The organism is Streptomyces sp. NPDC020362, assembly GCF_040642095.1.
Taxonomy (GTDB): domain Bacteria; phylum Actinomycetota; class Actinomycetes; order Streptomycetales; family Streptomycetaceae; genus Streptomyces.
This window is the reverse complement of the sequence record NZ_JBFAET010000003.1, coordinates 1-113,726: the sequence shown is the minus strand read 5'-3', so window position 1 is coordinate 113,726 and position 113,726 is coordinate 1. Positions and strand designations below refer to the sequence as shown.

The window sequence follows — 113,726 nt, the reverse complement described above, 5'->3', positions numbered from 1 at the left end:
GCCGCCGTCGACAGCGCCTTCCTCGCAGCAACGGGCGCGGCATCCGTCATCACGGTGCCGCTGGGCAGCAGAGGGCAGGTCACCGGTGCCCTGACACTGGTGCGCACCGACCCGGCACGTCCCTTCGACACCGGCGATGTGGACGTGGTGAGCGACATCGGCCGCCGGGTCGGCCTCGTCATCGACAACGCCCGCCGGTTCGGCCGGCAGCGCGCGGTCGCCGAGGCCATGCAGCGCAACCTCCTGCCCCCGCTGCCCGAGCACGGCCGGTTCCAGCTGGCCGCCCGGTACCAGCCCGCTCCGGCCGGCTCCCAGGTCGGCGGTGACTGGTACGACGCGTTCCCACTGAGGGACGGCACGCTCGCCCTGGTCATCGGCGACGTCGTGGGCCACGATCTGACCGCCGCGGCCGGGATGGCACAGTTGCACGGCATCCTGCGCTCCCTCGCCTGGGACCACACCGGGCCGACCGGTGCCGTCGTGGACCGCCTCGACGACGCCATGCACGCCATCACGACCGTGCCGATGGCCACCCTCGTCCTCGCCCGGGTGGAGGGCCCGGACACCGGCCCCTGGACGCTGCGCTGGACCAGTGCCGGGCACCCGCCGCCCCTGCTGCTGACCCCCGACGGAAACGCGCAGTACCTCGAAGCCGGGCAGGGACTCATCCTCGGAACCCACCTGGGCGCCGACGCTCACCGACCGAGCGCCGACCACGCCCTGCCGCCCGGGTCCACCCTCCTGCTCTACACCGACGGCCTGATCGAGGTTCCCGGCAGCGACCTGGACACCGGGTTCGGCCGACTGCGCCGCCGTGCCCTCGCCCACGCCCACGAACCGCTGGACACCCTGTGCGACCAGCTGACGGCCCGGATGCCGCCCGGCAGCACCGACGACATCGCCCTCCTCGCCCTGCGCCTGCCCCGACCGGGGCCGAGGGGTGTTCCATGACGGGGTGGCTGCTCACGTCCCCGGAGCCAGCACCAGAACGCGGAACGGACCGGGCGGCACAGCCGGGAGGGCGCCGTCTTTGGCGTACCGCCAGCCCCAGGACCGCATGGTCTCAATCGTCCTGTCGTCCCGGGCGTCCACCAGCGCGAGGCCGAGCGCAGCGCCGTGGTCGGCGAGCAATCGCCGCTGCAGGCGCCGGGCGAGGTTCCAGACATGGTCCTGGTACTCCCGGCGCACGCGAGGCGGGACGACGATTCCGGAGACGACGAAGAGCCGACCGGAGGCGGCGCGGCGGAGCAGACTCCCCAGAACGTGTCCGTCGAAGCCCGCCCACCACGGACCTGCGCCGCCCACGGGGAAGCCGTAGGCGTATCCGGCCAGGGCGGTGGTCTCCGCGATCAGCAGCGAGAACCCCGGTCGTCGTGCGTCGGCCGCGAGATGGCCCAGGAAGGCGGCACGCGCCTGGTTCCACGCCCATGGGTCGCCACCGGAGGTCTCCGCGTACAGGTCGCCCAGCTCCTGCAGACGGTCCGCGACCTGACCACGCGTCAGGGGACGGACGCGTTCTGCCACCTGGGGCGAGGACCTGCGCCCCGCCTTCGGCGGGCCCGGCACGCGGGTGCGCGGCCTGCCCCGTGCGGGCCGGAGCGCCGGGAGGGCCAAGGTCGTCGGGAGGAACACCTGCGTGGTCATGACCAACCCTGCCCCGGGCGCGCGCCAAAGCCGACCCGGCGTCATCGATCCCCGAGAACGGCACCGGCGTCTGAGGCGGTGCGCGGCGTGCCCTCGGTCTCTCCACCGTACTCCCGGCCGGGCCCGCCCCGGCGGCCCGGCGGTCGCCGACGACCGCGTCAGCCGGCGCCGACAACGGCACCGGCCTTCCGGGATCGGACGCCGCTTTCCGGCCCGGGCCGGCTCGCACGGCCACCGGGCTCGGGCGACCTGCAGTCAGCCGGACCGCCGTTCGGCCATGGCACGCGCGGCCACCTTTACCCGGCATACCCTTCAAAGGAGGGCCGCCGTGGAAACGCGTCGCAGCCCCCGCACCTCACCCGGTGTGTCGGGGGGCCGGATTCGTGGTTCGTACCCGTCGCCGCCAGGAGGTCCGTATGGAGCACGAGCCCTTGCCCCCCGAGGGCCACGCCGAGGTCCGCGTCGTCGCCGCGACGCCGGAGGTCGCCCGTCGCGTCGCCGAAGTGCTCCGGCGCTGCTTCGCCTCGACCGAGCAGCGCAGCTACCCCGCCGGCTGCGAAGGAGGGACCCGGCTCCATCTCACCCTCGACACCGCGCACGCCGCGGAACCCGCACGTTCCTGGCTCGCGACCAGCGAATCAACGGATCAGGACCGGACACACACCGATGAGGTGTGACCCGGGGGTCCGTTCAGCCGCGAGGACCAGCCGTCGTGTCCGTCCCCGCGCGGCCGTCACCTCGGAGAACGACAGCCATGACGAAACTCCGCGAACGCAAGAACAACCGGAAGGCGGTCCTGCGATCCCTGTACGGGGCTGCCGAACTCAATCGCCCCGAGGTCAACGGATCGGCGCTGCGCGCCGAGCTGGGTCTGCCCGACGAGGACCTCTCCGCCGCCTGCGTCTACCTGGCCGACGAGGGCCTGATCAACGTGGACTGGACCTCGCACCGGACCCCAGCCGCCGTCTCGCTGACGCATGAGGGCATCTGCCTGATGGAGGAGTTGGAGGAGGAACAGGAGGAACAGGAGGATCGCGACAGGACAGAGAAGGCACAGCCGGACGACTGACCCACCCGCTCCTCGTCGACCAGGAGTAGTCTGATCGTACCGAGGGCTTTTCGCGCAGCGCGACCGGCGGTGCCGTTCCCGGCGAGTGACCAAACGGGCAGTCGTCCCACGGCTCCCGGAATGGGATCGCACGATGGAACCCAGAACGCCGGCCGAGGGTGCACCCGGTGCCGACGCCCACACGTACCGCATGCCCATGCCCCGCCTGACCCTCACCCCGGACGCCAGCCACGGTCCGCTGGACGGGGCCTGGTGGCCTCGCTGCGACGCGCTGGAACTCGAACTCCCCTCCCTCATCGGCTCGTTGGAACCGGACCCGGAGGCCGCGATACGGGTCACCGTGGACGCCGACGAATGGCCCGACGCCCCGCACACGGTGATGGCGCCCGGCCGGGTGATCGCCGTGGAGCCGGCCGGCCCCGGAAGCGACACGCACGTCATCACCCTGGACTGCGGCACCGTGGGACGCTGGGTGCTCCTGGTCGTCCCGCCCGAGGAGCCCGCCGGAACAGCCGCCCGGCTGCTGGCCGCCGCCTCCGACCCCGAGAACCCGCTGACCGCCGCGCGGATGCTGGCGCTCGCCGAAACGGGTCGCCCGGTGGACACGACCGGGGAGGCGGAATGAGGCAGGCGGCTCCTTGGGAGCCCACGGCAGGGACGACCGGCCGGCCTCAACCACCATCCTCGCGCGTACCGCTGACCACTCATGGCGAAGCACCCGCGCTCTTCGAGGAGTGCCGCATCGTCCGCGCACGCGGCGAACTGGACGCCCAGACCCTGGCGCCACTGGCCCGCGCCCTGGCCGAGGCCCGCGCGGCCCGGCCCGGACGGCTCCTCCTGATCGTGGACCTGAGCGAGGTGACCTTCACCGACTGCAGCATCCTGACGCCCCTGTGCGAGGCGTGGTCCGACTGCTGCGCCCGGGGCGGCTGGATGCGCATCGTCCACGACAACCACACGACCGACCTGGTCTTCCGCCACACCGGCCTTCTCGACCGGTTCCCCGCCTACGCGACCGCACAGGACGCCTGGGAGGGACGAACGGCCGACACCGACGGACCCGAGCCCGGGGCGGCACTCGTCCGAGGACTCCTCCGGCCCCGTCCCGGTGCCGGCCGGAGCCACCCGGACGTCGCAGCCTCCGACCCCGCCCTCCGTCTCACCGCGAGCGCACTCCTCGCCGCCGAGGCGCACCGTCCGGCCGAGGACGACGTCCCGCGCCGAACCACTCGACAGGACACCTCATGAGCGAGCGACTACGGCCACCGCCGCCGGCCCCGCCCCTCCTCCGTCTGTACCTCGCGCCCGAGAGCGCCGTGCCACGCCGTATCGACGGGGCCTGGTGGCCGCGCACCTTCGATCTCCTGGCGGAACTGCCGCCACTGCTCTCCGGTCTGCCCCGTGCCTGGGGCCAGATCGTCAGTGTCCTGGTGAACGGCACGGCGTGGACCGGGGCACCGGGCCGCATGCTCGTCTGCAACGAGGTCGTCCGGCTGCGCAGGACCACCACGGCGCACGCGCCGAGCACCATCGTCCTGATGGCCCCCGGCCATGGGCGCCGGGATCTGCTGGTCGTACCACCGGAGGCGTCGGAGCAGGCCGCCGAATCGCTCATGTCCGCAGTCGGGCTGACACCGGAGCAGGGCCACTTCGCGAGCTGAGTGCGCGGGTTCGACCTGTCCGGCGGCACACGCAGGCACACGTCGTGCGATCCACGGGTCGCGACACTCGAGCGACCCGGGGCCCTGCCTCGATACGGGATGCGTCCGGACGCGCCGTGTGCCGAGCCCGCAGTCCACCGCCGGCCAGTACGCGCCCGGCGGCGCCTCCTCGCCGGCCGGCGGCGAACTGCGGCTCGTCGGGCTGTGCGCGAAAGGAGATCTGTCACGGCGAGTCCACATCTTCGTGCCTGCCGGAGTTAGGGTTGTCGCACGAGGCAGATGGCGCTGAATCCTTCGATGCACGGGTGCCACGCGCGCCCGGGCCCCTCGCCGCGTCCCCGAAAACGAAGGTGCTATGCCCGCTGAGAACGCCCCTGCCGCCGGTAACCTCGACGACGACGACTATCCCGCCTACACCATGGGGCGGGCCGCCGACGTTCTCGGCACCACCCCCGCCTTCCTCCGGGCCGTCGGCGAAGCCGGGCTGGTGACTCCTCTGCGTTCGGAAGGCGGTCACCGCAGGTACTCCCGCCGCCAGTTGCGCATCGCCGCCCGCGCCCGTGAGCTGGTCGACCAAGGCACCCCCATCGAGGCAGCGTGCCGCATCATCTCTCTTGAGAACCAGCTCGACGACGCCCTCCGTCTGAACCGGGAAATGCTCCGCAAGCTGGACGGACACAATGCGGATACCTAGTATCGCCAGTACAGAAATATAGATTCCGGCGGAATGAGGATTACCGGACGAACACGGAAACGCACGGCCGTTTCCACTCGACCCGTGTTAGTGTGATACCGGTTGCGCTTTTGATTGCCAGAGATTTTTTCTTTGCAGAGCTTTCCGGATCTTTCCGGAGGGGTGATCATCGCGGCGACTCGGCTCCGCGAAGTGCGGAGTCCGGTACTGCCCCTCAAGGGAGATTCAACATGGCATCTGGCACCGTGAAGTGGTTCAACGCGGAAAAGGGATTCGGCTTCATCGAGCAGGAGGGCGGCGGCGCTGACGTGTTCGCCCACTACTCGAACATCGCCACCGCCGGCTTCCGCGAGCTTCAGGAAGGCCAGAAGGTTACTTTCGACGTCACGCAGGGCCAGAAGGGCCCGCAGGCCGAGAACATCGTTCCCGCCTGACACTGACGCGAACCATCGCGAGCCACCGGCTCGCGCATCATGTGGCTGGGGCCCGCGCTCTTGGGGTGCGGGCCCCAGCCCATTGCTTCACCCGGCTTTTTGCATTTGCCTTCGGCTCATTCTTGTGAATCCTGCGCGGCCGCCCGCCGCTGGACGGAATTCCTCGATACGCCGCATCGAGGAAGGTTCCCCCATGAACCGCACCCGTCGCACCGGCGGCAGTTCCGTCCGCTTCCGCACGGACGGAAGTCCCACGCGTTCGACAGGCTCCGCTCGCGACGCCCGCTTCCATACGCAGGAGACGAGCCGGCAAGGCCCCCGCACGGCCGCCGGGCGGGGGAGCGGCCAGGGAGCACGCTCCACCGCACGCCGACAGGAGTTCGCCCTGCCGGTGACCCTCACCGAGCCCATGCCGGCGGTCGAGACGTTCGCCGAACTGGACATGCCCGCACGGCTGCTGGCCGCGCTCCGCGCCGAGGGCGTGACCGTTCCCTTCCCGATCCAGGCGGCCACACTGCCGAACGCGCTGGCGGGCCGGGACGTCCTGGGCCGGGGTCGTACTGGCTCGGGCAAGACGCTCGCCTTCGGTCTGCCGGTACTGGCCCGCCTGGACGGGCAGCGGGCCCAGCCCCGACATCCGCTCGCCCTCGTCCTCGTACCCACCCGGGAACTGGCCCAGCAGGTCACCGACGCGCTGGCCCCGTACGCCCGCGCCCTTCGGCTGCGGCTCGCCACCGTGGTGGGCGGCATGTCGATCGGCCGTCAGGCGAGCGCCCTGCGCGGCGGAGCCGAAGTCGTCGTCGCCACGCCCGGCCGGCTCAAGGACATCATCGAGAGGGGAGCCTGCCGGCTGGACCAGGTCGCCGTCACCGTCCTGGACGAGGCCGACCAGATGGCCGACATGGGCTTCATGCCGCAGGTGACCGCACTGCTCGACCAAGTACCCTCCTGCGGCCAGCGGTTGCTGTTCTCGGCCACTCTGGACCGCAACATCGACCTCCTGGTGCGCCGCTACCTCCACGATCCCGTGGTGCACTCGGTCGACCCGTCCGCGGGAGCCGTCACCACCATGGAGCACCATCTGCTGCACGTGCGGGACGCCGACAAGGACAGCGCCGTGAGCGAGATCGCCGCCCGCGACGGACGTGTGCTCATGTTCCTGGACACCAAGCACGCGGTGGACCGGCTGACCGAGCACCTGCTGTCCGTGGGTGTGCGCGCCTCGGCCCTGCACGGCGGCAAGTCCCAGCCGCAGCGCAACCGGACGCTCGCCCAGTTCAAGGACGGCCACGTCACGGTCCTGGTGGCCACCAACGTCGCCGCCCGCGGAATCCACGTCGACAGCCTCGACCTCGTCGTGAACGTCGACCCTCCGAGCGACCACAAGGATTACCTGCACCGCGGCGGCCGTACCGCCCGCGCCGGCGAGTCCGGCACCGTCGTCACCCTCGTCCTGCCGCACCAGCGTCGCGCGGTGGACCGTCTGATGGCCGACGCCTGCATCACTGCGCGTACCGCGCGGATCCGTCCGGGCGAGGCCGAACTGCATCGCATAACCGGCGCCCGGACCCCCTCCGGCGTGCCCGTCACCCTCACCGCGCCGGTCGCCGAACGACGCGGGGGCAAGGGCCCCGCCGGCCGGGGCCGCCGGGGCCGGGCTGCCGGCCGTGGCGAAAGCGCCCCGGCCGCCGCCCGAGTCCGTCGGTCCGCCAAGCGGAACACCCCATAGCGGCAGCACGGGTATGCGCTCCCAGCGGTCGGCACCAGACGTCGCCCGTCCTGCACGCTCCGACGAAGAGGAGAAGCCCTTGACGCCGATTCCGCCCCGAACACGGCACGCCGACGGCACCGGTCTGACCGCCCGCGACGCCATGCACGCTCCCGGACCGCAGGTGGACGACCACATGGCCGTCGACGTGGCTCTCTCCGTGCTCATCGGTGCCCGTGTCCCGCACCTGCTCCTCCAGGACGAGGACGGCCGGTGCACGGGACTGGTCACCCGGGCCCAGCTCGCCGCACACCGCGGCGGCTCGTGGTACAGCGACCGGACGCGGCTGCGGGACCTCCCGTTCGACCGCGGACCGTTCACCTCGTCCAAGGCCGCACTCAGCGAGGCGGAAGCCGCCATGCGGGTCCGGGCCCTGCACATATCCCCCGTGATCGACGAGCACGGCTACGCCCTGGGCATCCTCGCTCTCACGTCCTGACCGCCGTCCGACCGCTGTCGCGCGGTCGGCCTCTCCGGTGTTCTTCCCCGCCCCCTGTGGAGGCATCCATGCGCTGTGTCATCGCCCGTTTCCCCTTCGACCTGACCAAGTGCGAGGTCGAGCAGTCGATGAGCGGCATCACGCCCGAACCTGTCACCGGCGTGTCCGTGACCATCGACCGCCGCGTCTACCCCGTGATGCAGGTAGGGGAAGGGATCACCGGGCTGAACCGCCGGGACTTCACGACCGGTGAGATGCGCCGGGCGCTGACCCGCCTCGGCTTCACCTGCCACGACGCGCGCCCGGTCATGCCGGCCCGAGAAACGCGATCCGACGAGGACGCCCTCGGTTGGTGACGCTTTCCGGGGCGACGGCAGGTCATGCGCCGTTTTTTGGGTTGGAGAGCCGAGGATGTGGCACCCGGCCCGTGAGCGGGCCGGACACGCACATCCGCGTCCCGTAGGGGCCCACGGTTCGGCCACGAGCCGCGTGCCGCACGAGACGGGCGCGGCCCGCTGCGCCCGGTTGTCGCCGCGGGGCTGCCCGGCGACAACCGGTGTGGCCCGTCCGGGCCGCGCCCACAGCGCTCCGCACGAGCGCCCGGGGCCGCCTCGACGCGCTCGGCCGCGGTACCTCGTTGGATACCGGTCAGGCCTTCGGCCGGGATCTGCGTGGCGTGCTCGATCTGCTTGACGTGCGAGCCGTACGCCTTGTGGAACTTTTCGCCCTGCTCGTCGTCGCCCCATGGCGACCCGGCCGCGCCAAGCCCGTGCCTCAGCTCGGTCAGCGCGTGTGCAAGAGCAACGCTTTGGCGTTGAAAGTGGGGAGGGGGCGCCTCGACGTCGGCGATCTTGAGTCGAGTATCTCGCCACGACCACCCGTGACCTGGCACCCTTCCCCTCTGGTGACTGCACGGATCCCCTCTGGTGGCTGCATGGATATGCAACCCCGGTTGCCGGTCACTGCTTCGCGACTGCGAGTCACACCAAGGCCGAGTAACAATCCGGCGGGTATCCGTAAGTCATCTCACCGGCCCTTGGGGTGCCGCGTTTTGCGGCGGCTCCGTAAGTAACGACGTCGCGCCATTTCCACCTTCGCTGCCGCCGAGCGCCTCGACATGGCACGTGCACTCCAGCCGCACCACAGGGGCGCGGCCGGGGCCATGAAGTGCCGGCGGATCATCGGGCCGTGAACGCGCTCGGCATCCGGTGCGTGAAGTCACTACGAGGGCATCCCGGGTGCGCGGGTCCGTCGGCCTCTGCGGCGGTACGGTGTGCGGCAGTCGATCGCCCGTTCTGTGATCGCTGACCAACAAGGGGGTTTCATGAAACACCGCCGCCCACGCCACCGTCGCAGAGCGATAGCCAGAGCGGTCGGTTCGGCGGGTGCGCTGGCCGTTGCCCTGGGTGTGGGGATAACGCCGGCGATGGCCGCCGGGAAGACGTCCGCCAAGCCTGCGGCCACCGGGTTCTCGCCCGACCAGCCCACCCAGGCCGACCAGCCCGACGGGAACAAGCCCTGGGCGCCCGAGAACGACGAGGCGCCACTGCACCACAAGCCCGTCCGTCCCGACGCCCTCGCGTCCGGCCGCACGGCCCCGTCCGGTCTCCAGCTCAACATGCCCGCGCCGACCGGGCAGTACAGCGTGGGCATGGTCGGCCTGCACCTCGTCGACAAGTCCCGTACGGACCCGTACGTGCCCGGCAGCAAGCCTCGCGAGCTGATGGTGTCGCTCTGGTATCCGGCCACCGCCACGTCCGGGCACTATCAGGCGCCGTGGATGTCGTCGATCTCCGGCGCCCACTTCCTCGCCTCCCGCGGGCTGTCGCCGCAGCAGGTGACCCTGCCGAGGACCGCGGGCCATGTCCTCGCCCCGGTGAACACCAAGCTCGGCAAGCTGCCCGTCCTGCTGTACTCGACCGGGCTGCACTCCGACCGCGCCATGGGCACCGCGCTCGCCCAGGATCTCGCCAGCCGCGGCTACCTCGTCGTCACCGTCGACCACACCCACGACGCCAACGAGGTGCAGTTCCCGGGCAACCGGCTCGAGGTCAACACGATGCCGGCGGGCAGCCACTCCTCCGACACGCTCAAGGTGCGCGCGGCCGACATCCGGTTCGTCATCAACCAGCTCGGCACGATCAGCAGGGGCGGCAACCCGGACGCCGGCCACGCCACCCTCCCCTCCGGGCTGTCGAAGTCGGTGGACACGTCCCGCATCGGGATGTTCGGCTGGTCGCTGGGCGGCGCTGCGGTCGACACCGCCATGCAGCTCGACCACCGAATCGCCGCCGGTGCCAACCTGGACGGCCAGTTCTTCGGGACGGCGCCGAGCAAGGACCTGGACCGCCCCTTCATGCTCTTCAGCTCCGGCACCCACAACCGCAACAACGACGGGTCGTGGCGCACACTGTGGTCGCATCTCAAGGGTTACCGGGTCGACGTCCAGCTCCATGGCGCGGCGCACCTGTCGTTCAGCGACAACGAGTGGATGGTGCCGCAGGAGGCGGGCCTGCTCGGGCTCTCCCAGGCCCAGCTCCAGCAGCAGTACGGCACGATCGACCCGAACCGCGCGATCGCGGTCCAGCGCGCATATCTCGCGGCCTTCTTCGACCAGGAGCTGCGCCACCGGCACAGCTCCCTGCTCGACGGACCCGACAACAAGTACCCGGAGATCTCTTTCGTCCGCTGACCGGACATCCGAAGGGTGGGCCCTGTTCACAGGTCCGCCCTTCGGCGTGTCGGGGATGGCGGTCCCGCATGCGTCGGCCGTCGGCCTGTGGCCCCATTGACCCGTACGACACAGGGACGAAAGTGTGATGGTTATGTCATCACGTGAAGCTAGAGTGTTCGCCCTATCGAACATTCGGGCGCTCGGCGCCAATTGAGGAAGGATCCCTGCCCTGCCCTCCGCACCCCGGGCGCCGCGCCGACACCGCATCCGCCGCCGCGCCGACATGCCGATGCTTGGCGGGGTGCGCCCGCCTATCGCCTCACTCGTCGTACTCCTGCTGGTGGTCGCCGCCCTGGCCGTGATCGGGCTCGACGGCATCCACGCGGCGCGTATGCCGCAGGCCGTATTGGACGGCGAGCAGCAGATCGCCGCGGACACCGCGCTGTCGACGCGCACCACGATCGACGTCGAGGCCGGCACCGTACGCCGTACGGCCAACGCGTACCCGGCGACGGGCACATCGACCCCCACGACCGCGCTCAAAGCGCTGACGTCCGCCAGGAAGGGGGTCCTCGGCAGTGCGCTGCTCGACCCGCACACCGGCAAACTGCTGGCGGCCGGCGGCAAGACGGTGCCGCTGGCCGGCGTGGACGTCGCCAAGGCGGCGTCCGGGCACGGGGCGATCCCGCCCCGGCTGGTGACTTCGGGCGGCACGCGGCAACTGCTGTACTTCGCCAGGGTCACGCTGCCCGCACAGCAGGAGGACGCCAACCAGGACCAGAACCAGGTCCCGGGCCGGACCGAGCGGCAGTGGCTGCTGGTGGTCTCCGAGGCGCTCCCCGCCCTCACGACGTACGGCGACGGACGCACCGCCGAAGTGCTGGACGCGAGCGGCACGGCGCTCGCCACCACGGCCCACGGCGCGGCGTCGCCGGCCGCCGCCGACAGCGGTCTGCCCGCGGCGGCGACCCGCGCGGCGAAGGGGTCGGGGCGTGACACCGACGCCTCGGGAAGCCTGCTGGGCGCCACCACGGGCACCCGGCACACGGTGGCCGGCTGGGCCCAGGTCGCCTCGACGACCGGTTCGGGCGACACCGACGACCTCGGTCTGGTGGTGCTCACCTCGCGCACGGTGCCCGCCACGACCACCGCCGCCGACTACTCGGGCTTCGCGCTCGAGGCCGCAGGGGCGCTGGTAGTGGTCGCGCTGCTGCTCGGGCTGGCGCTGCACTTCTCCGTGCAGCGGCCGCTGCTGCGGCTGTACCTGTCCGCCGGCCGCCTGGCCCGGGGCGCGACCGAGGACGGGCCGACCGCGCGGGAGGAGCTGTTCCGGCCGGTTCCGGTGCACGGCTTCGGGGAACTGGCACGGATCGGGCGGGCGCTGGAGTCACTGCGCCGGCAACTGCTCGGCGAGAGCGGCCCGCAGGAGTTCCCGGCCCGGCGCGGACCGGGCTACCGGGCGCTGGCCGTGGTCGGCGTGCTGGTGGTGGCCTGCTGGGCGGTGCCGATGATCTTCCTGCTGAACCGGGCGGACACCGCGACCGCGGTTCCGGCTCCGGTCCTCGCGGACCAGCAGACGCGCACCGAGATCGCGACGAACCGGATCCGGCAGTCCCTCGACCAGTCGTACACCGACCTGAGCGACGCGGCAGCAAGTCTGCCGGGCAGGAGCCGGGCCGCCCAGACCGAGGTGCTGCAGCACGCCCTCGACGACCACAAGCAGTACCGCTCGCTGTATCTCCTCGATCGCACGGGCGACATCACGCTGAGGGTGGGCGACACACCGCTGCGCACCCTCGTCCACGTGCCCGGCGGTGGCGGGATCACCACCGTCAACACCTCGGGCCGGATCCCGGCGATCGCCGCCTACGCCCAGGTCCGGGCCGTCAAGGGCAAGGCATCGGCGGCCGGGGTGGTCCTGTTCGGCGAGATCGACGTGAAGGCTCTCAACTCCATTCTGCCCAGGCCGAAGCTGGGCAGCGTCTGGGTGACGGACCGCGACGACAAGGTGCTGGCGGCGAGCGTGGGCTACCGCGCCTTCCAGTCGCTGCCCGACTCCGGCCTGGCCCGTCTCGCCCGCGCCACCCAGGGCGCCCCGGGGACCGCCGGCACCGCGACCTCGCGGGTGCTCCGCACGTCCTCCGGCCCATCGGTCGACGCCGCCGCGCCGCTGGCACAGAGCGGCCTGACAGCCCGCCTCGGCTGGCACGTGGTGACCGCGGAACCCGCGGCAGCGCTCCAGATCCCCGCGGTGCAGGCCGAGCAGCGCACCATGCTCGCCGGGATCCTGGGCCTCACCCTGGGCGCAGCCTGCCTGGGCTGGCTGCATGTCGTGGTGATCCGGCCGCTGCGCGCGGTCGCCGTGCTCGTCGAGCGGCTCGCCGGCGGAGACCGCCGCACCGTGCTGCACCCGGTCAACCACGACGAGATCGGCTCGGTCACCCGCAGCCTGGAGCTGATGCGCCAGGCCCTGGCGGAACGCGACCGGGCGGCCAGAGCCGGCCACGCCGCCGGACCGTCCCGGTCCCTGCGTGAGAACACCCTCCAGCGGTAGAAGGACGGAATCGGCGTGCTCTTCCTCTATGTCATAGTCCTGCTGTGCTGCGCCGCGCTGTGGATCGCCGGAATCCTGGAGCAGCAGCGGCACTTCGCCTCGCTGGAGCAGATACCGACGCGCGTGCTGGTCAACGGCATCCGCGGCAAGAGTTCGATCACCCGGCTGTGCGCGGGCGCGCTGCGCGGCGGTGGACTGGTCACGGTGGCCAAGACCACCGGCACCGCGGCCCGGTTCATCCATCCGGATGCCACCGAGGAGCCGGTGTACCGCAAGTTCGGCATCTCCAACATCGTCGAGCAGATCGGTATCGTGCGGCGGGCGGCGACCTACCGGCCGGACGCGCTGGTGATCGAGTGCATGGCGGTGATGCCCGCGCTGCAGGAGATCAACCAGGAGAAGCTGATCCGTTCCACGATCGGCGTGCTGTGCAACGTCCGCGAGGACCATCTGGAGGAGATGGGGCCGACGCTGGACGACGTCGCCCGCTCGCTCTCCCGCTCCATGCCTGTGGGCGGGGTGTGCGTGACGGCGGAGAAGGACCGGCTGCACATCCTCCAGGAGGAGGCCGACAAGCGGAACTGCCGTCTGATCGCGGTCGATCCGGAGGCGGTGACCGACGAGGAACTGCGCGGCTTCAGCTGGTTCACCTTCAAGGAGAACGTGGCGATCGCGCTCGCGGTCGCCGAACTGCTCGGCGTGGAGCGGCAGACCGCGATGCAGGGCATGTGGGACGCGCCGCCCGACCCGGGTGTGCTGTCGGTGGAGCGCTACGTCACCCCCGAGGGCAAGCGGCTGCGGTTCGCCAACGTCTTCGCGGCCAACGATCCCGAGTCGACGCTGATGAACGTCAAGCAGCTCGAGGACCTGGGCGCGATCAGACGGCCGATCAACGTGGTCATCAACTGCCGCCCGGACCGGGTGGAGCGCAACGGCCAGATGGGCGCGATCGTCCCCGACCTCGCCGCCGAGACGGTGTTCCTGATCGGCCACCCGACCAAGAGCGCCCGCGACGCGATTCCGGCCGGCTTCACCGGGCGGGTGGTGGATCTCGGCGGCGACCGCCGGGACCCCGAGGAGCTGACCGTGGCGATGCTCGCGGAACTCGGACCGGACTCCTCGCTGGTGGCGATCGGCAACATCCACGGCCAGGGCGAGCTGTTCCTGGAATGCCTCGCCGAGCTGCCGCTGGACGACTCCGAGGACCCGCTGGACGCCGTACCCGACGGTGACGGCCTGGACCAGGAGACGATGCAGATCGCGCTGCCCCGGCCGCGGATCGCGACGGCCCGGCCGCCCGAGCCGGAGCCGTACAGCTGGGTGGCACCGCTGGAGACACCGGCGTACGGCTTCCACGTCCCTGCGCAGCGCGAACTCGCCAGCCGGTTCGCCGCCCGCGAGGGCCGGCCCGACGGCGAGAACACCGTGGGCGACCCGCACCACTCCTACGATCCGTCCCAGCCCACGAGGAACCCGTGATCCCCGCCAACCTCACCGCACAGACCGCCGCGCTCGGGATCGCCCTCGGGCTGATCTTCTCGCTCGTCTGCTATCTGACCACCAACCTCTCCCCCGGGGGCATGATCACCCCGGGCTGGATCGCCCTCACGCTCATCACCGACGTGAAGATGGCCGGGCTGATGGTCGGTGTCGCGGCGCTCACGTACTTCATGACAAAGCTGGTGCAACGCACGGTGATCCTCTACGGCAAGCGGCTGTTCGCCGCCGTGGTGCTGTGCGCGGTGCTGATGCAGACCACCGTGATGCTCGCCCTCAGCCACGAGTTTCCGCTGCTGTACACGTCACAGACCCTTGGCTTCATCGTCCCCGGCCTGGTCTCCTACCAGATGGCCCGCCAGCCGCTGGCGGCCACGCTCATCTCGACCACGGCGGTGACGCTGGCCACGTACGTGGTGCTGGTCTCCGGTCTGCTGATCGGCGTCCTGCCCACCGGGTGACCTGCCCACCCCCTCACCTCGCACTTCCAGGAGGAACGGCCATGCACTCCGAACCCGCCGGCAGACGCAGCCGCCCGACTCGCCGCGCCCTGCTCGGGACGATCGCGGGCGTGGCGGCCGCCGGGGTGGCGGGCGGGTACGCCTGGGACCACCTCGGGCACGGGAGCAGCGGCAGCGACGACCGCGGCGGTACGGCCGCCGACGGCACGGGCACCGGCTCGAGCGCCCGGCACAGCGGGAAGCACACCTTCGAGCGGCTGTCCGGCCCCGACCGCACCGTGGTCCGTGCCGCCGACGGCAGCACGCTCGCCACGTTCACCGACGGAGCCCGTACGGCCGTACTCACCGGGCCCACCCGCAGCTTCAGTGAGCCGCGGACCACCGAGGCCAAGGTGAGCACGGACGCCTGGGTGCGGGTGCTGCCGCACCAGTGGCAGCGGGACATGGAGAAGTCCGCCTGGTTCACGGGCTGGTTCCGCAAGGCGCTCGGCGACACCAGCCCGGACGTCTTCGCGGTGGCGTTCGAGTACAGCAGCGCCGGGGCGCCCGACAAGCACAACGCCCGCGGCGTGCGCTACGCGGGCACCGCGCACTTCGGCCCGCGCAATGCCAAGGTCAACAACCCGCTGGACTTCGCCTACCACGACGAACAGTCCGACTTCTACGACTATCTGGGCATTCCCTGGACCTTCGCCGACGGCACGCGCGTGCAGCCGGAGCAGGCCCGCTACGGCGACGTCGACTGCTCCGGCTTCCAGCGTCTGGTGTGGGGCTACCGCATGGGCATCCCCCTGCACAACACCAACGCCCGGGGCACCGGTCTGCCGCGCCGCGCCTTCGCCATCGCCGCCTACGGTCCCGGCCGCCTGGTGATCCCCGACACCGGCAAGCAGCCCACCGAACTGGGCGCCCTGCAACCCGGCGATCTGGTCTTCTTCGCCATCATCAAGGACCGGCCGGACTTCATCGACCACTGCGGCATGTACATGGGTCTCGACGACCAGGGCCGCCACCGCTTCTACTCCAGCCGCTCCGCCGCCAACGGCCCCACCCTGGGCGACCTGTCGGGCCGCTCGCTGCTGGACGGCACCGACTTCTACGCCCGCGGCTTCCGGGCGGCCCGCCGCCTGTGACCCCGCCGCCCGTGCACCGCCGCTCCACCTGACCTGCTGATCCGAGGACCACTGCCATGACCGCCATCCCCGCCGCCCAGCCCACCGGAGCGCACCGAGGCCGACGGGCGGCCAGCCGCCGCTCCGGCCGGCCGGAGGACGCCCCGCGCTGGGAGCGCCCGGCGCTCGCCGCGGTGCTGGTCGTCGCCACGGTGCTGTACTCCTGGGGCATCGGGCACGCCGCGCTCCACCCCTTCTACGGTGCGGCGATACGGTCGATGGCCGGCAGCTGGCGTGCCTTCTTCTTCGGCGGGCTCGACGCCGCCGGTTCGATCAGCATCGACAAGCTGCCCGGCGCCTTCTGGCCCGACGCCGTCTCCGTCTGGCTCTTCGGCCCGCACACCTGGGCGGCCGCGCTTCCGCAGGTCGTCGAGGGCGTACTCACCGTATGGCTGTTGCACCGGATCGTACGGGCCTGGGCCGGTCCGTTCGCCGCGCTGATCGCCGCGCTGACGCTCACCCTCACCCCGGTCACCGTGGTCCTCGCGCGGGCCACCATCCCGGACACCGCGCTCACCCTGCTCCTGGTGGCGGCCGCCGGAGCGCTGCAGAAGGCGGTGCGCACCGAACGGCTGCTGCCGCTGATCACCTGCGGGATCTGGGTGGGGCTCGCCTTCCAGGCGAAGATGCTGCAGGCGTGGCTGGTGCTGCCGGTCTTCGCCGCCGTGTACCAACTGGTTGCTCCCGGAACGCCGTTGAAGCGGGCTCTGCGCGTCCTGCTGAGCGGTGCGGTCGCGCTGGCGGTCTCCTGCCTCTGGGTGCTGATCGCCTGGGCGACACCGGCCTCCGGCCGTCCGTACCTCGACGGAACGACCGACAACAATCCGTTCGCCCTGGTCTTCGGCTACAACGGCCTGAGCCGCTTCAGCAGCGATTCCAGCGCGTTCGGAGCCGTCGCGGGCACCGCCGCCAGCCGCACCACCGGCAACACCGGCTGGGACATGCTGATCAACCACACGGTCGGCCCGCAGGTCGCCTGGTTCCTGCCTCTCGCCGTGCTCGCCGCGGTCCTGGGCGTCGTGTGGCGCGCGGGGCAGCCGCGAACCGACCTGCTGCGCGCGGGATTTCTGATGTGGGGTGGCTGGCTGGCCGTGCACGCCATGGTGTTCAGCGCCTCCAACGGCAACCACGCCTACTACACGGCCGTCATCGCCCCGGCGCTCGCCGCGCTGGCCGGCGGCGGGCTCGCCCTCTTCCGATCGGAGTACGAGTCGGAGCAGGAAGCCGAGCACTCGGCGGAGTACTCGGCTGGGCAGAAGGCGGGCGGTCGGCGGCACATGGCGCTGCCGGCCGCGATCGTGCTGACGGCGGCGTGGGCGCTGGTGCTCGACTGGCCCACCCGATTCGTCTCCTGGCTGGTGCCGGTCGCTGTGATGCTCGCGCTGTGCGGCGTGGTGGGCCTGTGGACCCGCGGGCCGCGCACCTCCCCGCGGATGGTCCACGCCGCCCTCGCCGCCGGGATCGCGGCCACCCTGGTCGTACCGGCCGGCTGGGCCGCCTCCAGCCTCGACCCGCTCTACGCGGGCGCCGCCACCTCGCCGATGACCGGTCCGGTCGGCAACGCGTACCACGACAGCGTCCATCACCGCCACGCTCCGCGGAGGATAGGGCTCGACCGGCCCAGCGCCCGCGACACCGCCCTGCTCGACTACCTCACCACGCACCGCCACGGCGAGAAGTACCTGCTCGCCACCCAGGCCGCCTACACCGCCGAGCCCCTGCTGCGCGCGAAGTCCGAGCCCGTCCTCGTCATGGGCGGCTTCACCGGCAGCACCCCCTTCCCCAGCGCCCAGCAGCTCGGCAGCCTCGTCACCGCCCACGAGCTGCGCTATGCGCTGCTCACCACCCAGCGCCCCACCACCACCGCCACCACCTGGGTGAAGTCCCACTGCACCCGCGTCCGGCCCACCGCCTACGGCCGCCGCACCGACGGCAGCTTCGCCCTCTACGACTGCAACCCCAAGAAGTGAGGCGACGCCCCTGGAGATGAGGCGACGCCCCCAAGAGGTGAGGCGACGCCCCGGACCCAGGGACCGCGGTCGGCGGCCGAGTTCCGACGGTCCACCTGCCAAGCCAAGGGCGCGAGTTCGGTTCTCGCCACCCGCTCCGTGCGCCCCCCGGGTCCGAGACCCGGGGGGTTTCGTGATTGTCGTCCGGACCGACGGCCGGGGGGTGCGCACGCCTGGCGCACGTCTGGCGTGCGAGCCGTCGAGGACGGTGTTCGGCCTATTGCACGTCCACGAAGTCGCCGGTCGCCTTGACGGCCGGGGTGGTGGAGGTGCCCGCGAAGTTCCAGCGCCAGTAGCCGTCTTCGGAGGCGGGCACCGTGGTCGTCAGGTTGCCGGTGCTGGAGGTGTACACGGTCTTGACGGTGGTGTAGGCCGTGGTACCGGCCTTGCGGAACTGGAGCTTGACCGGCTGGTTGGTGTAACCCCGGTAAGCGAGATTGTCCCAGTCGGCCCGGGTGAGCTTGCCGGTGACGGTGAGGGTCTTGCCCTCGGCGACCGGCTCCGGGCCTGCGTCCACGGTGAGTTTGGAGTGCCGCTGCAGGCGGGTCGTGGTGTAGCTCGCCGTGTGGGTCCAGCTGTCGTCGTTGGCCACCCCCTGCACGCTGACCTTCCATGTGCTGGCGTGGGCGTTGGTGAGCGCGGTGCCTCCGTACTTCCAGTCCGGTTCGAGGGAGAACGTCTGCGAGCAGGTGGAGGTGGTGGCACTTGAGGCGACGCAGTCCGCATGGCTGTCGTACTGGTCGGACACGATGCGGTCGTCGTAGGTCTCGTAGGGGTTCGCCCCGTCCGGTCCACGCCACAGGACGAAGTCCGCGTCCTGGATGCCCGAGGGGTGGGTGAAGGTCCCTGACACCGTGATCGTCCTGGCGTAGAGATCGACCACGATGTTCTTGCCACTGTCGAAGGAGACGTTGCTGATCTGGACGTCGGTCTGGGTCTCGCCCGCGTAGGCACCGGGGGCGGCGAAGCCGGTCAGCGCGGTGACGGCACCGAGGACGGCAAGGGCAGCGCGATTGCGCATGTATCTCCTTCACGAGGGGAAGAGGGGGAAGCCGCCGGGCAGGCCACGGCGGGGCGGTCGAAGCCGGTCAGGGGCCGGTGACGGACCTGGTCGTGTGCGGGAAGGTCTCCTGCCGCCGGATCACCGCCGAGTCGCCGGTGCCGTCGGAGCCGGCCTCCGGCCGGGACAGCGGACATCGTTGCGTTGATCGCGATCCCGGCGCCGCAGCGGCAGGAACCCCGGCAAAGACACGACGCTTCGGCGAACGCCGACGACGTGGTGCACGCGGAGCCACCCTCATCCCCCAGTTCACATGGCCATATGGCTTGGGCACAGCAGTCACACAGACTGCTCGCAGTCTCCAGCGCATCTGCATGCCCAAACGTCACAGTGCGGTAGGGACGGTCTGACCGAGGCCGCCTCTCAGCACCCCGTCCGTACTGCCCCTACAGGCCCCCACCCGCCGCGGGGTGGGCTCACCGTCCATCTGCCAGGCCCCACAGCCTCATTGGGGGGAGACCGGGCGTCTAACGGACCGCGAGTTTCGGGTGGTCGGTGTCGGGGAGCCAGTCGCACTGCGGTCTGTACTCCAGCCAGCGCCGGGTACGGCCGGCTTCGGCGAAGCCGCGCAGCAGGGTGTCGAGCAGAGGGTGGCGGGACGACTCGCGCCAGGCCAGCGACCACGCGTACAGCGGTGTCGGCTCGACGAGCGGGATGCAGCGCAGGCCCATGTGGTCCGGCAGCGGCGCGTCGGCGGGGAAGACGGTGAAGCCCTCGGGGTCGGCGCGGAGGTGCTGGAGCAGGTGGTCCAGGCCCAGATTCGGGCCGTCGTGCCGTCGCGTGATCCGGAACTCGTCCGCGAAGCGGCGCAGGAAGTCCAGACGGTTCAGTTCGGCCGGGCACCACAGGACGCTGTCGCACAGGTCGGCCGGACGCAGTGCGTCGGCGCCGGCCAACGGGTGGGACGGGCCGACCACCACGTCGACGGGTTCCAACCGCACCAGACGCTGGGTGAGTTCCGCATCCCGCCCGTCGGGCAGCGGGTGCACCCGGCCGAATCCCAGGTCCGTGTCACCGCGCAGCAGCGCTTGCGCAACCGATGGCCAGTCACGCCCCGGGCCCGGCTCCCACCGCACCGCGCCGAGCGCCGGTACGGCCTCGGCGACCGTGCGCATCGGCGCGTACAGATGACCCCACGTGTCGATCCGTACGACCGGTCCGGCGCCCGTCACCGCCGCGATCGCCCGCTCGCCGGCCGCAAGCGCCTCGCGAGCGGCCGGCAGGAACCGCTCCCCCGCCTCGCTCAGCCGGGTGCCGCCCTGCCGCTCGAAGAGCCGCACGCCCAGCAACTCCTCCAGCCGCGCCATGCGTTTGGACAGCGCCTGCTGACTGGTGCTCAACTCCTCGGCGGCTCGCCCGAAGTGCAGTGTGCCGGCGGTCGCGACAAAGGCGCGGACCAGGGCGAGGTCAAGGTCCATGCGGCCGACCCTACGCGACAACCGCACGTTGTCGGTCAAGCCGCTTGGTTGTTGGCCGGGGCGCCACACCACGCGGTCGGATGGTCCCGGAAGCCACACCGGGGGACGGCCCGAGAGCCGCACCGAGGAACGGCCCGAGGCCACCGAGGAGATGACCACGATGAAAGCCTTCGTACCGACCGGAGATCCCGCCGAGCCGGTCGTGCTCGCCGACGTCGCCGAGCCGACACCGCGCCCCGACGAGGCGCTGGTGAAGGTCGAGGCGTTCTCGGTCAACCGGGGCGAGACGTTCAAGCTGGAGAAGCCCGCCCCCGGCGAGCGCCCTGGCAAGGACATCACGGGCCTGGTGGTGCAGTCGGCCGCGGACGGCAGCGGACCGTCCGGAATCACACGGGTCGTCGGCCACCCCATGTCAGGCGGCTGGGCGGAGTACGTGGCGGTGCCGACCACCGCGCTCGCCGAGCTGCCGGACAGCGTCTCCGTGCTCCAGGGCGCGGCGCTGCCGCTGGCCGGTCTCACCGCGCTGCGGCTGCTGCGCGCTGCCGGACCGGTGCTGGGCCGGCGGGTACTGCTGACCGGTGCCTCCGGAGGCGTGGGCCACTTCGTCACCGAACTCGCGGCCGCCGCCGGGGCCCAGGTCACCGCCGTGACCAGGGACGCCGAACGCGGCGCCCGGCTTGCCGCACTCGGCGCCGCCGAGATCGTCCATGACGTCGTCGACGCCCGAGGTCCGTACGACATCGTGCTGGAGTCGACCGGCGGCCAGGCCCTCCCGCTCGCGCTGGCGCGGCTCGCCAGGCGCGGCACGCTCATCTGGTTCGGGCAGGCCAGCCGCACACCGGCGACGCTCGACTTCTTCGACTTCTTCGCCGGACCCGAATCGGCGGTCATCCGCCACTTCCACTACCTCGACGCCGACACCCGCCTCGACGACGACCTGGCGGCACTCGTCCGGCTGACCGCCGAAGGCCGCCTGCACCCCGAGATCGGCAGGGTCACGGACTGGGCCGGCACCGCGACCACCCTCACCGACCTGCGCGACCGCCGCATCCGCGGCAAGGCCGTCCTCACCCTCTCCTGAACCACGCCGGAACGACCGGACCCAGAAGGACCGGACGCAGCCCGGACGCAAGAACAACCGACGCAAGAACAACCGGACGCAAGAACAACCGGACGCAAGAACGACTGAAGGAGCAAGACCATGACCACCGCCACCGACCCCAGGGCCGTCGTCATCCGCTACGTCGAGGCCGTACGCGACGGCGCCGCCGACGTCATCCACGACAGCTTCGCGGCAGACGCAACCTGGCACTACCCGGGCACCCTGCCCGTCTCCAAGGTGTGGCAGGGCCGCGACCAGATCATCAACGAGTTCCTCGGCGGCATGGGAACGGTCTTCGTCCCCGGCACCCTGGAGATCGAGCTGGTCAGCACGATCGCCGAGGGCGACCGCGTGGTGGCCGAGTGGACCTCGAAGGCCGAGACCGTCTGTGGCGGCACCTACGACAACCGCTGCCTCGGCATCTACACGGTGCGCGACGGCAAGATCGTCTCCGTCATCGAATACGCCGACACCCAGCACGTGGCCGCGACTCTCTTCCCCGGCCATGACGCCCCGGGGCCCGCCGCCACCGAGTGAGTCACGCCCGGCGCAATCAAGGGTCTTGGTGTGGTTGCGGTGGCCGGGTGCCTGGACAGCACGCGTCTCCCAGATGTGCTGGAACTCCTCGCTGTCGGCGCTCAGTTCGGCCGGAAGGACGGCGGGTTGCGGGTGGGTCGTGCGGGTAGCCGTCGGCGCCCCGGCGCAGCCGCGCCGAAGCGTGCGCGAGATGGCCGCCGTAGCCCTCACACGCGACGTGTGGAGCGATCAGGGCGCCGCCGCGAGGCTGCCCGTTCAGAGAAAACCCAGAGCTTCGGGCGGCTGGTGCAGACCTTCATCCCGCGCTACATCTGAGCTGTCATGTCCATGAGTGAAATCTGGGTCCGCCGACAGGTTTCCGCGATCCGAGGAGTAACCCCCCATGCACTTCTCACCAGCACTGACGTTACGCACCGCGCGGCCCGTCGTGCAGGCCGTGTTCCGCCTGGTGACCGGCTTCCTCTTCGCCTGCCACGGCGCGGCGTCCCTGTTCGGAGTCCTGGGCGGCGCCCACGGCGGCGGCACGGTGCCCACCCTGCAGTGGCCCGGCTGGTGGGCCGCGGCCATTGAACTGGCGGGTGGAGTCCTGGTGGCCCTGGGCCTGTTCACACGCACCACGGCCATCATCTGCTCCGGGTCCATGGCCTATGCCTACTTCAGCGTCCACCAGTCGAACGCGCTGTTTCCGATCGACAACGGGGGCGAGCCGGCCGTCCAGTTCTGCTGGGCGTTCCTGCTGATCGCCTGCCTCGGCCCCGGCGCCTACGCGGTCGAGACGCTCCTGAAGAGAGGCGCGACCGCCACAGCCGACGACGACGCGGCACCTTTGCCCACGTCGTGGTCTCCGGTCCTCCCGCCGGCAGAGCACTGAAGCACCGGCACGGGAGCCCCTCGGCGATCACGAGGGGCTCCCCGGAAGCCGTTGGCCCCATGCCCTACGCCTCGCACGGCGCGGACGGGAAAGCGGGCCCGCACCTCGATCACCTTGGTGAGGAAGGGCCTGCTCAACAGCAGCGGACCTGTGCCACCGCCTTGCGGAAGTCACCGGTCGCGCGAGCAGCCCGACCGGGATCGTGAAGTACACCGGCGTTGTCCACAGGGCTGTGGACAACCGCAGCAAGCGGCTCTGGGCCGTGCTCCCGCACCACTGCGGGATCCCAGCCCTCGACCGCAATCCGGGCGGCGAGGACATCGGACCCCTCGGCCGTCCGCTCAGGTTGGCTCAGGCGTTGGGACGCTTGCCGTGATTGGCCTTCTTCTTCTTACGGGCGCGTCGCTTGTTCCCTCGCTTGGCCATGGCGCACATCTCCCTAATTCGGGGCTTTCTGCAACTTCGCCAGTCTAGATTCGGCCCGGAGTGTCCGCATCAGCCCTGGGCCGTCCGACGCCGCGCCACAGCAGCCGACAACGGCCGATGACACCCTTCAGGCGCCCGCTACCAACGCCCTGACCAGGAAAGATCCAGCCCCCAAGATCCCCGGCAAGACCCGGGGCAAGAAGAAGCAGCTCCTCCTGATCAAGTCCCCTGCCTGCGGGTTCTTCGCCGGTGGGGCCTTGTCGTGGGGCGGGGGCGTCTGCTTCTCCGGCTCACAGGACCGGGCCGCGCTCGTCGGCCTCGCCCGCGCTGAGGCCCGTGTGCTCACGGATCACGCTCTCCACGGCGTCGGGATCGTCCGGAGTGATGAACGGACGCACGCCCCAACCGACGTCGAGGATGAGTCCCGTGCTCTTCACCGGCCGTTGCGGATCCAGGTGCACATTCTGCGCAGACCCGTGTCTCAAGTAGGCCGCGGCCGACGCATTGCGTCATGACACTGCAGTTCGTGGCTTGACACGCGACACGGCGCCCCATTGCTTCGGTGCTTCGGGAGACAACTGCGCGAACGCGCCTCAGCGGCCTGCTCACTGCCCCACAGCGCGTAGATCGTCCGGCTCGCGGGCGCGCGGACAGTGCCGATGGGCTTCAGACCCCGCTGGGAGGGTTCAACGTGGCCCGGAGGGACCGCGCGGTGGTTGCCGTGCCCCCGCTGGCCGATCTCTGCACAGCTACGGATCAGAAGGTTGCGAGGGGCAGCACGCGGACGACCCTCGAGCCCCCTTCCCGGCCGGGAGGGGGCTCGTTGGTCTGCGGTGGCGTGCGAGCCCGTGAGGACGGTGCTGCAGTGGAGGCCGGGGATCAGCCGATGCAGCCGGGTACCGGGTCGCCCCCGCAGTTGTTCGGGGTGTTGGCCGCGACCCGGCTGACGCGCAGGGTCACGGTGCCGCCATTGTTGTAGATGCCGCCGGCGTTCGTGCCGGCGGTGTTGTTGCTGATGTTGCTGGTGGTCACTGTTGAGGTGCCGCCGCTGGCGTTGGGCACGCCGTTGGCAAGGCCACCGCCGACGTTGTGCGCGGTGTTGTTGACGAGGTTGGAGGAGTTGATCCTCAGCGTTCCGATGCTGGCGACGGCGCCGCCTGCGCCGTCGGCCGTGTTCGTGTTGAACTGGCTGGCGTTGATGGTCAACGTGCCGTCACTGACGATGGCGCCGCCGTTGTTGGCTGCGGTGTTGCCCGTGAAGACGGACGTGTTCACCTGCGCCTGGGAGCCGCTGAACACACTGATGCCGCCGCCGAAGTTGGCGTGGTTGTTGCGAATCACCGCGCTGGTGACGGTCAGGAAGCCATTGCCCGTGACGACGATTGCGCCGCCGGCACCGTTCTGGACCGAGCTGCCCGTGGCATCACCGTTGGTGAGGATGGTCGTCCGCAGGGTCAGGTTGCCGCCGTTGACCGTGAGGATGCGGAACGTTCCTGACGTTCGGGTGATGGTGTCACCGTTGCCGTTGATGACGACCGGTGAGGTGATGGCAGGCAGCTCGGTGGTCAGCTGGTAGGTGCAACCGGGCGCCAGATTGAGGGTGTCGCTCGCGGGGGTGCTGTTGGCGGTGTTGATGGCGGTCTGCAGGGCGGTCTCGCTGCATGCCACGGGCAGCGTCGCGGCTGAGGCAGGGGCGGCCAGCGCGACGGGGGCGAGCGTGGCGGCGATGACCGTGCTGAGCATGTGGGCGGCCCGAGAAAGGGACTTATGCGTGAGCATGTCACTCCTTGTGAACTCGTACCTGCCGCGTGCGTCCAGCCCATCGAAAAGGGTTATGCGGCGCCGCAGGCTTGTGCGTCGAGCGAGAAGTGCCCGACCGGCCGAGTAGCGTCACGGATCAATCCCGATTTACGCCGTATGGTCGCGTACGGTGCACCTTGTTGGTCGAGTCCGTGTCTGCGACGCGCTCGATTCAGCTGCAGGCCAGGGGGCGGAGCGAGCGGGCAGATCGGCGGCATCCCCCAAGAGCGCCGACCTCCGTCTTGCCAAAGTATTCGCGCTGTGCAGCAGCAGGGCTGTGGCGTTCGATCAGTGCGACGTCGCGTCATATGTCGCGGTGCCGGCCGAACAGGACGTCGTCGGCGTGCTCGGGGCCCATGGGCACGATACGAACGCCCGCCGGGCGTTCATCGTTGCGGCTCCGGTGCGATCCCACCGACCAGGGACCGGACACGCCTTTCGATCTCGTCACGGATCGGGCGGACAGCCGCAACTCCCTGTCCGGCCGGGTCGGGAAGCTCCCAGTCGAGGTACCGCTTCCCGGGAAAGACCGGGCAGGTGTCACCGCAGCCCATCGTGATCACGACGTCGGACGCCTGGACGGCCTCCACGGTGAGCACCTTGGGGATCTCGGCCGAGATGTCGATGCCCGCCTCCGCCATGGCTTCGACGACGGCGGGGTTCACCGTGTCGGCGGGGGCGGAGCCGGCCGAGCGCACCTGGACGCGGTCACCGGCCAAGTGCGTGAGAAAGGCGGCGGCCATCTGTGAGCGCCCGGCGTTGTGGACGCAGACGAACAGGACGGACGGGCGCTCGGCGGGAGTGGTCATGGCGGGTGTCTTTCTGGGCGCGGCGGATCAGGAGGCGGGGGGAGCGGCGAGTTCGGGTTCGCCCTGGGCGGGGACGGTGCCGGTCCGCGTCGGCGCGGGGTGGGCGAACACGGCGGCCACCAGGCCGAGGCCGAGTGCCGCACCGGCGATCTGTGCCGCGATGAACGGGCCGACCGAGGCGGGCGCGATGCCGGCGAACGTGTCGGTGAAGGCACGGCCGACGGTGACGGCCGGGTTGGCGAACGACGTGGAGGACGTGAACCAGTACGCCGCCCCGATGTAGGACGCCACGGCCACCGGCGCGAAGTGGGCCCGGCCGGTGCGGGCCAGCCCGAAGATCAGCAGGACGAGTCCGGCGGTCGCGACCAGTTCGCCCAGCCACAGGTGACCGGCGGAGCGGTCATGGGTGGACCATTGCACCAAGGGCTTGGCGAACATGGCGTCGGCCAGGACGGCGCCGCCGATCGCTCCGGCCGTCTGTGCGGGGACGTAGGCGGCCACGTCGCGAAGGGTCGTCCCGTCGGGGGTGCGCCGGCCGGTGAACCAGGCCACGAGGGTGACCACAGGGTTGAAGTGCGCGCCGGAGACCGGTCCGAACAGCGCGATGAGCACGCCCAGACCGAACACGGTGGCCAGCGAGTTGGCCAGCAGCTGCACGCCGACGTCATGGGTCAGTTCGGTGGCCTGGACGCCGGAGCCGACCACCACGGCGACCAGCGCGGCCGACCCCACGGCTTCGGCGAGGACCCGGCGCCCGAGAGGTGCGCTCACGCGGTCTTCCCGATCTTCTCGGTCTTCTCGGTCTTCTCGGTCTTCTGCGCGGTCGTCAGGAACGCGGACAGCCGGTCCAGGGTGCCGGGGAGCACCCAGTAGTAGACCCACGTGCCCCTGCGCTCGCAGTCGATCAGACCGGCCTGCCGGAGCAGCTTGAGGTGGTGCGAGATCGTCGGCTGAGTCAGGTCGAAGGCCGGGGTCAGGTCACACACACAGACCTCGCCGCCCGCCCGCGAAGCGATCATCGACAGCAGGCGCAGCCGGACCGGGTCACCCAGCGCCTTGAACATCTTCGCCAGCGCGGCCGCCTGGACCTCGTCCAGAGGCGCGGCCGACGGCCCCGGGCAACAGGCAGCGGACCGATCGTCCTGCCCGAGCACCACAAGTTCTTGCTTCGACATTCTTCTATGTTGACGTTCCTCGATCCAAGGCGCAAACTCTGTATTGACAGACATCAATGCAAGCAGATGGGAGTCACGTCATGTCCCGTGCCCAGCTCGCCCTGCGTGTCAGCGACCTCGAAGCGTCGATCACCTTCTACTCGAAGCTCTTCGGCACCGAACCGGCCAAGCGACGCGAGCGCTATGCCAACTTCGCCATCACCGAGCCCCCGCTCAAGCTCGTGCTCATCGAGGGCGAGCCCGGCGAGGAAACCCGCCTGGACCACCTCGGCGTCGAGGTCGAGTCCACCGAGCAGGTCAACGCCGCCACCAACCGGCTGAAGGACGCCGGCCTGGCCACCTTCGCGGAGAACGACACCTCCTGCTGCTACGCCCTCCAGGACAAGGTGTGGGTGCACGGCCCCGGCAAGGAGCCGTGGGAGGTGTACGTGGTCAAGGCCGACGCCGACACCCTCGGCAAGAGCGCCGGCCCCGACGCCACGGGCGACGGCTGCTGCACCGGCCGGCCCACCGAGGCGGCCACGGCAGCCGCCGGATGCGCCTGCGGCCAGTAATGCGCAGACTCAGGTCCGCGCCCGCGCCGCAGGCGACGACGGCAGGGCGAGCGCCGGAAGAACCAGGCGTCCACGCAGGCACCCTCGCCGGCATGATGGCGTGACGGAGGGAGCGGTGCAGCCGGGTGCGGCTGGGCGGTGCGGCTTGCGGTTCTCAGGAGACGCCGAGGAATCGCAGTACGGCGAGCACCCGGCGGTGGTCCGCGTCCGCCTTCGGCAGGTCGAGCTTGGCGAAGATGCTGTTGATGTGCTTGGCCACCGCGCTCTCGCTGATCACGAGCAGTTCGGCTGTCCCGGCGTTGGACCGGCCGCCCGCCATCAGCTCCAGGACCTCGCGTTCCCGGGGGGTGAGCCGGTCCAGCGGATCGCTGTGGCGGCGCACCAGCAGCTGGGAGACCACCTGTGGGTCCAGTGCGGTGCCGCCCGCGGCCACCCGCCGCACGGCTTCGGCGAACTCCTCGACGTCCGCGACCCGTTGCTTGAGCAGATAGCCGATCCCCGAGGTGTGGGCGGACAGCAGATCGGCCGCGTACCGCTCCTCCACGTACTGGGAGAGGAGCAGAACCGCTGTCTGCGGCCACTGCCGCTTGACGACCAGCGCGGCCCGCACCCCTTCGTCCGTGAAGCCGGGGGGCATACGGACGTCCATCACCGCTATGTCCGGCCGGTGTTCCTCCACCGCCGACAGAAGCGTCTCGGCGTCACCGGCTTCGGCGACCACCTCGAACCCGGCCATCTCCAGGACCTTGACCAGGCCGATCCGGAGCAGCACGGAATCCTCGGCGATCACGGCACGCACGGCAACTCCACAGTCATCACGGTCGGCCCCCCGACGGGGCTGTCGACCGACAGCGTGCCATCCACCGACGCGACCCGCTTGGCCAGCCCCGCCAGCCCGGTGCCACCGGCGGGGTCGGCGCCGCCCACACCGTCATCGCTGATGACGACCAGCAGGGTCGGCCCGAAACGCTCCACGCAGACCTCGGCCATGGACGCCTCGGCGTGCTTCACCACGTTCGTCAGCGCTTCGGAGACGACGAAGTAGGCGACGGCCTCGATCGTGGGCGACGGCCTCGACGGCATGTCCACCTTCACCCGTACCGGAATGGGAGCCCTGGCCGCGACACCCGAGATCGCGGCATCGAGGCCACGGTCCTCCAGAACGGCCGGGTGCAGCCCGCGCACCAGACCGCTCAGCTCCTGTATCGCCTCCTTCGCGTCCCGGTGCGCCTCGTCGATCACACGGCGGGCGTCCTCGGGCAGGTCGGCGAGCGTTGCCCTGGCCAGCCCGAGGTTGACCGCCAAGGAGACCAGCCGCTGCTGAGCGCCGTCGTGCAGGTCCCGCTCGATGCGCCGCCGTTCGGCGTCCACGGCGTCCACCAGGCCCGCCCTGCTCTCGGTCAGGTCGTCGACCCGGCGGGCCAACTGCTCCTCACGGCTGGGCCCGAGCAGGACGGTCGCGATGCGGGTGTCGAGCCGGGAGAGGGCGCCGGACAGCCACGCCGCCGCGTAGAGCAGAGCGATGCCGGCAGCGGTGACGTAGGCCGCCCAGGTGGTGTACCCGGGGTGGTCGACGCGCCAGTCGAGGGGCACCAGCCAGAGCCACCCGTAGACCGAGACGGCCGTGCCGGCCGCGACCCACATCAGGAGGACGAGGGCCGCCGCGAGGGCCAGGAGCGGCCCGTCCAGCAGGTGGTACGTGAGCTGCCGCCGTCCGGCCGGGGTCCGCATCCATGCGAGCCGCCCGGGACGCCGCCCCGCGTGGGGCGGGGGGATGTCCACGCCGAGCCGGGTACGGAAGCGGCCGTGCTGCGCCGCGGTGACCAGCGGCCCGGCCAGCGCGACAGCGGTCAACGGGACGAGAACCGCGAGAAGAACGGCCCACATCTCGGCCGGTACGAAGAGCATCCACGGCAGCGCCATGACGAGGAGCACACCGAGCTGGATCAGGACGCCCGTGGCAAGAAACGCGACCGGGCGTCCGACTCCTTCGAACGGCCGCAGGATCACGCGCCGCAGGCGGGCAGTTGTATGCATGGGAAGACGGTAGACGTCGAGGTCAGGGGTGATCCATGGCGTAGGCGCCCGCCCCGGGGGTGCAACCAGTGCCACCACGGAACGGACATCCGTGTTACTGACTGTGACCGCCTCCCGGCGGAGGCTTGGGGCCATGAGGGAGAGCCGCAGACGCGAGGGGACCGAACCGATGAGCGCGCCGAGTGACCGTCGGCCACATGATGCCGTGCGCCGGCCGACCGGTGGCGGAACCCGTCACCGGTACCGCATGGAACACGTCCTGGTCGGCTGCGGACTGGCCCTGCTGCCCTGGCTGGTCGTGCTGGCGGGCGGTCTGCCCGCAACCGCCGATGCCGGGGACCGGTACATGGTCTGGGTCGGCCTGGACGCCTTGGAGGCCCTGGGCCTGATCGCCACGGGGCTGCTGACCGGACGCGGCCACCACCTGCACCCGCTCACGGCCACCGCCACCGCGACGCTGCTGGTGGCCGATGCCTGGTTCGACACGATGACCGCGGCACCGGGCGTGGATCAGATCTCGGCGGTGGCGATGGCGTTCGGCGCGGAGCTGCCGCTGGCGGTGATGTGCGCCGTACTGGCGGCACGGGGGCACGCCCGCCCCGTGGTGGACGGGCCCCCTCCCGGTCCGACTTCTTCCGCGACTGCTTCCGCGACTGCTTCCGCGACTGCTTCCGCGGCTACTTCGACGACTTCTGCGGCGACTTCTGCGGCGACTTCTTCGTCGTCGCACCTCGTACGCTCCACGCCGCCCGCGACGGCGCGGGCGCCTGAGTCGGGTGGCCGCAGTCGGATGTCGCCTGCGCGTCAGGCGGGCGCGACGGGTGCGTCCCAGTCGATCCGGTACCGGTGCGTCCAGCCGAACATCTTCTCCGGTTTCAGGAACGTCCGCGTCGCCAGCGGCATCAGCAGGGCCATGGCCCTCGTCGCGAGCGGCCCCATCGACTTCTGACTGTTGGTCTTCGCGGCCTGGGCCGCGACCTTCTCCACCCTGCCCCGCCTCAGCTGCTCGTACGTCGCGAACGCCGCGCCCGGATCGGGGATGTCACGCAGACACCGCGCCAGGTGCACCGCGCTCTCCACCGCGAGGGACGCGCCCTGCCCGGAGCTGGAGGACGGCGCGTGGGCCGCGTCGCCGACCAGGACCATCCGTCCCCGGTACCACTTCGGCACCGAAGGCAGGATCTCCAGCCCTCCGAACGTGAGGAGTTCGTCGTCGCCGGTGCCCCGGAGCAGATCGCGGCCGGGCACGTCCTTGGCGTACTTCTCCCGCAGGATCCGCATCCATGCGGCCGACGGCGTCGCACGGGCCTGCTCCGCGCTGAGCGGCTCGTCGTACGGCAGGTTGCCGAACCAGGCGGTTCCCGAGCCGGGCACCGGCCAGTAGCCGAGGAACGCGTGCGCGCCGAAGGCGAAGTACATGGCGTCCGGCCGTGCCTGAGGGACCTCGGCCTTCGAGTACGCGCCGAAACCGAGCAGTCCGGTGTACCGGGGGCCGGGCGCTGCCGGGTCGATCAGCCGCCGGACCGTCGACCGGATGCCGTCGGCCCCGACCAGCACGTCCGCGGCCACCCGGGTCCCGTCGGCGAACTCCGCGACGACGCCCGCCGGGGTCTCCTCGACTCCGGTCAGCCGCTTGCCGTACACGGTCGGTACGCCCGTCGCGGCGGCCCGTTCGCGGACTGCCCGGTACAGGTCGGCGCGCCACATCACCTGGCTGGGCGGCAGGCCCGTCAGCCCGCCGAACTCCATCATCCGCCGGCCCCGTCCGTCGGTCATGACCATGCGGTGGATCGGCTGACCGGCCAAGCCCTGGTCCACACCGACGACTTCGAGGGCGCTGAGCCCGTTGGGTGCGACCATCAGCATGCCGCCGAGGCCGTCCGCCGTGTTCTCGTAGGCCTCGTAGACGGTGGCCTCGATGCCTGCCCTGCGCAGTGCGAGGGCCGTTACCGGTCCGGCTATGCCGCCTCCGATGACGGCCGCCGTCCTGATCGCACTCATGGATCTGCCTCTTTCCCGTGCCTGGGCCGGATGTTCAGTGGCCGTGCGCGCGTGCCGGGTCGTCGACCGTCGGGTGACCGCCCGTCCTGTGGGCGAGCCGCAGGTCCTGGAGGTAGGCGCGGGAGCACATGGCGCTGAGGACCGCGATGCCGCCGCGGTGCACGCGGACCTCGCTGTCGGTTGCGACTCCGGTCAGCCGGATGCGGCGGGCGCCGGTGAGGGCCGGATCCCCGTCGTCCGTGCCCTGCACGTCCTTGACCTTGCCGCGGGCCGTCCAGCGCAGGTCCCAGTGCTCGACGACGGCGTCGTCCGGCAGCAGCAGCTTGACCGTGGCGCGCTGGAGTTCCAGGTGCAGCGCGATGTCGTCGGGCAGGTCCGGGGAACGCAGGTCGAGCACGGCCAGGCCCCGGCGGGCGCGCACCTGGATGTGTCCGGCGCGGGTCCAGTTGCCGAGCCGCTTGGTCACGGTGTGGTCGGCGTGAATGCGCTCGGTGGCGACGGTCTTCTTCGTGCTGGTGGTGGTCATCTCCGTGGTCTCCGTCCGCTCGTGGTCCTTGCTCTCTCCGTCCGTTCGATAGTTGCACTGCAACTAGTCTCACGTCAACTAGTTTCGCCGTGGGTAGTATGCGGACATGAGCACCCCGTCCCGCAGCTCCCCGCTGGCCCTGACCGTGCTGGCCCTGCTGCACCTCCAGCCGCTGCACCCGTACGGAATCCAGAGGCTGATCAAGCAGTGGGGAAAGGACCAGGTCGTCAACGTCGGCCAGCGCGCGAGCCTCTACCGGACGATCGACCGGCTGCTCGCAACGGGCCTGGTCGCGGTCCGGGAGACCGGCCGCGACCAGCAGTACCCCGAGCGGACGGTGTACGAGCTGACCGACGCGGGGCGCTCCACCATGCGCGTCTGGCTCAACGAGATGCTGGCCGCACCGAAGCAGGAGTTCCCGCAGTTCCCCGCCGCGCTGTCCTTCGTCCTCATGCTCGCGCCGGAGGAGGCCCTCGAGGTGCTGGAACAGCGCGCCGCGGCCCTCGCGCAGAGCCTTGACGCGCACGACAAGTCCCTGGCGGAGCAGACGGAGGTCCACAGCCTGCCGCGGGTGACCAGGCTCGAGGACGAGTATCTGCGGGCGATGACCGCCGCGGAACTGGACTGGATCCGCGCCGTCACGGACGATCTGCGCAGCGGCCGGCTCAGCTGGACCTTCGAAGAGCTGACCCGTTTCGCCCAGAGCACGGGGCAGCAGGCGCTGTCCGCCCGGACGCCCTCGAAGTCGGACCACGATCGGGGCTGACCGCGATCGGGGCTGACCGCGAGCCGTGCATCACAGTGAACCCCCCAGGGCATGGACCTGGGGGGTTCACTGTCTTCCGCACTCGGCGGCCTGCCGGGAGGGTGCCCCCGCGGGCCCGGAGAGGTTCAGAGCCCGGGTGCGAGCAGGGTGAGGCGCAGCAGTGCCGCGACGGCCAGCGCCGCCGGAATGCCGTACCACCACCGACGCAGCCACCCGGCCCTGGCGAACACCCACGTCAGCAGCGCCATGACGGCACAGAGGGCCAGACCGAGGCCGGTTGCGACGCGGGAGTCGGTCACCGCCTGCCGGTCCCAGGGGCCGTCCGGTTCGATGACGTAGGCCGTGAGGACGACAAAACCCGTGACCAAGGCGCCGAGGGCGAGGACGACCGCGCACAGGCCTGTGCCGATCCGGCCCGGGGGTTTCGGCCGGTGGCTCTCGTGGACATGGGTGGTCGATCCGCCGCCCGGGCTCACCTCGGCGCCGCCTTCGCGTCGTCCGGCTTCCGGCCGAGGGCGCGGCGGCGCTCCGGGGAGCCCGGGCAGGCCCGGGGTGGAGGCGTCCGCCCCGGAGCGCTCCGCGGGTGCGTCAGCCGGGTACGCAGCCGAACCAGTTCACCGTGTCCTTGTCGCTCGTGTAGCCCATGCACCTGATGGTTCTGTCGTGCACGGTCTCGGTCCGGTCGGCCTTTCCGCTCAAGTACTCCGTCTTGTAGTGGGGCTGTACGAGGGTGTCGACATCGACGACGTACCAGCGGCGCCCGTTGTCCGGCATGCTGCAGCCGTGCCCGGTCATGTTGCGGCTGGGGTCGTCGATCCATATGGGCCGTTCGGCACGGTCGCAGTGCGCGTGGTGGCCGTCGGCGGCGGCAGTGCCGGCGCCGACGCCGATCAGGGTCGTGGCGCCCGTGGCCACCGCCGCGGTGACGCCGAGCAGGCGCCTGAGAGTGGAGTTCATCGATTGGTCCTCCTGCCGGCCGTGGTGACAGCCGGGAGTCGCCAGGTCTCTTTGGTGCGATAGTCACACTTGTCCGCGATGGTCGGCCCGTCGGGCGGTGGCCCAGTCCCCCGACCCGGTGACCTCGGTCATGCCAATGCAGCAGCGGGCGGCGGCTGCCCGGCCCTGGCCGGCCGTCCGCCACTGCACCCGGGACCCCTCACGGCGTCGCGCCGTCCTCCGGTCCGGGCACGGCGTCCTTCCACACGGTGTGGAAAGCCAGCCGCAGGCAGGCCGCGAGGGCCGGGTGCTCGATGAACAGCGTGGTGGTGGAGCCCGCGCCGGCCACCGGGTCGGGCATGTCGCACAGGACGAGGGAGGCGTCGGCGATGACGAGTTTCAGCGGGAGTTCGGGGGCGAAGCGGGCCTCCTCTCCCGCGGCGGCGAAACGGCGTACGTGCTCCACCGTCCCGGGGTCGCCGAGGGCGTCGTCGAGGTAGATCGCCCGGACGGTGCCGCCCGCCCGGTGGAGACGGCGGACCACCGCTATGCCCTCCGTGTTCTCGGCGGGGGCGACGAACGGCGGTTTGCAGAACGTGAGAAGTTCGTGCTGCGCCTGGCGCTGGATGTCGGCGAAGCGCTCGGCGATGGCCTTCGGGTCGCGCAGGATCTCGATGTAGTCGAGCGGATCGGTGTGTTCCCGCCCCTGGGACCAGAGCGGCTGCAGGACACCGGCCAGCCCCTGGGAGACCCGCTCCAGCCGGTCGAGGGACTCGCGCTGCAGCGCCATCAGCCGGGCGAGGGCCAGCTCGGGCGTGACGGCGGAGTACGTGGCCACGCGCCCGGGGTGGGTGGTGGCCAGCTGCCGCCGTACGAGTGCGTCCAGCACGTCGTAGACCCGTTGGCGCGGTACGTCGGCCTCCCGGGCCGCCTCTGCGGCCGTGTACGAACCACGCCTGACGAGCGTCAGGTAGACCCGTGCCTCGTAGCGGGCCAGGCCCAGTGACATCAGGTCGTTGACGGATCCCTCTTCCAGCTCCATGGCTGCACAAGGTAGCGGCGGACGGCCGGGAGTTGAGGGCAAGGTTTTACCAACTGCCTCTATTCCGACGGACAAGTTGTCAATAGCCTCATCAGTAGCCACCACTGACCGGGGTGGCAACAACCAACAGCATGCCCGGAAGTCGGCTCCCCCACGGCCACCCCCAACGGGTAATTGTCATGCCCTTGACAGCAATGACGGTCATCCGGCCGCCGTCGTGGAGCCGCCCATCCCCCCACGGAGGGCAGTTCATTGCGTTCTCATCGCCGTAGGACCTCAATACGTCGCGGCGCCCCCGCGCTGCTGTCCGCAGCAGCCCTGATCACCGGCGGCCTCGCCGTCGCCTCCCAGTCGTCGGCCTTCGCGACGACGTCCACCGCATCCCCCACGGCCTCCTCGGCCTCCTCGGTGCACACCCACCGGCTCTGCTCGGAGCCGAGCAAGCCCGGCTACATGGCGTGCCAGTCGGTCGTCCGTACCGATGTGAAGGCGCAGAAGTCCCTCGGGCGCCACGACACCCCCAAGGGCTTCGGACCGGCCGACCTGCAGGCCGCCTACAACCTTCCCAAGGACGGCGGCAAGGGTGCCACCGTCGCGATCGTCGACGCCAACGACGACCCCAACGCCGAGAAGGACCTGGCGGCCTACCGGTCCCAGTACGGCCTGCCGGAGTGCAGCACGGGCAACGGCTGCTTCAAGAAGATCGACCAGGACGGCGGCACGAACTACCCGGCTCCCGACGCCGGCTGGGCGGGCGAGATCTCCCTGGACGTGGACATGGTCAGCGCGGCCTGCCCGCAGTGCCACATCCTGCTGGTCGAGGCCAAGTCCGCCAACATGGAAGACCTCGGCGCGGCCGTGAACCAGGCCGTCAAGCAGGGCGCCAAGTACGTCTCCAACAGCTACGGCGGCGACGAGGAGTCCAACGACACCACCGCGGACGACCAGTACTTCAAGCACCCCGGCGTCGCCATCACCGTCAGCTCCGGCGACAGCGGCTACGGCGTCGAGTACCCGGCCGCCTCGCAGTACGTGACCGCCGTCGGCGGCACCTCGCTCAAGAAGGACAGCAGCACCCGCGGCTACTCCGAGTCCGTCTGGGGCACCTCCGCCGGCGGCGAGGGAGCGGGCTCGGGCTGCTCGAAGTACGACGCCAAGCCGTCCTGGCAGAAGGACACCGACTGCGCCAAGCGCGCCGTCGCCGACGTCGCGGCGGTCGCCGACCCGGCCACCGGTCTCGCCGTCTACGACACCTACCAGGCCAGCGGCTGGAACGTGTACGGCGGCACCAGCGCCTCCGCGCCGTTCATCGCCGGCGTCTACGCCCTCGCGGGCGCCCCGGGCTCCGGTGACGTCCCGGCCTCGTACCCCTACGCCCACCCGGACAAGCTGAACGACGTCACCGACGGCTCCAACGGGTCCTGCAGCAACTACCTGTGCAAGGCGGGCAAGGGTTACGACGGCCCGACGGGCCTCGGCACCCCGAACGGTGTCGCGGCTTTCACCAAGTAGGCCGGACAGAACGGCGCTGCTCAGGGCGGCCACCGGTACGACGCCCTGCGCATCCGTGAGCGCTCCGGGATCACCACAGAGGGCCTGAGGCGACAGCAGTGGCCGCTGTCGCCGGTTCCGGGCCCGCCCGCTTCGCCCCGTCGGACCGTCCGGCGGGGCGAAGTGCTGTGCGGCAACCGTCCCAGGCACGCGCCGAATCGACCGGCGGTACCGCGGAGCCGGTCCGCCCGTGGGCACCCGCGGTCAACGGCACCCGTGGCGGTGGCACTCGGGGCCGGGGGTCAACGGCACCTGTGGTGGTGGCACTTGGGGCCCGCGGTCGGAGCGGCCGGCGTGGGGGCGGCTGTGCCGGACGGCCACTTGCCCGGCCTGCCCGCCCTGCCGGTCCTGCCGCCCTTCTTCTTCGGGGTCGCGGACGGGGAGGGCTTGGGAACGCCGGGCTCGTCGCTGCCGCGGCCCAGGGGGGCAGGGGCGGGGAAGGGAGTGTCGGGCAGGCCGGCGAGGGCGCCCTCCATGTACCGGGTCCAGATGTCGGTGGGGATGTCGCCGCCGAACACCTTCTGCAGGCCGCCCACGCCGACCAGGGACTGCAGCTGCGGGTGGTCCGGGTCCTCGCGGAAGAGGACCACGGAGGTGGCCAGTTGGCGGGTGTAGCCGACGAACCAGGCCGAGCGGTAGTCGTCGGTCGTTCCGGTCTTGCCCGCGGCCGTCCTGCCGAGGGCCGCGGCCTTGGTGCCGGTGCCCCGGGCTATGACGCCCCGCAGGACGTCGGTCACGTTGTCGGCGATGGCCGTCGACAGGGCCCGTACGGGAGCCGGGGCCGTGAAGCCGGGCAGTACGGAGCCGTTGTGGGTCACCTTGGTCACCGAGTACGGGCTGGCCTGCACACCGGAGGCGGCGAAGGTCGCGTAGGCGCCCGCCATGCGGATAGCGCTCGGTGTGGAGGTACCGATGTAGAAGCCGGCGCTGGGGGCGGCGAGGCTGTCGGAGCGCAGACCGAGGGCCTGCGCCGTCCGCGCCACGTTCTGGTAGCCGACGTCCTCTCCCAGCTGCACGTACGGCGTGTTGACCGACTGCTCCATCGCCTGCCTCAGGGAGATGTAGCCCCAGCGCTGTGCGGTGTCGTTGTGCTGGTGGAGGAGGCCGGTGGGGTCCTTGTCGTCGGTGACGTAGGTGCCCTGCTGGTCCTTGATCCTGATGCCGTCGTCGCCGTTGAACCTGCTGGCCGGGGTGATCGGCGCCGCGGGTTCGCCGGGCCGCAGTACGGCTCCGTACTGGAGCGCCGAGGCGAGGACGACGGGTTTGAACGTCGAGCCCACCGGGACGCCGGAGGTGTCGGCGTTGTCCGAGTAGTGGGCGTGGTCGAAGCCGGGTCCGCCGTAGACGGCGAGGATCCGGCCGGTCGATGGTTCCACCGAGGCGGCCCCGACCTGGACGTCCCGGTCGGCCGGCCGGTGGGCGGGGTCGAGGCGCCCCGCGCGGACGGCGGCGACGGCCTTCGCCAGTTGGGCGGTCCGCTTCTTGTCGAAGGTGGTGTGTATCTGGTAGCCGCCTCTGCTCAGGCTGCTGTCGGTGATGTTCCGGTCGTGCGCCTCGGCGTACGACCTGGCGAGCTGGACCAGGTAGCCGGTTTCGCCGGCGAGCCCCGAACCGGGGGTCCACTTCCTGGGGGCGGGGAATCCTGCGGCCGCGTACCGTGCCCGCTGGGCCGGCGTCAGCTTCCCGATCTTCACCATCCGGTCGAGCACCCAGGACCAGCGTGCCTTCGCCTGCGCCCTGGCCGTGGGGTCGGAGTCCGCGTGCTGGAAGAGGCTCGGTTCGTTGACCGCCGCCGCGAGGAAGGCTCCCCGGCTCGCGTCGAGCTTCTCCACCGGGCGGTCGTAGTACATGCGGGCCGCGGCCTGGATGCCGTTGGCCTGACGGCCGAAGAAGCAGGTGTTCAGATACCCCTGGAGGATCTGCTGCTTGCTCATGGAGGCGCCGATCTTGGTGGAGATCAGCAGTTCCCTGAACTTCCGCGAGACCGTCTGCGACTGGTCCAGGTAGGTGTTCTTGACGAACTGCTGGGTGATCGTCGACCCGGACTGGACCGAGCCGCCCTCGGCCATGTTGGCGACGGCGCGCAGGATGCCCTGCGGGTCGATGCCCGGGTCGGTGTAGAAGGAGGCGTTCTCCGCGGCGATGAAGTCCCACTGCACGTCGGCGGGCACCTGCGCGAGGGTGACGTTCTGCCGGTTGACGCTGCCGTCCGTCGCCAGGACCGTGCCGTCCGACCAGTAGTAGACGTTGTTCTGCAGCAGCGTCCTGGGGTTGGGGTCGGGGATGGTGACCGTGGCGTACGCATAGCCGACGACCGCCGTCGTGGCGCCGGAGCAGAGCAGGAAGAAGCCCAGCACCTGCCACAGCGACGGCAGCCAGCGGCGCAGCCCCGTCCTGTCCCGGCGCGGGTAGTCGATCCAACGTTTCTTCTGCGGCGCCGCTCTTCGCGCGCCGCCGTTGGAGCGCTGCGGCGGCCGACGGCGGTGTCCGCTCATGGGCTTGGATCACTGTCCTTTCGGTACGGCTCAGTACGACTGCGATGTTCCGTGTCGGTACGACGGGGGTGCCTCGTGCGGTACGGGCTGCCGGAAACCGCCGTGGGATGTCCCGTCGCCCACCGGGGCGTCCTGGAGGCTGCCGTACCGCTCCATGCGCTGCCATCTCAGCCGCGAGCCCGACACCGCGGTGAAGACGGACTGGATCACCACCAGGTAGATCAACTGGCGGTAGACGAACTGCTGCAGGGGCAGGCTCCACAGCGGGCCCGGCCGTTCTCCGTCCAGACGGAACGCGTACAGGCCCATCAGGAGTTGCAGCAGCAGGAAGGCCAGCCAGAGCCCGGCGATCCGGACCGGGTCGAGGAAGAGCAGCCCGTACAGGGCGAAGAGGTCCACGACGGGGGCGAGCAGCGGCAGCAGGACCTGGAAGAGGAGGAGGTACACCAGGCCGCGGCGGCCCAGTTTGCCGGCGGCGCCGCGCTGCGCCAGCGCGCCACGGTGCTTCCACATCGCCTGCAGGGTGCCGTAGCACCAGCGGTACCGCTGCCGCCACAGCGCGTTCAGTGACGCGGGTGCCTCGGTCCAGGCCACCGCACCCTCCTCGTAGACCACACGCCAGCCGTCGCGGCACAGCGCCATGGTGAGGTCGGTGTCCTCGGCGAGGGTGACGTCACTGACGCCTCCGAGGTCCAGCAGCGCCCGGCGGCGGAACGCGCCCACCGCTCCCGGGACGGTCGGCATGCACTCGGCCAGGTCGAACAGACGGCGGTCGAGATTGAAACCGACCACGTACTCGATGTGCTGCCAGCGGCCCAGCAGACCACCGCGGTTGACGACCTTGGCGTTGCCCGAGACGGCGCCGACCCGGGGGTCGGCGAAGGGCTGCACGATCGTACGGACGGTGTCGGGTTCGAAGACCGTGTCGCCGTCGACCATGACCACCAGCTCGCAGGTGGCCGCGGCGAGTCCCGTGTTGAGCGCGGCGGGCTTGCCCGCGTTCTGCTGCCGGATCACCCGCACCCCCGGCAGGCGGAGCGACTCCACCAGGTCGGCGGTGCCGTCGGTGGAACCGTCGTCCACCACGATGATCTCCACCGGATGGTCCGAGGCGACCAGTGAACGCACGGCCGCCTCGATCCCGGCGCTCTCGTTGTACGCCGGGACGATGACACTGACCGGTTCGTTCACCCGCGGCCCCCGGGACCGGCCGCGGCGCCTCATCCGCAGCCGCCGGTGCCGGCGGGCCGCGATCAGCACGATCGCCGCGCGCAGCACGCTGATCGCTCCGGCGGCGTACATCAGCACGCCCAGCAGCCGCACGGTCCAGTCGCCGGCCTGCAGCAGCCCGATGAGGACCACCCCCTGCAGATGGTCGGCGAGCCCGGCGCGCTGGACGGACCCGGCCATGCCGACCGCGGCGCCGACCGTCGCGAACCGGAAGCCCTGCGCCTTGAGCCGCGGGATCAGGGCGCTCAGCGCGGTGACGGTCTGGGACCGGTCACCACCCCCGTCGTGCATCAGCACGATCTGCCCGGCGTGGCCGTGCGGTGTCGCGTTCGCGAGGACACGATCCGCACCGGGGCGCTGCCAGTCCTCGGCGTCCTGGGTGGAGAGCACCGTCACATAGCCTGCGGCGTCGGCCTGCTCGAGGACGGTCCAGTCGGCGTCGTCCAGCGCATCGTTCGTCGAGGAGTAGGGCGGCCTCAGCAGTGCGGTGGTGACCCCCGTGGCGCCGGCCACCGCCAGCTGCGTCTCCCGCAGCTCCAGGGAACGCTGCCACGGGGCGAGGCGGGACAGGTCGGGGTGGGTGAAGGTGTGGATGCCGATCTGGTGGCCGTCGGCGACGATCCGGCGGACCAGCTCCGGATGGGCCACGACCTGGGTTCCGACGACGAAGAACGTCGCGTGCACATGGTTGCGGCGCAGTACGTCCAGGATGCGCGGCGTCCAGACGGGGTCGGGCCCGTCGTCGAAGGTGAGCGCGATGGTGCGGGCCTGGACCCGGGCGGTGTGCGCGGAGGTGGCGGCGCCCGCGATCACGGGGCCACCGTGGACCACCTGGCTGGGCACCGCGTCGTTCCGGCCACGGGCGCCGGTCACGGCGTCCGAGGTGATCCCGAACATGTGGTGGGTGTAACCCTGCAGCAGGAGGGCTGTCGACAGGGTCACCGTGAGCACGCCCAGCAGGAGCCAGTGGGTGCGGGGTGTGCTCCGGCGGGGGCAGCGGCCCTCGGCAGGAGCATCGCGGTGTCGGCGGTCGGTCACGTCGGGCCCTGGATCACTTCACGGGCCGGTGGGACGAGCCGAGAGCGCGCCCCTTGGAGGAGGGGGCCCGGACGGCGGTCGAGACCGGGGCGGTGGTGGAGGTCGGGGAGGTGGTCGTGGTGGGCGCAGCGGTGGACGTGGGAGCAGGGGTGGTGGAGTCCGGGCGGTCGGCGGCGCCGGGAGCCTTCTGCGCTGCGGTGCGGGACTTCTTCCGCGCCGCGGTGGGGCTCACGCTCTTCGCGGAGTGTCCGGTACCGGACGAGGAGCCGGGTGCGGTCACCCCGTGCGTCGCCGGATGCGTGGGCTCCGCCTGCGGGACGAACGGAGCGCTGACACTGGGGCCGCCCAGCAAGGTGCTGATCAGCAGGGCGACATAGACGCCGGCCGGGATCACCAGCAACCGGGCGGCGCGGAGCACGCGGCGCTGGCGTCGTCCCGAGGAATCGACGAAGACGGGCCGCCCGGACTCGCTCTCGTGTGCGTCCGGTTCCGGTACGGAAGGGACGGGAATGTCGAACATCGAGAGCTGCGCGGTGAGGAGGTCACCGTGCGGGGAGTCCCACTCGGTCGCAGTCTGCCCCGTCGGGTACACCCACTGCGCGGTCCGCGCCTCGTCCGGGGGCGGAGAAGCCGTGCCGCCGGTGACGTCCCCGCCGTACTCGTGGCTGTAGGGATACGCGTACCCGACACCGCCGTACGGCTCCTCGCCGTACGCCTCTCCGCTTTCGTCGCTCCACCGCACGAGTCGTGTCCCCTTGTCCTGGCCGACCGACGTGGTCACCCGCATGGAGAGAGCGCACGAGGCCGGAAGTGTTACACCTGGGGCTCACGGGACGGACGAAGCCGCCGAAAAGGCCTGATCCGGACAAGCGGTGAGCAGATGTGCCGATACGCGCGTCACGCCGCCAGGCGCTTGACCACCGCGTCGCCGGACTCGGCCGCGTGCGCGTAGAACGCCCGCAGCTCCTGGTGCGCCGCGGCGAACGCGCCCCACGTCTCGGGCTCCGCCGTCACGCCGCCGTAGCGCGGCAGCAGTTCGTCGCGGGCGAAGCCCCACAGCGCATCGAAGTCGGCCGCGCTCAGGAACCCGGCCACCCGGCGTGCCTGGGCCGCCGTCAGCACCAGGAGCTGCGGCTCGTGCCGGCCGGGGCGGAACACCGGCCGGCCACCGAGCACGACCTGGGCCTGGGGCCGGTCCTGGGCACTGTGCGGGGGAGCGCCGGCGTAGATGCGCTCCTGGTCCAGGTAGCGCTCGTCCAGCGCCTCCTCGCGGTGCCGGCCGCCCGGGTGCCGGACCGCCTCCACACCGCCCTCGAACTGTCGTTCCAGCCAGGTCACGCTGTTGCGCAGCGCCGGGGGCGGCACCGCTCGCATACGGAGGTACGCAGTCATGTCAGATGGAGCGCACGAAGGCGCCGAAGCATCACGCGGCGGCTGCGCGCTCCTCGTCGGCAGGGTCCCGTCGTTGCTTCGCCCGGGACGGCTCGCCGCGGCTGCCGTGCCGCCGAGCGGTGGCGGGCGGCCCGAACCCGGGCATCGGCGGACACGGCGCCCCGGGCATCGGCGAACACGGCAACCCCGGCACCGGCGGGCGCGGCGGGATCCGCGATCCGCGCCCGGCCGGCCGTCGCCGATCCGATACGTGCAGAAGCGGCCGGAATCTGCTAATTGGGCAGATTTCCGGCCGCTCCGTCCCTCTCCGTGCCGCTCACGGGGGGAGTCTGCAGCGGCACGGAGAGAGGCCGGGCGGTGCCGGCATCCAGAGGGTGGTCCCCCCTCGGTCTGCGCGGTACCGGCCCCGGTACTCAGCCAGCGCACGAAGGGCGCGAAACGTCACCCGGCGGGAGCGGCGCCGGTCCTGCACCGCCGCGGGCACACCGGATCCACGGGCGCGAAGAAGCCGTCCGGGGGCCCCGCGCGGGCCCCGGGGCGGCGTGGTTCCCCGGATCCCCATGCCCGGCCGTCACCCCGGCAGATGCACGGCGGCTCCGGCGGCGCCGTGAAGGACCACTGGTGCGTTGTGACACTTCTGTGAGAACTGACGCTGTTCTCCATGGGGCCGTCGATGCGACCGGAGCGCGACGGACGACACGGACTCGCTATGAACCCGGTGCGAACGAGGACAGCTTTGGGCCAGGTACGGCAACCCCGGCGTGTGCAGGCGTACGACGGGGAGCTGGGTGCTGCCGTCGCGCGGGCCCAGGACGGCGACGAGGCCGCCTTCGCGGTGGCCTACCGGATCGTGCAGCCGGGCCTGCTCGGCTACCTGCACGGGCTGGTCGGCGAGGACGCGGAGGACGTGGCCTCCGACGCCTGGCTGGAGATAGCCCGCGACCTCGGGCGCTTCAAGGGGGACGGCGCCGGGTTCCGCGGCTGGACCGCGACCATCGCCCGGCACCGGGCACTGGACCATCTGCGCCGCCAGCGCGTGCGGCCCCGGGCCGGCGGGACCGAGCAGGACCTGCTGCACCTGCCCGGCCCGAACAACACCCATGACCAGGCCCTGGAGTCCCTCTCCACCGAGCAGGCCCTGGAACTGGTCCACGGGCTGCCGCGGGACCAGGCCGAGGCCGTGCTCCTGCGGGTCGTCGTGGGCCTGGACGGTCCTGCCGCCGCACGCGTCCTCGGCAAGCGCCCGGGAGCGGTGCGCACGGCCGCCCACCGGGGCCTGAAACGCCTCGCCCGTCAGCTGGGCGTCGGCTGCGAGGCGGACGAGGGTGTGACGGATGAGGCTTCCCGAACGCTGGGGCAGTCGAAATGAACAACAAGGGCGACACTGGGCGGCCACAAGGCGCCGGGCCCAGCACCTCGAACGAATTGAAACGGTCGGACGGGAACGGAAACGGACATGGGTGAACGGCTGAGCGGCGACGGAGTTCCGGTCCGTCACCGGCATGGGCACCCCGGCGGCACCGTGTCCGGCCCCTGGGAGGGGCACGACTCCGCCACCCTGGAAGCGGTGCTGGCCGCCGCCATGCGCACAGAACGTCTCGACCCCGAGGCCGAGCAGCGGGCCCTGACCGCCTTCCGGTCCGCCGCCCACGGCGACGGCGCGCGACGGGCCCGTACCCGGCGCCGGGACGACTGGCGGCCGTCCGGGGAGCGGCGTCTGGGACGCCCGGTGCGGATGACGTTCGGCGTGGCGTTCGCCAGCCTCACCCTCGGCGGTGTCGCGGTCGCGGCCATCGGTTCCGCCGGTTCGTCCGCGGACCATGCCGGCAGCGGCCGGGGAACCGCGCGCCCGTCGGCGGTCGCGCCGGACCGGCCGGGCGGCACGGCCCCGTCGGCGTCCTCCGGTGGTCCGGGGGCGACGGGCCGCCCCTCCACCGCGAAGGACACCGAGGCCCACTGCCGCGCCTACGAGCAGGTGGAGAAGCACGGCAAGGCACTCGAGGCGACGGCCTGGCAGCGGCTCGTCGCGGCGGCCGGCGGCAAGGACAAGGTCTCCGCGTACTGCTCCGAGCAGCTGCGGCGGGCGACATCCGCGCCGAACGGCACGGGCAGTTCCGGCAAGGGCAGCACACATGCCGGCAACGGCACGTCCGGTGCCACCCCCGGCGGCACGCACGGCGCGACCGGCAACGGCCAGGCGGGCGGTGCGACCGGCCGGTCGGGCGGCGGCAAGGGCAGCGGGAAGCACCGGTAGCCCGCGCCTGCCCGGATCCGTGCCACCGTCGTGTCCTGCGGGCGCCGAGGGCGAGAGGGCATAGAGGGCGTAGAGGGCGAGAAGGTAAGGCGGGGAGGCCGAAGAGGACAGGAAGGCTGGTGGAGGCCGGGGGGCCTCTGCCTCACCGCACCGTCCACGTCAGCGAGTCGGACGTCTGCGCCCGGACCGCAGGGTCCCGTACGGCCGTCGTGCGGTCGGTCACGGTCGCCGTGACCGTGTGGCCCCGGCCGTGGACGCCCAGCCGGTGCGGCGTCACCGACAGGGCGCCGGTGGCCGACGGCACCTGTCTGCCGTCGACGTACCAGGTCAGTTCGAGGTCGGCGAGGCCGGTCAGCGGGGCGAGGCGTACGGTGATCCGCCGCCCTTGCCGGACCGGCCGGGACGTGGGGACGGAGGAGGTCAGCGCGTCCGCGTCGGCGTAGAAGCCGGCGATCATCGCCTCGCGGCCGACGACGTTGAACTCGGTCGAGGTCAGGGAGCGCATGATGGACGTCTCGGTCGGGCGGTAGATGCCCGTCTCGTAGTAGCCCCCGCCCTCGTACGTACCCACGACCGAGCCCGTCGGGTCCTGGGCCCCGAGCCAGCGGTACCACTTCGTCGTGCCCGGGTCGCGCAGGAGGGTGAGGTTGGCCTGGTCCGGTTCTTCGGCGTACGGGTAGGCACCGTAGCCCGCGTACTGGTACTCGTCGGCCAAGTGGCCTATGGAGTGGCCCAGTTCATGGGCGCCTATGAGGTACGACCTGTCATTGTCGGACGACATCGTCGCCACCCCGTGGAAGGGCGAGCCCGCCGGCAGGTCGCCGGCGGAGTAGCCCGCGCCGCCGTACTTGGTGGAGTTCGCGATGACGAAGACGATGTCGGCGTCCGGGGCCAGACCTGCGTAGTCCGCGACCTTGTCCGTGTCGACGCACAGCAGGCGTTCGAGGTCGTCGCAGAAGAAGCGGGCGCCCAGCGCGGTGTCCTTCGCGACATCGGCCGTCGGGTCGCCGGAGACGCCGGAGTCGTGGGAGACGGCGTCGACCAACCAGACGTTGAACAGACCGCGGTAGCTCCGGTACGGCTCGATGGCGAAGATCTTGTCCAGTTTCTCCTCGGCGTCCGAGGCGAACTCGCCCTGCTCGTCGGCGGTGTAGCCGTCGCCCATCACCACCAGGTCGAGCCGCCCGGTCACGGGGCCGGTCCGCTGGAGTGCCCTCACCGTCGGGGTGGCACCCCGGGGAGTAGGCACGTGGCGGGCCGTCGGGGCGGGGGTGTCCGCCGGGACGGTCACCTGGCGGGGTTCCGCTCCTGGACCGGGGAAGTACTCGACGCGCCGGGTGTGGGCGGGTGCGCCGGCAGCGGCGGCCGGCCCCGGGTTCGCTGCGACGACCAGCGCCGCGGCAGCGGCCAAGGCGGCTCCGGCAGCGGCGGTCCGGCGCAGGGCAGCTCTTGCGCGATGCGGCACGGGAACCTCGCTTAAGCATCCAGTTAAGTGGACTTAAGAACACACTTAACCTAGGGAGCCGATCAGGAATCGGCAAGACCCACAACAGAGTTGACGGTCCATCACCTCAGATGGCCGGCAGACGGACCCGACCGACCGCAGACCGTCGGTACAACTCTTCGGCATCGCCGTGTGTCTGGTGTGAGGAACTGGCGTTCCCGCGCAGTTCACGCATCCATCGCCGTCGCTTCACCCAGAGGGACCCGAATGCCTCACTCTGCTCCCGGCCTCCGTACGCTCCGCAGGACCGCCGGCGTCATCGGCGCCGGTGCGCTGATCGCGTTGGGCACCGCGCCCGGCGCCATGGCCGACGGCTCCGGGGCCGGCCTGGTGCTCGGGAAGGTCGCCCCGATCGACGGGGTGAAGCCCGGGAGCACCTTCGAGGCCCCGGTCACCTTCACCAACACAGGCACCGAGACGCTGCCGAAGGTCTGGCTGTCGTACTCCGTCACCCGGGGGCTGAGCCACACCGACATGCCCTCGAACTGCGAGCGCTGGGACGTCGGCTCGTACGACGAGATGCCGGCCGCGTCCACGGTGATCTGCGAGTTCGACCAGGCGGTGAAGCCGGGTGCCACCTACGCCCCCGAGAAGCCGCTGACCCTCAAGGCTCTCGACCGGGCGCTGTACGACGACCTGTTCGTCATGGTCGCCGACCGGAACATGGGCGCCGACGAGAACGCCACGGGGCCCGTGCGCGGAACCGGACCCGCGGTGAAGCTGGTGGAGCAGCCCGCCGGCTCCGCCGCCACCGGCAGCGGATCGAGGAGCCCCGACTACGACTCGGCCACCGTGCGGGTGAACACGGTGAACAAGGCCGACTTCCAGGTGTCGGGAGCGGAGCTGAAGGGCCGGGTCGGGGCCACGGTCGACGCCCGGGTGAAGTTCACCGACGCGGGCCCAGCCTGGGTGTTGGGGGAACTGGGCACCTCGGTGACCCGGGTTCTGATCAAGGTGCCCGCCGGCACGACGGTGGTCCGGGGGCTGGAGTACTGCAAGCACCCGGCGGCCGGAACCTACGACTGCGGCACCGTGCAGTCCTGGGTGGAAGAGGGCCAGGTGGAGAACTACGACTTCAGACTGAAGATCGACAAGGCGGTGCCCGGTGCCAAGGGCTCGGTGGCTCTGAAGGCGGAATCCCGGCCGTACGACGTGAACAAGGCGAACGACACGGCCGACATCCTGCTCGACGTCGGGGACAGCGGCTCCACGGGGGGCTCGGGTTCCACGGGCGGGACCGGCTCGACGGGCGGTTCCGGCTCCAGCGGCGGGAACGGGGCGACGGGTGGATCCGGCTCCAGCGGCGGGAACAGCTCGGCGGGCGGTTCCGGTTCCGGCGGCGACAGCGGGACGACGGGCGGATCCGGCACCGCCGGTGGAGCCGGGACCGCCGGTGGTTCCTCGGCCACTGGCTCTTCGGGGAGCGCCTCCTCCACCGGCGGCGGCCTCGCCGACACCGGTTCCGGTTCGGCCCTGCCCCTCGCGGGCGCCGCGGCAGCGGCCGTCGTTGCCGGTGCGGGTACGGTCCTGCTCGTACGCCGCCGCGCGGCCCGGCGGTAACCCGGAGGGGGCGTGCCCCGCGCGGCTGCCGCACCGGGCAGGACGGGCGGGCGGGTGGGCGGCACAGGCTTTACCGTGCGGCCTGTTCACCGATGGTCGGCCGACTTCGATCGATGCGATCGATGCGGCCGAATCGGCCGAATCGGCCGAATCGGCCGAATCGGCCGGGTCAGTCGGCGAGGGCTCCCATGGGGTCCCAGGCGGGGAGGACGATCGGCGGTCGGCCGAGGGCGGCGGCCAGCTCCGGCGGCAGCGCCGAGCGCCGGACCGCGATCTCGAAGACATGCTCGCCGAACCACGAGTCGTTCATGGTCCAGAAGCCCTTGTCGGCCTTCTCCTCGCCCCAGCTGTTCTCCACCCGCCAGCGGCGCGGGCTCCCGTCCACCACGTCGACGCCGGTGAACAGCATCGCGTGGGTCATCTGCGTGTCGTGGTGCAGCAGCCGGGCGGCCTTGTCCATGGTGAAAGGGGCGTCGTAGACGGCCGCGTAGTCGAAGAGCGCGGCGTCCCAGACACCGGCGTCCGCGCGCATCATCCTTTTCACGTCGCAGCCGAACCACACCGGCTCGCCGCCGACGATCGCGTCCATGGCCAGCCGCTTCATCAGCTCCATCGGGACGTTGAGATAGACCACCGGCGGGGCGTCCACGACGTTGCCCAGGTACTCGACGGTGAAGGTGCGGCCGACCGGGCTCGACTCCCGCGGGTCGTGCACCAGGCAGACGTACTCCTCCAGCGGGAGCTGCACGTACGAGGCGGCGAACTCGGCCGGGGTGAGCCAGCCGTCGCGGTGGAACTCCCTGTCCCTGTCCTCCCACTGCCACAGGAACCGCTGCGGAGGCGTGCCGAGATGAATGCTGAGCACGCGGTGGACGGCGGCCAGCACCTCCCGCTTGTGCTCCCGCTGCGCCTCGGCTCCCGCGGCGGCCTGCCCGCGCAGGTCGCGGGCGCCCTGGCGGAGCAGGGTCTTCAGGGCCCGGTTCATCGCACGGGTCGCGGAGGAGCTGTCGGTCTCCGGCATGGCCGACTTGGGCACCAGGCCGTGCCGGGCGACCAGCGCCACGAACATGTTCCACTGACCGCCGTCACTGATCGGGTCCGCCAGCAGGTACGCCACCGTGCGGTCGTCCAGGTCCCGGTCCGAGGTCTCGATGACCGCTTCGAGGAAGTGGTTCGCCCGCTCGAACTTGTCCCACCAGAGCAGGTAGTTCTGGGAGAACTCGAAGTCCTTCACACCGAGCTTCCGCGCGGCGCCGACCCGGAGCAGGTTGAGCCCGGCGAACATCCAGCAGCGCCCGCTCTGCCGCTGGTTGGTGGCTTTCCAGTCGTCCAGGTGGTGGGAGACCGAGTGGTCGGTGGCGGTGAGAATCCGCCGGTCCAGGGCGACATCGTCCACCGGCGTCTGGGTGACGGCGTTCTGCATCAGCCGGTTCACCGGCCGGGAGGCGAACTCCTTCTCGAACAGCTCGGCCTGATCCGGTGTCAGACTGCGCCCCATGGCCTGGCGGGAGTCGTCGTTTCCGAAGGTCACAGCAGTTTTCCTCCAGTTCCCAGCGGTTCTCCACAGAGGCGCGTCCTCACCGTCGCACGGCGGTTCGGCCGAGTCAACGGCGTGTCGGATGCGAGACGTTGCGGCCGCGGAGTGCCACGCGAGCGCTCGTCGGCGCGGCGGAGTGCCACGTGGGCGCTCGTCACCGCCGCGACGTGCCACGTGGGCGATCCTCGCCACCGCGGAGTGCCACGTGGGCGATCCTCGCCGCGTGGCCCGACGTCGAAGCGGGCGTCCTCGCGCCGAGGGCGCCCGTTCCGCCGGGCCGTCAGGCCGCTGCCCCGACCGCCGAACCCGCCGGGTCCGGCTCCCGCACGATGCTGCGGCGCCGGACGGGCAGCCCGACCGTCGGGTTGGCGACGGCCCAGGCCGCGCCCTTGCAGACCAGTTCCTTGTAGACGGCGGCGAACCGTCCCGTCAGGGCCGCGCTCACGGCGCGATCGTCCGCGGTGACGTACTGGATCAGACCTTCCCTGCGGCCCAGCGAGATGCACTGGTTGAAGTAGCGCAGCGGCACCTTGGGGAGCTTCCCGCCGGTCAGACGTGCCGCGATGGCGTCGGCGGCCTGCCATGCCATGGGGGTGCCGGAGGCGCACGACATCCGCAGCGGCTTGTCGGCGGGGCCGATCGCCATCGCCGCGTCGCCGACGGCGTACACGTCCGGGTGCGAGAGCGAGCGCATGGTGCGGTCGACCATGATCTGGCCCGTGTCGGTGACCTGCAGGGTGGTGGCCTTCGCGATCGGGTGGACGGCGAAGCCGGTGGTCCACACCGTGACGGCGGCCGGGACGGACGTGCCGTCGGCGGTGGCGATGCGGTCGGCCTCGACGCCGGTGACGGCGGCGTGCTCGTGCACGGTGATGCCGAGCCTGCCGAAGACCTCGTGCAGGTGCCGGCGGCCCTTGGGCGAGAGCCAGTCGCCGAGGTCGCCGCGGGCGGCGAGGGCGACGTCGAGGTCCGGGCGGGCCTCGGCGATCTCGGTCGCCGCCTCCAGGCCGGTGAGACCGCCGCCGACCACGACCACGGGCTGTCCGGCGTCCAGGGCGGCCAGGCGCTCGCGCAGCCGGAGCGCTCCGGGGCGGGAGGCGATCTCGTGGGCGTGCTCGGTGGTGCCGGGGACGCCCTGGTCGTTCCAGCCGCTGCCGAGGGCGTACACGAGGGTGTCGTACGCCAGCTCCTCGGCGCCGTCCGCGTCGAGGACGGTGACGGTCCTGCGGTCGACGTCGACGCCGGTGACCTTCGCGAGCTTCAGTTCGACGCCGGTGCCCGCGAACATCTCGCCGAAGTGCCGGGGCCTGAGGTCCTGGCCGGCCGCGAGCTGGTGCATCCGGACGCGCTCGACGAAGTCGGGCTCGGCGTTGACGAGGGTGATGGCGACGTCTTCGCGGCGCAGCCGCTTGGCGAGCCGCCCCGCGGCGATGGCTCCGGTGTATCCGGCGCCGAGGACGATGATGCGGTGCTGCATGTGCGCGCTCCTGTCTTGGGCGGTTTCGCCACCTGAACCGGGCAGCCCGCCGTTTCCTGACAGGAACGCGCTGTGAAGCACCTCACATCGGGGTCAGAAGGCGCTGAGCAGGGGTCCGCCGTGGTCGGTGGCCGCCCACCGCCGGGTCGCGCGGTCGAGCTTGTCGGGGTTGACCTGGTTGCGGAACGCGGCGATCCCCTCGGCGGTGATCTCCAGACACATGACGCCGACGACCCGGCCGTCGACGACCGCCACGACGGCGGGACCGCCGTTGGCGGTCGTGGCGTAGACCTCGGGCGAGCCGCCGACCAGGTCGCGCTTGGCCTTGCTGGGCTTGAACAGACCTCGCATGAACTTGGCGACCGCGAGCGCGCCCTCGAACGCCTTGGCACGGGCCGGGACCTTCCCACCGCCGTCGCCGATCGCGACGGCGTCCTGGGTGAGCAGCCGCACGAGGGGATCGGTCCGGCCGCTGGTGGCCGCCGCGAGGAACTCTTCGACGATCCGCCGGGCGGCGGCCTCGTCGATCTCGGTGCGGGCCTTGCCGTCCGCGACGTGCTTCTTGGCGCGGTGGAAGATCTGCTGACTGGCGGCCTCGGTGATGTCGAGGATCTCGGCGATCTCGCGGTGCGGGTAGTCGAAGGCCTCCCGCAGCACGTACACCGCCCGCTCGCCCGGAGAGAGCCGCTCCAGCAGGGCGAGGACCGCGTACGAGACCGACTCGCGCTGTTCGGCGGTGTCGGCGGGGCCGAGCATCGGGTCCCCGGCGAGCAGCGGCTCGGGCAGCCACTGGCCCACGTAGGTCTCGCGCCGCGCGCGGGCCGAGGTGAGCTGGTTGAGGCAGAGGTTGGTGAGAACCTTCGTCAGCCAAGCCTCGGGGACCCGGACGTGGTCGACATCGGCGGCCTGCCAGCGCAGGAACGTCTCCTGCACGGCGTCCTCGGCCTCGCTCGCGGAGCCGAGCAGGCGGTAGGCGATGGCCTCCAGGCGGGACCTGGAGGCCTCGAACCGGTCCACGTCGTTCATGGTCAGGGCCATGGCCCGGATCCTAGCTCTCCCTAAGCGCGAGGGCCGCCGCATCCCGCCCCTGCACCGCCCGCCTCCGGCCGACTCCGACCGAACGGCGAATCACCCCGCGCCTCGGCCAGTTCACGCAGTGCCCGGTCTCCGGGATGCGCGGCGGCGAGCCGACGCCCGGCCTCGGCGGCCCGGTCCGGCTCGGACCCGGCGAGGGCGCAGATGAACAGGACGAGTTGTACGCCCAGGTCGAACCCGGGGCGGTCGCCTGCCGCAAGGCGTGTGATGCCTCGGTCGACGACGGCGCAGAGGTCGTCCCGGCACGCCGAGACGATCTCCGGGTACAGCAGGTCGTTCGCCCGCCGATCGAGCTGAACCCGGTCGGCGATCCGGATCAGCGCCCGGGCGGCCCCGATGCGCTCGGCCGCGGTGCCGCGTTCGCCGGCCATGTCGCGGCTGCGGCCCACCGCCTCGGCCAGGTGCGCGAACGTGTCGTCCTGGCTGTTGAAGCGGTCGTACGTCTGCCCCCGCCACGTCAGGTCGTCGGGTGCGGCAGCCGCCTCGACGACCGCGGCGTACCCGGTCGGGTCCGCCCAGGAAACGAGCGCGCAGCAGGCAAGGAAGCGTCCGGCCGGATCGGCGTTCTCGTCGCGCAGGAGGGCCACCAGGCCCTCCGTGCGTTCCACGTAACCGCCGTCCAGGGCATCGGCGATGACGTCGTCCGGTTCGGCGGGCAGACCGTCGAAACCGGTGAACAGGAGCTGCCTCGACACGGGGTCCGGCTCCCAGGGGCGTGGGGCGTCGCGCATGGGACGTTCCTTCCAGGATCAGGATCGCGAGGCGGGCCAAGGGCCGGTCGCCCATGATGCGCCGGTCGGGCGCACCGGCTCGTATCGCCGGGGCAGGGGGGCGGGGCGGTGGGGGCGTTCGTGAAGCGCGGGGTGCGGGGTTGCAGGGCCCGAGCGCAGCGGCACGCTGAAGGCCGGCCACTCATGGCCGGCGGTGAGTACGCGCTCCGGTTCCACGGCCGCGCCCCAGTCGGCACCGAACGCGGCCCGTGGCACATCCTCGCCACGCAGACAGGTACCGAGGTGTACCGGCCGGAACAAGGGGTCGTCCAGGCAGGCGCTCCCCGGGACCAGAGGGCCGCCTCCGTGTCCCGGGATCTGCAGCACGCGAGGGTGATGGCACAGGGCACGGACACCCCTGTCCCGTGCCGTCCGGGGTCCGACGCACCGCGGGTCCCGGACGGCCGGCGCCGGGAAGGGCGCTACGTTTCCGCGTCCCCGAGACCGCCTTCAGGGCCGTCCGGTTCGGTTTCGAGCAGCCGCTCCACCGTCAGCGTTCCCGTCGACGTGCCGAGCAGCCATTCTCCGAGGGTGATGCCCTGCGGCCAGAGCTGTCCCTCGTGGATGCACCACATGGGGCCGGCCGGATCGCGGAAGTCGGCCAACGACCACAGGGTGCAGCCCCAGTCGTACATCAGCACCAGGCCGGCGGGGACGGTACCGGAGGGATCCGGGCCCTCCTGGTACAGCTCGGCGATGTCGAGGAAGTGGCCCTGGGCGTGGCCCCCGCGCACCCCCAGAACTCCTTCGGCCGGGCCGAACCCCCCGTTGGCGACCTCGGTGTACAGGCGCCGCAGGAGCGGAGGAACCGGAAACCCGATGACGTCCTCCGCCGCGGTGACGGCCTCCGGTGCGGCCGGCGGTGGCAACGACCGCCCCCGGGCCGCCGTGCGCACCGCTTCCACCACCTCGTCGTCGATCACCGGCCCAGCCTCTCACCGTGAGCCTCCGGCCCGCCCGCAGGGCGGCTCCTCGGCGATCGAGCAGAATCCGTCTGGTTAGTCTGCTGACGTGACAACCGAGTTGGCTCTGCTGTCCCGAGTCGCCTGCCGTGGGCGGGAGATCACCGCGCCCCGGCTGCGCGGCCTGCTGGCGTTGCTCGCCGAGGATCTGCGCGGTGGCTGCAGCACGCACCGGCTGGTGGAGGGGCTGTGGCCGGACGAACTGCCGGAGCGGCCGGGCAAGGCGGTGCAGGTTCTGGTGTCGCGGCTCAGGACGCAGCTGGGTGCCGACCTGATCGTGAGCACGCCGACGGGCTACCGGCTGGCGCTCGACGAGACGCAGGTCGACAGCTCCGCGCTGCTGCTGCGCGAGGCGGAGGCGGCGGAGCGGGCGCGGGCCGGGGACCATGCGGGCGCCCTGGCCGGGGCCGAGGCGGGGCTGGCGCTGTGGGACGGGAGCACGGGCGCCGGGCCGGGAGAGGATCTGCACGACCCGGTGGCGGCGCTGAGAGCCGGCCGGGGCCGGACACTGCGGTCGCTGGTGCGGTTGCGGGCGCTCGCACTCGCCCGGCTGGAACGGCGTCAGGAGGCCGCGGCACCGCTGGCCGAGCTGGCCCTGGAGCTCCCGCGCGACGAGGAGGTGCTGGCCGAGCTGCTGCGCTGCGAGGCCACGACAGCGGGGCGGGCCGCCGCGCTGACCCGGTACGACGTCTACCGGCGCGGGCTGCGCGAGGAGTTGGGCACCGATCCCGGTCCCGGGCTCAGGGCCGTGCACCAGGAGCTGCTGAGCGGGGACAGGCCGTCGGTCCGCCACGGTGTGCCGCACGAGCCGAACCCGCTGCTGGGGCGGAAGGCCGACATCGCCGCCGTCTCCGGGCTGCTGCGCGACGCGCGGGTGGTGACGGTCGTGGGCCCCGGCGGGCTGGGCAAGACCAGGCTCTCGCACGCGGTGAGCCGGGCGGCCGAGCAGCCGGTGGTCCACTTCGTGACGCTGGCCGGTGTCACCGCCGACGACGACGTGGCCGGGGAGGTGGCCTCGGCCGTCGGTGCCGGGGAGGGACGGCAGTTCCCCGGCGGCGGGGACGTCGTGAGCGGCATCGTCGGCGCGCTGGGTGCCGGGCCGGTCCTGCTGGTGCTGGACAACTGCGAGCACGTCATCGCGGGCGCGGCCGCTCTCGTGCAGGCCATGGTGTCGCGGACCGGCCGGCTGCGGGTCCTGGCCACCAGCCGGGCCCCGCTGGGCCTGACCTCGGAGTCCGTGTACGCCCTGCCGGAGCTGTCCCAGGCGACGTCGGTGGAACTCTTCGTGCAGCGGGCGCGGGCCGCCCGGCCCGGCGTGGAGCTGCCGGCGGGCCCGGTCGCCGAGATCTGCGCGCACCTGGACGGGCTGCCGCTCGCCGTGGAGCTGGCCGCGGCCCGGGTCCGGGTGCTGTCCGTGGCCGACATCTCCCGCCGGCTGCGGGACCGGTTCACGCTGCTGCGCGGCGGCGCCCGTGACGCGCCCGAGAGGCATCGCACGCTGCGGGCCGTGGTCGACTGGAGCTGGAACCTGCTGGAACCCGACGGCCAGGCCGCCCTGCGCGCCCTGTCCGTGTTCCCCGGCGGCTTCGCCGAGGACGCGGCGCAGTACGTGCTCGGCGACACCGGGGACGCTCTGGAACTGCTGGAACAGCTGGCCGGCCAGTCCCTGATCAAGGTCAACGACAGCCCGTCCGGGGTGCGCTTCCACATGCTGGAGACGCTGCGGGAGTTCGGCGCCGCCAAATGTGCCGAGGCCGGTGCGGAGGAGGCGGTCACCGACCGGTTCCTCGCCTGGGCGCGGGACTTCGGCCGCGCCCACCACGACGTGCTGTTCACCAGCGACCCCGTACCCGCCTGGCTGCGCATCCGGGCCGAGCAGGACAACCTCGTCCTGGCGCTGCGTCACGCCCTCGCCCGCGCCGACGGGCCCGGCACGGCCGCCGTCACCGCCGTACTGGCCTCCTTGTGGGCCACGGACTCCAACTACCCCCGCCTCGCCGCCCTCGTCGCCGAGACCGGCGGGCCGCTGTCCCGGTTCCGGCCCGGGCCCGGGAACCCCGAGGACGTGGAGGCGGCCCGCAGCGCGGCGGCCGTGTGCGCGGCGAGCCTCTTCATGGGCCGCGGCCCGCACGCCGTACGGCAGTTGGTCACCCTGCGCCGGCTGCCGCCCGCGCCGCCGGACACCCTGCTGCGCGCGCTGGCGATCGTGCTGTGTGCCGTGCCGGACATGCACCCGCCGCGGTTCGAGCGGCTGGTGCAGCTGTGCGACTCCGACGAGCCGCTGCTGGCGGGCGTCGCGGCCGGCGTGGCGAGCTATCTGTGGGAGGCCCAGCACGACACGGAGCGGGCTCTGGCGTACGCCCGCCGGATGCTCGACGCGCTGGAGCCGCTCGGCAATCCGGTCATGCTGGTGCTCAGCCACGGGCGGATCAGCGAGCTGTGCCTGCAGCACGAGCAGGGGGCGGAGGCGTACGGCCATCTACGGGCCGCGCTGGACGCGCTCGGCGGGTTCAGCCGGTTCGGCGAGTGGTCGGACTCGGTCGGGGTGCACTGGGGACTGGTGCTGGCCTGTCTGCAGCGCGGGGACGTCGACGAGGCGGAGTACTGGCTGGGACTCGCGGAGCTGGACCGGACAACGGAGTCCGCCCGGATCTTCGCACCCGATCTGCCGGCCCGGGCGGAGATCGCGCTGGCCCGGGGGCTGACCGAGGTCGGGCTCGGGCTGTGGCGCCGGGCGGTCGCGCAGGTGCGGGAGGGCAGCCTGCTGTATCCCGGCGACCCGTTCGTGGATCCGTGGTCGCTGGAGGTGCAGTCGGCCGCGCTGGCGGCGCATGCGCTGGCCGGCCGGCTGGAGCCGGTGACGAGCCTCGCCGACGGGCTGCGGGAGCGGCTGCTCAGGATGCTGTCCGGCGCCCCGGTGAACGGTGCCCCGGCCGGCGGTGCTCCGGTGGAACTGCCGGTGTACGGCACGGTGTTGCTGGCGCTCGGCTTCGCCGGGCTGGCCCGGGGCGACACGGGCGCCGTACGGCTGGTGGCGCTCGCGGAGCGGATGCCGGCGGTGCGCGAGTTCCCCACCCTGTCCCGGACCCGGTCCCGGCAGGCGGCCGAGAACGCCGACAGGGCGGCGTACGCCGACGCGAGGTCGAGGTACGCCGCCCTGGGGCGGGAGGAGGTGCGGGCGGCGGCACTGCGCGAGCTGACCGGCGGGTGATCCGCCGGGCCTCACCGCTGCTGCTCGCGGTTGAACCGCGCCTTGGACCACAGGTAGCCGAGCACCGTCAGGACGAGGCACCAGCCGACGGCCAGCACCGCGTTCCTGGTGCCGATCCCGCTGCCCATCAGCAGCCCGCGCAGGGTCTCGATGGCGGGCGAGAACGGCTGGTACTCGGCGAACCAGCGGAACCCGTCCGGCATGGTGTCCACCGGCACGAACGCGCTGGACAGGAGCGGCAGCATCGTCAGCGGCATTCCGAGGTTGCTGGCGCCCTCGGGGTTGGGGCTCACCAGGCCGATGCCGACCGCGATCCAGGACAGCGCAAGGCTGACCAGGGCCATCAGGCCGGCCGCCGCGATCCACTCCACCACGGTCGCGTGGGGCCGGAAGCCGATGGCCAGTCCGACACCCAGGATCATCACCAGAGCCAGCATCGTCTGGATGACGCTGCCGATCACATGGCCGATCAGCACGGAGGCGCGGGAGATCGCCATGGTGCGGAACCGGGCCATGATGCCCTCGGTCATGTCGGTGGCCACGGACACCGCGGTACCGAGCGAGATCATGCCCACGGTCATGAGGAGGATGCCGGGGACGAGGTAGGCGATGTAGTCGGCACGGTCCGCATGACCGCCGGTGATGCCGGCACTCATCGCGTTGCCGAAGACGTAGACGAACAGCAGCAACAGCATGACCGGGGTGAGCAGGACGTTCAGGGTGAGGGAGGGGTAGCGGCGGGCGTGCAGGAGGCTGCGCCGCAGCATGGTGAGGTTGTCGCGGACGGGGTGGGCCCGCAGGGAGGGGGATACGGCGCTCATCGGACGGTCTCCTTGTCGGCGGAACCGGTGGAACCGGTGGACCGGGTGGGGTCGGGGCTGCCGGTCAGGGCGAAGAACACATCGTCCAGATCCGGGGTGTGCACGGACAGTTCGTCGGCCTCGATGCCTGCCGCGTCGAGCCAGTCGAGGATGGCGCGCAACTCGCGCTGGCTTCCGTCGCTGGGGATCTGCAGGGTCAGCGCCTGGTCGTCGCGGGTGGTCTCGCGCAGTGCGGTGGCCGCCTGTTCGTAGGCGACCGGGTCGGAGAAGCGCAGCCGTACGTGGCCGCCGGGCACGAGCCGCTTCAGCTCCCCGGCGCTGCCCTCGGCGACGAGCCTGCCGCCGTTGAGCACCGCGATGCGGTCGGCGAGCTGGTCGGCCTCGTCCAGGTACTGGGTGGTGAGGAAGACGGTGGTGCCGCCGGCGACCAGCTCGCGGATGATCTGCCACATGGTGTGGCGGGAGCGCGGGTCGAGGCCGGTGGTCGGCTCGTCCAGGAAGATGATCCGGGGGTTGCCGACCAGCGTCATGGCGATGTCGAGGCGGCGCTTCATGCCGCCGGAGTAGGTGGAGGCGGGCTTCTTCGCGGCCTCGGTGAGGTCGAAGCGCTCCAGCAGCCCGGCGGTGACCTGCCGTCCCTCCCCCTTGGAGAGGTGGTGCAGGTCCGCCATCAGGAGCATGTTCTCCTCGCCGGTGATCAGGCCGTCCACGGCCGAGAACTGGCCGGTGACCCCGATGGCTGCCCGTACCGCCTGGGCCTCGGCGGTGAGGTCGTGCCCGGCGATCCGGGCCTGTCCGGCGTCGGCGCGGATCAGGGTGGACAGGATGTTGACCGCGGTGGTCTTGCCCGCGCCGTTAGGGCCGAGCAGGGAGAAGATCGTGCCCGCGGGCACCCGGATGTCGATGCCGTCGAGGACGGTCTTGTCCCCGTAGGACTTGCGCAGCCCGGTGGCCGCGATCGCGAGTTCGTGGTTGGTCGCCGTCATGCCGCAGAGCTTGCGGCCGGGGCGGTTCAGATCGGCTTCAACCCGGTTTCAGCGCCCCGGGGACGGGTGCGGAGCGCTGAAACGCACAGGCCGGGCGCCCGGCGTGCGGCAGCACCGCCCCCGCCGCCGCGCCCCGGGCACCCTCCTTGCCGACCGTCGCCCGCCCGGGGCGCTCACTCGCGGGCGCCGATCACCTCCGCCGGACGCTGCCGCAGAGCCAGCCGGGCCGGGAGAGCCGTCGCCACGAGGGCGAGCGCGGCCGTGGGGGCGACCACCCCGAGATAGGTGAGCGGTGGGACGTACGGGGTGGACGAGCCGGTCATGCCGGTGGCGAAGGCGGTCAGCGTGACCAGGGCGATGCCCGTCCCGACGACCGTGGCGACGGCGATGGCGGCGAGCGTCTCCAGGCGCAGTGTGCGCAGGACCTGGCGCCGTGTGGTGCCCACCAGCCGCAGCAGGGCCAGCTCACGGGAGCGGTCCGCGGTCGACATGCCCAGGGTGTTGATCACGGCGATCGCGCTGAAGGCGATGATCAGGCCCATGGCCACGTAGTTGACCTCGGCGTCGGGGGCGCTCTCGGTGACGGCCCGGGCGCGGTCCATGACCGTGGCCGAGGGGACGGCAGGGATCAGCGCGGACAGTTCGGCGCGGGTCAGGCCGGGTGCGGCGACGTAGAGGGTGCCCATGGGGTTGTCCACGTGCGCGGCGACCAGGTCGTGGGAGAGGGTGAGGTCGCCGTAGCCGAGGCCGCGGGTGTAGAGCGCGGCGACCCTGAGGGTGGCGGGGGTGCCGTCGCCCAGGGTGAGGCGGACCGTGCCGCCCACGGAGACGTGCAGGCGTTCGGCGGCGTTCTCGCTGACCGCAAGGGAGTTCCTGCCGAGGTTGCGCAGGGAACCGGCGACGACGCCGAGGTCGGTCGTCCGGGTGAGGCCCTCGGTCGTCACCGCCTGCGCGCCGTACTTGGTCAGGCCCGCCCGTACCGTGGTGTGCAGGACCTCGGTGACGGCCTCGACGCCCGGCCTCTCGCGCAGGGAGCGGGCCACCGGGCCGGGGACCTGCGGGCCGACGACGTAGTCGGCGCGGCTGCCCGCGGCGACCTCCCGCTGGGCGGCGTGGCCCATCGTGGTCTGGACGAAGAGGATGGTGCAGGCCATCGCCACGAGCAGGCACAGCGGGGTGACCACGGACGCCAGCCGGCGGGAGCCGGTGCGCAGGTTGGCCGCGGCCAGGTGCCCGCCGACGCGAAAGGCACGCAGCGGCAGGGCGATCAGGGCGGTCGCCGCACGGACCAGGAGCGGGCCGAGCAGGGTCACGGCCACGGTCCACATCAGGGCGGTGAGCATGGTCACCGGGCTGCTGGCCGCCTCGGTGGACAGGGTCGACAGGACGAGGGTGAGCACGACGGCCGCCGCGGTGGCGAGCAGGCCGGCCACCAGCCGGGGCCAGGGCAGCCGTGCGGTCGGCAGGGCGGCGTCGCCGAGCGCCTCGACCGGTCGCACCCGGGCCGCCCGGCGGGCGGAGAGACGGGCCGCGGCCCATGCGGCCGGCGCGGTGGCGAGCAGCGCGGCGAAGGCGGGGAACGGGCTGACCACCAGCCGCAGATGCTCCGGTACGGCGCCCAGCGCCACGAACCGGGCGTACAGCCAGAAACCGAGTGCGATGCCGGCGGCACTGCCGGCGGCTCCCGCGGCGAGGGCGATCACGAGCGCTTCGCCGCCGAGCATCCGCCGCAACTGCTTCGGGGTGGCCGCGACGGCGCGCAGCAGGGCGATCTCCCGCTGCCGCTGCTGCAGGGAGAGCGCGAAGGTGCCGGCCACGACGAGGACCGCGACCAGGAGGGACGTACCGCCGAGTGCTCCGCCCAGGCTGACGAGTTTCACCCGGGCCTGCTCCGCGTCGAGGAACTCCACCGCACCACGGCCGTCCCCGGTGTAGGTGAGGGCTCCGGTCCCGCGCAGGGCGGCCGCCACGTCGGGCCGTTCGCCCGGCTTCGGGAACACCCCGATGGCGCTGACCTGCCCGGGGCGGCCCGCCAGTCGGCGTGCCTCGGACGGGGCGAAGAAGAGGGTGTCCTGGCTGGGCAGGGCCTCGCGGGTGACGCCCGAGACCCGGTAGGTGGCGGTGCCCGCCGGGGTCAGCACGCCCAGCCGGGTGCCCACGCGGGCGCCCGAGCGGGCGTCGACGACCACCTCGCCCGCGGCCCTCGGGGCGCGGCCGGAGGCCAGGGTGAACGGGGTGAGCGCCGCCGAGTCCCAGCCGTGGCCCTGTGCCCGGCCGCTTCGGGTGCCGACGGGGAAGGTCACCTCGGCGACCACCTCGCGCACGCCGGGAGTGCGGCGCAGCTTCTGCGCCAACGACGAGGGGATCCAGGCGCGTTCGGCGATCGGCTTGGCCTTGTGCTTGGTCTTGCCGTTGGACTTGTGAACGGTCCGGTGCACGTACTGGTCACCGGCCACGAGGACCGGGGCACCGGCGTAGCGCTCGGGTGGGACCCGGCCGCGCAGCCCGGTCTCCAGCAGCATGCCGCAGGCTGTGACCAGCGCGGCGGCGCACAGCAGGGTGACGAACGCGCCGGCGAAGGAGGCCTTGCGGTGGCGCAGCGTCTTCAGTGCGAGGGTCAGCACGGTCATCACGTCCACGCTCCCAGCCGGGTCATCCGCTCGGCGATCTTGTCGGAGGTCGGGGCGCCCATGGAGTCGACGATCCGGCCGTCGGCCAGGAACAGGACGCTGTCCGCGTACGAGGCCGCCACCGGGTCGTGCGTCACCATGACCACCGTCTGTCCCATGTCGTCGACGGTCTCCCGCAGCAGGGCCAGGACGTCGCGGGCGGTCATCGTGTCGAGCGCTCCGGTCGGTTCGTCCCCGAAGATCACCTCCGGCCGGGTGGCCAGGGCGCGGGCGAGGGCGACGCGCTGCTGCTGGCCGCCGGAGAGCTGGGCCGGACGGCGGTCCGTTCGGCCTTCGAGACCCACCCGGCGCACGATCTCGCCCAGCCAGGCGCGGTCCGGGCGGGCGCCGGCCAGCCGCAGCGGCAGGGTGATGTTCTCCAGCGCTGTCAGCGAGGAAATGAGGTTGAACGCCTGGAAGACGAACCCGACCCGCTGTCGGCGCAGACGGGTCAGCTTCGTCTCGTTCATTCCGGTCAGGTCCGTGTCGCCGAGCCGGACGGTGCCCGAGGTGGGGGTGTCGAGGCCGGCGGCGCACTGCAGGAAGGTGCTCTTGCCCGATCCGGAGGGGCCCATGACCGCGGTGAAGCTGCCCGGCGGGATGCGCACCGAGACCTCGCGGAGCGCGGCGACTGCCCCCTGCCCCTTGCCGTAGACCTTGCTGACTGCGTCCAACCGCACTGTGTCTGCCATGCGTTCAAGCCTGCTGGGCAGGGGGGACGCGGCCCATGGACGGCGTCATGTCCGGAGCATGACCTCGTCATGAGCCGGATGATCCGGACACCCCGCGGCCCAACTGGTATATGTGGCCGGGTGATACGGGTGCTTCTGGCAGAGGATCAACACGTCATCAGGGGGGCGCTGGCGGCGCTGCTCGGTCTGGAGGAGGACATCGAGGTCGTCGCCACCGTCGACTCCGGCACCGCGGCCGTGGACGCGGCCCGGGTCTACGAGCCGGACGTGGCCGTGCTCGACATCGACATGCCGGGCACGATGGACGGGCTGGACGCGGCGGCCGTCCTGCGGGAGAAACTGCCGGGCTGCCGGGTCCTGATGCTCACCGCGTACGGCAAGCCCGGGCACCTGCGCCGGGCGCTCGGTGCACGGGTGGACGGGTACGTGCTCAAGACAGCGCCGCCGGAGGAACTGCTCGCCGCCGTGCGCAGGACGGCGGCGGGCGAGCGGGTGCTCGACCCCTCGCTGGCGGTCACCGCATGGGACCTGGCCGACAATCCGCTCACCCCGCGCGAGGCCGAGGTGCTCCGGCTGGTGGCGTCGGGCGCGGAGGCCACCGAGATCGCGCAGCAGGTCCACCTCACGGCGGGTACGGTCCGCAACTACCTGACGGGCATCGTCACCAAGCTCAACGCCCGCAACCGCACGGACGCCGTCCGCATTGCGACGGAGGCGGGCTGGATCTAGGGCCTCTCTTTCGGATCTCGCCAAAGTCGCGGGGTCCGGCACGCACAGGTCCGCCACGAGGCGCCGTCGCCACAAGCCGGCCCGACCCGGAAGAAAGGCCCTGGGTCCCGGCTCGGGCATCAGCTCGCCGCCGTGCGCTCGTACGGCACCCATGCGACCAGCTCGAACCAGCCGTCGCCGGGCGCCAGGACCGTCAGTTTCCCGTCCAGCGCGGCGAGCCGGGCCGTCAGGTTGCCGATGCCCGACGAGCCCCGGCGGCCGCTCGTGCCGCGCGCCCCGTCGTTGCGCACGCGCAGCCGCGTCCCGCCGTCCTCCGACGCCGTGGAGATCGCGCAGGACCGGGCGGCGCTGTGCCGCAGCACATTGGTGACCGCTTCCCGCAGCACCGCGCTCAGTGCGGTCTCGGCCGCGGCCGGCAGGCTGTCGTGGGCGAGCGACACCTCGGCGTCGATGCCCGCGGCGGCCAGGACCGCGCGCACCGACGCCGACTCCGCGGTCAGTGACATCCGGCCCGCGCCGCCGGTGGCCGCCCGCAGGTCGGCCTCGCCGCGCTCGGCCATGGCCAGCACGCTCTCCAGTTCGGCCGGCACCCGCTCGGGCGGGAGCCTGCGTGCCAGTTCACAGGTCAGCAGCATGCCGGCGAGGCTGTGGCCGAGCAGGTCGTGCAGGTCGCGGGCCGCGCGCAGGCGTTCCTCGACGACCGCCGCGCGGGCCAGCCGCTGCTGCGCCTCCTTGAGCTCGCCCACGATCTGGGCGAGCCGCAGCAGCCCGTACACGACGAGACCGCTGACCACGGTGCTGAGGGTGTAGTTGACCGTCGTCGCAAGCGGCAGCCTCAGCAGCACCCCGATCGCCGCGACGCTCGCCGTCACACAGCAGACCAGCGGCCAGGCCACGCGGCGGCGGAACGCGAGCGGCAGCGGTCCGGCGAGGAACCCGGCGACCCCCAGCCAGGCACGCCCGAACACGAAGAGGGGCAGATAGGTGCACAGCGCCATCACCGCGAGCGCCACCATGTGCCGTCCGCGGACCGAGCGGACCTGCAGCGCGACCACCAGGGCCAGGCAGGCGGCGGCGGGCAGGACGCGGTCGCCGGGGACGAGCAGCAGGCTCTTGAGCGAGAAGCCGACCAGCACGGTGACGAGCAGGGCGACGGAGAGCACCTGGGCGTACCGGTCGCCGTCCGGCTCCCGGGGCCGGGCCGAGTCGGGCAGTTCGGCCTCCACGACGTGCCGTCCCTCGGGGGTCAGCCCGGTGGTCAGGGTGCCGCCCGCGCCGGCGATCCGGTCGGGCAGCGGGCCGAGGCTCTCGTCCTCCGCCGTCCGTGCGCCGTCGCTGACGACGCGCAGCCGTACACGTCCCCGCTCGGCGGCCGTCTCGATCAGACAGCCGGTGGCCGTGCCGCGCCGGACGACATCGGTCACGGCCTCGCGCAGCACGTCCGCGAGCAACGCGCCTGCGGGGCCCAGGGGTTCGGTGTGCCGGGTGCGCACCTGCACCGGTGTCCCGGCAGCGGTCAGCAGCGCCCGTGCCGCCGTCACCTCGGGCGCCAGCGACAGGGAGCGGAAGGAGGCCGCGGAGCGGCGGGCGTCGGCGAGGCAGTCGCGTGCCGAGCGGGTGACGTCGGCGAGCAGCCGCTCGGCGCGTTCCGGTTTCGCCAGGGCCTCCCGTACGCCGGCGGTGATACCGGCGAGGCCGCGCCCGAGGCCGTCGCTCAGCTCACCGGCGATCCGCAGCCTCTCCTCGGCGACGGCGGCCGCCGTCAGGCCCAGCCGGGCGGTGTGGAGTTCGTCCGCGCGCTCGGTGAGCCGGATGAGGCCGTAGATGACCAGGCTCATGAGCACCATGCTGATGGCCGAGTCCGCGGGTCCGGTGAGTGCGGCACCGGCGGCGACCGGTACGGTCAGCAGCCGGGCGGGAGTCAGCAGCAGCGACCCGCCGAGGAAGCCGAGGATGCCCACGGACGCGCCGGTGAGGTACACGGCCGCGCAGCAGACGGCTCCTTGCGCGGCCAGCAGCCAGACCCGTCCGGACAGCAGCCGGGCCCGTCCGGGCAGCCGGCGTCGCAACGAGGGCAGCACATGGAACAGTTGGAGGCCGAACACGGCGGGTGCGAGCACCGATCCGGCGACGAGATAGACGGTCGCGAAGGCGGCCAGAACCACGATCGTGACACCTCGCGCCGAACCGGACACCGGACCTCCCCCGTCAGCCGTGTCCCGACGTCCGCGATCCTATGCGAGGCCGTCCCCGCGGCCGGTGCGGGTGCGGGTGCGCAGGGGCTGCTTGATCGGCCAACTCCCCGATGTCATCGTCATGTTGACGGACGTGCCGCACCCGACACAGGGGGTAGTCGTGATCGTCGTCACCGGAGCCACCGGCACCGTGGGGTCGGAGGTCGTCAGCGGTCTGCACGAGCGCGGTGAACAGGTACGGGCGCTGGTGCGCGCCGGATCGGCGGCCGCGCCGGCATGGGGGCCGGAGGTCGAGCGGGTGGCCGCCGACTTCGCGGATCCCCGTTCGCTGGACGCGGCGCCGGCCGGGGCCGATGCGGTGTATCTGCTCGTGGCGGTGCATCCCGGGATGGGCACGCACGAGCGGAACATCGTCGAGGCGGCCGTCCGCACCGGGCGAGGGCCCCGCGTCGTGCTGCACGCCGCCGCCGGGATCGGGCGACAGCAGGACGGCGTACGGTTCCTGGCCGCGCACGCCGCCGGCCTCGGCCACCTGACCGGTGCCGGGCTGCCGTGGACGGTGCTGGCGCCGAACGGCTTCTTCCAGAACTTCCTGGGCATGGCGCAGGCGGTGCGCGGTGGGCGGCTGGCCCTACCGGGCGGCACGGGCGCGGTGTCGTACGTCGACGCCCGTGACGTCGCGGCCGCGGCCGTGGAAGTGCTGACCGGGGACGGGCACGAGGGCGCTGTGTACACGCTGACCGGCCCCGAGGCCCTGTCCCACGCGGAGATCGCCGAACGGCTCGGCACCGCCGTCGGGCACCCGGTGGCGTACACGGCCACGGAGCCCGACGCGGCGCTCGCGGGGATGCTCGCCGCGGGCTGGGAACCCTGGCGGGCGGCCGGGCCGGTCGAGCTGTACGGGCTCTACGCGGCCGGCGGCGCGGCCGCGGTCACCAGCGACGTGGAGAAGCTGACGGGGCGGCCCGCCCGGTCGTTCGCCGCGTTCGCCGCCGAGTACGCCGCCGTCCTGCGCGGGGAGGCGGGCCGCTGAGCGGCCGACGGCAGCCGGAGCGCTCGACACGCCACCCCGGACGGATCCGGCCGCTGATCCGTTACGCTGCGCGTTCGGTGATCCGAGGGGGAGACATGTTCGGCAAGCGGCTGCTGGTGGCCGGAGTGACGGCGGTTCTGATAGCCGGGCTCGGCGCGTGCGGGGGCAGCGGGAGCGGCGGCGGGAGCGCGGGCTCGGGGTCCGTGAGCGACACCGCCGGGGGCGGCCCGGACAGCACCGGGCAGCCCAGCCCCACTCCCGACGCCGTCTCCGGCCTGCGCGACCAGGTGCGCCACGTCACCGCGAAGACCACCAGGGCGACCCGGCCGCACATGGTCCGCAGGTGCACCACCGGCACCCGCCGGGTCTCGCACACGTCGAGCACCGGAACGGGCACCCGGCGCAGGACCCACACCTCGTACACCACGGAGCACTACCAGCACTGCACGAAGGTGCGCAGCGGAACCGAGACGTACAGGCGGCTGGTCCGGCCGGAGCGCTGGTGCGTGAGCCTGGACGACGTCGACAAGAACACCAAGCGCGACGACGTCTGGTACGAGGTCGACCGCCCGGCCTACGACGAGGCGCTCGCCGCAGACCAACACGCTCCTTTGACGTTCGTCCCGAAGGGCACCGGCTGCTGACCGTCTCCCACGGCACCACCCGGTGGCCGGCCCACGCCGGTCACAGCCAGCCGCGCTCCACCGCGCGCAGGGCCGCCTGGAAGCGGGTGGTGGCGCCGAGGCGGCTCATCAGGTCGGCCACGTGGGCGCGGTACTTGCGCAGGGACATGTTCAGCTCGCGGGCGGCGGTCTCGTCCTTGCCGTAGGCGGCCAGGGCGCGCAGGACCCGCGCCTCGGTCGCCGTGAGGTCGAGCGCGTCCAGGTCGGCGGCGCGCGACCACAGGGCCTCGTACAGGTTGACGAGCGCGGCCACGATGCCGGGCTGGCGGATCATCAGTGCGGCGGCATCGGGCTCGTCCGGGTCGACCAGGACGAAGGCGACCCGCCGGTCGATGATGAGCAGGGGGAGGAACGGTTCGGCCGTCACCCGGTGCAGGTCCCCCGACCCGTGCAGGAGCCGGGCGTAGGCCATCTCGTCGGGCAGGTCGAGGGTCGCCGCGCCGACCAGGGTCCGGCTGATCATGCCCTTGGCCAGCCGGCGGCGGAAGGTGCGCGCGGCTTCCTCCGAGTGGCGCTGGCGCGGCGAGCGCGGCAGACGCTTGGCGTTCATCGTCTCGGCGCGGTCGGGCAGCGCGTCCACCCGGAGGTTGACCTCCGAGCTGTGCTCCAGGCGTTCGACGAGTTCGACGGGCCGGCCACGTCGTGCCTCCTCGGCCAGGTCGCGCACCACGTCGAAGACCCCGTCCAGCCGGGCCAGCTCCCGTGAGGTGCGCTCCACCTGGCGGCGGACGAGCAGGTCGACGACGGCCGCGGGCGGCAGCGGGACCAGATGCCGGTCGACCACCCCCAGCGCCCGCAGCTCGTCGAGGACCGCGTTCAGACGGGGTACGCCGAGTTCCTCCTGAGCCGTCCGCAGGTCGAATCGCCGTGTGCGCAGGAGATGACGGTAGAGCCGTTCCTGATCGCGTGTCAGACCCAGGCTTTCCAGACTCATGGCACCCCCGCACCGTGCAACTTCCTGCCGCAGAGTCTTGCATCTTCTCCCCGTGTCGGCGCGCACGGCCGAAGGGCAGGCTGGGGGCCGCCGGCCGGAGGGGGGCCGTCGTGTCCGGCATCTGTGACCCGGCACGTACACAAGGGGGAACCACTCATGGGTTACGTCCGCAGCTTCGTTCCATGGATCGCCGTCGCCGTGCTGACCGGCACGGTCGACATCCGCTGGGCCGTGCTCACGGGCCTCGTCCTGGCCGTCGGACTCGTGGCGGTCCAGCGCCGCGCGGGCCGCGGCTGGGACGCGCAGGTGATCGAGTGCAGTGCGGCTCTGTTCTTCGCCGTCTACGCGGCCGCGGCGTTCGCCGCGCCCGGCTCCGACGCCGTCGCCCACTACGGCTCGCCGCTCTCCTCGGTGTGGCTCGCCGTCACCGCCTGGGGTTCGCTCGCGCTCGGCCGCCCCTTCACACTCGGCATCGCCCGCACCCAGGTGCCCGAACACCTGTGGAACAGCCCGCTGTTCGTGCGCGTCAACCAGGTCATCACGACCGTGTGGGCCGCCTCGTTCACCGTCTCCGGCGCCGGAGGCGTGCTGCTGCGCCACTACCGCCCGGACGACAGCACTGCCCGGACGCTGCTCACCGTCGCCGCGTTCGTCGTGCCGGTCCTGTTCACCGTGCGCTACCCCGAGATCGCCCGCAGCCGGCACACCGCACCCCGGGCGGAAGCCGCGAAGTGACCGTCTCGCACCGCCGCTCCGGTTGACCGTCAGGGAGACCGGGCGCCGGACTCCGAGGCGGCGGGGTCGCAGGCGGACGACCGGCTGCGACCCCGGGCCCCTGAGATGCAATGCACCGGCTGTGCCCCGGGTCCGTCGAGACGGAATCCACCGGCTGGGCCCCGGGCCCGTGGAGGTGCCGTGGGGCCGGAGCCGCCCCGCCCGGCGCCTGGGGGCATGAGCGGCAGGGGCGGCGTCCGGCAGGCTCAGTTCCCGGCCGGGACCAACGGGCCGAAGGAGGCTGCGGCTATCTGCAGGGTGTAGCGCATCTCGGTCCCGTCCAGGTTGGTGGGATTGAGCGAGTAGACGATCTTGCGGGAGAGGTCTCGGGTGGCGAAGACGCCGCTGGTGTAGCCGGGGCGGGAGCCGGTCTTGCCCCAGACCTCCACGCCGTTGGCGGCCCTGACCCGCATCAGGCCCATGGACATGCACGCACGGCCCGCGTCGGACTCGGTGCGGCACTGGCTGCTGTGGAAGCTCGGCACGTCCGGGACGGCGAAGAGCTTCGCCTGCTGGGCGGGCGGGAGCAGACGGCCGCGGAGCAGCGCGGTGATGAAGCGGTCGAGGTCGGCCGGAGTCGAGATCATGCCGCCCTCGGCCCAGGGCCAGGGGCTCTGCTCGGTGACGTCCGCCGGGTGCGTGGTGCCGTCCGCCGCCTTGACCGTCAGATAGCCGTGGGAGTGCGGGGCCGGCAGCCGCGCGTCGTCCGCGTCGGGAACGTAGGTGTCGTCCAGGCCGAGCGGCCGGGTGATGCGGGACCGCACCTCGTGGGCGAAGCTGCGGCCGGTGATCTTCTCGACCAGCAGGCCGGCGACGTAGTAGTTCTCCCCGCTGTACTGCTGCGCCGTGCCCGGCGCGAACTGCATGGGCCGGCCCGCCATCAGGTCGATCACCCGCTGCGGGGTGAAGCTCTTCAGGCGGTTGGCGGCGAACCACTCGGGGCTGCCGTCGCCGAAGTCCGGGGTGTCGGCGGCGCGCGGCAGACCGCTGGTGTGGTTGAGCAGCTGGCCGACCGTGACGGGCGGGACATCGGCGGGCAGGACCCCCGGCAGGTACTGCTGGACGGGCGTGTCCAGGTCGATCCGGTGCTCGGCGGCGAGCTGCAGGACGATGGTGGCGGTGAAGACCTTGGAGATGCTGCCGATCCGGATGTGCGCATTGCGCGGAACGCCCTGGCCGGTCTCCAGGTCGCCCACGCCCGACGTGCCGGACCAGTGGCCCGCACTGCCGGTGATGCGGAGCAGCGCGCCGGTGACGTCCGCGTTCGGCAGGCCGGCGATGGAGGCCCGCAGCGCGGCCGGGTCCAGGGCGGGCAGCGACGCGGTGGCGGCAGCGGCCGCCGGGCGCGGGGTGGCGGCCGAGGCGGGGGTGGCCAGACCCGCGGCCAGGGTCATCAGCAGGGCGCTGGAGGCGGCCACGGCGGTCCAACGGCCGTGCCGGACAGTGCGGTTCACGAACAGATCTCCCCGTGGAAGTGGCGGTCGGACCGGCGAGCGCCCGGCCCTGCCACGAGTCTCGGGCACACCGGCGTCCCCGCTCATCAGGGAACTCCCCTGACAGGCCCCTGAGATGAAACCCCGACACCCCCCGGGGCCCGTGAGTCCCTCCGGCTCCCGTGAGCCCCCCGGCACGTCACACACCACACCCCTCCGCACCTGCCCGCAGCCCTCCGCCCCCCTTCGCCCCCCTCGGCGCCCCTGCGTCACTTGCATCACTCGGAACGCAGCCTTCACACAAGACCCAGGAATTAACCGAACTCACGTACAACCCTTGCCTTTTCCCGACGGTCTCCTCATCGCGCCTCCGGTCCCACCAGCACCGGCGCCGGCTCCACCCCTTTTCACCCCGCAGCCCCGGGGCCTGGGCGCCCGCCCGTCCTTCGGCCCGGCGCCGGCGGACCGCCCCCCTTCCACACCCGCCTCTCAACGGGAGACAACGTGAAACACCCCCTGCGCGGCAGCACCGCGCTCGCCGCCCTGCTCGTGGCGGGCCTGACCCCGGTGACACTGTCCGCGCCCGCCTCGGCCGCTCCCTCCGGCCTCCAGGGCGACTTCAACGGCGACGGCTACCGGGACATGGCCCTCGGCGCCTCCTTCGCCAAGGTCGGCGGCAAGGACCGGGCCGGCCAGGTCGCCGTGGTCTACGGCACGGCGAACGGACTGAACCCGGCCAAGCACCAGCTGATCAGCCAGAACACCGCGGGCATCCCCGGCGATGCGGAGCAGGAGGACCACTTCGGCGACCGGATCGCCACCGCCGACCTCAACCGCGACGGCTACAGCGACCTCGTCATCGGGGCCCAGCGCGAGAAGGTCGGCAGCGCCGACGGCGCGGGCACGGTCGTCATCGTCTGGGGGTCGAAGAACGGCCTGTCCGGCGGTACGACGGTGAAGAACCCGCAGACCCTGTTCGGCAGCTACTTCGGCCTGAGCATCGCGGCCGCCGACTTCACCGGCGACGGCAAGCCGGACCTGGCGATCTCGGCGCAGAGCGACACACAGAACCCCAGCAGCTGGCGGGTCCGGCTGATCCGGGGCCCGTTCACGAAGTCGGGCTCGACGGGCAGGGTGTCGTCGTACTCCCCAGGCATCGACAAGCCGGTCCTCACCGCCGGGAGGGTCAGCGGCGACACCAAGGCCGACCTGGTGGTCACCGGGCAGAAGCCCAATGGCGACCACCTCGCCACGGCCGTCTACTACAAGGGCACCTCCGACGGCATCAGCAAGGCGGCGAGCCTGCGCACCGCGTCGACGGCCGCGATCGGCGACCTGAACAAGGACGGATTCGGCGACATCGTCCTCGGCAACCCCGAGGACCCCGCGGACGAGCCCTCGGGCTCCACCGGCGGCAAGATCCACGTCATCTACGGCACCTCGTCCGGCCCGAGCGCCACCCACCGCGTCACGCTCAGCCAGAACACGGCGGGCGTCCCGGACTCCTCGGAGGAAGAGGACCACTTCGGCGAGGCGCTGGCGATCGGCGACTTCGACAAGGACGGCTACGGGGACCTGGCGGTCGGCGCGTCGGGCGAGAGCTTCGGCGACGACTCCCACTACTTCCCGGTCGCCGGTGCGATCACCCTCCTGCGCGGCTCGTCCTCCGGTCCCACCACCACGCACGCGGTGTTCCTGACCCAGGACAGCCCCGGCGTGCCGGGCGCGATGGAGGGGGGCGACGGTTTCGGCCGCACCCTCCTCGCCTCCGACGTGAACCGTGACGGCCACGCCGACCTGACGGCGATCGCCGACGGGGAGAACGACCCCGAGGGCGCGGCCTGGTTCCTGCCCGGCGCCTCGTCCACGCTCTACTCGCAGACGGCGTCGACGACCTTCGGCCCGACGAAGGTGGGACTGCCGGCCGGCGAGTACAGCGACTTCGGGGGCGAGTTGGCGGGCTAGCACGCGCGAGATCAGGCGCCCATCGGGTCGCACAAGGCGCAATGACGGGCGTGGCCCGTTGTCCGGGACGTGGGGCCCGCAGTCCGGACGTGGGGCCCGCAGTCCGGGATGTGGGGCCCGCAGTCCGGGCCATGGGGTCGGTCGTGTCGTGGCGGTTCAGCGCGTCGTTGCGAACTCGCGCATTCCCTCCGCGAATTCCACCTCCGCCTTCCATCCCAGTTCCGTCCGCAGGCGGGACGAGTCCGCGGTGATGTGGCGTACGTCGCCGAGGCGGTACTCGCCGGTGACCAGCGGCTGGGGGCCGCCGTAGGCGGCGGACAGGGCGCGGGCCAGGTCGCCGACCGTGTGCGGGGTGCCGCTGCCGGTGTTGTACGCCGTGAGGGTGCCGGGGCGAGGCCCGGCCTCCAGGGCGGTGACGTTGGCGGCGGCCACGTCGCGGACGTGCACGAAGTCCCGGCGCTGGTGTCCGTCCTCGAACACGCGGGGAGCCTCACCGCGTTCCAGGGCCGAGCGGAAGAAGGAGGCGACCCCGGCGTACGGGGTGTCGCGGGGCATCCGGGGTCCGTACACGTTGTGGTAGCGCAGGGAGATCGCCGTGCCGTCCGTGGCGCGGGCCCAGGCGGCAGACAGGTGCTCCTGGGCGAGCTTGGTGGCGGCGTAGACGTTGCGCGGGTCGGCCGGGGCGTCCTCGCCGACCAGGCCCGGGGACAGCGGTGCTCCGCAGACGGGACACCCCGGGTCGAAGCGGCCCGCCCTCAGGTCGTTCTCGGCGCGGGGGCCGGGGCGTACGACGCCGTGCGCGGGGCACTCGTAGCGGCCCTCGCCGTACACCACCATCGACCCGGCCAGCACCAGCCGCCGCACGCCCGCCTCGGCCATCGCGGCGAGCAGGACGGCGGTGCCCAGGTCGTTGCGGGAGACGTACTCGGCCGCGTCGGCGACGCCGTTGCCGAGGCCCACCATGGCCGCCTGGTGGCAGACCGCGTCCACACCGGCCAGGGCCCGGGCGACGGCCGCGGGGTTGCGCACATCGGCTCCGGGTTCGTCCCGGACGTCGTACACGACCGGCTCGTGCCCGCGCGCCCGCAGGGCGTCGACGACATGGGACCCGATGAACCCGGCACCGCCGGTGACCAGTACACGCATGGGGCCACGCTAGGTCCGCACCCCGCTCGCAGCGGGGTACGACGGGCGGTACGTCACCTCTCCGTAAGGAATCCGCACCGAGCCGTGCGGAGCCTCCCAGGGACGTCGGTGCGGAGCCTCGCAGGGGTCCCGTGCGGAGCGTCACAGGGGCTTGGCGGGCCAGTCCAGCAGGCGGGCGCCGATCACGGCCGTCTGGAGCATGTAGCGGTGCGCCGGGTCGGCCGGGTCGGCGCCGGTCAGCTTGTGGATGCGTTCCAGGCGGTAGGTGAGCGCGCGCACGCTGAGGGAGAGACGGCGGGCGGCCTCGGTGGCCACGCAGCCGGAGTCGAAGTACGCGGTCAGGGTCTCCAGAAGGGGCTCGGCCCCGCCGCGTGCCGTGGTGAGCGGGACGAGAATGTGGGAGACCAGGTCGGCCATCGCCTGCCGGTCCCGGGCGAGGACCGGGTAGACGAGCAGGTCGGCGGCGCGCAGCAACGGCTCGTCCAGGTCGATCCGTTCGGCCATCTGCAGGGTGGCGAGGGCCTCCTCGTACGACTGCACGACGCCGCCGGCGCCGGGCTGCGGGCGGCCGACCGCGACCCGGCCGCCGTCCATGGCCGCGTACGCCTGCTTGGCGAAGTAGGTGACGACGTCGTCCTCGTCGCCCGGCGCGATGCACACCAGCCGGCCGTTCTTGGTGGTCAGCAGGATGCTGCGGGCGTCGAAGCGGCCGAGGACCGCCCGTTCCACCTGCCGGGTCACCGGGTCGCCCTCGGTGTGGGCGGCCTGGCCCTCTGCGACGGCGACCACGTGCGCCCCGGACAGCCTCAGGCCGAAGCGCTCGGCGCGCTCGACGAGCCGGCCCAGGTCGCTGCGGCCGTAGAGCAGGTCGTCGATGAACTCCCGGCGCGCGGCCTCCTCCCGGCGCACGGCGAGCCGCTGGGCGCGTTCGTAGCCCTCGGCGAAGGCGTCGATCGCCTGCTGCACGGCGGCCAGGGTGCTGTCGACGGAACCGGCCTGGCCCGGCCAGTCGGCGCGGGCGGCGGCCAGGTGCGCGACGACCAGGGCGCGCAGCCCGTGGCCGGCGTCGGCGGCCTGCTCGCCCAGGGAACGTCGCAGAGCCAGCTCCTCGCGGGTCAGCCGTCGGCCGGTGGCCGCGACCTCCGCCAGGGTCCCTGTATAGCCGTCCAGATAGTGCTCCGGTATCGGATGTTCGGTCACGCCGTCCCCGTCCCCCCGTGCTCCCCCGTGATTTTGACGCCCCGGTGACGCTTTCTTAGCGTTCCTCCGGCATCGAGTACATAGTGAACGCTGCCGGAGACCGGCAATGCGCCGGGGTGGGCCCCTCGTGCACCATCGCGCAAGGGGAGCACTACGAAAGGTTCCGGTGCCGGGCGCCGGAAGGCGTCCCGGCGCCGGAACCGGGGCTCTTCCGACTTCATCGTCTGACGCACAAGGACGTATGCCATGGAAGCCCTCGGCGTGCTCGTCGCCGCCTGTCTCGTCGTCGTTCTGCTCGCGCTGCTCGCCTTCTCACGGCTGTACCGCAAGGTGGACCAGAGCCAGGCCCTGATCGTGTCGAAGACGCGGCGGGTCGACGTGTCGTTCACCGGGCAGGTCGTGCTTCCGATCCTGCACAAGGCCGAGGTCATGGACATCTCGGTGAAGACCATCGAGATCAGCCGCTCCGGCCGGGACGGGCTGATCTGCCGGGACAACATCCGCGCCGACATCCGGATCCTGTTCTTCGTGAAGGTCAACAAGACCGTCCCGGACGTCATCAAGGTCGCCCAGTCCGTCGGCACCGAGCGCGCCAGCCACCAGGACACGCTGCAGGAGCTGTTCCACGCCAAGTTCTCCGAGGCGCTGAAGACCGTCGGCAAGCAGATGGACTTCACCGACCTGTACACCAAGCGCGAGGAACTGCGGTACCACATCATCGAGTTGATCGGTGTCGACCTCAACGGCTACCACCTGGAGGACGCGGCGATCGACTACCTGGAGCAGACGCCGCTCAAGCAGCTGGACCCGGCCAACGTCCTCGACGCCCAGGGCATCCGGAAGATCACCGAACTGACCGCGATCGAGCACGTGCGCACCAACGAGGCACAGCGCAACGAGCAGAAGGAGATCACCCGGCAGGACGTCGACGCCCGCGAGGCCATCCTGGAGCTGGAGCGCCGGCAGGCCGACGCCGAGATCAAGCAGAGGCGGGAGATCGAGACCTCCCGGGCCCGCGAGGAGGCCGAGACCGCGCGGGTCGTCGAGGAGGAGCGACTGCGCGCGCAGGGCGCCTTCCTGCGCACCGAGGAGCAGCTCGGCGTCCAGCGCGAGAACCAGGCCCGTGAGATCGCCGTCGCCGCCAAGAACCGCGAGCGGGTCATCGCGGTGGAGAACGAGCGCGTCGAGAAGGACCGGATGCTGGAGGTCATCGCCCGGGAGCGGGAGACCCAGCTGACGAGGATCTCCGCCGAGAAGGAGGTCGAGGCGGAGAAGCGGGAGATCGCCGAGGTCGTCCGGGAGCGGGTCGCGGTGGACCGTACGGTCGCCGAGCAGGAGGAGTCCATCAAGAAGCTGCGCGCGGTCGAGCAGGCCGAGCGCGACCGGCAGGCCATCGTCATCGCCGCCGAGGCGGAGGCGCAGGAGAAGCTGGTCAAGGACATCAAGGCAGCCGAGGCCGCCGAGCAGGCCGCCACCCACCGCGCCGCCGAGGAACTCACCCTCGCCGAAGCCCGGTTGAAGACCGCCGACCTGAACGCCCGGGCCAAGCTGCGGCTCGCCGAGGGCATCCAGGCCGAGGCCGCCGCCGAGGGGCTCGCCGCCGTGCAGGTGCGCGACAAGGAGGCCGAGGTCACCGTGAAGGCCGGCCGTGCGGAGGCGGAGGCCACCGGGGCGCGGCTGAAGGCCGAGGCCGAGGGCACACAGGCCAAGGCGCTCGCGGAGGCCGAGGGTGCGCGGGCGAAGGGGCTCGCCGACGCCGAGGGTGCACGCGCTGCCGCGGAGGCCACCGAGGCGCGGCTGAAGGCCGAGGCCGAGGGTGCACGGGCGAAGGCGCTCGCGGAGGCCACCGGCATCGGGGAGAAGCTGAAGGCCGAGGCGGAAGGCCTGACCGAGAAGGCCGCCGCGATGGCCGCCCTGGACGAGGCGTCCCGGGGGCACGAGGAGTACCGGCTGCGGCTGCAGGCGGAGAAGGAGATCCGGCTGGCCGGCCTGGAGACGCAGCGGCAGGTCGCCGAGGCGCAGGCCACGGTCCTCGCCACAGGTCTGGAGAACGCCGACATCGACATCGTCGGCGGGGAGTCCGTCTTCTTCGACCGGCTGGTGTCGGCGGTCTCGCTCGGCAAGGGCGTGGACGGCTTCGTCGACAACTCCCGCACGGCGCAGGCGCTGGCGAAGCCCTGGCTGGACGGCTCGGGCAGCTTCACCGACGACCTGGGCCGGATCCTCGGCTCGCTCGGCACGGCCGACGTGCAGAACCTCACGGTGTCGGCGCTGCTGATGAAGCTGATGAACTCCGGTGGCCCGCAGGCCTCCCAGTTCCGGCAGCTCCTGGACCGGGCAGGTGAACTGGGCCTGGCGGACACCCCGGTCGCCGCGCTGAACGGCACCGCCCGGGCCTGACGGACGTGGCCGGGCCGCTGTACGGGGGTCGGCGGCCCGGCCACCCTCTGTTTCCCGCAGTACCGAACGCCCTTGAAGGGATGCACGCTCGATGGCAACCGCCCCGGAGACGGGCTCGTACGACTCCGTCGACGCCGGCACCTACGAGGTGCTGCGCGACCGGCTGGCCGCCCAGGCCGCCGATCTGGCCCGGCGGGCCGAGGCCCTCAACGCGCGCCGTGCCGAGGAGTTCGGCTCGGCCGGGCTCGCCCTGCGCGCCACCGCGCAGCTGCGCACCGACCACGCGTGCGTGCCCTGCGACATCGTCGCCGTCGGGGACGTGCTGCTGTTCGGCAGCACCGGCCGGACGGCCGACGGGACCGGGGCGGCGGTGGCCGACGTCCTCGCGCTCCACGACCGGGACCTGAACCGGCTGCCCGAGGACGCCGTGCCCGGGCTGCTCGACGACCCGGCGTTCGTACGGGAGTTCACGGCCCTGCACCGCTACTACCAGCAGACCCGGCTGCTGCGGCTGCGCCATGCCGACGGCCGGCTGCTCGCGGTGTTCCGCACCGGCGAGAAGGCCGACGACGTCCGCGCCCTGCGCTGGAGCCCGGCCGCGGGCGGGCGCACCCGGTTCCTGGACGCGCGCGGGGACCGCGACGACGTCTTCCCGCCGGCGTACGACTTCGACTGGACGGACACCACCCGCGAGGACCACGTCCTCGGCCGGGACCCGTATGTGGCGGTGCCGGGCGGGGCGGGCGTGTCGACCGTCGGCGGACGGCTCACGGTGCGCGGCCCCGAGGGCGAGGAGCTGTACGCCGAGCCGGTCGAGGAGCCGCTGCAGTCGCTCGCCGACGCCGCCGTCGCGCACGCGCGCGTGGGGGCGCTGGTCCTGCTGCGGGTGCGGCCGTACAAGGAGGACGCCGACCGGTTCCTGGTGTTCGACACGCTGACCCGTTCGGTGGTCCGGCTCGACGGCATCGGGCAGGCCTGCAGGCGGCTGCCCGAGGACCGGGGCATCGTCTTCCCGGGCGGGTACTGCCTGGTCTCGGGGGGACACAGGACGTACGAACTCGACGCCCGCGGGCTGGAGTTCGAGAGGGAGGTGCGCTCGCCCAACGGCGAGGACGTGCTCTACGCGTTCCGCTCGCGCGCCGGGGGCCGCACGCTCCTGCTGTCGTACAACACCCTGCGCAAGGAGGTCGCCACCCCGCTGTCCTGCCGGGGCTGGGCCCTGTTCGAGGACGGCACCCTGGCCGTGCTGCGCGCCGAGGGCGACGAGCCCGCGCATGCGCACCCGCTGCAGTGGTGGACCTCGCCGTACGTCTCCGACACGCACGCGGCCGCCCTGGGCGCCGGGACCGGCGCGCTGGCCCGGGCCGGCAACGCGGACCTCGTGCGCGGGCTCGCCGACTGCCTGTCCGTCGCCCGGCTCGTCACCGAGGGCATCGAGACGGGCGAGGGCTACCGGGCGCTGGCCACCGCCTGCGTACGCGCCGCCGACACGCACCACTGGCTGCGCGATGCCGAACTCGGCGCGCTGGCCGAGCCGTTGGACGCGGTGCGCGAGACCGCCGAGCAGGTGCTGGCCGAGTTCGAGACCGTGCGCGCCCTGTCCCGGCAGGCCGCCGAGGCCCTGGACGAGGCGGCGGAGCGGATCGCCACCGTGGTCCGCCGGCTGCGCGGCGAGGCCCCGCGGGACGCCGCCGCCTGGGTCCGGGGCCTGACCGAACTCCGTCACGCGCACGGCCATCTGCTGACGCTGAAGGAGTTGCGGTACGCGGACCTCGCCCGGGTGGACGAGCTGGCCGCGCAGGCGGAGACCGATCTCGCGTCGTTCGGGCGGCGCGCGGTTGCCTCCCTGGCCCGCGAGGACGCCTTCGCCGCCCACCACGCGGACGTCGAACACCTCGTGGAGCAGGCGGGCTCGGCCGAGACCGTCGCCGCGGCCGCGCCCGTCGCCGCCCGCCTCGACGACCTCGCCGACGGGCTGCGCACGGTCACCGAGGTCGTCACCGGCCTCGACATCGCCGACGCCACCGTGCGCACGGCCATCCTGGAGCGGATCGCCGAGGTGCTCGGCGGCGTCAACCGGGCCCGCGCCACCTTGGAGGCCCGCCGCCGCAGCCTCCTGGACCGCGAGGGCCGTGCCGAGTTCGCCGCCGAGACGGCCCTGCTGGCCCAGGCGGTCACCGCGGCGCTCGCCCAGTCCGGCACGCCCGAGGCCTGCGACGACCAGCTGGCCGCGGTGCTCGCCCGGGTGGAGGACCTGGACGCCCGGTTCGCCGAGTTCGACGACTTCCTCGCCGAACTCGACGGCCGGCGCACCGAGATCTACGAGGCCTTCGCCGCCCGCAAACAGTCCCTCGCCGACGCCCGCGCCCGCCGCGCCGAGCAGCTCGCCGCCTCCGCCGCCCGGGTGCTGGAGACGGTCGCCCGCCGCGCGGCCACGCTGGCCGACAGCGACGCGGTCACCACCTACTTCGCCTCCGACCCGATGGTCGCCAAGGTCCGCCGCACCGCCGGTGAACTGCGCGCCCTCGGCGACAGCGTGCGCGCCGAGGAACTCGACGGCCGTCTCAAGGCAGCCCGCCAGGAGGCCGACCGCGCCCTGCGCGACCGCGGCGACCTGTACGCCGACGACGGGCGCACCCTGCTGCTCGGCGGCCACCGCTTCGCCGTCAACACCCAGCCCCTGGACCTCACCCTGGTCCCACAGGGCGAGGGCCTCGCCTTCGCGGTCACCGGCACCGACTACCGCCTCCCGGTGACGGACCCCGGCTTCGCCGAGACCCGCCCGCTGTGGGAGCGCCATCTGCCCTCCGAGTCGTCCGGGGTCTACCGCGCCGAACACCTCGCCGCCCGCCTGCTGGCCGAGCACGGCCCCGCCGCCCTCGCGGCGGCCGACCTGCCCGCCCTGGTCCGGGAGGCGGCGCAGGCGTCGTACGACGAGGGCTATGAGCGCGGGGTCCACGATCACGACGCCACCGCGGTCCTCACCGCCCTGCTGCCCCTGTACGACGGCGCCGGCACCCTGCGCCACGAGCCCGCCGTGCGCGCCACCGCCCAGCTCTTCTGGGCCCACGGCACCACCGTCGAGGCACGGGAGACCTGGACGCGGCGGGCGGTGTCGCTGGCCCGCGCCAGGGAGACCTTCGGTCCGGTCGCGGGGATCGCCGAGCTGGTGGCGGAGCTGGCCGGGGCGATCGGGGCGTGGGAACCGGATGCCGAGGCCGCAGGTGCCGCCGGGTATCTCTTCGACGAGCTGACGGCCGGCGGGGCCTTCGTCCTGGGTGCGACCGCGCGCACGCTGCTGGAGAAGTTCCGGCAGACGGTGAGCGGGACGGAGTACGCCGGGGATCTGGAGGCGCTGCCCGGCCTGGCCGAGCGCCGGCAGGTCGCCGAGGCCTGGCTGTCGTCCTACGCCACCGCCTCCGGCGCCGGGACCGGACCCGGCGAACTGGCCGAGGCGGTCGCCGCCGAACTCTGCCCCGGCCTGCCCCGCTACGACGGCGACGCCCCGCTGACCGCGACCGCCGAGGGACTGCTCGGCGCCCATCCGCGGGTGACGGACGGCCGGCTGCCGCTGCGCCTGGACGAGTTCCTGGCCAGGACGGCGCGCTTCGCCGAGCGGGAGGTTCCCGCCTTCCGCGCCTACCAGCGCCGCCGTACGGCCCTGGTGGCGGCCGAACGCGACCGGCTGCGCCTGGACGACCACCGTCCCCGGGTGATGTCCGCCTTCGTCCGCAACCGGCTCGTCGACGAGGTGTACCTGCCGCTGGCCGGCGACAGCCTGGCCCGGCAGCTCGGCACCACCGGCGCGTCCAAGCGCACCGACACCGGCGGGCTGCTCCTGCTGGTCTCCCCGCCGGGCTACGGCAAGACGACGCTCATGGAGTACGTCGCCGACCGTCTGGGCCTGATGCTGGTCAAGGTCAGCGGCCCGGCGCTCGGCCACTCCGTCACCTCGCTGGATCCGGCCGACGCCCCGAACGCCACGGCCCGGCGCGAGGTCGAGAAGATCAACTTCGCGCTGGCGGCCGGCAACAACACGCTGCTCCACCTGGACGACATCCAGCACACCTCGCCGGAGCTGCTGCAGAAGTTCATCCCGCTGTGCGACGCCACCCGCCGGATCGACGGCGTGTGGGAGGGCGAGCCGCGCACCTACGACCTGCGCGGCAAGCGGTTCGCGGTCTGCATGACCGGAAACCCCTACACCGAGTCCGGCGACCGCTTCCGGGTCCCCGACATGCTCGCCAACCGGGCGGACGTGTGGAACCTCGGCGACGTCCTCACCGGCAAGGACGACGTCTTCGCGCTCAGCTTCGTCGAGAACGCGCTCACCGCCAACCCGGTCCTCGCCCCGCTCGCCGGACGCGACCGCGCAGACCTGGACCTGCTGGTCCGGCTCGCCGCCGCGGACCCCACGGCCCGCGCCGACCGCCTCACCCGTCCCGTCCCGCCCGCCGAACTGGACGGCGTCCTCGCGGTCCTGCGCCATCTGCTCGCCGTACGCGGGACGATCCTCAGGGTCAACGCGGCCTACATCGCCTCCGCCGCCCAGTCGGAGACCACCCGCACCGAGCCGCCGTTCCGCCTCCAGGGCTCCTACCGGGACATGAACCGCATGGCCCAGCGCCTGCGCCCGGTCATGAACGACGCCGAGCGCGAGGCCGTCGTCACCGACCACTACACGGCCGAGGCCCAGACCCTCACCACCGGCGCCGAGGCGAACCTGCTGAAGCTGGCCGAGCTGCGCGGCACCCTCGACGCCGAGCAGGCCGCCCGCTGGGCCGAGCTGAAGACGGCCCACGTCCGCGCCCGTGCCCAGGGCGGTCCCGGGGCCGACCCCCTGACCCGGGCGGTGGCCGCCCTCGGCCAGCTCGCCGACCGGGTGGCGGCGGTGGAGGCTGCCATCGACCGGGCCACCGGGGGGCGGCGCGAAGGGGACTGAAAGGCGTGTCGGGCAGGCCGCGAAGGGCTCGACCGCCGCGCGCTAGGCCGCGTTGCGCCACACCTTCACGTCCAGCGTGGCGTACGTCGTACCGGACGAGCCCCGGTACGTCACCAGCCCCACGTGACCCGTCCCGCTGATCACGCACATCTGCTGACCCACGGTCAGGTCCTTGACCCAGAGGTAGCTCTTGTAGCCGGTCGCCGCCTTGCACGCGTCCAGGCTCCCCTGCCGGCCCACCGGCAGCAGGGCGAGCGAACTGCCGGAGGTGGTGCCGGGGGCGAGGACCGCGCCCGAGGAGTAGACGGCGTAGGTCAGATCCTCGTCGGAGGTGCCGGTGTCCGCCTTGGACCGCACCGGGGTGTCCGCCAGGTACAGATCGTGGCTCTTGGTCATCCGGATCCCGGCGTACGTGACCGGGACGGGTGCCTTCGGAGCCGCGGGCTTGCTCGCCGCGGTGGTCGGCGAGGGCGCGGTCCGCGTGGGCGTCGGCGGCCCCGAAGGGCTGGGCGGCACGGCCGACTTGGTGGCCTTCGCCTTCTTCGACGTCTGTACGGCCGGGGAGCCGGGCGCGGACTTCGACGGCCCGGCGGAGGTGGCCGACTGCGAGGCGGCAGCGTCCTGGGCCCGCTCACCGCCCTTGTCCCCGTCGCCCGGGACGAACAGCAGGGTGACGGCCGCCCCGCAGGCGACGAGGACGACGGCGGCCGCGGACAGCAGCCAGGCCCGTCCCTTGCGGCCCTTGGCGCTCGCGGGCACCGGGGCGGTCGGTGCGCCGGCCGTGTCGTGCGGCTGCGGGCCGCCGGCCGGGGCGTACGCGCCCGGTGCGGCCCCTGGTCCCATGACGAAGGGTCCGGGCAGCGCGGCATGGGCCGGCGGGGTCGGGGAGTAGGCCGTCGGCGGCCCGAACCCGCCGGGACCGGCGGGCGGGAAAGCACCGGGAGCGCCGGGCGCTTGGGCAGTGCCGGGCGCGTAGGGAGCGTCGGGGGCATAGGGAGCACCGGGGGTGCCGGGGGCATGGGGGGCGCCGGGAGTGCCGGGCACGTGGGGAGCGCCGGGCGTGCTCGTTGCTCCGAAGGCACCGGGAGCACCGGGAGCACCGAAAGCGTCCGAAGGGTGCGTGGTCGGAGCCGTGCCCGCGGTCGCCGCTCCCGCCCGGGCCTGGTCGGCGCCCGCGGCGCGGGCCTCGATTCCCGCGGCCAGGTCGCCCGGCAGCCACGCCCCCGACGTGAACCGCGCCTCGTCACCGCGATACGCCTGGATCGCCTGGACGGAGCGGATGACCTCCTCGACGGTGGGCCGCTCGGCGGCGGGCTTGCGCAGACACCGTGCCACCAACTCATGTATCTCCGCCGGTACGCGGCCGAGATCGGGCTCCGCGTGCACCACCCGGTACAGCACCGCGTGCGGATCCCCGTCGCCGAACGCGGCGCCGCCCGTCGCCGCGAACACGGCGGTCTGCCCGAGCGCGAACACGTCGGCCGCGGGGGCGGCCTCCGCGCCGAGCACCTGCTCCGGCGCCATGTAGGCGACCGTGCCCAGGGCCGTACCGCTCTGCGTCAGGGACGTGGTGTCCGCCGCGCGCGCCACACCGAAGTCGATCACGCGCGGGCCGTCGGCGGCGAGCAGCACGTTCGACGGCTTGAGGTCCCGGTGCACGATGCCTTCGCGGTGCACCGCCTGCAGTGCCTCGGCGACACCGGCGACCAGCCGCAGCACGGTGTCGACGGGCAGCGGCCCGTGATCGCGTACCGCGTCGGAGAGGGAGGGCCCCGCCACATAGGCGGTCGCGCACCAGGGCACCGCCCCCTCGGTGTCGCTGTCCACGACCGGAGCCGTGTAGATCCCGTGGACCCGGCTCGCCGCGGCCACCTCGGCCCGGAACCGCTTGCGGAACTCGGTGCTTTCGGCCAGTTCGGCCCGTATCACCTTGACCGCGACGGCCCGTCCGCCGGGAGTGTGCGAGAGATAGACCCGCCCCATGCCGCCGGACCCGAGCCGGGCCGCCAGCCGGTAGTTGCCCACGGTCCGCGGATCGCCCTCGCCCAGCGGCTCGAAACTCACCGCATCGGTCCCACCGTTGCTCAACACGCCCCACCCCAGCCCGGGATCTGCTCCGTCGCGGCCCATTGCATCATGGGCCCCTCGGGCCCCGTCCCGACACCGCCTTGGACGTTCCGGCGGCGCCGGGAGCAGGCGGCAGCCGGCGCGGACGCGGCTGCCGCGGTGAGCAGGGCTTCGGACGGTGGAACAGGGCTCCGGGCGGCGGAGCAGGGCTTCGGGCGGCGGAGCAGGGCTCCGGGCGGCGGAGCGCCCGCGGATGCGTCTAGGGGGCGCCGAACTCCACCGAATGCGGAACCGAGGCCCCTCCGTAGGCACCGCTCTGTCCGGGGCCGAGACTGTCCTGCAGAACGGTGCAGTTCTCGTCCCGGTACAGGAAGGCGATCGCGTTGGTCCTGTTGTCCACGATGCCCGCACCGCCGCCCAGAAGCATGCATTCGTTGTTCGCCGGGTTGCTGATCGCGTCCCTGGCGCCCGTGTCCGCGCGGTTGAAGAACAGCGTGCCGGAGGCCGCCTGCGCGCTGGTGGCCGGGCCGGCGACCAGCACGGCCGCCGCCCCCGCGATCAGGCCGATCCTGGCGAGCCGCTTGAGTCGATACATCAGGGTGTGCCCCTTCCCTCCCAAGTGATCCTGTTCACGAGGGTCTGGGAACCTTTGATGTGATCGGAAGACTTCCCTGCCGAATGTCACCCGAATGGCCCCGGGCCGTTCCGGCGGGCATCGCAGAGGGGACGCGGGACTCCGCTCGGACCAACAGGGCGTGTCCCCCTCTGCACGACGTCCTTGAGATTGGTATTTATCCGTACGAACCAGTCGAAAGGACCACCATGTCACGACGGACCCGCACGTCGGCCCGCACCCTGATCGCAGCGCTGCTCACCGCACCGGTACTGGGCGTGGGCCTCCTCGCCCCGTCCGCCTCCGCGGACACGCCGCCGCCCGGCCAGAAGACCGACAACAACGTCCTCGGCAGAATCTGCGAGCACGCGAGGGCCGAGGACGAGGACGGCCCGACCCTGTCCTGCGAGAGGGACATCGCACCGATCGTCTCGCGCTTCCTCGGCCCCGGGATCTCCTGCGTGGACCAGTCCCCGACGGCCATCGTCTGCCGTCCGCGGCAGTAGCCGGTCACATCACGCCGAACGGCCCGTCACACCTCCGCCGCCGGCAGGGTCACCTCGAAGCGGCAGCCGCCCGGGATGTTGCTCACGCTCGCCCGGCCCCGGTGGGCCTCGACGATGCCCCGGACGATCGCCAGGCCGAGGCCCGCACCGGCCGGCGGTGTGCGTGCGTCCGTGCCGCGCCAGCCGGTGTCGAAGACACGGGGCAGGTCCTCGTCGGGGATGCCGCCGCAGCCGTCCGTCACCGACAGCACCACGCCCTCGGGCGCCCGCTCGGCGGCGATGGCGACCGTGCCGTCCGCGGGGGTCCGGCGGATGGCGTTGACCAGCAGATTCGCCAGCACCCGGCTCATCTCCTTGCCGTCGACCTCCACCGGCAACGGCTCCACCCCGTCCCCGACCAGCCGTACGCCGTGCTCGCGGGCGAGCGGGCCGACTCCCGCGAGGGCGTCGCCGACCAGGTCGTAGAGGGAGATCCGGGCCGGGCTGAGCGGGAGCGTCCCGGCGTGGATGCGGGAGAGTTCGAAGAGGTCGCCGACCATGTCGTTGAGGCGTTCCACCTCGGTGCGGATCTGCTTGAGGTAGCGGTCCGGGTCGGCAGCGACTCCGTCCTCCAGGGCCTCCGACATCGCGCGCAGCCCGGCGAGCGGGGTGCGCAGGTCGTGCGAGATCCAGGCGACCAGTTCGCGCCGGGAGGTTTCCAGGGCTCGCTCCCGCTCGCGCGAGGCGGCGAGTTTGGCACTGGTGGCCGCCAGCTCACGGCTGAGCGCGTCCAGTTCGGCCGTGGCGGGGACGGCGGGCGCGGCGAAGGCGCCTCCCTCGCCGAAGTGCCGTGCCGCATCCGCGAGTTCACGGCTGCGGGCGACCACCCAGCGGCCGAGCAGCAGCGCGGTGCCCAGGGAGACGACGGCGGCCATGGCGACGACCGTCGTGACGACCCTGAGGTCGTGCGAGGACAGGAGCATCGCCTCGGCCACGGCCAGGGTCCCGGTGAGCATCGCGACGACGCCGACGGCGGCCACCACGGCGATGGACGTGATGAGCGAGCGCCGGCGGATCAGGCGCAGCACGGCGGCTCCGGCGAGGCCGGTGGCGGCGGCGCCGAGGAAGGCGTAGAGGGCGATGAGGAGGGTGTCGCGCATGTCAGTCGCTCTCCGTCCCGTTCTCCCCGGCGTTCGCGCCCGCTCCGGGCCGCGCGTCCTCGCCGGCCTTCCCATTGCCCCCGGCCTTCGGGGCGTCTTCGGCCTTCGGTTCGTCTCCGGCCTTCGGGTCCTCTCCCGCCTTCGGGTCCTCTCCCGCCTTCGGGTCGTCTCCCGCCGGGTCGAAGCGGTAGCCGACCCCCCAGACCGTCCGGATGAGCCGGGGGCGGGCGGGGTCGTCCTCGATCTTGCCGCGCAGGCGGCGGACGTGGACGGTGACGGTCGACAGGTCACCGAAGTCCCAGCCCCACACCTCCCGCATCAGCTCCTCCCGGCCGAACGCCCGGCCCGGGTGCCGCAGGAAGAAGGCGAGCAGGTCGAACTCGCGGAGGGTGAGGGCGAGGCCGGTGCCGTTCTTGGCGGCGCGGCGGGCGGCCGGGTCGACCGTCAGACCGGCCGCACCGAGCGGGCCGCGCGGTACGGCGGGCCGGGCGCGGCGCAGCACCGACTCCACCCGCAGGACCAGTTCGCGCGGACTGAACGGCTTGGTGACGTAGTCGTCGGCGCCCACCTCCAGGCCGAGGATGCGGTCGTCCTCGTCGCCGCGCGCGGTGAGCATGACCACCGGCACCGGGCCGCTCTCGCGCAGCCGCCGGCACACCTCCAGGCCGTCCATTCCGGGCAGCATCAGGTCCAGCACCACCAGGTCGGGCCGGTGGGCGGCGGCCCGGACGAGAGCGGCCGGGCCGTCGGCGGCGCGATCCACCTCGTACCCGGCGCGGTCCAGGTAGCCCGTGACGACTTCGGCGACCGTCGGGTCGTCGTCGACGACGAGGATCCGGCCCCGGGGACCCGGCGGCTGCCCGGTGTCCGGTCCGGCGTGCGGGGATGCGTACGGCTGCTGCATGTCTCCACCCTGTCACCGCGTCGCCGCCAGGGCTCGGCCGAGGCTCCGACGTCCGCGTTTCGTAAGGAGCCGATGCCCGCTTTGCCCCGGTTCTGCTTCGTAGGGTGAACGCCGTGACGACCACCTCCCCACCCCCGTCCGACGTGGATGTCGTACTGCCCTGCCTGAACGAGGCCGAGGCCCTGCCCTGGGTTCTCGCCCACATCCCGGCAGGCTGGCGCGCCCTCGTCGTCGACAACGGGTCCACCGACGGCTCCGCCGAACTGGCCCGCGCCCTCGGCGCGACGGTCGTGCTCGAGGAGCGCCGCGGCTTCGGAGCCGCCTGCCACGCCGGGCTGCTGGCCGCCACCGCCGACGTGGTGTGCTTCTGCGACTGCGACGCCTCCCTCGACCCCGCGCAACTGGTCCCGTTCGTCCGCGAGATCCGGGACGGCGAGGCCGATCTGGTGCTGGGGCGGCGCCGCCCGCAGACCCGGGGGGCCTGGCCGGCCCACGCCCGGGCCGGCAACCTCGCGCTCGCCCGCCTCCTGCGCCGCCGCACGGGGCTGCGCCTGCACGACCTCGGCCCCCTGCGGGCCGGCCGCCGCGAACCCCTCCTCGACCTCGGCCTCACGGACCGGCGCAGCGGATACCCCCTGCAGATGGTGGTGCGCGCCGCCGACGCGGGCTGGCGCATCGCCGAGCACGACGTCCCGTACCTGCCCCGCACCGGCGCCTCGAAGGTCACCGGCACCTGGCGCGGAACCTGGCACGCGGTACGGGACATGAGCCGCGTCCTGAACGAGCCTGCTCCCGTGCGGGCCGCCGGGGGCCGATCGCGCAGTTCCCCGCGCCCCTAGGAGGTTGCAGTCCCAGCCCCCGCAATGGCGCCGCCACAGCCACCCGGCCACGGACGGCCCGAGGCCCACCACCGCCACCCAACTACGGGCCACCGAGGACCGACCGCACAGCTCCCCGCACCCCCAGGACATTGCCACCCCAGCCACTCCAACGGCTCTGCCGCGGACAGCCGGGGGCCGCCGTCCCCACTCAGCTGCGGGCAGTCGTGCCGCTGGGGCGGCACGGGTGGGCGCAGCGGCACCCCGTCGGCGCGGGCGAGGCGTCCCACCCGGCGGCGGCCCGCACCTCCGGTCACCGGTCGAGGGAGCCCGTACATGACCGACCCCCGAACGCACCGCACCCCAGAAAGGCACAGATGACCACACTTCTCGTCATCGCCAAGGAACCGAGGCCCGGGCGGGTCAAGACGCGGCTCACCCCGCCCTTCTCCCCCGAGCAGGCCGCCGCCCTCGCCGAGGCCTCGCTGGTCGACACCCTGCGGGCGGTGGCCGAAGCCCCGGCCGGCCGGCGGGTGCTCGTGCTCGACGGCCGGCCGGGCCCCTGGCTGCCGCCCGGCTTCGACGTCGTACCCCAGTGCGCGGGCGGCCTCGACGCCCGCCTCGCCGACGCCTTCGGCCACTGCTCGGGCCCCGCCCTGCTGATCGGCATGGACACCCCCCAGGTCACCCCGGACCTGCTGACCGTGGACTTCGCGGACTGCGACGCCTGGTTCGGCCCGGCCGAGGACGGCGGCTTCTGGGCGCTGGGCCTGGCCCGCCCGGAACCCGCACTGCTGCGGGGCGTGCCGATGTCCACGCCGGTGACCGGGGCCGTGCAGCGGGAGCGGCTGCTCGCCGCCGGGCTGCGGGTGCGGGACCTGCCCCTGCTGCGGGACGTGGACACCGCCGCCGACGCCCGCGCGGTGGCCGCCCTCGCCCCGCACGGCACCTTCGCCGCGCGGCTGGCCGACTGCACGGCCGCGCGATGAGCCGCCCGATGGGTGTCACCGTCGCCGCGCCCGCCGGGGCCGCCTCCGACCAGCCCGCCCTCGCCGCCTCCGACCAGCCCGCCTGGGCCGTCTCCGACCCGTATGCCGCCGCCCTGCGCACCGGCCGCGGCCCGCTGTTCCTGCGCCGTGCCGACGGCTGGCTGCTGCCACTGGAGGTGGAGCGCTGGTGCGCCGGCGCGGACGCCGTGGACCGGGCGGTGCTGGACCGCTGCGAGGGCGCGGTCCTGGACGTCGGCTGCGGCCCGGGCCGGCTGGTGGCGGAACTCGCCGCCCGGGGCCGTACCGTCCTCGGTGTCGACGTCAGCGAGGCCGCCGTCACCCGCACCGTCACCGTCGGCGGCCAGGCGCTGCGCCGCTCGGTCTTCGACCCACTGCCCGGCGAGGGCCGTTGGGGCACGGTCCTGCTCATGGACGGCAACGTCGGCATCGGCGGCGACCCCCGCGCGCTTCTGCACCGGATGGGGCAACTGCTGTGTGCGGGAGGCCTGTTGATCGCCGAGACCGCGCCACTGGACCTCGACGAACGCACCGAGGTGCAGGTCGTCGACGTCGCCGACGGACGGGCGAGGACGGGCGAGCCGTTCCCGTGGGCGCGCATCGGCACCCCGGCCCTGCTCCGGGTCGCGGACCGGGCCGGGTGGCGCCCGGCCGCTCAGTGGACGGCCGGCGAGCGCCGTTTCCTCGCCCTGCGCACCCCCATCACGAGCAGCAGCGCCGAGCCGCCGAAGAGCACGGCGGTGATCGGCAGCCAGCGGCCGAGGTACACGTCCGCGGACTGACCGGTGGCCATGCGGTGGCGCCGGTCCACCAGTCCGAGGACCGGACGAGCAACAGCAGTTGGAACGGGCTGCCGAGCGGTGGGCGGCGCAGCATCACAGGTCTCCGAAGGTCAGCCGGGCCGCCCCCTTGGTGTTGAGCACACCGGGCGCCGCGGGCACGATGATCCGCGCCGGGCGGCCGTGGTCGGGGCGGGGTCGGGGGAGGCGAGGTCGTCGTCCTCGTCCTCGCGCAGCCGTTGCCGTACGGCCCGCACCGCTTTCGGGGTCTTCGGTACGGCGTGGGCCACGAACGCGGCGAAGAAGATCCAGGCGCCGTAGAAGTGCAGCGGGCAGAAGGAGCCGGGGAAGACGTAGTCCAGCTGGACGTCGAGCACGCCGGTGATGAACTCGAACAGCCCGCCCCCGACGAGCAGCAGCAGCGAGATCCGCTCCAGCGCGTGCGTGAGGAGCGGGCCGGCGGCAGCGTGAACAGCTTCGGCACCACCGACCACAGCTTGGCCGGCAGCACCGGGATCAGGGTGACGCCGAGGGTGACGTGGGCGCCCTGGGTGAACCGGTACAGCCGCACCGGACCGGTCGGCCACGCGAAGAGGTAGAAGCCGGGGCCCCCTTGTCCGGGGTCATGTCGTTCACCCGGGACAGGCCGGGGTTGTGGGCCGCGTAGGACAGCAGGCCGGTCACGAACAGCACGGTGATGCCGGCCAGCGGGACGAGGCCGAGCACCGAGGTGAACCAGGTGCCGCGCAGGGGACGCGCCAGAAACCGGGGGAGGTGGGGACCCGGGGATGGTCTGGCATGCCCCGACCGTAAGCGGCGAAACACCCGGGAAAGCGGGCCCGACCCATGACGAAACGCTGACGTCCGGCCCGTCCGACGGCCCCCGCGGGGCCAAGCCGCCTAGCGTGCCGATGTGATCCGCTCCCGCCCCGACGCACCGCATGCCCCGTCCGCCGCGCCCCCCTCCGGCCCCGGCGAACGCCGCGCCCTGCGCGGCGACCTGTACGCCGCCGCGGCCGCCGCCCTGCTCGTGACGGTGGCCGTGCTGGTCGGCCGCCGCATCCAGTTCACCCGGCACACCCTGTTCGTGCACTGGCCCCCGGTGTTCGCCGAGTGGGACCCCCATGTGGGCCCCGGCACCCCGGCCGCCGTCCTCCTCGCGGCGGCCGCCGTGGCGTACGGGCCGCCGCTGGCCGCCCGGCTGCCCTGGCGCGCCCTGCTCCCGGTGTCCTGGGCTGCCTCGACGGCCTGGATCCTCTCGCTCGCCCTCGTCGACGGCTGGCACCGCGGCATCGCGGCCCGCCTCACCACCCGCGAGGAGTACCTCCGGGTGATCGGCCGCTTCCACGACATCCCGGCCACTCTGCGCGACTTCACCCACCACATCGTCAGTGGCACGCCCAGCCCCTGGCCGGCCCATGTCGCCGGTCACCCGCCCGGTGCCACGCTCACCTTCGTGCTCCTCGACCGGATCGGGCTGCGGGGCGGCGGCTGGGCCGGGATGTGGTGCATCACCGTCGGCGCGACGGCCTGCGTGGCGGTACTGGTCGCCGTGCGGGCCCTGGCGGACGAGGCGCTCGCCCGGCGCGCGGCCCCGTTCCTGGTCCTGGCTCCGGCTGCGGTCTGGCTGGGCACATCGGCGGACGCGTACTTCGCGGCGGTGGCCGCCTGGTCGGTGGCCCTGCTCGCCCTCGCGGTCACCCGCGGCTCCCTGCCCTGTGCGGCCGCCTCCGGTCTGCTCTTCGGCCTGACCTGCTATCTGTCCTACGGCCTCACGCTCGTCGCCCTGATCGGCGCGGCGGTGCTGTTCCTGGGCCGGGCCCGGGTGCGTGCGCGCCCGGTGCTCCTTGCGGCCCTGCTCGCCGGACTCGTGGTCGTACCCCTGGCGTTCACACTCGCGGGGTTCAACTGGTGGACGGCGTACCACCTGCTGGTGACCCGTTACTACCAGGGCGTCGGCGGCACCCGCCCCTACGGCTACTGGGTGTGGGCGAACCTGGCCTGTGCGGCCCTGATCACGGGCCTGGCGACGGCGGCCGGCCTGCACCGCACCGCCACCGCCCTCACGCACCGCGCCTCCCTCGCCCGCGCCCGCCTGGCCCTGCTCGTCGGCGCCGCGCTCCTGGCGCTGCTGATCGCCGACCTGTCCGGGATGAGCAAGGCGGAGACCGAGCGCATCTGGCTGCCGTTCGCGATGTGGCTGCTCCCGGCGTGCGCGTACCTGCCCCGTCCGCGGGCCTGGCTCACCGCCCAGGCGGCCCTCGCCCTGCTTCTCAACCACCTGCTGCTGACCGGCTGGTGAGGGCGCTGTCACAACCTGTGGACGGCTGCCCGGACCTGCCCTTCCGGCCGGCTCACCAAGATCGGGACAGCGCTCGGAAAGTACTTGCATTCTTGGAAAGTATTCTCCATGCTGACGGTATACGGGGAGGCACGACCCGCCGCCCCTTGCGCACAGGAGGCAGCAACGTGGACAGCACGGGGGAATCCATGGACGTACGACGGGCGCAGGACGCGCTCGACGCCGCATGCGCCGCACGGGCCGCGGCACGCGCGGCGAGCGACCGGCGGACCAGGCCCCGGGGGTGGGCCGTCGGCCAGGCCCTGACCTTCGCCGCCGCCTTCACGGCACTGGGCCTCGCCGACCGTCAGCAGCAGTGGGCGCCGTGGCTCGCCACCGGCGCACTGCTGAGTGCGATCGCCTTCCTCGCCCTGGTCTGGCTCGGCGCGCACCACGGCGGGGTGACGCGCTGGTTCGAACGGGGGCGCGACCTGGGCCGGTGGGCCTGGCGCACCTGGCTGTTCCCCCTCGCCACCGTCACCGTGAGCCTGCTGGCCGCGATCCCCTACGGCACGACGGGCTGGCTGGTGGCATTCGGCCTGGCCGGCGGCCTGGAGCACCTGCTGCGCGCGACCGGGACCGCGTCGGCATGACCTGCACACCCGAGCCCCCCGCCCTGGACCGCGAACTGCACCACCCCACCCGGCTGGCGCTGGCCGCCTATCTCTCCGCGTGCGGCGAGGCGGAGTTCGCCGTCCTGCGGGACTACTGCCAGGTGTCCGACTCGACGATGAGCAAGACACTCTCCGCCCTGGAGAAGACGGGCTACGTCAGCATCCGCAAGGGCTACTTCGGCAAGCGCCCGCGCACCTGGGCCGCCCTCACTCTCTCCGGCCGCCGGGCGGTCGCAGGCCACATGGCGGCCCTGGAGGAGATCGCGTCGGCGGCCCGCAGGGCGGGAGCGGAAACGGACAACCCCTAGCCCGTCGCCCCTTCTCACTCCTCCTCGACGGGGCGCGTACGGCCCGGCTCGGGCAGCTCGCCCATCTGCTGGCGCACGACCAGCACATCACCGATGAACAGGTCGTAGATCAGGACCCCGATCACGCCGCCGACCACCGGCCCGACGATCGGGATCCACCAGTAGCCGCTGAACGCACCGGCCACACTGCCCGGGAAGGCCAGACTGTCCCATCCCGCCAGCCAGGTGAACAGCCGCGGGCCGAAGTCACGGGCCGGGTTGATGGCGTACCCCGCGTTGGCGCCGTAGGACATGCCGATGGCGGCGACCGCGAAGCCCACCAGCAGCGGGCCGAGGTTGGCCTTGACGGCCTGGTTGCGCAGGTCGATGAGGGCGACGACGAACATGACCAGGAAGGCCGTGCCGACGATCTGGTCGATCAGCGGCCCCCAGACGCCGCCGTGGAAGTACGGGGCCGGGAACGTGGCGAAGATGGAGAACGTGGCGTTGGTGTGCCCGTTCACCTTCGGCCCCGCCACCGCCTGGTCGAAGGCGTTGATCGCATTGTGGTAGACGAGGTAGACCAGCGCCGCCCCGACGAACGCGCCCAGGACCTGCGAGACGATGTACGGCAGCACCTTGGCCCAGGCGAACCCGCGGCGCACGGCCATCGCCACCGTCACCGCCGGGTTGATGTGGGCGCCGCTGACGCCGCCGGCCACGTACACGCCGAAGACGACGGCCAGCGCCCAGCCCCACGTGATCAGCAGCCAGTCACCGGCCGCGAGGAAGATCGTCGTGGGGGTGGCCGCTCGGCCCGAGCCGGGCAGTGCCGCGACCGCCATCGCGACGACGCCGCAGCCGAAGGAGATGAGGACGAAGGTCCCGAGGAACTCCGCCATGCATTCGCCCAGAAGGCCGCCCCGGCTTCTGAACCGGGAGGGCTTGATGAGCGAAGGGATTTCGACAGCCATGGAGGCCCCCTTGAAGAGAGCAATGCGGCCAACGTCACCATATTCGCCCACAAACTCTCTTCACGCAGTGCGAACGATCTCCGGCCCGCCCCGTCGGCCGCCCGCCGTCAGATGTCCAGGTCGTCCGCGTAGTGCCGGAACCCGTGCCGGTCCTGGTGCATGCCCCACAGGGTGTCCGCGAGCGCGGAAGGGTCCTTGCGCACGTGCCCCGGCGTGATGGCCCCCGGAATCACCAGCTGCGCGACATGGATCCCCTCGGGGGCGAGCCGGTCGTGCAGCAGATGCCCGTACGCGCTCTCCGCAGCGAAGGCGATGGAGGTCCCGGCCCGATCCGGATGCGGTACGGCGGCCGACCCGCCGTTGACGAAGAGAATGGTCCCGCGCCCCAGCGCCCGCATGCCCGGCAGCACCTGCTGCACCGCCGCGACCGGCCCGTACACCGAGAACTCGATCGGCCCGAGCAGATCCCGGTGCCGGGTCTCCAGCACGGGCCGCATGAAGTCCCGGTGCGGAACCGGGCTGTACTGCAGCACCTCGACGGTCCCGAGCGCGGTGGCGGCGGCCTCCAGGGCGGCCGTCAGCTCCTCGGGCCGGCGCACGTCGGCGGGGAACCCGCGCGCGGTGACATGGCCGGCCGCGAGTTCGTCCACCAGGTCGTCCAGCCTCCGGCGGTCCCGCGCGAGGAGGGCGACGCCGAACCCCTCCCGCCCGAACCGGCGCGCGACGGCGGCCCCCAGCCCGGGCCCGGCACCCACGATGGCAATCGTGCTCATGGGGAAATCCTTGCCCCTGCCGCGGGACGCCACCACCTGCACGCCGACGTCACCACCTGCACGCCGCCCGGGCCCTGCCGCAGGACGGGGCCCGCAGCTCAGGCCCGGGCCCCGGCGCCCACGCTGCCCCGCGCCACCGCGCCCCGCCCCCGCACGATCCGCTCCACCTGTGCGGCGGTGACGGCCCGGACGACGAACGCCCCGGCCACGGCGGCGCCGACGACCGCGGCGTCGGACACGAGCAGCGGCCAGACCCCCTGGTACGCCCGGGCGATGATCTCGTCGGTGGAGTCCGTGTACACGAGCCCGACCCCGCTGAGCATCCCGAGCAGCCAGAGCCCCCACCACACGTTGACGCACATGGGCAGCTTCCGCCCGGGCGCCGTGGTCCGGTACGCGTCGGCGACGATCCCGCGCGGGAACCACAGGTTCACGAAGGGCACGATCCACCCGAGGTAGACCCAGATCCCGGCGTACTTCGGCGCCTGCCCCGACAGCGCCCGCGCGTTGTCCCGCATCCTCCACAGCCAGGCGAGGAAGAGAAGCGTGCACAGGAGGGCGACGCCGTTCCCCACGGAGGTGACGAGGTGGTAGGAGTCCTCCAGCGCGGTGAGCGGCCGGTGCACCCCGTCCCCCTGGTCCGGCGGCCCGGACGCGGGCTCCCCCGCCATGGCCAGTCTGGTCTCCCACACGCCCCGCACGACCCACGCGAGGCCCGCGAGCAACAACGCACCGACGGTCACACGCTCCGCCGCCCGCATGGGCCGCAGAGCAAGGGACCGGGCAGCGCGCTCGACTATCTGTTCTTCCACCGGGCCATCGTGTCCCACGGCCGCCTCCACTCGCCAGGGCCACGCCAGCCGGGACCCGGCTCGGCCACTCCTGGGCAGGCACCCGGGCGGCCCCGTCCGGCGGCAGCGGCCAGAAGCAGGCCGCGGTGGCGCTCACCGACAAGAGCGGGCACCTTCATCGGCCCGGTCGGCAGGTGACGGCCGCCGTCACGCGTGCGGGTGCACCGACGGGCACCCGCAGGCCTCGCCCGCGATCGACGGCGCATCGGAAAGGGCCTGTGCGAAGGACCGGATGAGGGGGGTCTCCGCGGCGGTGCGCCAGACCAGGGCCCACCGGCAGGGCAGGGCGTCGACGATGGGGACGAAGGCGAGGCTCGGCCAGCGGTAGAAGTCGGCCGCCTCGGCGGAGACCGCGGCCACGGCCCGGCTGGTGGCGACCGTGCTGAGGATCTCCTGCCAGGTGGACGCCTCGGGGCCGCGCGGAACGGGCCGGCCCGAGGGCGTGCGGAAGGGGTTGAGGGCCTCCTCCATCGCCGGCGGCATGGACCGGCCGGCCACCATCACGCAGTCGGCGAGGTCCTCCAGCAGGACGGCGTCACGCCGGGCGTAGGGATGCGTGACGCTCATCATGAGCAGCACCCGCGAGACGTGCACCACCGGCCCGACGGTGAGGTCGGGCTCGTCGACCGGGAGCCACAGCACCGCGACGTCGACATCGCCGGAGCGCAGCAGGTCCAGCGGTGCGGGCGGCTGCACCTCCCGGAACTGCACCCCGACCGCCGGGTGCGCGGCCTGGAACAGGGCGACGGCATCGGACACCATCAGGGAATGGGGGCCCATGGTGCCGACGGTCAGGGTCTGTGCCGCGCGGGCGGCGGCCTTCGCCGTGGCGACCGAGTCCATGATCTGCCGGTAACCGGCGCCGAGTTCGCCTCGCAGCTGCTCGCCCAGCGCGGTGAGCCGCACCGCACGGCTGGTGCGCTCGAACAACAGGCCCTCGATCTGCCGCTCCAGCTTCTTGATCGACTGGCTGACCCGGGCCTGGGTGACGTGCAGGCGCTCCGCGGTGCGGCTGAAGTGCAGTTCCTCGGAGAGAGCCAGAAAGATCTCGATGTCGCGGAGCTCCACTCGCCCCTCTTCGGATCCATTAGCCGACGGTTATGACTCGTTACCGGGTTCATCGTTGATGCCCGGACGGCCGAACGCAAGGCTGAGGCGACATTTTCGCAACGTCTCGGGGGAGATTGCCAATGAGGAAAATCCTCAACACCGCCCACATCTACATGATCATCGGGCTCGTCAGCGGCCTGTACTACCGCGAACTCACCAAAGCGAAGGACTTCGACGGCACCACCCAGCTCGCCGTCGTGCACACCCATGTGCTGGCGCTCGGCATGCTGTTCTTCCTCATCGTCCTGGTGCTGGAGAAGCAGTTCACGCTGACCGCCCACCGGCTGTTCACCTGGTTCTTCTGGATCTACAACGCGGGCCTCGCGGTGACCGTCGCCATGATGACCCTGCACGGAACGCTGACGGTGCTCGGGCACTCCACCGGGGCGGCGATCGCCGGCGTCGCCGGGCTGGGCCATGTCCTGCTGACCGTCGGTCTGGTGCTTCTCTTCGTCACCCTGGGCAAGTGCCTGCCCGCCGCCTCCCGTCCGGCGGCCACCGCCGAGGGGACGGCGACCGCCACGGCACCCGCACAAGAGCGCGGCTGAGACCCGCGGCTCCGGGCGGTGGACGCGACGAGCGTCGCATCCGCCGCCCGGGGTGCTGGACGGGTTCAGGCCATCCAGAAGAAGACCGCCGTCATGCGCTTCTCCTCCAGCTCCTTGCCGAAGTAGCCGGTCGCGCTGTGCACGAGGTTGGCGTTGTAGAGGAGGAGGCGGTTGTACCGGTGCGGGACGCGGACGTCCTCCTCGAAGGCGTCCGGGGAGACGAAGCGGGTGCCGAGGGCCTCGACGAGGTTGTTGTGCGGTGCCTGGACGACGTTGCCGCCGAGCCGGCCGCCGGGCAGCGACTGGCGGTAGAAGCTGGTGCCGCAGTCCTTGGGGACGTGCGGGTTCAGGTAGAGCACGGCCGCGTACCGGCACAGCGCGCGGGAGTCGGTGTGCGGGCGGGGCTCGCTCTCGCCCTCGCCGACCACCTGGACACAGTTGTGGTTGAGGGTGCCGCCGCCGGGCGCCTGCTGCACCCACAGCTCCTCGGCCCCGGTCTCCCTCTTCACCAGCCGCTCGATACGGGCGAGTTCACCGGGTTCCAGGCCGGGCATGGCCCGCAGTCCGGGCCAGGTCTCGGAGGTGTACGGATACCCCTTGACCCAGTCGTCCTTGGCCAGACACCGCATCCGCACGGCGTCGACGTCCGGCAGCACGTCGTCCAGCACCCAGTAGTCGCGGCCCTTGGTGGGCTTGCGGTAGGGCAGGACGGGGAGCGCGGCGGGAGCCGGTGGGCGTCCGGCGGGCCTTCTGGGCACTGGCTGTGGGGGCATGCGGCGAATCTAGGCCTGCGTCTGCCGCCCTGCTCCCGAGGAATGGTCAACCTTTCGCCAACGGCCGCCCAAGCGGCGTCCGGTGGAGCACGGTCCCGCCGCACCCGCCCGAACTGCGGCTCCGACGAATCTTTACCCGGACCACCGATACGAATCGCCTCCGCATCCGTACTGCTGTGCGTCCCAACCGCCTGCAGGCGGGATCCACGACCGGACAGGAGTCACGGTGCGCATTTCGCGGAACGCGACGGGAACTCTTTTCGTGGGCGGTGCGATGGCCCTGACCCTCGCGGCCCTCGCATACCCGAGCATGCTCGGCGTGAGCACCGTCTCCACCTCGCCGGACCGGGTCATCGCCCAGACCCAGTGGGGACCGCTCACCGAGTCCGACCGGGACTTCGTGGTCAAGGTGCGGGCGGCCGGGCTGTGGGAGTACCCGGTGGGCCAGATGGGGCTGCAGAAGGGCACCACGAAGGGCGTCATCGAGGCCAGCAAGCACCTGGTCGACGGGCACTCCGCGCTGGACACCACGTGCCGCAAGATCGCGCCGATGCTGAACATCACGCTGCCCAACATCGCGAGCCCCCAGCAGGAGGGCTTCGTCAACACGCTGAGGTCGGACAGCGGCAAGAAGTTCGACAGCGACTTCGCCAACATCCTGCGGATGACGCACGGTTCGATCTTCAACACGGTGGCGAAGATCCGGTCCACGACCAAGAACTCGCTGGTGCGCGCCCTGGCCGACCAGGCCAACGACACCGTGCTCGACCACATCACGGTCATGGAGAAAACGGGTCTGGTCGACTTCGACCAGACCCTCTTCCAGCAGACCACCCCGCCGAAGCTGCCCTCCTCCGACCTGACCCCGCCGCCTCCGCCCGTGGGCCAGCCGGAGGTGGTGCTCACACCGCCGCCGAACGCGACGTCCACACCGGTGGACATCAACGGCATCGCCGGGGGCTCGGGCAGCGGCGGGAACGCCTCTCCGGGCCCCAGCCCGACCCCGACGGCCGGCTAGCTCCGGCCGCCCGGTCCGCGGGACGGGCACCGGGCGAGCCAGACCGTGGTGTCCGGCGGGAGGGTTCCCGCCGGCGGCAGCGGGGTCGCGGCGCGGGACCGGCAAAGGCCCTCCTCCGGGTCGATCGGCGGGGTCCGGCCGCCGGAGAGCAGGCAGGCGTTGTCGTCGGCGTCGGCGAAACTGCGCGGATGGACCTGGTGGATGACGGCCTGGCGCCACCGGTCGGGGTTCCGGGGGAGAGGTCTGCCACGCGAGCTCCCTTCGGACGGGACGGGAGCGGGTCCACACACCGGCCCTGTCCACATTGCCGGGAAAGGGAACCTTCGCCCTGTGCACGGGCGTACGGTGGCCGCATGACCGGCAGTCCGAAAGACGTCGTCGAGGCCGCGTTCCGGCACTACCTGGCGCAGGACCGGGCCGCGGCCCGCCCCCTGTACGCCGACGACTTCACCTTCACCAGCCCGCAGGACGACCACATCGGCAAGACCGCCTTCTTCGACCGGTGCTTCCCGACGGCCGACCGGCTCCGGGAACAGCGGCTGCTGCACGTCACCCCGGCCGACGACGAACTCGTCCTCGCCCACTACGAGTACGAGCTGACGACGGGCGACCGGTACCGCAACGTCGAGGCGATCACCGTACGGGACGGCCTCATCCGGGAGGTGCAGGTGTTCTTCGGCGGCAAGGTTGCCGGTCGCTAGGGCCTGTCCGATGGGCCTCGTCCCCGTCTCGGGGCCAGGTCGTCGGGAGGTGCTTCGCCCGCGCGGTTACAGTCGCACCATGACTGATGGGGAGCGGGCGCCGGGGCTGACGTCGCAGGGCACAGTGGAGCTGCGAGCAGGAGATGCCGACCGGGAGTCGGTTGCCGAGCAACTGCGGGTCGCTGCGGGTGAAGGCCGGATCGACCTTACCGAGTTGGAGGAGAGGCTCGATCGGGCTTACGCCGCGAAGACGTACGGCGAACTCGACGTGCTGGTGGCCGACCTGACGCAGGAGCAGCCGTCTGGTTCGCTTTCCGGCGCTGACGCGGAAACGCTCGTCCTCAAGACCAGACTGAGCAACATCAAGCAGAATGGCCGCTGGACAGTTCCCCGGAAGATCGTCGCCGAATGCAAAATGCTGAGCATCGTGATCGACTTCACCGAGGCAGTCTGTGCGCACCGGGACGTCACCGTCGAGGCACGGTGCGGAACCGGCACCATTCAGTTGATCGTCCCGCGGGGCTGGGCGGTACGGATCGACGGGTCGAGCACCAATACCGCTCACATCAGCAACAAGGCCACCGCGCCAGAGGACCCGACCTCCCCGACCCTCAGAATCGTCGGACACCCGCGAGCCGGCCACATCAAGATCAAACAGATCCGCCGGACGCGATAGCCCGGGCTCGCGCGGCCGGATCCCTGACATTGTCCGCCGGATCACGAGCGGAATTCCTCGTTCGACAAGTCACCCCGCCCCACGCCGACCAGAACGATCAGTACGCTCAGCAGGCACGCGACTCGTCGGGCAGGCCCTAGGAGCGCTCCACGGTCTCCAGGTAGAGCTTCACGTACCGGTCCACGTCCACGTCCAGCGCGACGTCCACCAGGGCCTGTTCGCGGGCGCCCTCGTGGATCTCGGACTCGCCCGGGCGCGGCCTGCGGTCCACGACCGTCTGGCCCCGGGTCGGACCGGGGGCGAGGGACACCTCGACGGGCAGCAGACGGGTGGTGAGGCCGGCCGGGTCCGCGACCGCGCACACCGCGCCCGCGTCGCCGAGGCCGCCTGCCGGGTCGTCGCCGTCGGGGTCGGGCGCGGACGGGCGGTGGGCCAGCAGTTCGCCGGCCAGCCGGGTGCCCGGCTCCGCGCTGTCCCGCAGCCGCCGTACGTCCGCGCCCGGGACGACGACCCGGGTGAACACGTCGAGCCCGTACATGGTGATCGGCACCCCTGCGGTGAGCAGCACCGCCGCCGCCTCCGGGTCGTGCCAGACGTTGAACTCGGCGACGGGCGTGGCGTTTCCGGTGGCTACCGCGCCGCCCATGAAGACGATCCGCTCGATGTTCCCGGTCACCTCCGGGTGGGTGCGCAGCAGGAGTGCGATGTTGGTGAGCGGTGCGGTCGGGATCAGGGTGACCGGGCGCGGGGAGGCGAGGATCTCCCGGCGCAGCAGGGTCACCGCGTCCTCGGCGGCGGGCGCGCGGGTCGGCGCGGGCAGACCCAGGTCGCCCATGCCGTCCGCGCCGTGCACGTGCCGGGCCGAGCGGGCCGGCTCGATCAGCGGGCGGGCTGCGCCCCGCGCCACCGGGATGTCGGGGGCGCCCGCCAGCTCCAGCACGGTCAGGGTGTTGCGGACCACCCCGTCGACGTCCGTGTTCCCGGCCACACACGTCACCGCCCTGAGATCCAGGGCCGGGTGGCGCACGGCGAGCAGCAGGGCCAGGGCGTCGTCGACGCCGGTGTCGCAGTCGATGATCACGGGGATGGGCTGACCGGTCACGGCGGACTCCTTCCGTCGTACCGACCCTAGATCAGATCAGGCCCAGAGCGCGGCGCCCCGTGCCGCCACCCGTTCGGCGATGCGGTCCAGGAGTTCGGGTACCGGGAGCGCGCCGGGGCGCCGCCCGTCCCGCAGGCGTACGGCCGCAAGGCCCGCGTCGGCCTCCCGTTCGCCGATCACCGCCTGGTACGGGACCAGACGGGCCGCGCGGATCCGGGCGCCGAGGGTGCCCTGTCCGGGGGTCGCGAGGTCGGCGCGCAGGCCCCGGGAGACGGCCTGGCGGACCACCTCCGCGGCCCGCTCCACCTGCTGTTCGCCGACCGGCAGCACGATCAGCTGCACGGGCGCCAGCCAGGCCGGGAAGGCCCCTCCGTGGGCCTCGAGGAGGTGGGCGACGGCCCGCTCCACGCTGCCGATGATGCTGCGGTGCACCATCACCGGGCGGTGCCTGGCTCCGTCGGCGCCGATGTAGTGCAGGTCGAAGCGGGCGGGCTGGTGGAAGTCGATCTGCACGGTGGACAGGGTCGACTCGCGTCCCGCCGGGTCCGCGATCTGCACATCGATCTTGGGGCCGTAGAAGGCGGCCTCGCCCTCCGCCTCCTCGTACGCGACGCCGCTCTCGGCGAGGACCTCCCTCAGCAGCGCGGTGGCCCGGCGCCACAGCCCGGGGTCGGCGACGTACTTGCCGCCCTCGCCGGGCAGCGAGAGGCGGTGGCGTACGGCCTCGATACCGAGGTCGGCGTACGCGCGGGCGATCAGTTCCAGGGCGGCGCGGGCCTCGTCGACGGCCTGGTCCAGGGTGCAGAAGATATGGGCGTCGTTGAGCTGGATGGCGCGCACGCGGGTCAGGCCGCCGAGGACGCCGGACAGTTCGGCGCGGTACATGGTGCCCAACTCGGCGATGCGCAGCGGCAGTTCCCGGTAGCTGCGGGAGCGGGAGCGGTAGATCAGGGCGTGGTGCGGGCAGAGGCTGGGGCGCAGGACGACCTCCTCCGCGCCCAGGTTCATCGGCGGGTACATGTCGTCGCTGTAGTGGTCCCAGTGCCCGGAGATCTCGTACAGCTCGCGTTTGCCGAGCGCGGGGGAGTACACGTGCCGGTATCCGGCGACGCGCTCCGCCTCCCGGACGTACTCCTCCAGGGTGTGGCGTACGACGGCCCCGTCGGGGAGCCAGTAGGGCAGGCCCGCGCCCATGAGCGGATCGGTGTCGAACAGGCCGAGTTCGCGGCCGAGGCGGCGGTGGTCGGGCATCCGGTCGGGGACGGGGTTGTTCCTGGCGTGCACCGGGTCGTTCATGGGGGCTCCTCGGTGAGGGGAGGCGGACGCCCGGGAACGCGCCGAAGCCCCGGGGCGTTCGCCCCGGGGCTTCGGACTGGGTCAGGAGTCAGCGCGCCGGGACGGTCTCCGGCGTCGTCGTGCTCTTCGGGCACTGCTGGGCGCGCTGCATGGGGCGACCGTAACAGCGCCGCCGTTGCACGGACCACGGATTTTCCGTCCCCCTCACGCTGATGGCCCCCGCCGTCCCCGCGGCCCTTCACCCCCATGGCCTCCGCCGTCCCCGCGGCCCTTCACCCCCATGGCCCCCGCCGTCCCCGTAGCCCCTCACCCGGACGGCCCGGAGCGCTGGTGGGCGGGACCCGGCGGTGGTGCCGTGAAAGCAGGTACGTACCCCCCACGCCCCGCCCAGGAGGCACCCCGATGACCGCTGCGATACGCCCCCGCCTCCGCTCGTTCGCCGCTCTCGCCGCCGGCCTCCTCCCCCTCACCGGCTGCGCGACGCTCGGCCTGGAGCACCCGCCGACCGCGCAGCAGCCCCTCCCGACGATCGACTCGCCCTCGGCCGCGCCGAAGTCGTCGGCCCGCGGCGACGCGGCGGCGCTCACCGACGGCCAGGCCCGGGCCGCGCTCCTCACCGAGTCCGACCTCGGTGCCCCCTGGTCCGCGACGCGCGGGGCGGCGACCTGGCGGGACGGTCTGCTGAAGGCCACCACCTCGGCCGGGGAGTGCCAGCGCCTGCTCGACACCCTCTACGCCGACGAACTCCTCGGCGGTCCCGCCCGGGTCGCCGCCGGCCTCGACGACACCGACACCGACGCCCAGCTCCGCTACCAGATCGGGGCGCGTCGCCCCGCGGACGTCGACGCCGAGTTGAACTGGCTGCGCACGATGCCCGTCCAGTGCGCCCGGTTCACGGCCGCTACGGAGACCGGTCAGGTCGAGGACGTCCAGGTCGGCGACGCCCCGCTGCCGGAGGTCGGGGACGCACGCCAGGGACTGCGCGTCAGTGTCGCCACGACGACGGACGACGGGCAGGAGATCGTGCTGACGCTGGACGTGGCCGCCGTCCGCGTCGGCCAGGACGCCTTCGCGCTCACCAACGGAGGGCTGGGCGACGTACAGAACGACGCGACCCAGGCGGCCGTCCAGATGGGCGCGCTGCGCCTGGCGGACGTGCGCAGGCAGGGCCGCGCCCAGGTCTGACGCGCCCCCGAGCGCCCTCGCCCCGCCATCGCCCGCGCCCGAGCGGCCGGTTGGCGGGCTCTCTCCCAGGGCGAGCCGGTTGGCGGGCTCTCCTAGGGCGACGGCGACGTGGTGGCCCCCACCGTCGGTGTGCTCCCCGTCACCAGCACCACCGAGCCCTTGTCCAGTCGCGTGTACAGCCTCTTCGCGTCGGCCACACGCAGGGCGATCCAGCCGCCGGTGGCTGCGTGGTCGCCGGGCGCCTTGGGGTCATGGGCGAGGGAGACGATGAATTTGACCTCGCTCGTGTCCGCGTCGAGCAGTTCGATCATCCACGGGGCCGTCGGCTTCCCCACGCCGCTGCCACTGCCGCTGCCGCTCCCGGTCTTCGGCGGCGGTACCTGGTACGTGTCGGTGACGGTGAACCGGCCCGTGAGCGCGGGCTGTTTCGGCCCGCCGTAGGAGACGGGCAGGGCCCGCCCGTCCACAGTCATCATCATCCGGGTGAGGTCGATGACGGCGTCGACGGTGGTCGGCGTCGCGGTGGGAGACGGCGTGGCGATGGGAGACGGCGTCGCGGTGGGGGGCCGTCCGGAGTGCAGGGTTCGGCCGGTCGCCGGGGTGGTGCGGCCCGGGCCGGAGCCGGAGTCGTGGTGCAGGCCGACGGTCAGCGTGACGGCGACGGCCGCCGCGGCGGCCACCCCGGCGGCCGCGAGGACCGTACGCCGGCGGCGGCCCCGCCGTACGGCGAGGCGGCGGATCTCGGCGCCGGGGAAGGGCGGGGCCGACTGGTGCTCCCCGGCCAGGGTGCGCAGCGCGCCGGACAGTTCGGCGGGGTGCCCGGTGTCGTCGGGGCCGGCGTCGTAGCCGCGGTCATCGGACACGGTCGCCCTCCCTCTCCCCCTCGCCCGGGGCCAGCACCCGCGCCAGTGCCGCACGGCCACGGGACAGGCGGGCCTTGACCGTCCCCACCGGGGCCCCGGTTTCCGAGGCTACTTGCTCCACGCTCAGGTCGCACAGATGGTGCAGGACGACCGCCATCCGCTGGGCCTCGGGCAGGGTGCGCAGCGCCAGGACGAGCGCGGCGTGCTCGGGGTCGGGCCCGGGCACGGACTCCGGCGGCGGGGTGTGCCGCATCAGCTCCAGCCACCGCCGGGCGCGCCGCCACCGGCTGACGGCGAGCCGCATCGCGACGGTCCTGACCCACGCCTCGGGCGCCCCGTCCGCGAGGAAGTCGCGCCGCCGGTCCCAGGCCCGTACGAACGCCTCCTGGACGACGTCCTGCGCCTCGCCGTGATCCCCGGTGAAGGCGAAGAGCTGGCCGGTCAGCCGGGGAAACGCAGCGGCGTAGAACGCGTCGAACTCGTCCTCGGTCATGCCGCCCCTGCCATCGGTGCCCCAACTTCCCCGAAACGCCGTGCAACCCGGACCGCCTCGCGGTGCGTACAGATCCCGTACGCCGCACATCGAAGCACATCGCAGGGGGGAACCCGATGACCACCAGAACCAGCAACCGCCGTCCCGGCACCTGTGCCCCCCTCCCCGGGACGGCCGGCACCAGGGCGGACGGCGCGCCGACGTGAACCGACGACCTCGAACCCGCCATCGCGCCGAACGCCCCGGCCGCCGCCCCGAGTTCGGCGGCTACGCCGCCGTGGCCTGGCCGCGGCTGCTGCGCACGGCCCAGCTGCTGACCGGCGACCCTGCCGAGGCCGACGCCCTGGCGCGCACCGCCCTGTCCGAGGCGTACGCCCACTGGCGGCGCATCCCGGGCAACGACACCGACTTCTACGTACGACGCCTGTTGGTACGCCGCCATCTCGGCCGCCGGCCGCGCCGCACGCGGCCCTCCCCGCAGACCCCGCTCGCCCGCGCCCTCGCCGCCCTGTCCGCCCGCCAGCGGGTGGTGCTGGTCCTGCGCCTGGGCGAGGACCTGGGCCAACTGGAGATCGCCGAGATGCTCGGCTGGTCGGTCGGCGCGGTGAAGTCGTACGAACGACGGGGGCTGAAGGCCCTGGGGCAGGTGACCGATGCGACGTAGGCAACCCATGCCGATACCGGGCGGGTTGACCGAGGCGTTCGCCTCGGCCGTCGCCGACGTGCCCCGCACGCCCGTCCCGCTCACGGCCATCGAGCGCGCGGGACGCACGCGCCGGCGTCGGCGCCGCGCGACGGCGTTTCTGGCCTGCTGTGTGCTGGTGCTCGGCCCGCTCGGCTGGCTCGGCTGGCGACTTGCCGGCGGACCCGGCTCCGGGCCGGTGACGCCCGGAAAGAGCGTGGCCGCAGGGACCGTGCGGGTGGTGGCGGCCGGTGAGCGCGTACGGCCGCTGTCCGGGGCGGAGCTGTGGCTGACGAAGGACGGGGCGCACTGGTCGGCGCCGAAGGGCGGGGGCGAGTTCCTGCCGGTCGCGGGGCTCTCCCCGAACACCGCGGCCGTCACCGTGCGGATGGAGCTTGCGGACGGACGGCTGCTGCTGTCCGGCATCCACCACGGCGGCGGACCGGCCGCCCGCGTCGAGGCGGACACACCCGCGGGCCGCGTCCCCGGGACCGTGCTCACGCTGGCGGGCGACCCCGGCTGGGACGTCTGGTACGCGACCATCCGGTTCGACGTCACCCGGGACAAGGGGATGCTGATGGACACCCGGGTCACGGTGTACGGCGCGGACGGCAAGGTCCTGGCGCGGGGCGGGGTGGGCTCGTGAAGCGTCTTCTGATGCATCTGCGCCGCCGCCGGGGCCGCTGGGTGCGGCGGATCCTGGTGGCGCTGCTCGCGCTGTTCCTCGCGCTCGTCGGCACGGTCTGGGTGGCGTACGAGCTCACGACCGTTCCCGCCCCGCACCCGGAGACGGTGAGCCAGAGCACGGTCTTCCTGGACTCGCAGGGGGAGTACCTGGGCCGGCGCGGGCCGGTGGACCGGCAGGACGTGGACCTCGCCCAGGTGCCGCGGCACGTCCAGGACGCGGTGATCGCCGCCGAGAACCGTTCCTTCCGCACGGACTCGGGCGTCTCGCCCAGCGCGATCGTCCGCGCGGCCATGGCCACGCTGTCCGGCGGGGAACGCCAGGGCGGTTCGACGATCACCCAGCAGTACGTGAAGAACGCCCTGCTCAGCCCCGAGCAGTCGCTGGGCCGCAAGGCCCGCGAGGCGCTGATCGCCGTCAAGCTGGACCGCACCCGATCCAAGTACGCGATCCTGGAGGGCTACCTCAACACCGTGTACTTCGGCCGGGGCGCGGCGGGCATCGAGTCGGCGGCGCGCAACTACTTCGGGGTGGACGCCAAGGACCTCACCGTGTCGCAGGGCGCGGCGCTCGCGGCCATCATCAACCGGCCGACGTACTACGAACGGGCGGGCTCGGACGCGAAGGTCACCGTGACGCTCCAGAAGCGCTGGCGCTGGGTCCTGGACGCGATGCGTTCCTCGGGCAGCATCACGGCCGCGCAGCGCTCCTCGGCCGCCTTCCCGGCCTTCCGCTTCTACCCGCCCGGCGACTCGGACGGCCAGCGCCAGTACCTGATCGACGCGGCCGCCGCGGAGGCCGCCCGCCGGCTGGGTATCTCGCAGGACCAGCTGGCGCGCGGGGGCTACACGGTCCGTACGACCTTCGACCTGAGCACGCAGTACGCGGTCTCGGAGCGGGTGCGCGAGCGCGGGCGCGCGATGAACCTGCCGAAGGACACCCGGCTGCACGCGGCCGTGATCGCCATGGTCCCCGGCAACGGCGCGGTCCGCGTCCTGTACGGCGGCACGGACTACGCCCACCAGCCCTTCAACGACGCCCTGTCCGGGGCGGTGGAGGCAGGTACGGCACTGAAGCCGATCACCGGGATGCGGCTCGGCGCCCCGCTGACCGGGCTGCCGGGCACGGCGGCGCCGACGCCGCTGAGCGTGGCCTCGGCGTACGCGACGGTGGCGGCGGACGGCACGTACGCGGCGCCGTACACGGTGGCCCGGATCACCCGGGGCGGCCACACCGTCTACACGGCCCACCCGGACGGACACCGGGTCATGGCGCTCGGCGCGGCCGCGCTCGCGGCGAAGTTCTCCTCCGCGGACGGGCAGCCGACGTACACCGGCGGCGCGGGCACGGGCCCCGGCACCCGGACCCTGTGGCAGTCGGCGTACACCCCCCGGCTCGCCCTGACCACCGCCGTGTTCGCCGAGCATCCGGCCACCAAGGGCCGTCCGGCCAGGCCGGCCCACCTCCCGGCCTCGGTCGTGGACCTGGCGGCAGGGGTCAGGTCGGACGTCTTCGCACCCCCGGCGCCGGCCCGGGTGCCGGGGTGAGCGGTGGGGTCCCGCTGCGGGTCACAGGGGCGGCTGGGCCGGAGCCGGGCCGAGGGTCGTGGTGCCCGGGGCCGTGCGGTGGCCCAGGCCCGTGCGGTAGGCGTCCAGGGCGGCCTCCACCCGGCCGGTGCGGCGCAGCAGGTCGCCCAGGAGCCGGCACAGGTCGGCGAGGTCGCCGGCCGCGCCGGCCCGCTCCAGCAGGCTGAGGGCGCGGACGTAGTGCTCCTCGGCGGCCTCGGTGTCGCGGGCGTCCTCGGCGATGATGCCGAGCAGCCGGTGCGCGGCAGCCGCGTGGACGGCGCCGCGCTCGGAGGAGAAGTCGCCGAGGACCCCGCCCAGCAGCTCCGCGGCCTCCTCGGACCTGCCGCGCCGGTGCAGGACGTCGGCGAGTTCCACGGCGGCCTGGCTGCGGTAGAGCGCGGCCCGGGTCTCCGAGAGCATGGCGTGGGCCTGCCGCAACTCGGCCTCGGCCCGGTCCAGTTCGCCGTTCTGGGCGCAGACGTAGCCGCGCATCCAGTGGCAGTTGGCGAGTTCGGTGCGCAGCTGCAGCCGGCGGTACAGCTCGGCCGCCTTGGCGAGCGAGGCGTCCGCCTCGGCGACCCGGCCCTCGGCGAGCAGGGTGCGGGCGACGGAGCGGTGCATCCGGGCGATCAGCGCGGGATCCTCGGCCTGCGGGGCGAGCGCGAGGGCGAACTCGGCGGCCTGGGCGGCGCGGGCGTGGGCGCCCATGTCCATGTAGGGGCCGATGACGCTGGCGTACAGGAGCAGCAGTGCGTCGGGGTCGTGCAGTCCGCCCCGGTTCAGCTCGTCGACGGCGGATTCCAGGAGGTAGACGGCGTAGCGGAGTTCACCGGCGAGGTAGTGGGCGACGGCCCGCCCGCGGACGGCGGGCACCCGGGCCGGCAGGGACTCCCCGGCGAGGTGCGCCTCGGCCCGCTCGAAGTACGCGTGCGCCTGCTCCAGCTCGCCGGTCTCCAGGGCGCATTCGCCCAGCCCGAGCAGCGCGGTCGCCTGTTCGGCGCCGAGTCCGTGCGTCCCGGCCTCCGCGAGCAGGGCGGCGTACTGTGCGGCCGCCTCCTCGGCCCTGCCGTCGGCGAGGGCGCGCTGGGCTCCGGTGAGGCGCAGCCTCAGGTCGGTGGCGAGGTGGGCGGGCCGGCCCACCGCCAGCTCCTCGAAGGCGACCCCGAGCCGGCCGGCGATGTGCCGCAGCGCCTCGTCGGAGGCGCGGACCCGGCCCGCCTCCAGGGTGGAGATGTAGGCGGGCGTGTAGGCGGGCTCGGCCAGCTGCCGCTGGGTGAGCCCGCGTTCGCTGCGCAGCTGTTGCACACGCCGCCCGATGACCTCGGGATCGTCCCGTTCCCGCATCCGCTGTTACCCCCAACTCCCTTGGTGCCCCTTGCCGTTAGGGTCCGACAGCCCCTAGGTTAAACGGCGGATTAAGCATGTTTAACACGTCGCTTTGTTGCGAGGTCGCCGTGCTCGGTCGTACATCCGCCCCCTACGGACGCCCCACCGCGCTCCCCCACTCCCGGCTTCGCTCCAACGGGGCGACCCCCACCCTGAGGGGGGTCGCCGCGGCCGTCCTCGCCGTCGCGGCCCTGATCACGGCGGCGAACGCGGTACCGGCCCGGGCGGCGGACGCTCTGCCGACCCGGCCGGCCGCACTGCACGACCGGCACGCCACGTACGCCGAGCGCGCCGCGTACACCCGGCACGCGGCATACGCCCAGCACGCCGCATACGCCGAGCGCGCCGCGTACGTCCGGCACGCCCAGCACTGACCGGCCCTCCGGCAGCCCGGGCCCCACCGGCCGGCCCCGACCGGCCCCCGGCAGCCAGGGCCCCACCGACCGGCCCCGGCGGGACACTCCCCCCTCGTCCCGCCGGAGGCCTATCTTTGCCCCGTGACCTCTGCCGCAGCGCGCACCGCTCTGGACCTCACCGACTCGCTCCCGGTCCCGGACCTGGAGGACTTCTACCGCGACCTGCACCGCCACCCGGAACTGTCCCTGCGCGAGCACCGCACGGCGGGCAGGCTGGCAGCCCGGCTCAGGGAGGCAGGGTTCGAGACGGGCGAGGGGATCGGCGGCACCGGTGTCGCGGGGGTGCTGAGCAACGGGGACGGACCGACCGTGCTGCTGCGGGCCGACATGGACGCGCTGCCGGTCGAGGAGGCGACGGGGCTGCCGTACGCCTCCGAGGCGGACGGGGTGATGCACGCCTGCGGCCATGACCTGCACGTCACCTGGCTCGCGGGCGCGGCCGCGGCGCTGGCGGCCGGGCGGGAGACCTGGAACGGCACCCTGCTGGTCGTGGGCCAGCCCGCCGAGGAGACCGGGCAGGGCGCGGCCCGCATGGTCGCGGACGGGCTGTACGAGCGCTTCGGCCGGCCGGACGTACTGCTCGGGCAGCACGCGGCCCCCGGCCCCGCGGGCTTCTACCCGCACGCGCCGGGTCTGATCATGTCGGCGTCGACCGACGTGGACATCGTGGTGCACGGCCGGGGCGGGCACGGTTCGCGGCCGGAGTCGACCGTGGACCCGGTGGTGACCGCCGCACATCTGGTCACCCGGCTGCAGACGGTGGTCTCCCGGGAGCTGGCCGCGCGCGAGTCCGCGGTGCTGACCGTGGGCCGGATCGAGGCGGGCACCCGGCACAACATCATTCCGTCGACGGCGCACATCGCCCTGAACCTGCGCACCCAGTCGGAGGAGGTGCGCGAGCGGATGCTGGCCGCGATCCGGCGCATCGCGCACGGCGAGTGCCTGGCCGCCGGCTGCCCCCGCGAGCCCGACGTCATCGTCGGCAGCACCTTTCCCGCGACGGTCAACGACGCCGGCACGGATGCCGCGGTGGCCGCCGTGCACCGCGAGGTGTTCGGCGCGGGCACGGTGTTCGACCCCGGCCCGGCGATGGGCAGCGAGGACTTCCCGCAGCTGGCGCCCGGCTCGACCCCGTACGCGTACTGGTTCGTGACCACCACCCCGGCCGAGGTGTGGGAGAAGGCGCCCGGGGAGAGCTTCGAGGAGAAGTTCGCGGCCGTGCCGAGCAACCACAGCCCGCACTTCGCGCCCGACCTGTCCACGATCACGCCGGGCGTCCGCACCCTGGTGTCCGGGGCACTGGCGCTCCTGCCCGTCGCATGACCTGGTTCGCCACACCGTTCGGGGCGCGCGGCTGAGCAGCGGTCCTGGCACGACGACCCGCTCCCGCCCGGTCCCTGGGAACGGTCAGGCTCAGCCCTGCACCTGGAGCTGCCGCAGGTGCCGCTGGACGTTCTCCAGCGCGCCCTGCCGGCGGCCCGGCACTCTGAACCTCAACTCCGCGAGCGCAGGCCCGAGTTCACTGGCACGCGCCGCGTCCTTGATGCACCCCCACTGGTGGTGGGCCCGGTCCGCGGCCGCCTCCACGGCAGGCGCGTCCACCGCCTGCCCCGCGGCCAGCCGCACCCCCGCGACCCCCAGCCAGGCACGGCAGCTGCGCACCGCGTCGCCCGCGAACATGGCGAGATCGGCCCGCACTTCGGACCAGTGCAACGCCTCGTCGGAGGCGGCCCCATGGGCGCGCACGGCATCCTGCTCGAACCGAGCGGCAAGCCCATCGGCCTCCGCATACCGCCCGGCCCTGACCGCACCGCTGATGGCGTCATGGGGATCACCCCCAGCACCGGACAACACCCCACCCGGCACAGGAGGATGTGCAGCCGTCACGTCCGTCCCGACCGGCACTTGAGGACGCGCACCCGACACATCCAGCCCATCCGGCGCCGGTGGGCGTCCGGCCAACGCGTCGGGTCCGTACGTCATTTGGGAACTGGCACCCAAGCCACCAGACCCGCGCGGCGCTTGGGGACCGGCAGCCAACACACCTGATTCGCCCGACGCTTGAGGACGCACAGCCGACACGCCGGGCACGCCAGGCGATTGAGGAGCAGAAGCCAACACGCCCGTATTGTCCGGAACTTGGGCGCCATAGGCCAACAAACCAGGCACGGTGGACACTTGAGGTTCTACAGACAACAAGCCGGGACCCGATGGCACTTGAGGGACATCGGGCAACAAACCGGCTCCGCCGCCCGGAACTTGAGAACCGGTACCCAACGCACCCATGCCATCCGGCATTCGGAAACCGGCACCCAACACACTGATGCCATCCGGTACTTGAGAACCCACCCCCAACACACTGACGCCATCCGGCACTTGATGACGTGCGGCCACCGCATCCAGCCCGTCCGGCGTTTGAGGACGAGGCCGTTCGGGCCGATACGGGGGTCCGGGGGCGAAGCCTCCGGGGACGATGCCGCCGACACCGGCCAGCACCAGATCCCGCCCCGCACTCGCCTCGGCGATCCGCGCCAGCGCCCGCTCGTGCAACTGAGCAAGAGGCGGCCGGTGCCCACTGCGCAGCAGGGTCGCCACCGCCTTCATGTACGCCGCCTCGGCCGTCCCCCGCCGCCCTGACGCCGGAGGCGCAACGCGCCCGTACACCGCCGCGGTGCGCCCCGAGTCCAGCGGGCGCTCGGCCAGATGCCGCCAGACCTCCGCATCCGCGTGCAGGTCGACGACGAGCGCGGTGTCACCCGCGGAGCGCAGCCTCAGCTCCTCCCGGATCCAGTGCCAGGGCAGCGCGGTGTAGCGGACGGTGGCCGGGGTGGTGCGGGCCAGCGCGAGATGGGGCAGGTGCTGGCGGCGGTCCAGGTGCAGCTGCCCGGTGATGTACACGGTGAGCGGTCCCGGAGCGGCCGCGGCGGCGCGCAGCCGGGTGAGGACGGCCTGCGGCTCCAGCGGATCGGCGAGTTCGACCACGTTGGCGGTTTCGGTGCCGGACAGCACGGCGGGGGCCACCGCGGCCAGCACGGGAAGTACTCCGGCCGCATCCACCAGGCGTCCCCTGCCCAGCGGCGAGGCCGCCAGCAGCAGCACGGTTCCGGGCATCGTCCCCTCCCCTGTAGATCGCTCTCCAGCCAGCACCGTAACCGCTGCCGGTGCACGGGCGGGGCTCAGGACCGCAAACGTCCCTGTACGGGGCCTTCGCCCACCCGCCGCATGGCGAAGACCGTCGTGTCGTCCACCAGGTGGCCGCCGCTGTGCAGCAGGACGCCGTCGCGGACCCGGCGGACCAGGCGCCGGGGCTCGGCCAGCTGTGGGTCGACCGCAACCGCCCGGGCCAGCTCCCGGACGGGCTCGTAGAACTCCCCGGCACGGTCGCGCGCCTCGGTCACCCCGTCGGTCATCAGCAGCAGGGTCTCCTCGCGGCCCAGCGGCACCCGGCGCACCCGGGGGCGGTCGTCCGTGAGGTCGCCGAGGCCGAGGGGCAGGCCGTCGGCGCCCGGCAGGGCGCGGAGACCGTGCGGGCCGACGGCGAGGGGCGGCTCGTGGCCGAAGTTGACCAGCTCGACCGTGTCCGGGTCGTCCCGGGGGAAGCCGAGCAGGACGGCGGTGGCGAAGCGGTCCGCGTCGTCGTGGCCGAGGGCGGCGGTGTGCAGCCGGTGCCGGCGCATCCGCACCTCCAGGCGCTCGGCGACGGTCAGCAGGTCCGCCTCGTGGTAGCCGGCCTCGCG

Annotated in this window: 100 protein-coding genes and 2 pseudogenes (1 of these 102 running past the window's edge); 51 read left to right on the top strand and 51 right to left on the bottom strand. The window is 72.6% G+C overall.

The features are described from left to right. Window positions 1-951: the 3' portion of a SpoIIE family protein phosphatase gene (locus AB0H32_RS02565; protein ID WP_361113025.1), read on the top strand. The gene continues 831 nt to the left of window position 1, outside the view; only the last 951 of its 1,782 coding nucleotides appear in the window; its start codon lies off the left edge, out of view; the stop codon is at window positions 949-951. 12 nt (window positions 952-963) lie between these two features. Here AB0H32_RS02565 and AB0H32_RS02560 read toward each other — a convergent pair whose 3' ends face one another. Further along, window positions 964-1,644 carry a hypothetical protein gene (locus AB0H32_RS02560; RefSeq protein WP_361113023.1) on the bottom strand — a complete coding sequence of 227 codons (681 nt, stop codon included), beginning with the start codon at window positions 1,642-1,644 and terminating at the stop codon, window positions 964-966. Window positions 1,645-2,060: 416 nt separating this feature from the next. On the opposite strand from AB0H32_RS02560, the gene AB0H32_RS02555 reads away from it, so the two are divergent. From AB0H32_RS02555 to AB0H32_RS02480, 16 genes are all read left to right on the top strand, one after another. Next, window positions 2,061-2,321 carry a hypothetical protein gene (locus AB0H32_RS02555; RefSeq protein WP_361113020.1) on the top strand — a complete coding sequence of 87 codons (261 nt, stop codon included), beginning with the start codon at window positions 2,061-2,063 and terminating at the stop codon, window positions 2,319-2,321. A gap of 77 nt (window positions 2,322-2,398) precedes the next feature. Beyond that, entirely contained in the window at window positions 2,399-2,713 is a 315-nt protein-coding gene (locus AB0H32_RS02550) for a hypothetical protein (RefSeq protein WP_361113017.1), read from the top strand. Between the two features lie 133 nt (window positions 2,714-2,846). Then, window positions 2,847-3,338 carry a DUF5994 family protein gene (locus AB0H32_RS02545; protein WP_361113014.1) on the top strand — a complete coding sequence of 164 codons (492 nt, stop codon included), beginning with the start codon at window positions 2,847-2,849 and terminating at the stop codon, window positions 3,336-3,338. Further along, the gene (locus tag AB0H32_RS02540) at window positions 3,335-3,961 is read left to right on the top strand and encodes an STAS domain-containing protein (protein WP_361113011.1); all 627 of its coding nucleotides are present in this window, start codon (window positions 3,335-3,337) and stop codon (window positions 3,959-3,961) included. Before AB0H32_RS02545 ends, AB0H32_RS02540 begins: the two co-directional genes overlap by 4 nt. Next, entirely contained in the window at window positions 3,958-4,374 is a 417-nt protein-coding gene (locus AB0H32_RS02535; RefSeq protein ID WP_361113008.1) for a DUF5994 family protein, read from the top strand. Before AB0H32_RS02540 ends, AB0H32_RS02535 begins: the two co-directional genes overlap by 4 nt. Window positions 4,375-4,729: 355 nt before the next feature. After that, complete coding sequence (locus AB0H32_RS02530) at window positions 4,730-5,068, top strand: MerR family transcriptional regulator (protein ID WP_361113005.1); 339 nt, start codon at window positions 4,730-4,732, stop codon at window positions 5,066-5,068. A gap of 230 nt (window positions 5,069-5,298) precedes the next feature. Next, window positions 5,299-5,502, top strand: a complete 204-nt coding sequence (locus tag AB0H32_RS02525) for a cold-shock protein (RefSeq protein WP_361113002.1) — start codon at window positions 5,299-5,301, stop codon at window positions 5,500-5,502. Window positions 5,503-5,695: 193 nt separating this feature from the next. Then, entirely contained in the window at window positions 5,696-7,231 is a 1,536-nt protein-coding gene (locus AB0H32_RS02520; protein ID WP_361112998.1) for a DEAD/DEAH box helicase, read from the top strand. A gap of 142 nt (window positions 7,232-7,373) precedes the next feature. Continuing rightward, the gene (locus tag AB0H32_RS02515) at window positions 7,374-7,709 is read left to right on the top strand and encodes a hypothetical protein (protein WP_361113176.1); all 336 of its coding nucleotides are present in this window, start codon (window positions 7,374-7,376) and stop codon (window positions 7,707-7,709) included. A 68-nt stretch (window positions 7,710-7,777) separates the two neighbouring features. Beyond that, complete coding sequence (locus tag AB0H32_RS02510; protein WP_361112995.1) at window positions 7,778-8,065, top strand: SCO5918 family protein; 288 nt, start codon at window positions 7,778-7,780, stop codon at window positions 8,063-8,065. Between the two features lie 1,070 nt (window positions 8,066-9,135). Beyond that, window positions 9,136-10,401: a hydrolase gene (locus AB0H32_RS02505; protein ID WP_361112992.1), complete on the top strand. Its 1,266-nt coding sequence runs from the start codon at window positions 9,136-9,138 to the stop codon at window positions 10,399-10,401. Window positions 10,402-10,684: 283 nt separating this feature from the next. Further along, on the top strand, window positions 10,685-12,937 hold the full coding sequence (locus AB0H32_RS02500) for a cache and HAMP domain-containing protein (protein WP_361112989.1): 2,253 nt from the start codon (window positions 10,685-10,687) through the stop codon (window positions 12,935-12,937). Window positions 12,938-12,952: 15 nt separating this feature from the next. Further along, window positions 12,953-14,416, top strand: a complete 1,464-nt coding sequence (pgsB, locus tag AB0H32_RS02495; protein WP_361112986.1) for a poly-gamma-glutamate synthase PgsB — start codon at window positions 12,953-12,955, stop codon at window positions 14,414-14,416. After that, on the top strand, window positions 14,413-14,895 hold the full coding sequence (locus AB0H32_RS02490; protein ID WP_361112983.1) for a poly-gamma-glutamate biosynthesis protein PgsC/CapC: 483 nt from the start codon (window positions 14,413-14,415) through the stop codon (window positions 14,893-14,895). Before pgsB ends, AB0H32_RS02490 begins: the two co-directional genes overlap by 4 nt. Before the next feature lie 41 nt (window positions 14,896-14,936). Further along, complete coding sequence (locus tag AB0H32_RS02485; RefSeq protein WP_361112980.1) at window positions 14,937-16,028, top strand: NlpC/P60 family protein; 1,092 nt, start codon at window positions 14,937-14,939, stop codon at window positions 16,026-16,028. Window positions 16,029-16,084: 56 nt separating this feature from the next. Further along, complete coding sequence (locus tag AB0H32_RS02480) at window positions 16,085-18,037, top strand: glycosyltransferase family 39 protein (RefSeq protein WP_361112977.1); 1,953 nt, start codon at window positions 16,085-16,087, stop codon at window positions 18,035-18,037. 256 nt (window positions 18,038-18,293) lie between these two features. On the opposite strand, the gene AB0H32_RS02475 is transcribed toward AB0H32_RS02480, so the two are convergent. Both AB0H32_RS02475 and AB0H32_RS02470 read right to left on the bottom strand, forming a co-directional pair. After that, on the bottom strand, window positions 18,294-19,097 hold the full coding sequence (locus tag AB0H32_RS02475) for a calcium-binding protein (protein ID WP_361112974.1): 804 nt from the start codon (window positions 19,095-19,097) through the stop codon (window positions 18,294-18,296). 506 nt (window positions 19,098-19,603) lie between these two features. Further along, window positions 19,604-20,554: a LysR family transcriptional regulator gene (locus AB0H32_RS02470; protein WP_361112971.1), complete on the bottom strand. Its 951-nt coding sequence runs from the start codon at window positions 20,552-20,554 to the stop codon at window positions 19,604-19,606. A gap of 160 nt (window positions 20,555-20,714) precedes the next feature. On the opposite strand from AB0H32_RS02470, the gene AB0H32_RS02465 reads away from it, so the two are divergent. The 3 genes from AB0H32_RS02465 to AB0H32_RS02455 all read left to right on the top strand — a co-directional run bounded on the left by AB0H32_RS02465 (window position 20,715) and on the right by AB0H32_RS02455 (window position 23,064). After that, window positions 20,715-21,635 carry a zinc-binding dehydrogenase gene (locus AB0H32_RS02465; RefSeq protein ID WP_361112968.1) on the top strand — a complete coding sequence of 307 codons (921 nt, stop codon included), beginning with the start codon at window positions 20,715-20,717 and terminating at the stop codon, window positions 21,633-21,635. A 120-nt stretch (window positions 21,636-21,755) separates the two neighbouring features. Further along, window positions 21,756-22,193, top strand: a complete 438-nt coding sequence (locus AB0H32_RS02460) for a nuclear transport factor 2 family protein (protein ID WP_361112965.1) — start codon at window positions 21,756-21,758, stop codon at window positions 22,191-22,193. A gap of 382 nt (window positions 22,194-22,575) precedes the next feature. Beyond that, a complete protein-coding gene (locus AB0H32_RS02455) occupies window positions 22,576-23,064 on the top strand; it encodes a DoxX family protein (RefSeq protein ID WP_361112962.1) in 489 nt (162 codons plus the stop codon). Between the two features lie 716 nt (window positions 23,065-23,780). Here the strand turns inward: AB0H32_RS02455 and AB0H32_RS02450 are convergent. The 5 genes from AB0H32_RS02450 to AB0H32_RS02430 all read right to left on the bottom strand — a co-directional run bounded on the left by AB0H32_RS02450 (window position 23,781) and on the right by AB0H32_RS02430 (window position 27,274). Beyond that, window positions 23,781-23,927, bottom strand: coding sequence for a hypothetical protein (locus AB0H32_RS02450; RefSeq protein ID WP_361112959.1), 147 nt, complete (start codon window positions 23,925-23,927; stop codon window positions 23,781-23,783). Window positions 23,928-24,369: 442 nt separating this feature from the next. Then, the gene (locus tag AB0H32_RS02445) at window positions 24,370-25,269 is read right to left on the bottom strand and encodes a hypothetical protein (RefSeq protein ID WP_361112956.1); all 900 of its coding nucleotides are present in this window, start codon (window positions 25,267-25,269) and stop codon (window positions 24,370-24,372) included. A 407-nt stretch (window positions 25,270-25,676) separates the two neighbouring features. Further along, the gene (locus AB0H32_RS02440; protein ID WP_361112953.1) at window positions 25,677-26,099 is read right to left on the bottom strand and encodes an arsenate reductase ArsC; all 423 of its coding nucleotides are present in this window, start codon (window positions 26,097-26,099) and stop codon (window positions 25,677-25,679) included. Window positions 26,100-26,126: 27 nt separating this feature from the next. After that, window positions 26,127-26,870 (bottom strand): MIP/aquaporin family protein, encoded by a 744-nt coding sequence (locus AB0H32_RS02435; RefSeq protein ID WP_361112950.1) that lies wholly within the window; start codon window positions 26,868-26,870, stop codon window positions 26,127-26,129. Beyond that, the gene (locus AB0H32_RS02430) at window positions 26,867-27,274 is read right to left on the bottom strand and encodes a metalloregulator ArsR/SmtB family transcription factor (protein WP_361112947.1); all 408 of its coding nucleotides are present in this window, start codon (window positions 27,272-27,274) and stop codon (window positions 26,867-26,869) included. Before AB0H32_RS02430 ends, AB0H32_RS02435 begins: the two co-directional genes overlap by 4 nt. Window positions 27,275-27,354: 80 nt before the next feature. Here AB0H32_RS02430 and AB0H32_RS02425 point away from each other — a divergent pair, with 80 nt between their 5' ends. Next, on the top strand, window positions 27,355-27,828 hold the full coding sequence (locus tag AB0H32_RS02425) for an ArsI/CadI family heavy metal resistance metalloenzyme (protein WP_361112944.1): 474 nt from the start codon (window positions 27,355-27,357) through the stop codon (window positions 27,826-27,828). Between the two features lie 154 nt (window positions 27,829-27,982). On the opposite strand, the gene AB0H32_RS02420 is transcribed toward AB0H32_RS02425, so the two are convergent. The 4 genes from AB0H32_RS02420 to AB0H32_RS02405 form a co-directional block, all read right to left on the bottom strand. Continuing rightward, window positions 27,983-28,627, bottom strand: coding sequence for a response regulator transcription factor (locus AB0H32_RS02420; protein WP_361112941.1), 645 nt, complete (start codon window positions 28,625-28,627; stop codon window positions 27,983-27,985). After that, a complete protein-coding gene (locus tag AB0H32_RS02415; RefSeq protein ID WP_361112938.1) occupies window positions 28,615-29,865 on the bottom strand; it encodes a histidine kinase in 1,251 nt (416 codons plus the stop codon). The genes AB0H32_RS02420 and AB0H32_RS02415 overlap by 13 nt, the downstream gene beginning before the upstream one ends. Before the next feature lie 804 nt (window positions 29,866-30,669). After that, window positions 30,670-31,866: an NAD(P)/FAD-dependent oxidoreductase gene (locus tag AB0H32_RS02410; RefSeq protein ID WP_361112936.1), complete on the bottom strand. Its 1,197-nt coding sequence runs from the start codon at window positions 31,864-31,866 to the stop codon at window positions 30,670-30,672. Window positions 31,867-31,900: 34 nt separating this feature from the next. Continuing rightward, a complete protein-coding gene (locus tag AB0H32_RS02405; protein WP_361112933.1) occupies window positions 31,901-32,392 on the bottom strand; it encodes a hypothetical protein in 492 nt (163 codons plus the stop codon). A 106-nt stretch (window positions 32,393-32,498) separates the two neighbouring features. Between AB0H32_RS02405 and AB0H32_RS02400 the strand changes: the two genes are divergently transcribed. Further along, window positions 32,499-33,158: a PadR family transcriptional regulator gene (locus AB0H32_RS02400; RefSeq protein ID WP_361112930.1), complete on the top strand. Its 660-nt coding sequence runs from the start codon at window positions 32,499-32,501 to the stop codon at window positions 33,156-33,158. Between the two features lie 125 nt (window positions 33,159-33,283). Here the strand turns inward: AB0H32_RS02400 and AB0H32_RS02395 are convergent, their stop codons facing one another. The 3 genes from AB0H32_RS02395 to AB0H32_RS02385 all read right to left on the bottom strand — a co-directional run bounded on the left by AB0H32_RS02395 (window position 33,284) and on the right by AB0H32_RS02385 (window position 35,136). Further along, complete coding sequence (locus AB0H32_RS02395) at window positions 33,284-33,634, bottom strand: hypothetical protein (RefSeq protein WP_361112927.1); 351 nt, start codon at window positions 33,632-33,634, stop codon at window positions 33,284-33,286. Between the two features lie 112 nt (window positions 33,635-33,746). After that, the gene (locus tag AB0H32_RS02390; RefSeq protein WP_361112924.1) at window positions 33,747-34,115 is read right to left on the bottom strand and encodes a hypothetical protein; all 369 of its coding nucleotides are present in this window, start codon (window positions 34,113-34,115) and stop codon (window positions 33,747-33,749) included. Between the two features lie 199 nt (window positions 34,116-34,314). Continuing rightward, window positions 34,315-35,136 (bottom strand): helix-turn-helix domain-containing protein, encoded by an 822-nt coding sequence (locus AB0H32_RS02385; RefSeq protein WP_361112921.1) that lies wholly within the window; start codon window positions 35,134-35,136, stop codon window positions 34,315-34,317. Between the two features lie 252 nt (window positions 35,137-35,388). Between AB0H32_RS02385 and AB0H32_RS02380 the strand changes: the two genes are divergently transcribed. After that, window positions 35,389-36,648, top strand: a complete 1,260-nt coding sequence (locus AB0H32_RS02380; RefSeq protein ID WP_361112919.1) for a S53 family peptidase — start codon at window positions 35,389-35,391, stop codon at window positions 36,646-36,648. A 281-nt stretch (window positions 36,649-36,929) separates the two neighbouring features. Here AB0H32_RS02380 and AB0H32_RS02375 read toward each other — a convergent pair whose 3' ends face one another. The 4 genes from AB0H32_RS02375 to AB0H32_RS02360 all read right to left on the bottom strand — a co-directional run bounded on the left by AB0H32_RS02375 (window position 36,930) and on the right by AB0H32_RS02360 (window position 42,842). Next, window positions 36,930-39,182: a transglycosylase domain-containing protein gene (locus AB0H32_RS02375; protein ID WP_361112916.1), complete on the bottom strand. Its 2,253-nt coding sequence runs from the start codon at window positions 39,180-39,182 to the stop codon at window positions 36,930-36,932. A gap of 30 nt (window positions 39,183-39,212) precedes the next feature. Beyond that, on the bottom strand, window positions 39,213-41,450 hold the full coding sequence (locus AB0H32_RS02370; RefSeq protein WP_361112914.1) for a bifunctional polysaccharide deacetylase/glycosyltransferase family 2 protein: 2,238 nt from the start codon (window positions 41,448-41,450) through the stop codon (window positions 39,213-39,215). A 13-nt stretch (window positions 41,451-41,463) separates the two neighbouring features. After that, window positions 41,464-42,237 carry a hypothetical protein gene (locus tag AB0H32_RS02365; RefSeq protein ID WP_361112910.1) on the bottom strand — a complete coding sequence of 258 codons (774 nt, stop codon included), beginning with the start codon at window positions 42,235-42,237 and terminating at the stop codon, window positions 41,464-41,466. Window positions 42,238-42,347: 110 nt separating this feature from the next. Further along, the gene (locus tag AB0H32_RS02360; protein WP_361112907.1) at window positions 42,348-42,842 is read right to left on the bottom strand and encodes a DUF1877 family protein; all 495 of its coding nucleotides are present in this window, start codon (window positions 42,840-42,842) and stop codon (window positions 42,348-42,350) included. A 736-nt stretch (window positions 42,843-43,578) separates the two neighbouring features. Between AB0H32_RS02360 and AB0H32_RS02355 the strand changes: the two genes are divergently transcribed. Together AB0H32_RS02355 and AB0H32_RS02350 are read left to right on the top strand one after the other, a co-directional pair. After that, a complete protein-coding gene (locus tag AB0H32_RS02355; protein ID WP_361113173.1) occupies window positions 43,579-44,211 on the top strand; it encodes an RNA polymerase sigma factor in 633 nt (210 codons plus the stop codon). An 87-nt stretch (window positions 44,212-44,298) separates the two neighbouring features. Beyond that, window positions 44,299-45,096 carry a hypothetical protein gene (locus AB0H32_RS02350; RefSeq protein WP_361112904.1) on the top strand — a complete coding sequence of 266 codons (798 nt, stop codon included), beginning with the start codon at window positions 44,299-44,301 and terminating at the stop codon, window positions 45,094-45,096. 142 nt (window positions 45,097-45,238) lie between these two features. On the opposite strand, the gene AB0H32_RS02345 is transcribed toward AB0H32_RS02350, so the two are convergent. Continuing rightward, on the bottom strand, window positions 45,239-46,507 hold the full coding sequence (locus AB0H32_RS02345; protein ID WP_361112901.1) for a M64 family metallopeptidase: 1,269 nt from the start codon (window positions 46,505-46,507) through the stop codon (window positions 45,239-45,241). Window positions 46,508-46,807: 300 nt separating this feature from the next. Here AB0H32_RS02345 and AB0H32_RS02340 point away from each other — a divergent pair, with 300 nt between their 5' ends. Beyond that, window positions 46,808-48,160, top strand: coding sequence for a hypothetical protein (locus AB0H32_RS02340; protein WP_361112898.1), 1,353 nt, complete (start codon window positions 46,808-46,810; stop codon window positions 48,158-48,160). A 169-nt stretch (window positions 48,161-48,329) separates the two neighbouring features. Here AB0H32_RS02340 and AB0H32_RS02335 read toward each other — a convergent pair whose 3' ends face one another. The 5 genes from AB0H32_RS02335 to AB0H32_RS02315 form a co-directional block, all read right to left on the bottom strand. Then, complete coding sequence (locus tag AB0H32_RS02335; RefSeq protein WP_361112895.1) at window positions 48,330-49,691, bottom strand: C1 family peptidase; 1,362 nt, start codon at window positions 49,689-49,691, stop codon at window positions 48,330-48,332. Window positions 49,692-49,977: 286 nt separating this feature from the next. Continuing rightward, window positions 49,978-51,174, bottom strand: coding sequence for an FAD-dependent oxidoreductase (locus AB0H32_RS02330; protein ID WP_361112892.1), 1,197 nt, complete (start codon window positions 51,172-51,174; stop codon window positions 49,978-49,980). 93 nt (window positions 51,175-51,267) lie between these two features. Then, on the bottom strand, window positions 51,268-52,212 hold the full coding sequence (gene sigJ / locus AB0H32_RS02325; RefSeq protein ID WP_361112889.1) for an RNA polymerase sigma factor SigJ: 945 nt from the start codon (window positions 52,210-52,212) through the stop codon (window positions 51,268-51,270). Between the two features lie 20 nt (window positions 52,213-52,232). Then, window positions 52,233-53,000: a hypothetical protein gene (locus AB0H32_RS02320; protein WP_361112886.1), complete on the bottom strand. Its 768-nt coding sequence runs from the start codon at window positions 52,998-53,000 to the stop codon at window positions 52,233-52,235. Between the two features lie 461 nt (window positions 53,001-53,461). Further along, window positions 53,462-53,962: an SMI1/KNR4 family protein gene (locus AB0H32_RS02315; RefSeq protein WP_361112883.1), complete on the bottom strand. Its 501-nt coding sequence runs from the start codon at window positions 53,960-53,962 to the stop codon at window positions 53,462-53,464. A gap of 88 nt (window positions 53,963-54,050) precedes the next feature. On the opposite strand from AB0H32_RS02315, the gene AB0H32_RS02310 reads away from it, so the two are divergent. Further along, window positions 54,051-57,212 (top strand): BTAD domain-containing putative transcriptional regulator, encoded by a 3,162-nt coding sequence (locus AB0H32_RS02310; RefSeq protein WP_361112880.1) that lies wholly within the window; start codon window positions 54,051-54,053, stop codon window positions 57,210-57,212. Between the two features lie 11 nt (window positions 57,213-57,223). On the opposite strand, the gene AB0H32_RS02305 is transcribed toward AB0H32_RS02310, so the two are convergent. From AB0H32_RS02305 to AB0H32_RS02290, 4 genes are all read right to left on the bottom strand, one after another. Continuing rightward, the gene (locus AB0H32_RS02305) at window positions 57,224-58,033 is read right to left on the bottom strand and encodes an ABC transporter permease (protein ID WP_361112877.1); all 810 of its coding nucleotides are present in this window, start codon (window positions 58,031-58,033) and stop codon (window positions 57,224-57,226) included. After that, a complete protein-coding gene (locus AB0H32_RS02300; protein WP_361112873.1) occupies window positions 58,030-59,019 on the bottom strand; it encodes an ATP-binding cassette domain-containing protein in 990 nt (329 codons plus the stop codon). Before AB0H32_RS02300 ends, AB0H32_RS02305 begins: the two co-directional genes overlap by 4 nt. Window positions 59,020-59,192: 173 nt before the next feature. Next, the gene (locus AB0H32_RS02295) at window positions 59,193-61,649 is read right to left on the bottom strand and encodes an FtsX-like permease family protein (RefSeq protein WP_361112870.1); all 2,457 of its coding nucleotides are present in this window, start codon (window positions 61,647-61,649) and stop codon (window positions 59,193-59,195) included. Next, complete coding sequence (locus AB0H32_RS02290) at window positions 61,649-62,380, bottom strand: ABC transporter ATP-binding protein (RefSeq protein WP_361112867.1); 732 nt, start codon at window positions 62,378-62,380, stop codon at window positions 61,649-61,651. The genes AB0H32_RS02295 and AB0H32_RS02290 overlap by 1 nt, the downstream gene beginning before the upstream one ends. Before the next feature lie 120 nt (window positions 62,381-62,500). On the opposite strand from AB0H32_RS02290, the gene AB0H32_RS02285 reads away from it, so the two are divergent. Beyond that, window positions 62,501-63,109: a response regulator transcription factor gene (locus AB0H32_RS02285; RefSeq protein ID WP_361112864.1), complete on the top strand. Its 609-nt coding sequence runs from the start codon at window positions 62,501-62,503 to the stop codon at window positions 63,107-63,109. Window positions 63,110-63,228: 119 nt separating this feature from the next. Here the strand turns inward: AB0H32_RS02285 and AB0H32_RS02280 are convergent, their stop codons facing one another. Continuing rightward, window positions 63,229-65,304, bottom strand: a complete 2,076-nt coding sequence (locus AB0H32_RS02280) for a histidine kinase (protein ID WP_361112861.1) — start codon at window positions 65,302-65,304, stop codon at window positions 63,229-63,231. A 160-nt stretch (window positions 65,305-65,464) separates the two neighbouring features. Between AB0H32_RS02280 and AB0H32_RS02275 the strand changes: the two genes are divergently transcribed. Both AB0H32_RS02275 and AB0H32_RS02270 read left to right on the top strand, forming a co-directional pair. Then, window positions 65,465-66,337 carry an NAD(P)H-binding protein gene (locus tag AB0H32_RS02275; protein WP_361112858.1) on the top strand — a complete coding sequence of 291 codons (873 nt, stop codon included), beginning with the start codon at window positions 65,465-65,467 and terminating at the stop codon, window positions 66,335-66,337. Window positions 66,338-66,432: 95 nt separating this feature from the next. Next, complete coding sequence (locus AB0H32_RS02270; RefSeq protein ID WP_361112855.1) at window positions 66,433-66,981, top strand: hypothetical protein; 549 nt, start codon at window positions 66,433-66,435, stop codon at window positions 66,979-66,981. Window positions 66,982-67,021: 40 nt separating this feature from the next. Here AB0H32_RS02270 and AB0H32_RS02265 read toward each other — a convergent pair whose 3' ends face one another. Next, complete coding sequence (locus AB0H32_RS02265) at window positions 67,022-67,954, bottom strand: hypothetical protein (protein WP_361112852.1); 933 nt, start codon at window positions 67,952-67,954, stop codon at window positions 67,022-67,024. A gap of 156 nt (window positions 67,955-68,110) precedes the next feature. On the opposite strand from AB0H32_RS02265, the gene AB0H32_RS02260 reads away from it, so the two are divergent. Next, complete coding sequence (locus AB0H32_RS02260; RefSeq protein WP_361112849.1) at window positions 68,111-68,689, top strand: hypothetical protein; 579 nt, start codon at window positions 68,111-68,113, stop codon at window positions 68,687-68,689. 245 nt (window positions 68,690-68,934) lie between these two features. On the opposite strand, the gene AB0H32_RS02255 is transcribed toward AB0H32_RS02260, so the two are convergent. After that, window positions 68,935-70,182 carry a serine hydrolase domain-containing protein gene (locus AB0H32_RS02255; RefSeq protein WP_361112846.1) on the bottom strand — a complete coding sequence of 416 codons (1,248 nt, stop codon included), beginning with the start codon at window positions 70,180-70,182 and terminating at the stop codon, window positions 68,935-68,937. A gap of 483 nt (window positions 70,183-70,665) precedes the next feature. Between AB0H32_RS02255 and AB0H32_RS02250 the strand changes: the two genes are divergently transcribed. Next, window positions 70,666-72,126, top strand: coding sequence for an FG-GAP-like repeat-containing protein (locus tag AB0H32_RS02250; RefSeq protein ID WP_361112843.1), 1,461 nt, complete (start codon window positions 70,666-70,668; stop codon window positions 72,124-72,126). A gap of 156 nt (window positions 72,127-72,282) precedes the next feature. Here AB0H32_RS02250 and AB0H32_RS02245 read toward each other — a convergent pair whose 3' ends face one another. Both AB0H32_RS02245 and AB0H32_RS02240 read right to left on the bottom strand, forming a co-directional pair. Beyond that, window positions 72,283-73,272: an NAD-dependent epimerase/dehydratase family protein gene (locus AB0H32_RS02245; RefSeq protein ID WP_361112840.1), complete on the bottom strand. Its 990-nt coding sequence runs from the start codon at window positions 73,270-73,272 to the stop codon at window positions 72,283-72,285. Window positions 73,273-73,413: 141 nt separating this feature from the next. Next, the gene (locus AB0H32_RS02240) at window positions 73,414-74,472 is read right to left on the bottom strand and encodes a helix-turn-helix domain-containing protein (protein ID WP_361112833.1); all 1,059 of its coding nucleotides are present in this window, start codon (window positions 74,470-74,472) and stop codon (window positions 73,414-73,416) included. A 246-nt stretch (window positions 74,473-74,718) separates the two neighbouring features. On the opposite strand from AB0H32_RS02240, the gene AB0H32_RS02235 reads away from it, so the two are divergent. Next, window positions 74,719-76,872, top strand: coding sequence for a flotillin family protein (locus tag AB0H32_RS02235; RefSeq protein ID WP_361112830.1), 2,154 nt, complete (start codon window positions 74,719-74,721; stop codon window positions 76,870-76,872). A gap of 91 nt (window positions 76,873-76,963) precedes the next feature. Then, window positions 76,964-81,814: a DNA repair ATPase gene (locus tag AB0H32_RS02230; RefSeq protein WP_361112827.1), complete on the top strand. Its 4,851-nt coding sequence runs from the start codon at window positions 76,964-76,966 to the stop codon at window positions 81,812-81,814. Window positions 81,815-81,856: 42 nt separating this feature from the next. Here AB0H32_RS02230 and AB0H32_RS02225 read toward each other — a convergent pair whose 3' ends face one another. Then, on the bottom strand, window positions 81,857-83,878 hold the full coding sequence (locus AB0H32_RS02225; protein ID WP_361112824.1) for a protein kinase: 2,022 nt from the start codon (window positions 83,876-83,878) through the stop codon (window positions 81,857-81,859). 262 nt (window positions 83,879-84,140) lie between these two features. Beyond that, entirely contained in the window at window positions 84,141-84,476 is a 336-nt protein-coding gene (locus tag AB0H32_RS02220; RefSeq protein WP_361112821.1) for a hypothetical protein, read from the bottom strand. Window positions 84,477-84,703: 227 nt separating this feature from the next. Between AB0H32_RS02220 and AB0H32_RS02215 the strand changes: the two genes are divergently transcribed. Continuing rightward, a complete protein-coding gene (locus AB0H32_RS02215; RefSeq protein WP_361112818.1) occupies window positions 84,704-85,000 on the top strand; it encodes a hypothetical protein in 297 nt (98 codons plus the stop codon). 26 nt (window positions 85,001-85,026) lie between these two features. Here the strand turns inward: AB0H32_RS02215 and AB0H32_RS02210 are convergent, their stop codons facing one another. Continuing rightward, a complete protein-coding gene (locus AB0H32_RS02210; RefSeq protein WP_361112815.1) occupies window positions 85,027-86,139 on the bottom strand; it encodes a HAMP domain-containing sensor histidine kinase in 1,113 nt (370 codons plus the stop codon). 1 nt (window position 86,140) lies between these two features. Beyond that, the gene (locus AB0H32_RS02205; protein WP_361113170.1) at window positions 86,141-86,974 is read right to left on the bottom strand and encodes a response regulator transcription factor; all 834 of its coding nucleotides are present in this window, start codon (window positions 86,972-86,974) and stop codon (window positions 86,141-86,143) included. Window positions 86,975-87,147: 173 nt separating this feature from the next. Between AB0H32_RS02205 and AB0H32_RS02200 the strand changes: the two genes are divergently transcribed. The 3 genes from AB0H32_RS02200 to AB0H32_RS02190 all read left to right on the top strand — a co-directional run bounded on the left by AB0H32_RS02200 (window position 87,148) and on the right by AB0H32_RS02190 (window position 89,650). Then, a complete protein-coding gene (locus tag AB0H32_RS02200; RefSeq protein ID WP_361112812.1) occupies window positions 87,148-87,882 on the top strand; it encodes a glycosyltransferase family 2 protein in 735 nt (244 codons plus the stop codon). 356 nt (window positions 87,883-88,238) lie between these two features. Continuing rightward, complete coding sequence (locus AB0H32_RS02195; RefSeq protein WP_361112809.1) at window positions 88,239-88,850, top strand: TIGR04282 family arsenosugar biosynthesis glycosyltransferase; 612 nt, start codon at window positions 88,239-88,241, stop codon at window positions 88,848-88,850. Continuing rightward, on the top strand, window positions 88,847-89,650 hold the full coding sequence (locus tag AB0H32_RS02190; protein ID WP_361112806.1) for a methyltransferase domain-containing protein: 804 nt from the start codon (window positions 88,847-88,849) through the stop codon (window positions 89,648-89,650). The genes AB0H32_RS02195 and AB0H32_RS02190 overlap by 4 nt, the downstream gene beginning before the upstream one ends. Before the next feature lie 161 nt (window positions 89,651-89,811). Here the strand turns inward: AB0H32_RS02190 and AB0H32_RS02185 are convergent. Next, window positions 89,812-90,447: pseudogene (locus AB0H32_RS02185) on the bottom strand (hypothetical protein); the annotation flags it as partial. A 188-nt stretch (window positions 90,448-90,635) separates the two neighbouring features. Between AB0H32_RS02185 and AB0H32_RS02180 the strand changes: the two are divergent. The 3 genes from AB0H32_RS02180 (at window position 90,636) to AB0H32_RS02170 (ending at window position 92,910) form a co-directional block, all read left to right on the top strand. Beyond that, window positions 90,636-91,949 carry a hypothetical protein gene (locus tag AB0H32_RS02180; RefSeq protein WP_361113167.1) on the top strand — a complete coding sequence of 438 codons (1,314 nt, stop codon included), beginning with the start codon at window positions 90,636-90,638 and terminating at the stop codon, window positions 91,947-91,949. Between the two features lie 167 nt (window positions 91,950-92,116). Then, the gene (locus tag AB0H32_RS02175) at window positions 92,117-92,581 is read left to right on the top strand and encodes a hypothetical protein (RefSeq protein WP_361112803.1); all 465 of its coding nucleotides are present in this window, start codon (window positions 92,117-92,119) and stop codon (window positions 92,579-92,581) included. Continuing rightward, entirely contained in the window at window positions 92,578-92,910 is a 333-nt protein-coding gene (locus tag AB0H32_RS02170) for a transcriptional regulator (RefSeq protein ID WP_361112800.1), read from the top strand. The genes AB0H32_RS02175 and AB0H32_RS02170 overlap by 4 nt, the downstream gene beginning before the upstream one ends. Before the next feature lie 14 nt (window positions 92,911-92,924). On the opposite strand, the gene AB0H32_RS02165 is transcribed toward AB0H32_RS02170, so the two are convergent. From AB0H32_RS02165 to AB0H32_RS02150, 4 genes are all read right to left on the bottom strand, one after another. Beyond that, window positions 92,925-93,863 (bottom strand): MIP/aquaporin family protein, encoded by a 939-nt coding sequence (locus tag AB0H32_RS02165; protein WP_361112797.1) that lies wholly within the window; start codon window positions 93,861-93,863, stop codon window positions 92,925-92,927. Window positions 93,864-93,970: 107 nt separating this feature from the next. Beyond that, window positions 93,971-94,636, bottom strand: a complete 666-nt coding sequence (locus AB0H32_RS02160; protein ID WP_361112794.1) for an SDR family NAD(P)-dependent oxidoreductase — start codon at window positions 94,634-94,636, stop codon at window positions 93,971-93,973. 98 nt (window positions 94,637-94,734) lie between these two features. Further along, the gene (locus AB0H32_RS02155; protein WP_361113164.1) at window positions 94,735-95,397 is read right to left on the bottom strand and encodes a DUF4328 domain-containing protein; all 663 of its coding nucleotides are present in this window, start codon (window positions 95,395-95,397) and stop codon (window positions 94,735-94,737) included. 237 nt (window positions 95,398-95,634) lie between these two features. Then, window positions 95,635-96,555, bottom strand: coding sequence for a LysR family transcriptional regulator (locus tag AB0H32_RS02150; protein WP_361112790.1), 921 nt, complete (start codon window positions 96,553-96,555; stop codon window positions 95,635-95,637). Window positions 96,556-96,677: 122 nt separating this feature from the next. Here AB0H32_RS02150 and AB0H32_RS02145 point away from each other — a divergent pair, with 122 nt between their 5' ends. Beyond that, complete coding sequence (locus AB0H32_RS02145) at window positions 96,678-97,145, top strand: DUF2871 domain-containing protein (protein ID WP_361112787.1); 468 nt, start codon at window positions 96,678-96,680, stop codon at window positions 97,143-97,145. Window positions 97,146-97,210: 65 nt separating this feature from the next. Here AB0H32_RS02145 and AB0H32_RS02140 read toward each other — a convergent pair whose 3' ends face one another. Then, entirely contained in the window at window positions 97,211-97,918 is a 708-nt protein-coding gene (locus tag AB0H32_RS02140) for a DUF6445 family protein (protein ID WP_361112784.1), read from the bottom strand. Between the two features lie 262 nt (window positions 97,919-98,180). Between AB0H32_RS02140 and AB0H32_RS02135 the strand changes: the two genes are divergently transcribed. The 3 genes from AB0H32_RS02135 to AB0H32_RS02125 all read left to right on the top strand — a co-directional run bounded on the left by AB0H32_RS02135 (window position 98,181) and on the right by AB0H32_RS02125 (window position 100,313). Further along, window positions 98,181-98,936: a DUF4142 domain-containing protein gene (locus AB0H32_RS02135; protein ID WP_361113161.1), complete on the top strand. Its 756-nt coding sequence runs from the start codon at window positions 98,181-98,183 to the stop codon at window positions 98,934-98,936. 353 nt (window positions 98,937-99,289) lie between these two features. After that, the gene (locus AB0H32_RS02130) at window positions 99,290-99,637 is read left to right on the top strand and encodes a nuclear transport factor 2 family protein (RefSeq protein ID WP_361112781.1); all 348 of its coding nucleotides are present in this window, start codon (window positions 99,290-99,292) and stop codon (window positions 99,635-99,637) included. 79 nt (window positions 99,638-99,716) lie between these two features. Further along, window positions 99,717-100,313 carry a DUF1707 domain-containing protein gene (locus AB0H32_RS02125; protein ID WP_361112779.1) on the top strand — a complete coding sequence of 199 codons (597 nt, stop codon included), beginning with the start codon at window positions 99,717-99,719 and terminating at the stop codon, window positions 100,311-100,313. A gap of 136 nt (window positions 100,314-100,449) precedes the next feature. Here the strand turns inward: AB0H32_RS02125 and AB0H32_RS02120 are convergent, their stop codons facing one another. Both AB0H32_RS02120 and thrS read right to left on the bottom strand, forming a co-directional pair. Continuing rightward, a complete protein-coding gene (locus AB0H32_RS02120) occupies window positions 100,450-101,415 on the bottom strand; it encodes a nucleoside hydrolase (RefSeq protein ID WP_361112776.1) in 966 nt (321 codons plus the stop codon). A gap of 36 nt (window positions 101,416-101,451) precedes the next feature. Further along, window positions 101,452-102,666, bottom strand: coding sequence for a threonine--tRNA ligase (gene thrS, locus AB0H32_RS02115; RefSeq protein WP_361113158.1), 1,215 nt, complete (start codon window positions 102,664-102,666; stop codon window positions 101,452-101,454). Between the two features lie 447 nt (window positions 102,667-103,113). On the opposite strand from thrS, the gene AB0H32_RS02110 reads away from it, so the two are divergent. Then, on the top strand, window positions 103,114-103,896 hold the full coding sequence (locus AB0H32_RS02110; RefSeq protein WP_361112773.1) for a hypothetical protein: 783 nt from the start codon (window positions 103,114-103,116) through the stop codon (window positions 103,894-103,896). Between the two features lie 92 nt (window positions 103,897-103,988). Here the strand turns inward: AB0H32_RS02110 and AB0H32_RS02105 are convergent, their stop codons facing one another. Further along, window positions 103,989-104,759 (bottom strand): L,D-transpeptidase, encoded by a 771-nt coding sequence (locus AB0H32_RS02105; RefSeq protein WP_361112770.1) that lies wholly within the window; start codon window positions 104,757-104,759, stop codon window positions 103,989-103,991. Further along, window positions 104,749-105,252, bottom strand: a complete 504-nt coding sequence (locus AB0H32_RS02100; RefSeq protein ID WP_361112767.1) for a SigE family RNA polymerase sigma factor — start codon at window positions 105,250-105,252, stop codon at window positions 104,749-104,751. The genes AB0H32_RS02105 and AB0H32_RS02100 overlap by 11 nt, the downstream gene beginning before the upstream one ends. 202 nt (window positions 105,253-105,454) lie before the next feature. On the opposite strand from AB0H32_RS02100, the gene AB0H32_RS02095 reads away from it, so the two are divergent. Genes AB0H32_RS02095 through AB0H32_RS02085 form a run of 3 tightly spaced genes read left to right on the top strand, consistent with a single transcriptional unit; the run spans window position 105,455 to window position 108,166 of the window. Continuing rightward, window positions 105,455-105,916 (top strand): sigma factor-like helix-turn-helix DNA-binding protein, encoded by a 462-nt coding sequence (locus AB0H32_RS02095; protein ID WP_361112764.1) that lies wholly within the window; start codon window positions 105,455-105,457, stop codon window positions 105,914-105,916. 7 nt (window positions 105,917-105,923) lie between these two features. Beyond that, the gene (locus AB0H32_RS02090; protein ID WP_361112761.1) at window positions 105,924-106,580 is read left to right on the top strand and encodes a hypothetical protein; all 657 of its coding nucleotides are present in this window, start codon (window positions 105,924-105,926) and stop codon (window positions 106,578-106,580) included. Next, window positions 106,577-108,166, top strand: a complete 1,590-nt coding sequence (locus tag AB0H32_RS02085; RefSeq protein WP_361112759.1) for a transglycosylase domain-containing protein — start codon at window positions 106,577-106,579, stop codon at window positions 108,164-108,166. The genes AB0H32_RS02090 and AB0H32_RS02085 overlap by 4 nt, the downstream gene beginning before the upstream one ends. Before the next feature lie 21 nt (window positions 108,167-108,187). On the opposite strand, the gene AB0H32_RS02080 is transcribed toward AB0H32_RS02085, so the two are convergent. After that, a complete protein-coding gene (locus tag AB0H32_RS02080; RefSeq protein WP_361112756.1) occupies window positions 108,188-109,531 on the bottom strand; it encodes a helix-turn-helix transcriptional regulator in 1,344 nt (447 codons plus the stop codon). A gap of 77 nt (window positions 109,532-109,608) precedes the next feature. Between AB0H32_RS02080 and AB0H32_RS02075 the strand changes: the two genes are divergently transcribed. Continuing rightward, on the top strand, window positions 109,609-109,947 hold the full coding sequence (locus AB0H32_RS02075; RefSeq protein WP_361112753.1) for a hypothetical protein: 339 nt from the start codon (window positions 109,609-109,611) through the stop codon (window positions 109,945-109,947). A gap of 123 nt (window positions 109,948-110,070) precedes the next feature. Further along, window positions 110,071-111,312, top strand: a complete 1,242-nt coding sequence (locus AB0H32_RS02070; RefSeq protein WP_361112750.1) for an amidohydrolase — start codon at window positions 110,071-110,073, stop codon at window positions 111,310-111,312. A 1,194-nt stretch (window positions 111,313-112,506) separates the two neighbouring features. Here the strand turns inward: AB0H32_RS02070 and AB0H32_RS02065 are convergent. Both AB0H32_RS02065 and AB0H32_RS02060 read right to left on the bottom strand, forming a co-directional pair. After that, window positions 112,507-113,100, bottom strand: a pseudogene (locus AB0H32_RS02065) (hypothetical protein); the annotation flags it as partial. A 65-nt stretch (window positions 113,101-113,165) separates the two neighbouring features. After that, window positions 113,166-113,726 (bottom strand): PP2C family protein-serine/threonine phosphatase (locus tag AB0H32_RS02060; RefSeq protein ID WP_361112747.1); only part of this gene is annotated, 561 nt, incomplete at its 5' end.

What these genes read in the sequence shown, in the direction of transcription:
- AB0H32_RS02155 (WP_361113164.1), bottom strand. Translation starts at nt 95,397, where the DNA reads ATGCGGGCGGCGGAGCGTGTGACCGTCGGTGCGTTGTTGCTCGCGGGC.
- AB0H32_RS02350 (WP_361112904.1), top strand. Translation starts at nt 44,299, where the DNA reads ATGGGTGAACGGCTGAGCGGCGACGGAGTTCCGGTCCGTCACCGGCAT.
- AB0H32_RS02305 (WP_361112877.1), bottom strand. Translation starts at nt 58,033, where the DNA reads ATGAGCGCCGTATCCCCCTCCCTGCGGGCCCACCCCGTCCGCGACAAC.
- AB0H32_RS02520 (WP_361112998.1), top strand. Translation starts at nt 5,696, where the DNA reads ATGAACCGCACCCGTCGCACCGGCGGCAGTTCCGTCCGCTTCCGCACG.
- AB0H32_RS02145 (WP_361112787.1), top strand. Translation starts at nt 96,678, where the DNA reads ATGAGGAAAATCCTCAACACCGCCCACATCTACATGATCATCGGGCTC.
- AB0H32_RS02265 (WP_361112852.1), bottom strand. Translation starts at nt 67,954, where the DNA reads ATGAGTCTGGAAAGCCTGGGTCTGACACGCGATCAGGAACGGCTCTAC.
- AB0H32_RS02505 (WP_361112992.1), top strand. Translation starts at nt 9,136, where the DNA reads ATGGCCGCCGGGAAGACGTCCGCCAAGCCTGCGGCCACCGGGTTCTCG.
- AB0H32_RS02320 (WP_361112886.1), bottom strand. Translation starts at nt 53,000, where the DNA reads ATGCGCGACGCCCCACGCCCCTGGGAGCCGGACCCCGTGTCGAGGCAG.
- AB0H32_RS02480 (WP_361112977.1), top strand. Translation starts at nt 16,085, where the DNA reads ATGACCGCCATCCCCGCCGCCCAGCCCACCGGAGCGCACCGAGGCCGA.
- AB0H32_RS02220 (WP_361112821.1), bottom strand. Translation starts at nt 84,476, where the DNA reads ATGTATCGACTCAAGCGGCTCGCCAGGATCGGCCTGATCGCGGGGGCG.
- AB0H32_RS02470 (WP_361112971.1), bottom strand. Translation starts at nt 20,554, where the DNA reads ATGGACCTTGACCTCGCCCTGGTCCGCGCCTTTGTCGCGACCGCCGGC.
- sigJ (WP_361112889.1), bottom strand. Translation starts at nt 52,212, where the DNA reads ATGGCCCTGACCATGAACGACGTGGACCGGTTCGAGGCCTCCAGGTCC.
- AB0H32_RS02560 (WP_361113023.1), bottom strand. Translation starts at nt 1,644, where the DNA reads ATGACCACGCAGGTGTTCCTCCCGACGACCTTGGCCCTCCCGGCGCTC.
- AB0H32_RS02425 (WP_361112944.1), top strand. Translation starts at nt 27,355, where the DNA reads ATGTCCCGTGCCCAGCTCGCCCTGCGTGTCAGCGACCTCGAAGCGTCG.
- AB0H32_RS02260 (WP_361112849.1), top strand. Translation starts at nt 68,111, where the DNA reads ATGGGTTACGTCCGCAGCTTCGTTCCATGGATCGCCGTCGCCGTGCTG.
- AB0H32_RS02475 (WP_361112974.1), bottom strand. Translation starts at nt 19,097, where the DNA reads ATGCGCAATCGCGCTGCCCTTGCCGTCCTCGGTGCCGTCACCGCGCTG.
- AB0H32_RS02360 (WP_361112907.1), bottom strand. Translation starts at nt 42,842, where the DNA reads ATGACTGCGTACCTCCGTATGCGAGCGGTGCCGCCCCCGGCGCTGCGC.
- AB0H32_RS02375 (WP_361112916.1), bottom strand. Translation starts at nt 39,182, where the DNA reads ATGAGCGGACACCGCCGTCGGCCGCCGCAGCGCTCCAACGGCGGCGCG.
- AB0H32_RS02510 (WP_361112995.1), top strand. Translation starts at nt 7,778, where the DNA reads ATGCGCTGTGTCATCGCCCGTTTCCCCTTCGACCTGACCAAGTGCGAG.
- AB0H32_RS02440 (WP_361112953.1), bottom strand. Translation starts at nt 26,099, where the DNA reads ATGACCACTCCCGCCGAGCGCCCGTCCGTCCTGTTCGTCTGCGTCCAC.
- AB0H32_RS02090 (WP_361112761.1), top strand. Translation starts at nt 105,924, where the DNA reads ATGCCGATACCGGGCGGGTTGACCGAGGCGTTCGCCTCGGCCGTCGCC.
- AB0H32_RS02410 (WP_361112936.1), bottom strand. Translation starts at nt 31,866, where the DNA reads ATGAGTGCGATCAGGACGGCGGCCGTCATCGGAGGCGGCATAGCCGGA.
- AB0H32_RS02540 (WP_361113011.1), top strand. Translation starts at nt 3,335, where the DNA reads ATGAGGCAGGCGGCTCCTTGGGAGCCCACGGCAGGGACGACCGGCCGG.
- AB0H32_RS02235 (WP_361112830.1), top strand. Translation starts at nt 74,719, where the DNA reads ATGGAAGCCCTCGGCGTGCTCGTCGCCGCCTGTCTCGTCGTCGTTCTG.
- AB0H32_RS02405 (WP_361112933.1), bottom strand. Translation starts at nt 32,392, where the DNA reads ATGACCACCACCAGCACGAAGAAGACCGTCGCCACCGAGCGCATTCAC.
- AB0H32_RS02270 (WP_361112855.1), top strand. Translation starts at nt 66,433, where the DNA reads ATGTTCGGCAAGCGGCTGCTGGTGGCCGGAGTGACGGCGGTTCTGATA.
- AB0H32_RS02530 (WP_361113005.1), top strand. Translation starts at nt 4,730, where the DNA reads ATGCCCGCTGAGAACGCCCCTGCCGCCGGTAACCTCGACGACGACGAC.
- AB0H32_RS02300 (WP_361112873.1), bottom strand. Translation starts at nt 59,019, where the DNA reads ATGACGGCGACCAACCACGAACTCGCGATCGCGGCCACCGGGCTGCGC.
- AB0H32_RS02130 (WP_361112781.1), top strand. Translation starts at nt 99,290, where the DNA reads ATGACCGGCAGTCCGAAAGACGTCGTCGAGGCCGCGTTCCGGCACTAC.
- AB0H32_RS02140 (WP_361112784.1), bottom strand. Translation starts at nt 97,918, where the DNA reads ATGCCCCCACAGCCAGTGCCCAGAAGGCCCGCCGGACGCCCACCGGCT.
- AB0H32_RS02390 (WP_361112924.1), bottom strand. Translation starts at nt 34,115, where the DNA reads ATGAACTCCACTCTCAGGCGCCTGCTCGGCGTCACCGCGGCGGTGGCC.
- AB0H32_RS02110 (WP_361112773.1), top strand. Translation starts at nt 103,114, where the DNA reads ATGACCGCTGCGATACGCCCCCGCCTCCGCTCGTTCGCCGCTCTCGCC.
- AB0H32_RS02215 (WP_361112818.1), top strand. Translation starts at nt 84,704, where the DNA reads ATGTCACGACGGACCCGCACGTCGGCCCGCACCCTGATCGCAGCGCTG.
- AB0H32_RS02170 (WP_361112800.1), top strand. Translation starts at nt 92,578, where the DNA reads ATGACCTGCACACCCGAGCCCCCCGCCCTGGACCGCGAACTGCACCAC.
- AB0H32_RS02230 (WP_361112827.1), top strand. Translation starts at nt 76,964, where the DNA reads ATGGCAACCGCCCCGGAGACGGGCTCGTACGACTCCGTCGACGCCGGC.
- AB0H32_RS02210 (WP_361112815.1), bottom strand. Translation starts at nt 86,139, where the DNA reads ATGCGCGACACCCTCCTCATCGCCCTCTACGCCTTCCTCGGCGCCGCC.
- AB0H32_RS02465 (WP_361112968.1), top strand. Translation starts at nt 20,715, where the DNA reads ATGAAAGCCTTCGTACCGACCGGAGATCCCGCCGAGCCGGTCGTGCTC.
- AB0H32_RS02385 (WP_361112921.1), bottom strand. Translation starts at nt 35,136, where the DNA reads ATGGAGCTGGAAGAGGGATCCGTCAACGACCTGATGTCACTGGGCCTG.
- AB0H32_RS02100 (WP_361112767.1), bottom strand. Translation starts at nt 105,252, where the DNA reads ATGACCGAGGACGAGTTCGACGCGTTCTACGCCGCTGCGTTTCCCCGG.
- AB0H32_RS02295 (WP_361112870.1), bottom strand. Translation starts at nt 61,649, where the DNA reads ATGACCGTGCTGACCCTCGCACTGAAGACGCTGCGCCACCGCAAGGCC.
- AB0H32_RS02080 (WP_361112756.1), bottom strand. Translation starts at nt 109,531, where the DNA reads ATGCGGGAACGGGACGATCCCGAGGTCATCGGGCGGCGTGTGCAACAG.
- AB0H32_RS02550 (WP_361113017.1), top strand. Translation starts at nt 2,399, where the DNA reads ATGACGAAACTCCGCGAACGCAAGAACAACCGGAAGGCGGTCCTGCGA.
- AB0H32_RS02525 (WP_361113002.1), top strand. Translation starts at nt 5,299, where the DNA reads ATGGCATCTGGCACCGTGAAGTGGTTCAACGCGGAAAAGGGATTCGGC.
- AB0H32_RS02400 (WP_361112930.1), top strand. Translation starts at nt 32,499, where the DNA reads ATGAGCACCCCGTCCCGCAGCTCCCCGCTGGCCCTGACCGTGCTGGCC.
- AB0H32_RS02555 (WP_361113020.1), top strand. Translation starts at nt 2,061, where the DNA reads ATGGAGCACGAGCCCTTGCCCCCCGAGGGCCACGCCGAGGTCCGCGTC.
- AB0H32_RS02515 (WP_361113176.1), top strand. Translation starts at nt 7,374, where the DNA reads ATGCACGCTCCCGGACCGCAGGTGGACGACCACATGGCCGTCGACGTG.
- AB0H32_RS02340 (WP_361112898.1), top strand. Translation starts at nt 46,808, where the DNA reads ATGCCTCACTCTGCTCCCGGCCTCCGTACGCTCCGCAGGACCGCCGGC.
- AB0H32_RS02535 (WP_361113008.1), top strand. Translation starts at nt 3,958, where the DNA reads ATGAGCGAGCGACTACGGCCACCGCCGCCGGCCCCGCCCCTCCTCCGT.
- AB0H32_RS02245 (WP_361112840.1), bottom strand. Translation starts at nt 73,272, where the DNA reads ATGCGTGTACTGGTCACCGGCGGTGCCGGGTTCATCGGGTCCCATGTC.
- AB0H32_RS02415 (WP_361112938.1), bottom strand. Translation starts at nt 29,865, where the DNA reads ATGCATACAACTGCCCGCCTGCGGCGCGTGATCCTGCGGCCGTTCGAA.
- AB0H32_RS02160 (WP_361112794.1), bottom strand. Translation starts at nt 94,636, where the DNA reads ATGAGCACGATTGCCATCGTGGGTGCCGGGCCCGGGCTGGGGGCCGCC.
- AB0H32_RS02195 (WP_361112809.1), top strand. Translation starts at nt 88,239, where the DNA reads ATGACCACACTTCTCGTCATCGCCAAGGAACCGAGGCCCGGGCGGGTC.
- AB0H32_RS02430 (WP_361112947.1), bottom strand. Translation starts at nt 27,274, where the DNA reads ATGTCGAAGCAAGAACTTGTGGTGCTCGGGCAGGACGATCGGTCCGCT.
- AB0H32_RS02445 (WP_361112956.1), bottom strand. Translation starts at nt 25,269, where the DNA reads ATGCTCACGCATAAGTCCCTTTCTCGGGCCGCCCACATGCTCAGCACG.
- thrS (WP_361113158.1), bottom strand. Translation starts at nt 102,666, where the DNA reads ATGCCCGACCACCGCCGCCTCGGCCGCGAACTCGGCCTGTTCGACACC.
- AB0H32_RS02330 (WP_361112892.1), bottom strand. Translation starts at nt 51,174, where the DNA reads ATGCAGCACCGCATCATCGTCCTCGGCGCCGGATACACCGGAGCCATC.
- AB0H32_RS02165 (WP_361112797.1), bottom strand. Translation starts at nt 93,863, where the DNA reads ATGGCTGTCGAAATCCCTTCGCTCATCAAGCCCTCCCGGTTCAGAAGC.
- AB0H32_RS02290 (WP_361112867.1), bottom strand. Translation starts at nt 62,380, where the DNA reads ATGGCAGACACAGTGCGGTTGGACGCAGTCAGCAAGGTCTACGGCAAG.
- AB0H32_RS02125 (WP_361112779.1), top strand. Translation starts at nt 99,717, where the DNA reads ATGACTGATGGGGAGCGGGCGCCGGGGCTGACGTCGCAGGGCACAGTG.
- AB0H32_RS02545 (WP_361113014.1), top strand. Translation starts at nt 2,847, where the DNA reads ATGGAACCCAGAACGCCGGCCGAGGGTGCACCCGGTGCCGACGCCCAC.
- AB0H32_RS02455 (WP_361112962.1), top strand. Translation starts at nt 22,576, where the DNA reads ATGCACTTCTCACCAGCACTGACGTTACGCACCGCGCGGCCCGTCGTG.
- AB0H32_RS02365 (WP_361112910.1), bottom strand. Translation starts at nt 42,237, where the DNA reads ATGCGGGTGACCACGTCGGTCGGCCAGGACAAGGGGACACGACTCGTG.
- AB0H32_RS02190 (WP_361112806.1), top strand. Translation starts at nt 88,847, where the DNA reads ATGAGCCGCCCGATGGGTGTCACCGTCGCCGCGCCCGCCGGGGCCGCC.
- AB0H32_RS02460 (WP_361112965.1), top strand. Translation starts at nt 21,756, where the DNA reads ATGACCACCGCCACCGACCCCAGGGCCGTCGTCATCCGCTACGTCGAG.
- AB0H32_RS02075 (WP_361112753.1), top strand. Translation starts at nt 109,609, where the DNA reads ATGTTTAACACGTCGCTTTGTTGCGAGGTCGCCGTGCTCGGTCGTACA.
- AB0H32_RS02485 (WP_361112980.1), top strand. Translation starts at nt 14,937, where the DNA reads ATGCACTCCGAACCCGCCGGCAGACGCAGCCGCCCGACTCGCCGCGCC.